The sequence below is a fragment of the Mesorhizobium sp. M0040 genome, from assembly GCF_040323505.1.
Taxonomy (GTDB): domain Bacteria; phylum Pseudomonadota; class Alphaproteobacteria; order Rhizobiales; family Rhizobiaceae; genus Mesorhizobium.
The window spans coordinates 1-115343 of the sequence record NZ_JAMYVA010000011.1 but is presented as its reverse complement, the minus strand read 5'-3'; the positions used below and the strand labels follow the sequence as shown (position 1 = coordinate 115343).

Sequence of the window (115343 nt, the reverse complement as noted above, 5' to 3'; positions counted from 1 at the left end):
AGGCCCGACGGCGCGACGGGCGGCCTCGAGCAGGATGAGGACGCCGGCGATCGAGACGACCAGGTCAGCCGTAGTAGGAGGGCCCGGCCGATGGGCGATATCGCTGTAAAAGACCAACAGATAGAGGGCGGACGCCGCCCCGGCGATGCCTAGCACCCAGTCGGGCAGCGGCACCCGGCTGCGCGACGAGGCCTTGAAGGCCGGAAACGTCAGCATCGCCAGAAACAGGGCGAAGGCCAGATGGATGGAGCGGGCGATGCCGTCGCTGACGACACCAAAATTGAGCATGAACGGAAGGGGCGAGGCATACCAGAGCTGGAACAGCGACCATGCCAGCGATACGCCGAGGATCAGCTTCGCGGTGCGGCCGGTCGGCTTGCGCCCACCGGTGTCGGCTTCGGCGACGATCTCGCTAAGCTTGTCAATGTCGATAACGGGTTGGTCAGGCCCTGCCGCCCGCTGGCTTTGATCTGTCATCGTTCCCCACAATTATTTGCGATGCGAGGCGCCTGTGGCGCCTCGCATTGAAGGCCTCAGAGCCAGCCCTTCTCCTTGTAATAGCGCTCTGCGCCCGGATGCATTGGCGCCGACAGACCGGTCTTGATCATCTCCTTGGGATCGAGATTGGCGAAAGCCGGATGCAGTTTCTTGAAGTCGTCGAAATTTTCGAAGACCGACTTCACCAGTTCGTAGACCACCTCATCGGGCGTGCTGGCATTCGTTACCACTGTCGCGCGGACGCCGAATGTCGTCACGTCGTCCGGATTGTTGGCGTACATGCCGCCCTTGATGGTGGCGACTGAATAGTACGGATGAGCTGCCAACAGCGCGTCCACTGCCGGACCGGTCAGCGGGATGAGTTTGGCGCCACAGGCCGTGGTCGGATCCTGGATCGCGGCGGAAGGATGACCGACGCCGTAGAAGAAACCGTCGATCTTGTTGTCGCACAGCGCGCTGCCCTGCTCGTCCGCCTTCAGCTCCGCGGCAAGCGAGAAATCGCCGAGCGTCCAGTCCATCTGCTTGAGCAACTCCTCCATGGACGAGCGGGTGCCTGACCCGGGATTGCCGACGTTGAAGCGTTTGCCTTTGAAATCCTCGAATTTGGTGACGCCGGCGTCCGGCCGCGCTAGCACGGTAAACGGCTCGGGATGGACGGAAAACACGGCCCGCAGATCCTTGAACGGCTTGCCGTCGAAATTTCCGGTCCCCTCATAGGCCTGGTACTGGACGTCCGATTGGGTCAAGCCGAAATCGAGGTCGCCGGTCTGGATGGAGTTGACGTTGAAGACCGAACCGCCGGTCGACTCCGTCGAGCATCGGATGCCGGTTTTCTGCCGGTCCTTGTTCATCAGTCGGCAAATGGCGCCGCCGACGGCGTAGTAGACGCCGGTGACCCCGCCGGTGCCGACCGTGACGAAGCGCTGCTCGGCTCCGACGGATGGCAGCGCCAGCAGCATGCAGGCCGCCGCGCCGATCAGGGTTTTTATTGAACTGTACATGGTTGCTACCTCTCTGGTGGGTGTCCCGGCCCGTCGCCGATGACGCGTTGGAACTGGTTGAGGCGGTCCGCGTCGTGCGGGTCAGGCCGCTGAAGCGATCGCAGCGTCGATCGCCTCACCGAGCCGTTCGACGATCCGATCGATATCCTGTTTGGAAATGATGAATGGCGGCGCCACAAGCACATGAACGCCCCGCACACCATCAAGCGTCCCGGCCATCGGATAAATCATCAGGCCGCGGGCCATTGCTTCGCGCTTGATGCGGGCGTTGAGTTCAAGCCTCTGGTCGAATGGTTCCTTGCTGGCGCGATCAATCACCAGCTCGATTCCCCTAAATAGACCCCGCCCGCGAATGTCGCCCACGTGATGGTGGTTATCGAAGCGTTGGTGCAGGCGTTCGTCCAGCTGCGCGCCCATTGCGGTGACGTTGTCGAGCAGACCGTCACGCCGGATGACCTCCTGCACGGCAAGGCCGGCCGCCGCTGCCATTGGATGGCCCATATAGGTATGCCCATGCTGGAAGAAGCCCGAGCCTTGGGCAAAGGCATCGAAGATATGCCGGCCGAGCAGCACCGCGCCAATCGGCTGGTAGCCACCGCCGAGTCCCTTGGCGATGGTCAGCAGGTCGGGAGCGATGCCGTCCTGCTCGCACGCATGCAGCGCGCCGGTACGGCCCATGCCGCACATCACCTCGTCGAGAATGAGCAGCACGCCGTAGCGGTCGCAAATCGCGCGAATGTGCTTGAAGTAATCCGCGACCGGCGGCACCGCGCCGAGCGTGGCACCCACCACCGGCTCGGCGACAAAGGCGATGACCTCGTCCGGGCCGAGTTCGAGGATCTTGTCTTCGAGCTGCTGGGCGGCGCGCGCCGCATAGGCTTCGTCGCTTTCGCCATGCTTTTGATAGCGATAGGCGTAACAGGGGTCGATATGGTGGGTCTCGATCAGCAACGGCCTGAACTGGGCGCGCCGCCATTCGTTGCCGCCAGTGGCGAGAGCGCCGAGCGTATTGCCGTGATAGCTCTGCCGGCGTGCGATGAGATGGCGCCGTTGCGGCTCGCCTTTCTCGACAAAATATTGCCTGGCCATCTTGAGCGCGGCCTCGACCGCCTCCGAGCCGCCGCTGACTAGATAGACGTGGTCCAAGCCTTTCGGCGCGTCCTCGACCAGCCGATCCGCCAAGCGCTCCGCCACCTCGGTGGTGAAGAAGCTGGTGTGGGCGTAGGCGATGCGGTCAAGCTGGGTGTGCAGTGCAGCGATCACGTCGGGATGGCCGTGGCCGAGACAGGACACCGCCGCGCCGCCCGACGCGTCGATATAGGACTTGCCCTCGGCATCGAACAGTTCGATGCCTTGGCCGCGAATGGCGACCGGCAGCGTCGCGTGGATGGTTCGATGAAGAATGTGTGTCATCGACGGTCCCTCATGGGCATTTTCTTCGGCGGACGTTGGTTCAGATGGGTCTTGAGAGCGGCGCCCTGCTCATCGAAACGTCGCAGCGACTCAACAGCGCCCTCGCCTGCCTGCCCTGCGACAAGAGCACCGAGGATCTCAGCAACGATGAAAGCTGGCGTCATGGTGTGGAAAAAGGACGGGCTGCCGGTCGGCACGACGACTAGGTGATCGGCAAGCAGCGCCAAGGGCGCTACCCCGCTGTCGGTGATCGCAATGACCGGTACGCCGCGGCCGGCAGCGTACTCGACAAGCTCGATGGTGAAGCGCGTGTAGGGCAGGACGCTGGCGGCGATCAGCACGTCGTCCTTGGTCGCATGGGCCAGAGCGTCGCCATCGGTTCCGCCGATGCCGTGCAGCAGCACCGACTTCTCGCCGATCAGCGACAGGATGTAATGCAGATGCCAGGCGACTGCGTGGCTCGAGCGCAGGCCGAGGCAATAGACGCGCCTTGCCGCACTCAGCGCCCTGGCCGTCTCGACCAGACGGTCGATCGACCTGCCTTCGGCGAGATGGGAAAGCTGGCTGGAAATCGAATCCAGAATATCGGCCGCCAGCGCGTGGTCGCCCTTGAGCTTCTGGCTGGCCACCTGAAGGCCCGCCTTGCCGGCGAAACCGATTTCGCCGTCCCGGATCGCGGCGGCGTAGATATCGCGTACCGCCTCGTAGCCATCAAGGCCGAGATGCTGGGCCAGCCGCGTCATCGTCGCCGGCTGCACTCCTGCGTGCCGGGCCTGCTCGCGCATAGACAACAGCGCGACATCATACGGCTTATCAAGGACATAGCGCGCAGCGGACCGAAGCTGCGCCGACATGCCGTCGAAGGCAGTGACGATCTGTCCAGCAAGCTCTCCCTGGTCCATGGATATTGCTAGCTCGCCAGACCAGCGATTGCAACGTCTGTTTCAGTGTGATCAAAGGTTGATTCATATGAATCTTGTCACTCACAGAACGTCCCCATGAAGCCGGCCCATGGTCTCGACCGCATCGCCATAGCCGTCGCCCCGAACGGGGGACGTCGCAGCAAGGCCGACCATCCGGCGATTCCGCTGACACCAGCCGAACTTGCGAGGACGGCCGCGGAATGCGCCGATGCCGGTGCGGCTATGATCCACGTCCATGTCCGCGACAGAAGCGGCAATCATCTGCTCGACGCCGACGCCTACCGCCAGACGATCGCCGCCATCCGCGGTGCTGCCGGCGACCGCTTGATAATTCAGATCACCTCCGAAGCGCTCGGTATCTATTCGCCGGCCCAACAGATGGCCGTCGTACAAGATGTGAAGCCGCAAGCTGTCTCGCTGGCGCTTCGCGAAATCGTTCCTGATGCCGGATCGGAACTCGCCTTTGTGCGCTTCATGGCCTGGCTGCACACCGAGGGGGTTGCGCCGCAGATCATCCTCTATTCGCCCGAGGAGGCCGTCAGGCTTTCGGACATGCAGCAGCGCGGACTGATCCCCTGGGCAAGCATACCGGTTCTCTACGTGCTGGGCCGCTACACGCCGGGACAGACGTCCGTTCCTGCCGATCTCTTGCCATTCCTTGCGGCGAACATGCCGCGCTTCGACCATTGGAGCGTCTGCGCCTTCGGCCGCAACGAAGCGGCGTGCGTGACCGCCGCGGCGCTGCTCAGCGGTCACGTCCGGGTCGGGTTCGAAAACAATCTTTTCCTTCCGGACGGCAGCATAGCCTCGTCCAACGCCGAACTGGTAGCGACCGTCGCACGCATACTCGCCGACTGCGGCGTCAAGATCGCCTCGGCCGCCGAGTTGGCGGCTCAATGGAACGCGCCGTTTCGTTCCATATGACTCCGTTCGTCGTCGTGGCAAACCGAAGCGTGTTTTCGGCGGGCAGGCTCGCGCAAGGCATAGAGAGGCGGCTGCAATGTCATCGCCACGGAAGAACGACGTGTCCCCGCCCGCGGCGCGGCGATTGCAACAACAGTGTCGGTCGTTGTAACCATTCCGGCCGCTTGATTTTGGAGGAGACGCAGCATGGACCAATTCACCGGCGGGTGCCTGTGTGGCAACGTCCGAATTATCGCGTCGGGGCGCCCATACCGGGTCGGCCTTTGTCACTGTCTTGACTGCCGCAAGCATCATGGCGCCCTTTTTCACGCTTCGGCGATATTTCCTCAGGATGCGGTGACGATCGACGGCGAAACACGCGACTTCGCCGGGCGGTTTTTCTGTCCCCGCTGCGGCTCCTCCATTTTCGCACGCACCGCCGACGAAATCGAAGTAAGCCTGGGGTCCCTTGATGCGCCTGACCAACTGATGCCAACCTACGAAAGCTGGATCATCCGACGCGAGTCCTGGTTGCCGCCGTTTCCGCTCACCAGACGATACGAGCGCGATCGTGACGCCACGGGTCGCTTTGAGGAATAGGTCGCACGAACGGTGCCGAGGAGGCAACGACATCAGAACACGGATTTTCAGGGACCGCCTGCTCACGCCGCTAAAATGTGAACTTGCATGTTTACGAGGTGCGCTGCCTTCATCCACATTGCCCAAGGCATTCGTGAGCGCCTAAGGCGACCCGTGACAGCCAAGGCGCCGTTACCTTTTAGACGAGGACCGCAGGGGATGGGATTCATCGTCGCCGCGATCTTGAAGTAGGCCTTGTACAGAGCGCCGCGTTCAATGCTGGCCGTTTGGGAGGTCACGCCGGAAGACCGGCCTTGCGGAAGCCATCAATGAACTGCTCAAGCAGCGCAGCGTCATGGAATGGCTCTGACGTGGTCCAGTGGCCCGCCGCCTCGAAACGATGATCACAGGCTAGTGGTCGCGGCGACAATCAACCCGCCCAAGACGGCAACATTGATGGTGAAGCTACGAAGCGCTTCGCGTTCATCACCGCTGTAGCGCCAGAAGTTGAGCGCCATGAAAGACGCCGCAATGGTGAATACGGCCAAGGCCGCGGCGGGAAACGGTCCACCAAGGCCCGTTGCTAGGCAAAAGCCGCCTGCAATCTCCAGCACCGATCCGGCCGCGAGAAGAGGCCTGGGAGCAGGAAAGCCCCGCTCGGCCAGGGACGCTGCAACCGCCCGGAACCTGAGGACATGCTCGGCGCCCGCCCAGATAAAGCCGCCGCCGAGCAAAACCAATCCGAGGTGGTGGAAGAACGCGATCATTCCTTGCTGCCGTCCTCGGTGTAAACCGCAAGCTCGTAACCATCCGGGTCAGCGAAATGGAAGCGCCGGCCACCGGGGAAGCCATAGATCGGTCTGACGATCTTGCCTCCCGCCTGCTCGACACGTTTGACCGTTCCCGGCAAATCATCGGCATAGAGAATGACGAGCGGGCCTCCTCCCGACCTCGCTGGGCCAGCGGCGAAGCCACCTGACAAGCGCCCGTCGTTGAACTCGCAATATTGCGGGCCGTAGTCGGTGAAGGTCCAGCCGAATGCCTTTCCGTAGAAGTCGCGTGACCGCTGAATGTCTTTCACGTTGAATTCGACGTAGTCGATCCGTTGGTCGTTGTTGTTGCTCATGACGCAAACCTCTCGTGTGATGTACGACGCCGAAAGATAAGCACGCATCTCGCTTGCCGGATTGAACAAAACGGCCATCGACGTATGCGCCGCACACGGCGCTACCGATGGCGATGCGCGTGGCATCACCCCTCACCTGCCCTCTTCATTCCGGCCGGAAGAAAACCACCGATTCTTGCAACCGTTCTCGATTGGCAGACGTTGTCGGTTGTGCAGATTGTTGCCTCGAGCGACGGCCGGGCGCAGCCGCTGCGCCGTAGGGTCACCGCCGCTAGTCCGAAGAGGAGCGAGATGAGCGATCCCGTCCCAGCACAGGCAACGGGTTCATTTCAGCAACGTCCAGCGTCGGCGCGGCTTCACGGGAGCTTTGCTTTGGTGTGGGTGCATCGAATGGACCCGGCGGGCTCACCGCCGATCGTGATCATGCCCGACGCGACGATCGATTTGCAATGGATCGGAGGCAGCTGCCGAATTGCCGGCCCTGACAAGGAGCCGCAGACCGAGGTTCTAGCGGCGGACGAGGTCGTGATCGGCTTGCGCTTCCATCCTGCCACGGCGGCGGCATGGCTCGGCGTGCCGCAAATCGAACTGGTCGGCAAGAGGCTGTCGCTCGACGATTTGTGGGGCGCGCGCGCTCGCCGCCTCGGCAGCCGCGTGCGCGCCAGCGACAATCTCAAGGATCTGGCCTGCTCGCTCCAACAGGTCGTCGCCGAGGAGGCGGCCTCCCGCGCGCCAGACGTTCCCATGCAGGCGGCATATCGCTTGATCGAGCGCGGGCCGCCACCCGACGCGCCGCTCGTCCCTTGGTTGATGCGCGCACTCGAGATGAGCGAAAGGACGTTGCGCCGGCGCTTCGACGAGAGCTTCGGCTATGGCCCCAAGACGCTTGACCGTATCCTCCGCTACCAGCGCTTTCTGCGGCTTTGGAGCCAATCGAACAGCGCTACGGCCATCCTGGCAGCCGAGGCGGGCTATTCCGACCAGGCGCATCTTGTCCGCGAGAGCCGACGCCTGACAGGAAGCACCCCGCGACAAATTCATCGTCTGCTGCAGAACGGGTGAAACCTCTCGGCGCGTTCTTCGACATGGCGGCACGCTTTTGGCCGTTTTGTTCAAGTCTTCACTATCGCCCGACTTTATCTCTCCGACAACCAGAGGAGACTGCCATGAAACCGCGCATTTCGGTTTTGACCATCGCTGTCGCCGACCTCGAGAGTTCTATCGCGTTCTACCGCGACGGTCTCGGCTTGCCGACGGAAGGGATCATCGGCCGCGAGTTCGAGCATGGCGCCGTCGCGTTCTTCACGCTGTCCGGCGGGTTGAAGCTCGCGATCTGGGCGCAGGACGACCTCGCCTACGACACCGGCCTGCCCAAGGCGCCGATCAGCTCGACCTCGTTCACAGTCGGACACAACGTTGTGCGCCGCGAAGAAGTCGATCAAGTGATGGATGAGGCCGCTCGCGCCAGAGCCGAGATCATCAAGCCTGCCCGGGACACATTCTTTGGCGGGTATGCCGGATACTTCCGCGATCCGAACGGACACCTGTGGGAGGTCGTCTGGAACCCCGCCAACATACCGAATGAGGACGCTCTCTGAGGGCAGGTACGGGCCTGCAGGATCGGGCCGTTCTGGTCATTCCCGGTGCTGGCAAATTCTGTCGGGATCGGGGCGGGCGGCCTGCTTTCCCTGGCAAACGAAGCCAGTTCGACGGCAGTCCACCAGCACAATCTTACGGGGGGCTGATTATGTAGCTCTATCCAGATTCGCCTCGCCTGCGTGACGCATCATGCGGCGGAAGCTCATTGAGATATGCGCCCGCCTTATGTGCCCGATGGACTCCCAGTCGCCGATCTCGGCGGCGGCAAGGACCTCTTCCATTTCGCGGCGGAACGCGGTGAATTCCTCGACAAGGCCCAATTGCGGCATCAGCTTCAGGACGACGCGCGCGACCTGAAAATACAGGCGCTCACTGATCTCGCGCAGCGGCTGGTTGCCGGTCATGGCTGTGAGTTCGTAGAAAAAATCCATGTTGAGGCGCAGGAAAGCGCGCTGGTCGGGATTGAGTATGTCGGAATCGCAGCGCGCGATGAGCGCCCGTATCCGGTCGAGGTCGTCCGCCGTGCGCGGGATCGGCGAAAGCTTGCCGACGAGGAGCGCCAGCTCCAGGCGAAGATGATAGACCTGCTGCAATTCCTCGATGTCGACGTCGGTGACGATCGTGCCGACGCCGTGGACGGATTGAACCAGACCCTCGGATTCGAGGCGCGCCAGCACACGCCGGACCGGCGTGCGGCTGATCTCGAATTCCTGGGCAAGTTCTTCCTCGGACAGGTGGCTTCCCGGCGCATAATCGAGCAGGCAGATGCGGTCGCGCAATATCCGGTAGATGCGCTCGAACCGCTCCCGCGCGGAGAGCGGGCGCGGCGGCGCGGCGGTCACCGTCGTGGGCGGCTTGGCCTCTGTCTCGATCGTCACCCAGCCTCCAGGACAGCGTGCAGGAATTGCCGTGTCCGCTCGTTCTTGGGAGCACCAAACAGTTCGCTTGGCGGTCCCTGCTCGCAGATCTTGCCTTGATAGAAGAAACAAACGCGGTCGGAAAACTCCTTGGCGAAGCCCATCTGGTGGGTGACCATAAGCATGGTTAGATCATGCTCGCGTCCGATCTGCCTTATCACCTGCAGCACTTCGCCGACAAGCTCCGGGTCGAGCGCCGACGTCACCTCGTCGAACAGCATGATCTTGGGCCGCATGGCCAGCGCCCTGGCGATGGCGACGCGCTGCTGCTGGCCGCCGGAAAGCTGTGACGGATAGTGGTCCTTCTTCTGGGCCAGACCGACCAGCTCCAGCAGCTCGGCCGCCCTTGCCTCGGCGTCCGCCCGCTTCATTCCGAGCACCGTTATCGGCGCCTCGATGCAGTTCTGCATCGCCGTCATATGCGGAAACAGGTTGAACGACTGGAACACCATGCCGATCTTGGCGCGGATCTTGCGGATGTGGGCGAGATCGGCGGGAACAAGCTTGCCGTTCCTCTCCATATGAGTCAGCGGCTCGCCTTCGACCCAGATGACGCCGTCATTGATCGTCTCCAGCGTCATCAGCATGCGCAGCACCGTCGTCTTGCCCGAACCCGACGGACCGATGACCGAGACTTTTTCGCCGCGCGCTATTTCGAGATTGAGCCCGTCGAGAACGGTTAACGTGCCGTAGCGTTTCGATACATTGTCGAAGCGGACCATCGGTTGTTCAGTCATCGGGTGGTCCTCCGGTTGAGCAGCCCTTCGAGGGAGCGGATGAGCGCCGCCGAAACCAGGCTCATGGCAAGGAAAAACAGGCCGACCAGCGTGATCGGCTCGGTGTAGCGGAACGTTTCGGAGCCGATGATCTTGGCGGTCTGCATCAGTTCCATCACGGCGATTGCGGAAAGCAACGGCGTTTCCTTGAACAAGGCCACCAGATAATTGCCGAGCGCCGGAACGATCGGCGGGATCGCCTGCGGAATGATGATGTCGCGGAACGTCGTCCAGGACGAGAGATTGAGCGCGATCGAAGCTTCCCACTGGCCGCGATGGATGTTGTCGAAACCGGCGCGATAGACCTCGGAGCAATAGGCGGCGTAGTGGATGCCGATGGCCAGCACCCCGGCGGTGAAAGCGTCGAGCACGACACCGAATTTCGGAAAGACGAAATAGAGAAAGAATATCTGGATGAGCAGCGGGGTCGAGCGGATCAGCTCGACCAGCACCGAAATCGTCCAGCTGGTCCACGGCACGGCGATGCGGACGACCGCCAGCACCAGACCGAGCGAGGCGGCAAGCGCAAAGCCGATCAGCGTCGCTTCAATGGAAATGACGGCGGCGCGGGCAAGCACCGGCAGGATTTCCAGGGCAAATCCCCAATCCCAGATCATGCCGCCTTCCCCCGCGCCAGTCCGAGCGACGCCCGCCTTTCGAGAAGCCGCATGCCGATGGTCACAACCAGCGACATTGCCAGGTACATCAGAAGGACGAGGGTGAAGATCGGAATGGTCTTGAACGTGTTCTGGTTCATTTGCTGCGCCTTGAAGGCGAGATCCGAAAGCGTGATCAGCGAGACCAGCGCCGTCGATTTCAGAAGCTCGATGAACAGATTGCCCCAGGGCGGGATCATCGCGACAAAGGCCTGCGGCAGAATGATCCGGCGCAACATCTGCGGGCGGCTCATGTTCAATGCCGTACACGCTTCCCACTGCCCGCGGGCGACGGACAGGATCGCGCCGCGCACGCACTCCGATCCGTAGGCGCCGACATTCAGGCCGAGCGCGAGCACCGCCACAACGAATGCGTTGATCGTGACGCCGAATTGCGGGAGCACGAAAAACAGCCAGAACAATTGCACCAGTGCCGACGTTCCGCGGAAGATCTCGACGTAAACCGTGGCCAGCCATCTGAGCGGCGTCGGGCCATACATCCTTGCAAGTGCTGCAAGCACGCCCATGATAATTGCGAGCAGGCTGCCGAGGACGGCGATCTCGACCGTCAGGACCGCGCCTTGCAGCAGCCCCGGCATAAACACTTGATATGATTCCTGTGTTGCCAAGGCACCGATCACGACAAGCGCGATGACCAGCATGGCAACGAGCGTACGGATACCCATGCGATTCCCCCAAGGAAAAAGGGCGGCGCTTTCGCGCCGCCAGCAGTTGGGAACCTATTTGCCCGCGCAGAGCTCTGCGGTGGTCTTGTTGGGGAGATAGTCCTTGCCGAAGCCGAGTGGCTCGACCAGCGCGATATGCTCCGGCGAACCGAGGAACTTCTTCAGTTCGGCGTTGAACGCCTCCTGCAGGTCGGTGTCTTCCTTGCGGAAGCCGAAGCCGCCATGGCCTTTCACCGACTTGCCGGCAACCTCGCCGAAGGGCTTGGTCGATTCGACACCGTCGGCTTTCTTGGCCATGTCGGCGATCGAAAGAGCAGTCAGCGCGGCAGCGTCGGCGCGGCCCGACTGGACGGCGGCGACCAGGCTGGACTGGTCAGGCAAGGAGACGATCTGCCCATCGGCAACGCCCGCTTCCTTGGCGAAGCCGCCTTCAACGGCGCCGGCCATCACGGCGAGCTTGAGATCCGGATTGTCCTTGATGCTGGAAAAATCCTTGATGCCTTTCGGATTGCCTTTTGCCACCAGCATAGCCTCGCCGATGCCGTAGGACGGCTCGGAGTAGTTGATCTCGGCGCAGCGCTTCGGAGTGATGAACATGCCGGCGGCGATGATGTCGAAGCGGCCGGCCTTGAGACCCGGAATGAGCGAGCCGAATTCGGTCAAAACACCGTCGACCTGCGGTATGCCCATCTTGGCGAGCACCGCCTTGGCGACTTCAGGGGCCTCGCCGGTCAGCTTGCCGTCTGGCGTGGCGTAACCGAACGGCGCCTCGTTGGCGAAACCGACGCGGATGTAGCCGTCCTTCTTGGCCCGTTCGAGGGTGGTTTCCGCGTGAGCGGACAACGACGTCAATGACGTCGCGGCGAGCGCGATGCAGGCAGCCGCCTTCACGACCATACGGCGCGATATCGATGATTTGAGCATGCTTTTCTCCCATTGGACAACTGTGGATGGTTCCCAGGGCGCGGCCTTCTTCGAGGTCGACGCCTGCTTGATCAGACGTATACAACTGCCCTAGACATTTCGCAAGCAGAGATATAGAAACCATGAAAATTCGGCGATAATTCGCAGTTAGCCAGCAAATTGACGTCGAGTTGTGCACAATTTGGCCTAGTTGCCACTTACAAAAGGCAAACGGCGTACCTGGAAGGCAGGATTTCGGTGGCGACCGCGAACGGCTTCGGGACATTCAGGCAAGCGGAGTATGGGCAGCGCCTCGCCGGCGTGAAGACACGCATGCAAAAAGCCGGCTTCGATCTCATCGTTTGTCAGGATCCCGCCAACATGTGCTGGCTGACCGGCTATGATGGATGGTCGTTCTACGTTCCGCAGTGCGTGCTCGTCCATCTGGAGGAAGACCGGCCGATCTGGTTCGGCAGGGCACAGGATGCCAAGAGCGCACGCCTGACCACCGGCCTGCCGGAGAAAAACATCGTGCCGTTCTCGGAACGGCTGGTGCAGCAGCCCCTCGAACACCCTTATGACGAACTCGCCCAACTGATCCGGTCGCGTGGTTGGGGAAAGGCCCGCATCGGCGTCGAGATGGACGCGCATTATTATACGGCGCGCTGCCACGCCCATCTGGTCCAAGGGCTGCCCGACGCGCACTTCGCCAACAACCACGATCTCGTCAACTGGGCGCGGCTGGTCAAATCCGAGGCCGAGCTGGTGCTGATCCGCGAGGCGGGTGCGATCTGCACGCATGCCATGAACCGCGCCATCGAGAAAATGCGGCCCGGTGTGCCTCAGAACCATGTCATTGCGGAAATCTATCACGCACAGATCATAGGCGTGCCCGGAGCGGGCGGCGACTATGCCGCGATCTGTCCGCTGATGCCCGTTGGCGAGGGCACCAGCACGCCGCATCTGACGTGGTCCGACGCGCCGCTGCCGGACAGCGGCCTCGCCATTCTGGAGATCGCCGGCGTGCGGCGCCGCTACCATGCGGCCCTGACCCGGACGGTGCATTTTGGCCAGCCGCCGCAAGCCATCCTCGACATGGCCAAGGCGATCGTCGAGGGCGTCGACGCTGGCCTCGAGAAGGCGCGCCCCGGCTACACCGCCGAGGAGGTGGAAGCCGCCTGGCAGGCAGTGTTGAGGAAGAACGGGCTGAAGAAGGAAAGCCGCGTCGGCTATCCGGTCGGGCTCGCCTATCCGCCCGATTGGGGTGAACGCACCGCAAGCCTTCGTGCCGGCGACACCACCGAGATGCAGCCTGGGATGTGCTTCCATTTCATGGCCGGCGTCTGGCTCGACGATTTCGGCATCGCCATCTCGGAATCGTTCGTCGTCACGGAACGCGGCGGCGAACGCCTCTGCGACGTGGCGCCCGAACTCGTCGTCATCGACTGACATGGCGGCCGGGAAACCGGCTGCCGAAAAGACCATGCCCGCCAGCAAGCCGGCAACAAGCACGAGGACGCCCGATGGACCGCAATCCGTTTTCCGAAGCCGAAATCGCCGGCCGCCTTGCCAAGGTCCGTACTGCACTGGTTGAGCGCGAGCTCGACGGGGCGGTCTTTGCCTCGCCGGAGAACGTCTTCTATCTCACCGGGCTCGATCACTGGGGGTATTTTGCCCCTCACCTGCTGATCGTCCCGCTCCAGGGAAAACCTGTCCTGGTCACCCGCTCGATGGAAATGGTGACGATCGAGAAGCAGGTAAAGGCAGCGGAATTCCGTGGTCACTCCGACAGCGAAACGGCGGCCGACCTTGCCGCGCGGGTGCTTGCGGAGCTCGGCCTGTCCGGCAAGCGGATCGGTCTCGAATACTGGACGGCCGGCCTTAGCCATGGACTTGCCGTGGCACTCCAGATGCAAGCCGATGCCAAGTGGAGCGATGTCTCCGGTCTGATCGACAAGATGCGGCGGGTGAAGAGCGCCGACGAACAAGTGCTGATGCGGCGGGCCGCAAAGGTGACGGACGCCGGTGCCGATGCCGCGATCGCCGCGATCTCGGATGGCGCTTCCGAACAGGAGGTCGCCGCCCAATGTGTTGCGGCAATGATCCGCGCCGGCGGTCATGCGCCGGGCTTCGGACCGTTCATCCGCCCGGCCGCGCGCCTGGGTGAAGAACACACGACCTGGGGCGACGGGATCTACCGCAAGGGCGAGCCGGTCTTTGTCGAATTGTCCGGGTGCATCTCACGCTACCACGCCCCGCTCGGCCGGCTCGTTCGCATCGGCCACATCAGCGACGAAGACGCCGCAATGGCGGAAGTGACCGCCAAGGCGTTCAACGCTGTCGTCGAGGCGTTGCGGCCGGGCGCCAAGGCGCGCGATGTCTACGCCGCCTGGCAGGCTGTCGCTGACGAGGCGGGTCTTTCCCACTATCGCCGCCATCACTGCGGTTATCTTGTCGGCGCCGGCCAGCCGCCATCATGGACCGGCGGCAATTCGGTGACCGGCTTGAGGCACGATTCCGACCTCGAGATCGAGACCGGGATGAGCTTCCACATCCTGTCGTGGCTGATGGGCACCGGTCGCGGCGATGACTTCGTTTCCAACACGGTGCTGTTGACCGATGCGGGCGCTGAAGTGCTCACCCGCACGCCGGCCGGCCCGATCGTTCGATAGGCCTGCACACATGGCGCGCTACTCGGCATTTTCGATCTTGCGCAACGCGCTGTCCGGCCAGAAGAATTGGCAGCGCGCCTGGCGGGCAGCGGAGCCAAAATCGTCCTATGACGTGATCGTTATTGGCGGCGGCGGACACGGCCTCGCCACCGCCTTCTACCTCGCCGAGAACCACGGCATCCGTAACGTCGCCGTGCTCGAAAAGGGTTATGTCGGCGGCGGCAATGTCGGCCGCAACACCACCGTCATCCGCTCCAACTACCTGCTCGACGGCAACACCCAGTTCTACGAATTCTCGATGAAGCTCTGGGAGGGCATGTCGCGGGCGCTGAACTTCAATGTCATGTTCTCGCAGCGCGGCCAGCTCGTCACGGCGCATTCGGCCGATCAGCTCGACGGCTTCAGCCACCGCGCCAATGTCATGCGGCTGAACGGCATTGATGCCGATATCCTCGACCGCGACGAGGTGCGCCGTCTCGTGCCCTATCTCGACTTTTCCGACACCGCCCGCTTCCCGATCCATGGCGCCATCTTCCAGGGCCGGGCGGGCACGGCGCGCCACGACGCCGTCGCCTGGGGGTATGCGCGCGCTGCCGACGGCCATGGCGTCGACATCATCCAGAACTGCGAACTGACAGGCTTTGTCCGCGACGGCGACAGTATCGTCGGCGTCGAAACGACGAAAGGCCGGATCGGCGCCGGCAAGGTCGGCCTCGCGGTCGCTGGCCACACGTCCGTGCTCGGCGCCAAGGCCGGGCTTGAACTGCCGATCGAAAGCCATGTGCTGCAAGCTTTCGTCACCGAGCCGCTGAAGCCGTTGGTAGATCACGTCGTCGCTTACGGCGCCGACCATTTCTACGTCAGCCAGTCCGACAAGGGCGGACTGGTCTTCGGCGGCAATCTCGACGGCTACAATTCATACGCCCAGCGCGGCAATCTCGGCGTCGTGCGCGAGGTGGCGGAGGCGGCGATTGCATTGATGCCGTGCATTTCGCGCGTCCGGCTGCTGCGCCACTGGGGCGGCGTCATGGACATGACTCCCGATGCCAGCCCGATCATCTGCCCGACGCCGATCGACGGCCTCTATCTCAACGGCGGCTGGTGCTATGGCGGCTTCAAGGCGACGCCGGCGTCCGGCTGGTGCTTCGCCCACACGATCGCCACCGGCAAGCCGCATCCCTTGGTCGCGGCCTACGGGCTCGATCGTTTCCGCACCGGCCACACGCTCGATGAGGCCGGTGTCGGCCCTTCCGCCTGGCTGCAATAGGAGGCGGGACAAAATGCTGCGCATCAAATGCCCCTGCTGCGGCCCGCGCGACCATGACGAGTTCCGCTATGGCGGCGATGCCTCGGTCACGCGTCCGGCCCATGACGATCCCGATCCGGAGGCCTGGTACCGCTACGTCTATATCAGGACAAACCCGGCCGGCCCGCACCGTGAATTCTGGCAGCACGTGACCGGTTGCCGGCAATGGCTGGTGGTCGAACGCGACACCCGCAACCATGCCGTCGCATCCGTCGACTTCGCCAGAAAATTGCGGGCCAGGAAATCAACTCTAAGGAAATCCCCGGCATGAGTTCGAACCGCAAACGGCTGTCGTTAGGTGGCCGCATCGACCGCGAGCAGCCGGTCGAGTTTACCTTCGACGCCCGCAAGCTGGCTGGATATCGCGGTGACACGCTTGCCTCTGCGCTGCTCGCCAATGGCGTCACGCTGGTCGGTCGCAGCTTTAAATATCATCGCCCGCGCGGCATTTTTTCCGCCGGGCCCGAAGAGCCGAATGCGCTGGTTACGCTCGGGAGCGCCGGCAGGCGCGAGCCGAACCTGCCGGCGGCGACACTGGAACTCGCCCACGGCATGGTCGTGGAGAGTCAGAACCGCTGGCCATCGCTTGCCTTCGACGTGCAAAGCGTCAACGGGCTGTTGGCACCGTTTCTGTCCGCCGGCTTCTACTACAAGACCTTCATGGGCCCGACGCGCCGCGCCTGGATGTTCTACGAACATTTCATCCGCAAGGCGGCCGGCCTGGGTAGAGCCGGCACCGGCTCGGATCCCGACCGCTATGAGGTTCGTCATGCCTTCGCCGATGTCGCCATTGTCGGCGGCGGCCCGGCGGGATTGTCGGCGGCGCGGGCAGCGGCCGCGGCCGGGGCGCGGGTTGCGCTGATCGAGCAGGATTTCCTGCTTGGCGGCCAGCTTCTGGCGGAACCGTCCGACAGCGCAGCGGCTGGATGGTTGAGGCAGGCCGAGGCCGAGTTGGAGGGCTTCGAAACCGTCGCGCTGATGAAGCGGACGACCGCTTTCGGCAGCTATGACGGCAATGTCCTTGGACTGGTCAAACAGCGCGATCCAACCGATCCGAAGCCGAATGGCGAGGCCCGCCAAACGGTCACTATGCTGCGCGCCCGCTCGATTGTTTTCGCCACCGGCGCCATCGAGCGGCCGATCGTGTTCTCGAATAATGACCGGCCCGGCGTGATGCTTGCCTCGGCCGCCCGGACCTATCTCAACCGTTTCGCCGTCCTGCCGGGCAAGAAAATCATTGTCGCCACCACCAATGACGGTGCCTGGCGCACCGCCTTCGACTATGCCGCAGCCGGCGCGGAGGTGACGGTTGCCGATCTGCGCGCCGTCCCGCCCGCAGCACTTGCCGCGGAAGCCGCACGGCTCGGCGTGGTGGTGCGGGCCGCAACGCGCATCGTCGACCTGCACGGCGGCCATGCCGTCAGGCAAGTAACGCTCAACGGGCCGGAGGGCCAGTCCTCGGCCGCCTGTGACCTGGTCTGCATCTCCGGCGGCTGGTCGCCAACTGTGCATCTCACCTCGCACCTGGGGAGCAAGCCCACCTACCGCGACGACATCGACGGCTTCGTGCCGGGTTCGTTTCCGGCCGGCCGGTTCGGCGCCGGCGCGATGATGGGAACCTATGCGACGGCCGATGCCATCGACGACGGTCATCGCGCCGGTAGCGAGGCCGCAGCCTCCTGCGGCAAGTCGGCGCCGGTGCCCGCTCCGTCGAAACTCGATCTGGACGAGACCGCCACGAGTTCACTTCGCGAGATCCCTTCCGTTGGACGTGGAAAGGCCTTCGTCGATTTCCAGATGGACGTGACGACCGGGGATATCGAGCTCGCCCATCGTGAGGGCTATGAATCGGTCGAGCACCTGAAGCGCTACACCACGCTCGGCATGGGCACCGACCAGGGCAAGACCAGCAATTTTGCCGCACTTGCCGCGATGGCCGCCCTGCGCAAGGTAACAATCCCCGAGACCGGCGCTACGACCTTTCGGCCGCCCTATACGCCCGTGGCGATCGGCGCGCTTGCCGGGCGCGCCATCGGCCATCATTTCAAGCCGATCCGCCGCACGCCGATGCATGACTGGCACATGGCGAACGGCGCCGAGATGCTCGAGGTCGGGCTCTGGATGCGGCCCTATTTCTACCGGCAGTCGGGGCGTAACGTGAACGAGGCCTACGTCGCCGAAATGCGGACCGTACGTCAGGCGGCGGGCCTGATGGACATCTCCACGCTCGGCAAGATCGATGTCCAGGGCCCGGATGCGGCAATCTTCCTCGACCGCGTCTATGCCAACGGCTTTGCCAAACTGGCGATAGGCCGCGCCCGCTACGGCGTCATGCTGCGCGACGACGGCATCGTCTTCGACGACGGCACCACGACGCGGCTAGCGGAAAACCGGTTCTTCATGACCACTTCGACCGCCAAGGCCGCCGATGTGCTGTCGCGTCTCGAATTCCTGCTCGACACGGCCTGGCCGGATTTGCGCGTGGCCGTTACCTCGGTCAGCGATGAATGGGCGGCGATGTCGGTTGCTGGGCCTAACAGCCGCGCGATCCTGAATGCAGCGTTTCCCGCTCTCGACGTTTCCGAGGAGGCGCTTTCGCACATGGGACTACTCGAAAGCGAATGGGAGGGCCGTGCGCTCCGCATCCTGCGTCTCAGTTATTCCGGCGAGCGCGCTTACGAAGTCTATGTCGGCGCCACTGCCGGTGAACAGCTCTGGAGCCGCTTGCTCGAAGCCGGCAGACCCTTCGACCTGAAGCCTTACGGTGTCGAGGCGCTTGGCGCGCTGCGGGTCGAAAAGGGCCATGTCGCCGGACCGGAGATCGATGGGCGCACGACGCTCGACGATCTCGGCCTCGGCCGCATGGCCGGCAAGCGCAGCGGCTTCGTCGGCGACGTCCTGCGACGGCGCCCTGCCCTCCGGGCGCCCAACCGGCAGCGTCTGGTCGGGCTGGAATGCATCGAAGAGGGAAAACGCCTGCGCGGCGGCGCCATCCTGTTCCTGCCGGATGAGAAACCCCATGGCCATGGGCGCGGTCGTGTCACCTCCGTCACTTTCAGCCCCGAACGCGGCCATTATGTCGGGTTGGCCCTGCTTGCCGGTGATGTCGCGGCAGAAGGAAGCGAGGTCGTGGCGGTCTATCCGATGAAGGCCGAAACGGTTCGCGCCCGCGTTGTCTCGCCGGTATTCATCGATCCGCAGGGAGAACGGCTGCATGGCTAGCTTGACCTCTTCTCGGGATTTCAGCCTGTCCGTGGCGGATTGTCCGCTTATCCAGATCGAGGGCTGGGACGCGACACTGAGACAATTCGAAAAGAGCGTCTCGGCGTCGCTCAACACGAAACTTCCCGCTTCGGTCGGAGAGACGGTTCGCCACAAGGGCCTTTTAACCATCCGCGTTGCACCTCGCCGCCTTTGGCTGGCTCTCGACGAAGGCACAGAAGCGCCAGCCCTTGTCGTCGACCCCGATCTCGGCTGTTCCGTGCCCCTCGGGGAAGGTCGTGTTCGTTTGAAAATGGCCGGCCCTGGTATCGCAAGGCTTCTGTCCGGCTGCATTGCCGTCAACTGGCACGCGCCGACCGCCGCTCCGGGCCGCGCCGTGCAAACATCCTTCCATCACGTGCCCGTGCTCTTCCTGCGCACCGGCGAGACCGCGTGCGAACTCATCGTGCCGCGAAGTTTTGCCCGCAGCCTCTCGGATTGGATTGCCGGCGGCTAGCCAATACCGGTTCCTCGGGCAAGGGCCGGCTTTAGCGGCGATCCAAGCCGCCATCACGAAGCCATCTACTCTCTTGCCGGCCAGTCCTGCAGAAGCGTAATCCCAAACTTCGGCGCGGCTACTTTGAGCCGCTCGATATCGGCAGGCGTCGGCGGCCCGACCACCTCTCCCTTGCTGCGTTCATGGCCACCTTCGGCGAGAAACTGCTCGAACACACTTGGCGTGTCTATCAGGATGTAGCGAACGGGCTGGTTGCCGGGATTCATGAGCTGGTGCGGGATCCCGCGCTTCAAAAACATGCTCTCGCCGGCGAGAGCGTTCGGACCTCGCCGGCCACAACCGCGGTCAACTGCCCTTCGATGACGTAGACCGTCTCGTCGTCATTCGCATGAACATGGATTGGCGTTTTCGTGTGCCCGTCGCTTCTGTTTTCGAAGAGACTCAACAAGCCTCCCGTCTGTTCGCCGGAGACCAGTCGCTTCATGACGATGCCTGCGAGCACGAATTCTTTTGGTTCAACATCCGTCATTGATCCAATCCTGCCAGACACATTTGGTGGGCCGTCAAGCAGACGAGCTGCGCAGCGACATCCGGCAAACGTCGAACTGGCTCACGGGTTCCCGGTCGCCGGAGTTCCCTCTTCCCAAGCTCCGTTTGGACGAAAAGCCGGCTTCATTCTCACCGGACATGCTGGCCGACATCCGCCAATTCGAGGGCGCCGCAGCGGTCCGCCTAACTGACGGCAAAGCTGCAACGGGCTGCCAGGCTCTCGCCGGGCCCAAGCACCGACAGTCCATTCCATTTGTCGATCGAACCACGATTGTGAGCATCGACAGCATGACTGACCGGTTCAAAACAGAAGAAGTCGCTCTCGTCCGATGGCGAATAGACCAGGTAGAAATTCAAGGGCGATGAAGCTTCAATCCGCAGGCTGCAACTGTGCTCCGGCCACGATATGGTAGCGACGCCGTTCCAACCGGCAAACAGATTGTTTATCCATCCACTCGGCAATACGACTGGGGCGCCGAAATTCCAATCGGGATGGGTTTTGACATCCACAAACCGTTCAGGGAGGTGGTTGGGCAGTTCGAGACAAACCTGCGAGGCCGGCGCATGAAGCGCGGTTCGTGCCGTTCTCGGGAACCATGGATGGATGCCAAGCCCGAACGGCAATCTGATCGAGGCCCGATTGACGATGCGAAGTTTCAGCTCGAGCCCCTGTCCGGCCAGCGCGTAGCTCACGTCGGCGCGATATCGGTATGGGCCGGGCCCGTTGCTGATGAGCGACAGCTTTGCGTTGTCCTGCGTTACGCTGTCGACGTCCCACTCGCTCGAAAATCCATTGCCGTGAATGGGAAAGGGCTCGCCTGCAACATTGGCAGGCAGTTCGAGGAATTTGGAGTCGAATGTGAACCCGCCGCCCGAGATGCGATTTGACCATGGCAAAAGCAGGTTGCAGGCAAGGTCGAGCGGTTTGCTGCTCCCGCCGTTTGGCCAAGGCCTGAAGAGCGGCACGCGCCCATAGTCGAACCTCGCAAGACCTGCCCCAAGCGATGGGACGATTTCAGCAGACAGGTCTCCGCTTCTGATCTTGATCGTCCCGACCATCCGCTTCAGACGGTATCGGCCTTGGCAGCGGCGATCGGCTGTTGATGGCGGCCTTTGCGAGCCACTGCAAGAAGGTCGTTCGACGCGATCCCGATGAGCGCCTTCATCTGATCGTGTGCATCGTCGGCCCTCCGCATCCTGATTGCCTCCAGCACGTCGCCATGCGCGCTCAGCGTCTGCTGGTAATTAGCGGTGGCCGATGTGGTCAAGCGGAAGGAGAAGCTGAGGGCGGCCGCAAGCATATTGCCGAGATTGGCGAACACCGGGTTGCGGCTGGCACGAAGGATGGCGGTATGAAACCTGACGTCGGCATCGAGACACGCAGCGAGATCGTCCTGCGGAGCAATGCGCATGGCTTCATAGGCCGCTTCGATGACTGCGAGATCGCCTGACGTCGCCATCTTGGCCGCAAGTTGGGCGGCAGCGGGTTCAATGACCAGCCGCGCCTCGATCAATCCGCGGACGAAATCGAGATCGGGCTCGATATCGCGCATCCATTCCAGAACCTGTGCATCCAGCCTGTTCCATTCGCTCGACACGCGCACACGCGTCCCGGCCCGCTTGCGCGCCTCGATCAAGCCTTTCGCCGAAAGCGTCAGAAGAGCATCGCGAAGCGCGGTGCGGCTCGCCCCGTAGATAACGCAAAGCTCGGCTTCCGTCGGCAGGACGGAGTGCTGGGCGTAGGAGCCGGCGAGGATGCGCTGTCCGAGATCGCGTGCGATGCGATCCTTGAGCGATGACGTGGTGCCATCTGCGGCAGGAATGTCCTGCTTGCCTTGGCCAGTCGAAGCGATCGCCGCGTCCATCGTCATGTCCTGTTCAAGTGGTACTCGGCAATTACCACAGCAAGTATCAGCAGCGAGCCCTTGGCAAGCAACTGATAGAAGGTTGGCACGGACGTCAGTATCATTCCGTTGTTGAGGACGCCAATGATGGCGACGCCCAGCAGTGCGCCGACGATCGTGCCCTTGCCGCCCTGCAAGGCGCAGCCCCCAAGAACGGCCGCTGTGATGGCCTCGAGTTCCAGGCCTTGGGATCCGGATACGGGCTGCCCGGAGCCGGTACGGGCAGCCAACAGAATCCCGGCCAATCCGGCCGCCACTCCACTCATGATGTAGATGCCGACGCGGTAGCGGTTGATGTTGATGCCGGAGAAGCGTGCGACAACGGGATTGCCGCCCAGGGCATAGATGTTGCGGCCAACGATCGAGCGGGCAAGGAAGAGATGGAACACGATCGCGGTCAGCAAGAGAATCCAGATCAGCAGAGGCAGGCCGAGGATTCGTCCGATCCCGATGAAGCGGAAAGTGTCGCTGAAAATCGCGATCGATTGCCCATCGGACATGATGAACGCGATGCCGCGGAAGATCGCCATCGTACCGAGAGTCGCGATGACAGCGTTGACCCGCCCATAGGTGATGATGATGCCGTTCACGAGGCCGGCAAGACCGCCCAGGACCAGGCCGGCAAGAATGCCCGCGGCGGGTGATCCGGTGGCCTGGATGGCCATTGCCGTCGATACTGTGGTCAGACCGACAATTGCGCCGACGGCAATATCGAGCCCTCCGGCGACAATAACCACGGTCTGGCTCATCGCCAGAACGCCCAGGATGGTAATGCCTAGACCGATGTTCAGCAGATTTCGGCTGGAGAAGAACACGTCGCCTCTCAGGGTGCCGAAAATGAGCACGAGAATGGCGAGAGCAATAAGAAGGCTTATGTTGTGAATGCCGATGCGCTCTGCGATGCGCAAGGAAGCGCGCCTGTTGTCGGTTTGTGTTGTTGCTGTCCTGAGCTCAAGGCTGTTCACTGAATTTGTCCTCCGAGCGATGGTCCAGATTGCGGCATGGCGTGTTTCAGGATCGTGGCCTCGTCGATGTCAGGGCGGGAAAGTTCGGCCGTGATCCTGCCTCCAGCCATGACAAGCACCCTGTCGGCGAGCCCGATCAGTTCCGGCATTTCCGAGGAAATCAGGATTATGCCGATGCCGCTGGCGGCGAGTTCGTCGATCAGGCGATAGATTTCCGCCTTGGCGCCGATGTCGATGCCGCGGGTCGGCTCGTCGAGGATGAGAAGCATCGGCTGCCGCGCAAGCCAGCGCGCGAGAACGACCTTCTGTTGGTTGCCACCCGATAATTTCGAAACCTGTTCGTCGAGGTTGGGCGCCTTGATCGACATCTTTGCTGCAAGCGGTGAGACGATCTCCAGTGCCTTGCGCCGGTTGAAGAAGCCGAAGGTCGACGTTCTGTCGGGCACGCAAAGCGATGCGTTATCAAGAATGCTTCGGAACAACAGCAGCGCCTCGTGCTTGCGGTCTTCCGGGGCAAAGCCGATGCCCGCCACGATCGCTGCATGCGGGCTGTTAGGGCCAACGGGCACACCATTCATCGTTATGGTTCCGTCGACGCGCCTATCATAGCCGACAATCGCCTTTGCCAGTTCGGATCGACCCGCACCCATAAGGCCGGCAATGCCGAGCACCTCGCCACGGCGGACCTTGAGGCTCACATCGGTGACGTGGTCGGTGGTCAGGCCCGTCACCTCCAGCAACGGTTGCCCCGATTGCCACGTCTCGCGCGTAAACAGATCGGCTATGTCGCGGCCCACCATGAGCTTGGCTATGGTCTGCTCGCTGGCACCGGCAGCGGGGGAATCATCGACCAGCCGGCCGTCCCGCAAAACGACAATGCGATCCGCAAGGTCGATGACCTCGTTCAGCCTGTGAGAGATGTAGACGATCGAAGTGCCCTCGCCGCGCAGCCGGCGAATTACTGAAAACAGACGGCGCGCTTCGTCGTCGGTCAGTGACGAGGTCGGCTCATCGAATGCGATCAGCCGGCCGCCGGCACGTATGGCGCGCATGATTTCGATCATCTGGCGCTGTGCCGGACCGAGTGTGCTGCAGAGTTGACGCGCCAGCATATCCCGCTGCATGCCGAAGGTCGCAAGCACCTTATCAGTCTGGTCCTCGAGCCTGTGCCAGTCGAGCAGGACGCCTGCCAGCCGCGGCAGTTCGCCGACGAAAATGTTCTCGGCCACGGTCAGGTTCGGAACGATCTCCGGCTCCTGATGGATGACACGTATTCCGGCTCTGTGGCTGTCGCGCGGTTCGCTGAAAACGATCGGCGTGGAGCCATGCAGCACGGTGCCGGTGTCCGGTGCGAACACGCCCTCGAGAATTCGCATCATTGTCGACTTGCCGGCGCCATTCTCGCCAACCAGGGCAAGCACCTCTCCTGGCCGAAAGGCAATAGAGACATTGTCGAGCGCCTGCACGACGCCGAAGCGCTTCGATATCCTGTCGAGCGAGAAGAAATCCGATTGCATCAAAAGCTCACTCCCGAGGATCGATCCCGTGTGCCCGCCGACGAACTGCCGGCCCAAAGAGCGTCATGCGCACTGCGGCGCATGACGCATATCTGGTTCAGTGGCAGAGCTTGGCTTTGTAGTCCGACGCAAAATTGTCGGCGGTGATGTATTCCGGGTCAGTGAAGGATTGAACGGGAAGCTTCGTTCCGTCCTTGATGGAGGCCAAGAGAATCTTCACCGCCAGCGCGCCATGATTTTCCGAATTGAGCCACATCGTACCACGGAACGCCGAGGGCTTTCCGGATCCGAAGGCATCGCAGGCGCGGCTCCCGTCGATGCCGATCCCCATGCCCTGGTCCGCGGTGTAGCCGGCGTTTTCCAGGGCTCGCGCACCACCCAGCACGCCGTCATCGTTGCATGAATAGAATATCCAGTTCGTGACGCTGGGATTGGCCGTCAGTGTGGTGGTCATCACGTCGATGGCGTTCACCATCGTGTTGTCGTAGGGGACGCGAACGATGTTGCCCGGCTTGAAATCGGGCACCGCCTTCAGGAACGCTTCTTCCGCGCCCTTGTTGCGCTGCATGCAGGTATCGGCCTTGCGGTCCTCGATCGAGGCGATGCGCACCTCTTTGCCCGCCCAGCCTTCAGCCTTGTAGAGCTTGGCAAGCTCTTCGCCCACCCGCGCACCGATATTGTAAGCATTCATGCCGACATAGGGGACCTGGGTGCCATCCTGGTAATAAATATCGTCGTCCACCGCCACCAAGGGAATTTTTGCGGCCTTTGCTTTCTCCGCGATGACCGGTCCCAGCGCCTTGTCGGGGACGACGATGGCGATTCCCTTCACACCGTCGCCGACCATTGTATCGAAGGTCGTGATCGTCAAATTGGCGTCGAACTGAACGTCCTGCGACACGAATGCGGCCCCTGCCGCCTCAGCCGCTTTCTTGGCGCCGCCGACTTCGGCGACGAACCATGGGTGGTCTCCCATCTTGTTGATGTAGCCGATCTTGATGTCGTCTGCGCTTGCTGCGCCACTTATCAGTCCGGCAGCCAATACCGCAAATGTCGCCAAAGCCTTTGTTGTGGTTTTCATGAATGTCCTCCCTGAGAGCTCTATGGTGGTTGCTAGTCGTGGTAGAGAACCGAGCGCCCACCATCGATGGTGATCGTCTCGGCATTTATGAACGGCGCTTCGTCCGAAGCGAGGAAAACCGCCGTCATTGCAACCTCGTCCGGCCGGCCAATTCGCTTGGGCGGATGGAGGTCGTAGGCTCGCCGCTTCTCCTCGGCGGGGTTCGGGAATGTGTTCCAGTAGGCTTCCGCGATTGGCGTCTCGATATAGCCGGGGGCGATCGCGTTCACCCGGATACCGCGTGCGGCATATTCGATGGCCAGCGAACGGGTCAGGCCCAAAAGTGCATGCTTGGCGACCGGATACGGAAACGTATGGGGAATGATCTGGAATGCGTGACAGCTCGCTATGTTGACGATGGACCCCGAGCCCTTCGCCAGCATCGTCGGCAAAACCGCCTTGGCGCAGAACCACGCGGCCTGGAGGTCGAGCTTGAGGCAGCGCTCCCATTCCTCATCCGGCATCATCAATGGTTCGTAGAAGACGTTGGCACCTGCATTGTTGACGAGAACGTCGACGCCGCCATAGCTCGTGATCGTGCGGGCGACCATGTCCGCGACCGCGGATGCGTCCGTGACATCCGTCTCGACGAACAATACGTCGGCGCCTCCGGCACGCAGTTCGTCGTCGATCGCTTTGCCGCTTGCCGCATTCAGTTCGGCAATGACGGTCTTTGCCCATGCATCGCAAAAGCCCGGGCGGTGGCGGCACCTATGCCTTGGCCGGCGCCCGTGACGATTGCGATCTTTCCTTGCAGCCGGCCTGCCATTGCATTCACCAGTCAACCACGGTGCCGTCCGGCATGACGGCATTGCGGGCATGCAGCACTTCCTGCTTAAAGTGGTGACGTGCGATGACGTCCTCATTGACGGTGACGCCAAGGCCCGGCAGTTCGGGCAGGTCCCAGCGGCCTGGTTTGCGCCGAATTGGCCAGGTAACGACCTCGTCGTACCAGGCGACGGCACCGGACATCTCCTCCTGAATGACGACGTTTGGCGTCGATATGCCGAAGTGAAGAGCAGCGACGCCAGCGATCGGACCGAGCGGGTTGTGCGGCGCAAGGCCGATGCCTGCGGTTTCCGCCATGGCCGCGATCTTCTTTGTCTCCAGCAGACCGCCAGTGTGGCAGATATCAGGCTGGGCAATGTTGAAGGCACGGGCTGCGATCGAGTGCGTGAATTCGCGACGTCCGATCAGCCGCTCGCCGGAAGCGATCGGCACGGCCGATCGCGCCGTGATATGCGCCAGTCCGGCAACATCTTCGGGCGGCACGGGTTCTTCCGCGAACATGATGCGGGCCGGCTCGATTGCTCTGAGGTAATCCATCGCAGCGTTAACGGATGCAGGGCGTCCATGGAAATCGACCATGATGTCAATGTCCGGACCTATGGCCTCGCGAAGTGAGCCAACCATGTTGGCGACAGAATCAACGGCTTTCGCAGGCGATAGGTAGTGGGTGTAGGGAATGCAGACGACCTTGACAGCATCGTAGCCTGCCTGCGTCACGATGCGTCCGCGTTCCACGATCGCGTCCGCGGATCCGGTCTCATAGACCGCCTTCATGTCTCCGAGGCCGAGATGCGTGTAGGTGCGCAGATAGTCGCGAACCTGTCCGCCCAGAAGGCGCCAGACGGGGACTCCCAATGATTTGCCCAGGATGTCCCAGAGCGCGATCTCAATGCCGCTGACGGCAGACATTCCCTCGACGCCAAGACGCCAAAATCCGTGGCGCGTAAGTATCTGGTAGCACTGCTCCACGTTGCGCGGATCCTGCCCGATGAGCAGGGCCTCAAGGTCCTGAAGCGCCCCAACGACGGCTCGGGTCTTCCATTCCAGCGTTGCCTCACCCCAGCCAAACAGACCGGGCTCGTCGGTTTCGACCCGGACGAAGACCCAGTTGCGCATTTCCGCATTGCAGACGCGCGCCTTGATGGCCGTGATTTTCATTGCTCCTCCCAGACCTGCCGCCTTTTTTCGATGGCAATATGTATGATTTATTATGGATAATATGGACGAGTCAAGCGCAACGTCGATGTCGACCAAGGCCGTCAAGGAACTGGTCCTCAGGAGGATCCGAGCAATTTTCGATCAATCCTTGTCCGCCGATGGAAGGGCTGTCAGCCTCCGATCCGCGAACATCGCGGAAAAGGCGCGGCTAAATCACCGCGCAGACCGTTTTCGTCTCGAGATAGTTCTCCAGGCCTGGTGCGCCGTTCTCATAGCCCCAACCGGATTGCTTGTGGCCGCCCTTCGGCAATTCCGGCGAGAAGTAGGAATGGCAATTGATCCAGACGGTGCCCGATCGAATATGTGCTGCAAGGCGATGCGCAGTGGAAAGGTCGCGGGTCCAGACGCTTGCGGCGAGGCCGTAGGGCGAGTCGTTCGCATGGCTGATCGCCTCCTCGACATCGTCGAACGGCATCACAGCAACGACGGGGCCGAAGATTTCCTCGCGCATCATGCGCATGTCCGGACGCACGCCGGTGACGACGGTCGGCTCGAAGAAATTGTCGAAGCGCCGGCCGCCGGCGACGATCTCGGCGCCACCAGAAGCGCCATCGTCGACATAGAAGGCGACGCGCGCGGCCTGGGTCCCGTTGACCAGCGGACCAAGGTCGGTATCCGGGTCAAGCCCGTGTCCGAGACGCAGCTTTCGCGCCTCCGCTGCCAGGCCCTCCACCAGACGGTCGTAGATCGAGCGATGCGCATAGACACGCGAGCCGGCGACGCAGACCTGGCCTGCATTGGCGAAGATCCCCCGCGCGATTCCGGGGATTGCGAGCTCCATTTCCGCATCCGGCATGACGATGGCCGGCGACTTGCCGCCCAGTTCGAGCGTCAGTTTCTTCAGATTGCCGCGCGCTGCGGAGACGATCATCTTTCCGACTTCCGTCGAACCGGTGAAGGCGACTTTATCGACATCGGGGTGTGCGGTTAGCGCCGCGCCCACAGTTTCACCGAGACCGGTCACGATGTTGACGACGCCGTCCGGCAAGCCGGCTTCGATCATCAGTTCACCAAGCCGCAGCGCGCTGAGCGACGTTTCCTCAGCCGGCTTGAGCACGATCGCACAGCCGGCCGCAAGCGCCGGGGCGAGCTTCATCGAGGCCATGAGCAGCGGCGAATTCCATGGCGTTATGGCCGCCACAACACCGATCGGCTCGCGCGCCGTATAGGCGAAAATCTTCCTGCCTGCCGGCTGATGGCCGATGGAGGTGGGAATTGTCGTGCCGAGGATTTTCGTGGCAAAACCGGCAAAATAGCGGAACTGCTCGGCCGAAGCCGGAACCTCCGCGAAGCGCGAAGTCTTCAGCGACTTTCCCTGGTCGAGCGTCTCGATCTCCGCAAGCTCATCGGCATGGCGCTCGATCAGGTCGGCGATGCGCCACAGCAGCTTGCCGCGCGCCGACGGCGTCATGTCGCGCCAGCTCTCGCCCTCGAAAGCAGCACGCGCCGCAGCAACGGCGCGCCCGGCGTCATCGGCTGTGCCTTGCGCCAGCAGCGCGAGCGTGCCGCCGCTCGCAGGATCGGTCGCAGGCAAGGTTCCGCCATCGCTGGCGTCGCACCAGCCGCCGCCGATCAGGTGCTGCATTCTAGGTTTGGCCAGGAACGCCTTGACGCCTTCGTGCCTGGGTTCGCCGTTTCGAATGGTGATCGTCATGTCCGCATCCCGCGACCGAGTGCCTCGACCGCGGCGAGAGCACCGCGGATGATGGAATGATAGCCCGTGCAGCGACAGATGTTGCCTTCGAGCGCGGCGCGGATCTGGGACTCGTCGGGAGCCGGGTTCTCGCGCAGCAGCGCGGTCAGCGCGACAGTGAAGCCGGGTGCGCAGTAGCCGCACTGGAAGGCGTTTTCGGCCGCAAGAATCTCGCGCAGGACGGCGGCTTCGGGAAGGTCGTCGAAACCTTCCGGGGTGATGATGGTGGCGCCGTCGAGTTGCCACGACATGAGCAAGCAAGCATTGACGGCGCGATCGTCCATCAGCACGGAACAGGCGCCGCAGCGACCGATGCCGCAAGCCTTCTTGGCGGCGGTCATGCCGAGATGATCGCTCAGCAGGTCGATCAGGCGCAACTCGGCGGGCACGGCCAGCGCCTGGCGGCAGCCGTTGAGGTCAAAGGCGATCTCGATGTCGGCGCTCACGCCGCAATCCCCTGCAAGGCGTCGAGCACCCATTCAGGATCGACCGGGATGCGCTCGGGCCAAACGCCTATGGCGTCCGCAATCGCGTTGACGATGGCTGGGGTCACGGCGCCGATGCCAAGCTCGCCTGCCCCGCGAGGCCCGAACGGGTCGCACTTGTCGAGATCCTCCAACGCGAAGGTCGTGAGGCTTTCCGGCGCGTCGGCAATGCTTGGCAGCATGTAGAAATCGAGGTTGCCGGCAAGATACCGGCCATCCCGCATGGCCGCGTCCTCGGTGAGGGTGAAGCCCAGCCCCTGGACGCTGCCGCCTTCGATCTGGCCGAGATAGGCGGCGGGATCGAGCATCGGTCCGGCTGCGGTGTGCTGGTGGAGATCGAGCACGCGTACCTGTCCGGTGATGCGGCTGACGGCAACGCGCGCCAGTGTCGCGCCGAAGGCGAAGATCAGGCGTGCATTGCGCTCCAGATAGTCCGATTTCGGAAACTCGAAGCTGGCTGCGGCAGAGGGCAGGTTTTCCGGAGGCAGCGCCTCGGCAAGCTCGGCGAAACTCATCAACAGTGCGCTGCTGTTGGAATGTCGCTCGACGATGCCGCCGGGTGCCAGTGCCAGCGTGCCGGCATCGCGCCCAAGCAACTGGCCGGCTGCGGCCAGCAGATCGCGCGCAAAAGGTGGCGCCGCGACTGCCGCGACCCGCCAGACCACGTAGGTGCCCCGCGAGGCGGTAGAGGAACCGGATTCGGGCGTCGCGGCCGTATCGCCCGTGATCGGCCGGACATCGTCGCGGCCGCAGCCGAGCGCACTGGCGACCGCGGCCGTCACCGAGGTGAGCAGGCCCTGCCCCATCTCGTCCAAGCCATAGAGAGCTTCGATCATACCGTCCGGAGCCAGGCGCAACGCGCCTCCGGCCGGGTCCGGCGGCAGCGTGCCTAGTCCGTTGCCTTGATAGTTCATCGCCATCCCGACGCCGATCGTCTCATAGCCGTCGAACGACGGACCGCGCGGCTTAGCCCAGATCGGATCGGCGGCGGCGGCTTGCAGCATCTCGGCCAGGCGTTCAGACGGCGCGACCTCCTGGCCGAGATAGCCCGGCGTGCCAGGCTCGCGCAGATTGCGGTGCCGTATCTCCACAATGTCAATGCTGGCGGCTTCGGCCAGCCGGTCGAGCTGGCACTCGACCGCGAAAGCCATCTGGTTGGCGCCGAAGCCGCGAAACGCGCCGCCGACGCCGTTGTTGGTATAGGCGAGCCGGCCTGAGCTGAGGACGTTGCCGACGACATAAGGCCCGCAGGCGTGTTCGAGCGCCGTCTCAAGGACGCCCGGGCCGAGCGACGCATAGGCGCCGGCATCCGCGATCACGTCCACCTGCTGGGCGAGCAGCCGACCCTCGGCGTCGCTGGCGGTGCGCATGTGGATGCGCATGGCATTGCGCTTGGTGCCCGCGATGACGGATTCCGCTCGGTCGAGATGCAGCCGCACGGCGCGTCCGGTCTTCAGCGCCAGCAGCGCCAAGGCCGGCTGCACGGTCAGCTCATCCTTGCCGCCGAAAGCACCGCCAGTCGGGCTGGTGACCACCCGTATCTGCTCTTCCGGCAGACCGAGGATGCGCGAGAGTTGCATACGGTCGCGCCGGCCATGCTGCCCACCGGCAAAGACGTTCAGCGTGCCATCCGCACCGAGGAAAGCATACCCGCCCTCCGTCTCCATAAAGCCGTGCATCTGGCGTGGCGTTTCGTAGACAGCCTCGACGATATGAGCCGCCTTGGCGAAAGCCGCGGCGGCATCGCCACGCGTGAACTCGAACCTGCACTGCAGATTGCCGGAGGCGTGGACCGGCTCCGCTCCAGCGGCGAGCGCCTGTTCAGGATCGTCCACGGCTGGCAGAGGCTCGTATTCGACCCTGATGAGAGCAAGCGCGAGTTCGGCCGTCTGCGTGTCAACGGCGGCAACAGCAGCAACCGCGTCGCCGACATAGCGGACCTTGTCGAAGCACAGTGCCGGCTGATCTTGCACGACAATACCGAAGGCATTGCTGCCGGCAATGTCGCGGTGCGTGACAACCGCCGCGACGCCGGGCAGCGCCTCGGCCGCGCTCGTATCGATGGAAACGATCCTTGCATGGGGAATGCCAGCGCGCCGAATGCGCCCGACCAGCATACCGGGCTCGCGATGGTCGGTCAGGTATTCGAGCCGGCCGGCGATTTTCGGCGCGCCGTCCGGCCGCTGGTACCAGCGCGAGCCGGTTTGCGACCGGGACACAAGAACCTCGGCAGGCGGCTTTCCGGACGGCACGGTCCGCCGGCGCGGCGAATGTGCTCCTTGGGACAACTTGCCGCCGAGCCCGAAGACCAGCGCATTCGCCGCGACACTGCGCCGATAACGGCCGGACCGCCACGAATCGTCGATCGCCGGCGCCCCTTCGAGAATTGCGGCGTGCAGCTCGGCCCAATCGATCTCTTGGAGGCGCCGGCCGATGAGCAGCGCTTCGGCGTGGCCGAGACGGGCTGCTTCCCCGCCGCCGCTGGCCGCGAGCCGCGCGATCGTGACACGATCGTCCGCCGTTTCGATCAACCCGGCGACACCGGCCACGCTTGGGGTGAAGGCGGCGCGCAGGCCGACTTTGCGATGGGTCCAGCGAGCGGCGGTTGGCTGCTGTGGAACAATGACCGTCTCAATGAGGCCCGCTGACGATGCGTCGGCCAACCATTGCGCGAGCGGCACGACGGCGCGCCCAGCCGGTGAGACGATCTCCAGCTTCGCGTCGATCGCGAGCAGGGCCGGCAGAAGGCAACCCGTGCGCCCCGCGACGTTGCCGCCCAGCGTTCCGAGATTGCGGACGGCGGGTCCCGCCGTGGCGCGGACGGCGGCTGCGAGCAGCGGCAAAGTCTCGCCTATCGCCCGGTCACGCTCCAAGGCACCCAGGGACGTCAGTGCGCCGATGCGGAAGCCGTCGCCGGCCGGCTGGATGCCCTTCAGGCCAGCGATACGGCCGATACTGACAAGGCGCCGCGGCTTTGGCAGGCCCTTCGCCCAGCCGAGTTGCAGCGCCGTGCCCCCGGCGACCAGTTGCGACGCGCCCTCGCCTGCCAATGACAGCGCCTCGGCAACGGAGATCGGGCGAAGCACCTGGAGACCCGGCTCGGTCATGTGGCTCCGGCGGCCGTGCCGAAACGGATGCCCCTTTCCTTCAGCCAGCGGCGGTAGGCGATGGAGGACCCGTCGGCGCGGGTCGGGATTTCCATCCGCGGCTCGAGCGGAAGGCGCAGCGGCCGCTGGTTCTCCACGATGATCCGGTCCTGCAGGAAGATGACCTGTTCGAAGTTGAGCAGCGCCGTCTGCGTCGAAGCGGAGTCGACCAGATACATGACCGGCTGGGCGCGGCAGAGGTCTTCCTCGATGGGCTGAATGAACAGCGCGATCGCGTCGAGCCGGTCCGGCGCCACGGGGCACACGCGATAGAGCATCACCACGAATGGGCTCGGCACGCGAAAGGTCAGATGCACGAACGCGCCGGAGCTTTCCGTGGCGGCGATGCGCGGCTGGAAGAACGTGCAGTTGGTCGCCCAGACCTCGTCCACGTCGCGACGGATCTCGCTCAGATAGGCCGGCACCTCCGTGTGCGGCTCCGAGCCGAGAATGTCGGTATGCACGAAGGGGAAATGCGCCATGTCGAGGAAGTTCTCCACGACACGCAAACCCGAAGCCCGCATCATCACCCAGCCGCAGGGCACGTAGCGCCGGTCGGGCTCCGATGCCTCGGCGATCTCGAAGATTTCCTTCCCGGGCCCGCCCAGCGTGGTCCAGACGCAGCCGTAGCGCTGCCGGACGGGCAGCGCGGGGCCGCGGCCGCCGTCGTCCAGGACCTCCCGGACGGTAATTGCGCCCGCGGCGTCACGGACCAGTTCGATGTCCTGTCCGAGCAGCCGCGTGCGGCTTGGCGCGCCACCTAGATCGGCCGCCGTCTCCACCGCGTACCAGTCGTCCAGTGCCGCCTTGTCCGTCGTCTTCATGACCGGGACTCGCCTTATTGGGTCCACTGCAGGCTGCCGCCGGAATTCTCGGCGAGGAAGGCGGCGCGCCGGGCGAACAGGCCAGGTGCGACGCGATGGATTTCGGCAATGATCTCGCGCAGGTCGTCGGTGCGCAGCACGCCGTGCTCGACGAGGATCTCGCCATCGACCATCGTCAGGGACACGTCGCTGCCGCGCACGGCGTGGACGAGATTGTGGTGGAGATTGAAATAGGGTCCGTCGCGGAAGACCGGCGTCATGCGCGGCGTATCGGTGCGGACCGCGATGATGTCGGCACGCTTGCCGACCTCGATCGAGCCGATCTCATGATCGAGGCCGATCGCCTTTGCACCAAGGATCGTGGCCATGCGCAGCACCTGCCAGCTATCCATTGCGGCGGCGTCGAGGTCCTTCAGCTTGCCTAGCAACGAAGCCACCTTCATCTCTTCGAACATGTCGAAATTGTTGTTCTCCTTCTCGCCGTCCGTGCCGATGCCAACCGACACGCCGGCCTTCAGCATCTCGGCCACCAGCGCGATGCCGCTCGCCAGCTTCATGTTGGAAACGGGGTTGTGGGCGACCGAGACGCGGCGCTTCGAAATAAGCTCGATCTCGTCCCGGTCGAGCCAGACGGCGTGGGCGATCATGGCGCGCGGGGTTTCGAAGAAGCCAAGGTCATCCAGCGCGAACATCGGGCGTTTGCCGTAACGCCGCTCAAATTCCGCGATCTCGATCTCAGCCTCGCTGCAATGGGTGTGGAAGCCGGTCTCGTATTTCCTTGCGAGGTCGATCGCCCGGCGCTGGCCGGCCTCGTCCGCATAGAACAGATGCTCCAGCCCGACCCACACATTGATGCGCCCGCCCGCCTTGCGGTGCCAGCCTTCGATCATCGCCTCGTTCATGTCGAGCGTGTCAAAGTAGTCGTAGTCCGGATGCTCGCCGACATAAGGCACGGCGATGAGGCGGTTGCCGATCGCCTCGGCCGCCCTGGCGCTGCCCTCCATGAAACGCCACATGTCGACGACGGTCGTCGTGCCGCCGAGCACGGATTCCGCATAGCAGAGCCGTGACGCCGCCTCGGCCTCGTGCGGCTGCAGCACGCGATGCATCGGATTGATGTGGAGCGTCAGCCAGTCCCACACCGGCAGATGCTCCGCCGTGCCGCGCAGGAAACCGGAATGTGCATGCGCATTGACCAGCCCGGGCATGAGCACGGCATCGTCGAGCTTCTTCACGGCCACGGCCGGATGCGCCGCACGCAGTGCAGCGAGCGCACTGACCGCGGCGATACGGCCATCCTCGACCAGCACGGCGCCGTCAGGCAACACATGGTTATTTTCATCCATAGTGAGCAGCGTGTCGGCCGCAAGGATGAGGCTTCGTGTCATCGCCAGTGCTCCGTGTGCGTTCTGTCGCTCATGACATCCTCAAGCTGCCGCCGAGCAGGAAATCGGCGGCGCGCTCGCCGATCATAGTGGCGGGCGCGTGGGTGTTGCAGGTCGGGATCGTTGGGATCACCGAAGCGTCGGCGATATGCAGCCCATCAAGGCCGTGCACGGCGAGGCGGCTGTCGACAACAGCCATCGCGTCCTCGCCCATCTTGGCGGTTCCGCAGACGTGGAAGAAGGTCGAGCACGCATCGCGGATGAAGGCGATGGTTTCGGTGCGGGTCAGTCGGCGATCGGGTGCGGCAAAGCTGCTGAAGAGATCGGCGTTCGCCTTTGCAGCCGCCATCTCCATCACCATCTCGACCGCGGCGACCATGGCGTCGAGGTCTTCCGGTTCCGCCAGAAAGTTCGGCTGGATTTCGAGCGGCCCGCCGGGCTTGCCATTGAGCAACTTCAGGTGCCCGACGCTCTTCGAGCGCATGAGACCCGCACCGAAGGAAAAGACATCGCCGGATACATCGTAGCGCGCGCGTATCGCAGGTTCGGCGCTGTTGCCCTGGACCGGGAAGGCGTGGAGGTCGGACTGCGGCAGATCCAGCCGCGACTTCCAGTTGACCATCGAGCCGCCGCCATTGCCCACCATTGGTCCGATCGGTCGTTTCGCGCGGAAGACGCAGGCCTGCGCCAGCGGATGGTCCTGAAGGTTCCGGCCGACGCCCGGCAGAGCGCAAACGACTGCGATGCCAAGACGCTTCAGCTCGACCGGATCGCCGATGCCCGACAGCATCAGCATGCGCGGAGTGTCGATGGCCCCGGCCGCGAGCACCACGCTCTCGCGAGCGCGTGTTTCGCGGATTTCGCCACCGACGAGGTGCTTGACCGCGACGCATCGGCTGCCTTCGACCGTCAGGCCGATGGCCGCGGAACCGGTCAGCACCGTCAGCGTCGGGTGATCGAGGATCGGCACGAGATAGCCCGTCGCCGAACTCCAGCGCTTACCGTCGCAGATGTTGAAATTCGCGACAGCAGCCCCCTCGTTGCTGGCGCCATTAGGGTCGTCGATCACCCGGATGCCGATCTCGTCCGCGCCGTCGATCAGCGCCTGCGCGACCGGGTGCAGTGCTGCCGGCCGCTCGATACGGAGCGGACCGCCCGCTCCGCGAAACTCGCTTGCACCGTCGCGCCAGTCCTCGCAGCGCCGGAAATAGGGCAGCACGTCGGCGAAGCTCCAGCCCTTCGCGCCGCCGGCTTCCCAGGCATCGTAATCATGCGGATGGCCGCGATACCACATCATCGCGTTGATGGCGCTTGAGCCGCCAAGCAGGCGCCCGCGCGGGATGCCGATGGTACGGCCGTTCACGCTCAGTGTCGGAGCATAGTCATAACCCCAGTCATAGGTGCCGCGGCCAAGCGGCACCCACTTGCCGGGGTCGTCGATTTCCGTAATCCCAAGACCCGTCGTGCCGGCTTCGATCAGGAGGACGTCGGCGCCGGCATCGACCAGCCGCCGCGTCACCGCACAGCCACCGGAACCCGAGCCGACCACGATGTAGTTGTAGCTGGGTTTCAGCGCGCGTCGGGGGACGACAGGTCCGAGGGTGCCCATGATCTCGTCAGTTGTGCTCGCTCGGGCCCATGATGACGATGCCTTCGCTCGCCTCGACGTGGCGCACGAAGATATACTTGTCTTCGCGGCCGTCGCTGTGTTTGCGCTTGATGTCCGGCTGGACCGTTCCCGAGACCTTGGCGACCACCACATAGGGAGCGTCCATGGCGAGCCCCCTCGCGCAATGCGCGTCGAACTCCTCCACGGTGCGCGCCGTATGGGCGTTCTCGACGCCGGCGCCGCGCGCGATCGCGGCAAGGTCGACGCGGCCCAGCGCCGTATGCGTCGGCGGGCCGCCGATCGACTGGTAGCACTCATTGTCCCAGACCACGATGAAGAGGTTTTTCGGTTGTTCGTTTCCGAGCGTGGCCAGGATGCCGAGATTGAAGAGCAGGCCGCCATCCGTATCGAGCGAAACGACGCGGCGGTGCGGCAGGCCGGCGGCGAGCCCGAAGGCCTGCGGCGTGACGCAGCCGAGTTGCTGCTGGAACAGGCTCGCCTCGCGCATATGCGGCGCGGCGTTGTACCACTCGTCAACGCTGCCGCCGAGCGAAAGGATCACCAGCTCATCCTTCAGTCGCACGGCAAGCGCCTTCATGCAGTCGAAGCGTTTCATCGCACTACCTCGCCGCCGAGCGCCACAGCCGAATGGTAGTAGGACGCATAGGACCAGGAATAGGCGTCAAGGATGGCGCGCTCGATCTTCGCCTCCTCTGTGATGATCCGGTATGGCACGCGCAGCGCGTTCAGCACCGGCTCCATGGTGATGCCATGGGGGATTGCCCACCAGTTGTTCTCGCCGAGCTCGCCGCGGTAGCTCATCAGCATCACGACCGGGATGCCCGCCCCGAGGCCCATGCGGGCCAGCGGCTCGACCGAGGCGCGCAAGCCGGAGTTTTCCATGACCAGTGCCGCGCGCTTGCCGGACAGGAAGACCCCGCCGCAGATCGCGGCGCCCTCGCCTTCGTTGGTGACGCGGATCGTTCGGATATCCGGATCGGCATCGAGAGCCGGATAGAGCTCCTTGAACAGCGAATCCGGCAAGTAGCAGACGATGCTCACGCCGGCTCGTTTCAACCCTCGAATGACCGCATCGACCGCACTCTGCTTCATGGCATCACCCCTTCAGACCGGCCAATCTCGCAAAGCAGAGTTGTTCGAGATAGGGATAGATTTCTGTCTTCAGTGATGCGAAAAACGCAACAACTATTCACGTAGCGCCTCGACCGTGCGCACCAGCATCGCCGCGAACGCGGAGGCCGCATCGGACATCTCGCGTTCCGGCCTGGCGAGCAGCATCAGCCGGTGCGGATTCATGCGAGAATCGCGGAGCGGCACGAAAACAAGCGATCCGTCCGCCACTTCCGGTTCGATGCCGAGCTTTGTCTGCAGCACCACGCCGAGGTTGAGGCGCGCCATCTCGGTCATCAGGCCGATCGAGTTGGTCCGCGACCGTCGCGTGATGTCGATCATGGAGCGCCCGATCGCATCGTCGATCGAAATGCCCAAAGCAAGGCTGTTGTCCGAGACGATGACCTGTTCGCCGGCAAGATCGAACAGCTTCACTTCCTTGCGGCCGGCAAGGCGGCTGTCCGGATGAGCGACGACGCCGAGCGGCAGAGGCGTGCTCGCGATCTTGCGCACGTTGCGCGGCACGCGCACGTCGAAAGCAAGCGCCAGATCGCATTCGCCGTCGGCAACTGCATCGCAGGCCCGCTGCGACCCGGCGACATGCACATCGACCGAGATCTGCGGGTGGCGTTTCCAGAATTCCTTCAGCGCGTTCGGCACCAGCCCGCGCGCCGCGCTCTCCACGATTGCCACGGACAACGAGCCGCGGTTGAGGCCACTGAGATCATTGATCTCGGACGAGGCGCGCGCCAACTCGGTGATGCTCTGACGCGCGTGGTAGAGCAGAAGCTCGCCTGCGCTGGTCAGTTTCAGTCGCTGGCGCACACGCTCGAAGAGCGGCGTGCCCAATTCGTCCTCCAGACCCTTGATGACGCGGCTGATGGAGGACGGCGCAACGTTGAGCGCCTGCGCGGTCTGGCGCACCGAGCCCAGCCGCGCAACCAGTTGGAAATAGTGGATGCGCGGTGAGACCAGGCCGAGTCGGAAGGGATCCACTCAGGTGGCCTCGAAGGCCGGGACGATCTCCATTTCCGGCACCAGCACGAGACCCTTGTCGGTGATGCGGATTTCGGGGATGACCGAGAGCGGGATGAGGTTGAAGCCCATATACGGGATGGAGCAGCCGGCCGCCTCCCATTCCCGCTTGAGGACCTTCACCTCCTCCGCGACCTCAGTGACGCGCTTGTCGGACAGGAGCCCGGCGATCGGCAGTTCGACCATTGCGGTCACCTTGCCGTCGACGACGACACAGACGCCGCCTTGCGTTTCCTCGATCGCCCGCAGCGCCACCTGCATGTCGGCCTCGCTGACGCCGGCGATAATGATGTTGTGGCTGTCATGGCCGACGGACGACGCGACGGCGCCGCGCTTGAGCGTGAAATTGCTGAGCAGCCCGTAGGCGACATTGCCGTCCGACTTGCCATGGCGCTCGACAACGGTGACGAAGCACAGGCCGTGGCGGTCGAAATGGTTCTGCCAGTCGTTGGCCGGATGGAGCGTGATCTTCTGGTGGCCGAGCGTGATCCCCGGCAGTTCGGTGCGGATGGTATGCGCCACCACCTTGGCGGTTGGCAGGTCCGGCGTCAGCTTGATCTGCTTCGGCAGCTTCACTGTGTGGTAGGCCGTGTCCGGATAGCGGTAGCGGGTCGAGAGGGCCTGGTCGAGCAGCGGCGTGATCTTGCCGTCATCGACGACGAGCTCGCCGCCATACCACGTGCTGACGGGATCGAAGCCGTCGTCGAGCAGCACCAGGTCGGCACGGCGGCCACCACCGAGGCCTCCGATTTCGCCTTCCATTGCAAAGCGCGTCGCGCCATGCAGCGAGCCCATCGACCAGGCCTGCTCCGGCGTAATGCCGGCCTTCATCGCCTCGCGCGTCACCCAGTCAAGGCCGAAGAGCATCAGGTCGTCAGCATCGCGGTCGTCGGTGCAGACCGCGATGCGCTTGTGCGAGGCTCCGAGTTCCGTGATCGTCTTGATCGCTGCGGGCAGGCTGTGCCACGGCGTCGTCGGCGGGCCGCCGCGCAGGAACAGCCAGATGCCGGCTTCGAGCATGTCGTCGGCGATCTCGCGGTCGATCGCCTCATGGGTGTCGGTGACGCCGGACGCCGCATAGGCCGACACGAATTCGCGTCCATAGACGTGTCCCGATACCGGGCGGCCGCGTTTCAGCGCCGCAGCGAGGATGGCATGGCTGCGTTCATCGCCCATAGCCACTGGCACGAAATCCATCTTCTCGCCGAGCGCCACGGCTTCCGGCCATTTGTCGAACAATGCGCCGATCTTCTCGGCTGTCAGGTCGCCGCCGGCCGTTTCCAGCAACGACGATGTCGCCGGGACGGTGCTCGGTACCGTCAGGAAAATGGACAACGGCGCCAGGCGCGCGTCCTCCAGCATCGCCTCGACGCCAGCAACGTCCATGACGTTGCCGATCTCGTGGCTGTCGCAGAAGAGGGTCGTGGTGCCATTGAGCAGCGCCGCCTCGGCATAGGCGCAGGCCGTCACCATCGAGGATTCGATGTGGATGTGCGGATCGACCAGGCCGGGCGCGACGATGCCGCCCCTGGCGTCATATATCCGGGCGCTGCCGCCCTTATAGGTGCCGGCCGGCTTCACGGCGGCGATCCGTCCTCCCGATAGCCAGATCTCGCGGCCTGGAAGAATGCGCTCCGAATAGGTCGACAACACGCGTGCGCCGGCAATGACCAGATCTGGATCGGCTCGCCCGGAAGCGACACCGGCCAGTCGCCGGGTCATGGACGAGAGCGGCTGGACGGAAAAGCGCGTGAGAGAGGTCATTCTGTTGCTAGCCTCATTCTCGTTGAATTTTGGGCGTCAATGGTAATCGGGGATGCCCGGCATGGTCATGAAGCCGGGAAGCGCGCGGAAGCGACGCGCCCAGCGGCGCAGCGCCGGATACTCGTCATGGTCGACGCCGAAATCGCGGCTCAGCGCAAAAGCCGGAAAAAGCGTGATGTCGGCGATGGTCGGGCGGTGCGCAGCGAACCATTCTTTTTTCTCGAAACCCCGCGCGGTCATATGGTCGTCCATGGCGCGGAGCGCTTGCGAGGCACCGGCACGCAGCGCAGCCTCGTCGCCGGCGGCGCCGAACATGGCATGGCGGCGCGCGGCGCCGGCAACGCCGAGATCGCCGGCCGCGAAGAAAAGCCACTGCATCACCTTGGCGAAATCCGCACCATCCGCCGGCAGCCATGCGCCCGTTGAATCGTGGCTGCGCGCCAGATGGGCGATGATGGACTCGGCGCCGAACATCGTCACCTCGTCGTCGCGGAGAATGGGCAGGCTGCCCGCCGGGTTCATGGCCAGGAATGGCGGCGTCTTCTGCTCCGCCCCCGGAAATGCATCGACTGCAACGGTCTGCCATTCCAGGCTGAGCATGGAAAGCGCCAGCCGCACCTTGTAGCAGTTTTCGTCCAGCTCGTAGTTGTAGAGCGTGATCCTCGCCATCATGCGGCCCGCGTCGTCGAGGTCGCGCCGGCACGCCCGGTCTCGAGGTGGTGGCGCAGTTCACTCGTCCAAGCGAAGAAATGCTCCTGTCCCTTGCCGGCATATTTTGCCGCCGGTCCGTCAATCACGACATGCAGGGCCGATCGTTTGCCGGTCAGCTCTTGCAGGCCAAGAAGCAGCGTCTCTTCGCCGACCTTCAGGCTGAACAGCGTCCCGCTCAGCGCCTTCAGATCAGCGAGCCCGGATCCGCCGGAGGAAGATGTGGGCGGCATGGCCTGCACGACATCGATCACCATCCCGGCGGAACAGTCGAGATACAGGCTGCGGACCGGCACCACCTCCTCTGGCAAGGCAGGCAGTTCAGGCAATGCTGCTGCCGGGTCCAGCGTCGTCCAGATCATGCCAGCCGCCTCGGCCGTGCTGTAGACCGACACGGTAATGGACGCCGGCACCCTGAGATCGGGGTGGGCCGGAATGTATCGGCACTGGCCGGCCGTGTCGTACTGCCAGCCGTGATAAAGGCAGGCGATATGGTCGCCGCGGACAAAACCGAAGCTCAGCTTCATGCCGCGATGCGGGCAGCGATCCTCCCACACATGCGCTGCGCCGCTGTTGTCGCGCCACACCACCAGTTCGTTTCCGCCAAGGCGGATCCCGGCCGAACTGCCCGGCTCGATCGATCCCGACAGCGCCACTGGGTGCCATCCAGCCTGTATCGTCATCCTGCGTCTTCCTCTCTGGAATATCCCCGAATTTCGGCCCGTTCGCAGTCCATCACCAGACAGTCGATTGGTCCCAGGCTACATGCCATCTCGAAGGCATCGATGAGATCGGGCTGGCCCGAAACCTGGACGACAAAAAAATCGTCCGCGGCTTCGTGCACCAGCAGATCGAGATTGAGCCGAGCGGCACGCCTGTCGGCGAACTCGCTAAAGCTCGACGACACCAGTTGGCCGACGAAGCGCAGGCGCGTCGTTTGAGGCGGAGGCGCAAGGTTCTGTGCTTCCGGTAGGTGCTTCATGCCTATATTTCTCCCGGCCTGCACATTTTTTAAGCAGTTTTAGAATGTGTCTAGTTAGGCATCATTTTTTGGCTTGTGCAAGCCCCGTTTCCCTGACATCTGTTGCGTATCAGGTGATCGGACAGTTGGAAAAAGCCGCGATTATCGAACAACTCGGCAGCCGTCCGTCGCCCAAGAAAACCAGGTGCGGCTTGGGATTGCCGGTCCGGGCGGGTGAGCGTCGATGTCGTTGTCAAGTTTCATTCAGCTTATACCCAAGGTCGAGTTGCACTTGCACCTCGAGGGTGCCGTCTCCACAGAGACATTCGCCGAGCTGGCGGCGCTGAACGCGGTGTCGCTGCCGGACGGCAGACCGACATCGGAGCTCTACAGCTACGGCAACCTGCTGGACTTCCTGAAGATTTACGATCTGGTTTGCGCCTCGATCAGGACTGCGGACGATTTCTCTCGCATCACCTTCGAGGCACTGGAGCGCTGCGCGAAGGCCGGTGCGCGCTACGTCGAACTGTTCTTCAGCCCGCATGCGCATCTGGCTCATAGCGTGGCCTATTCGACTATGCTCGAAGGCATCCTCGACGGCTTTCACCGCGCAAAGGAGCGCTATGGGCTTATGGCGAAGCTGATACCGGCCCATGCGAAGCCGCTCGGCGCGGCCGGTGGGGAGCGCTTCCTGGACATGGTTCTGGCCGAGCGCCCGGCAGAGGTGATCGGCATCGGCTTCGATTACGACGAACGCCCGAACCCAGCGCCGATGTTTGCGCGCATCGTCGAGCGAGCGCGGGCGGCCGGGCTCAATGTCACCAACCATGCGGGCGAGGACGGCCCGGCGGGCTACGTCCGCGATACCGTCGACGTCCTCGGCCTGAGACGGATCGACCACGGCTACCACGTGGTCGACGACCCGGCGCTGATGGAACAGTGCAGGGAAATGGGCATCGTCTTCACCTGCTGTCCGAGCACGACGCTGGCCACCACTGTCTGGCGCGACCTTTCCGCGCCCGACCACGCGATCCGCCGCATGATCGAGGCCGGACTTACCGTGACGATCCACTCCGACGATCCGCCCATGTTCGCCACGACGCTCGACCGCGAATACGCGCTGATCGCGGAGAATTTCGCGCTCGGGCCGCCGGCACTGAAGCGGATCGCGCTGGCTGGCCTGTCCGCCGCATGGCTCGACGACGACATCAAGCAGGCATGGCTGGCCGACTGGTCGGCAGAAATCGACCGCCTCATGGAAACCGAACTGTCTCTCCCGAACTGAACACAACACGGAACAAAGGACCGACGCATGATCGACCTGCGCAATCTCTCCCGCCGAGGCTTCCTCAACATGGGCGCCGCAGCCGGCGCCTCGCTGCTCCTGCCGAAATCCGGCCTTATCACGCCCGCCCATGCACAGACGCCGCTCGCCGCCGTCGCCGAGGAAAACGCTGTCATCGCCTTCGGCCACACCGGTCCGGTGACCGATGAAGGCTGGACCTGGAGCCACGACCAGGGCATGAAGGCCGTGCAGGAAGCGTTCCCGAAGCTGAAGACGCTGTTCGTCGAAAGCATCCCCTATTCGGCCGACGCGACCCGCACCTTCCGCCAGTTCGTCTCGGAAGGTGCCAACATGGTGTTTGCCACCTCCAACTATGGCGACTTCCTCTATGACGTGGCCAAGCGTTCGCCGGACGTCGCCTTCTATGAATGCGATGGCCGCAACCCGCTCGAAAATCTCTCGACCTATTACCTCGCCCATTGGTACCCGACCTACGTCACCGGTGTCGCCGCGGGCCTGATGAGCAAGAGCGGCAAGCTCGGCTACGTCGCCTCCTTCCCTGTTCCGTCGGTCTTTTCCGGCACCAACGCCTTCCTGATGGGCGCCCGTTCGGTCAATCCCAACGCCACGGTGCAGACCATCGTCATCAACTCGTGGTTCGATCCGCAGGCTGCCACCCAGGCCGGCACCGCACTCATCGACAACGGCGCCGACCTTCTGTTCGGCATCATGGACGAAGCAGGCTATCTGCAGGTGGCCGAGCAGCGCGGCGCGAAGGCCGTCATGTGGAATACCGACATCCGCCGCTACGGGCCGAAGGCCTACGTCTCCTCGATCGCCATCGACTTCAAGAAATTCTATGTCGACCAGGTGCGCCTGCGCCTCGAAGGCAAGTGGACGCCCTCGCAGACCATCCTGCCGATGGGCGGCGGTATCGACCGCGATGCCTGGGGCGAGACGGTGCCCACCGAGGTCGCAAAGCAGGCCGATGCCGTGCGCGACAAGATTCTCGGCGGCTGGAGCCCGTTCGAGGGCGAGATCAAGGACACCAAGGGCAACGTCAAGGTGGCTGCCGGCCAACGCATGACCGAAGAGGAACTCTACAACTGGGATTGGTCGATCGAAGGCGTCAGCGGCCTCCAAGCGTGATCCCGAAAGATTGCAGAGTTTTCGGATAGACTATGCGGCAGAAGGCAAAGAGCTAAGCGGGATGAATGATTTTGTTCCAGTTCATCATGCTTCGAGCGAGCACCGCTACGGCGGCATGGAGGTGCCGTCCACCTCCCCGGGGCGTTACGAGCCTGGCTCCGGCGCGCCGCCGCTCGTGCTGCTCAAGGGCATCAGCAAATATTTCCCCGGCGTCGTTGCCAACCAGGATGTCGACCTGGACGTGATGCCGGGGGAGATCCACGCCTTGCTCGGCGAGAATGGCGCCGGCAAGTCGACCTTGATGAACATCCTCACCGGCATCTATCAGCCGGATGCCGGTGAGATCGTCGTCGACGGCTATGCCAAACGTTTCGCATCTCCAGTCGATGCGATCTCCGCCGGTATTGGTATGGTCCACCAGCATTTCAAGCTGGTGACCGCCTTCACGGTCGCCGAGAATATTCATCTCGGCTGGTCCGAAACGCCCAAGCGTATTGGCTCGTCGGTGCTCGAGGCGCGGACTGCCGCACTGGCCGAGAAGCTGAACCTCGCGGTACGGCCATCCGCGCGCATCGCCGATCTTTCGACCGGCGAGCAGCAGCGCGTGGAGATCCTACGCGTGCTCGCGCGCAACGCTCGCGTTCTGATCCTCGACGAGCCGACTGCAGTGCTTACTCCGGCGGAAGCGCGCGAGCTCTTCAAGGCGCTCAAGCAGTTCGTGTCCCGGGGCAATGCGGTGGTCTTCATCAGCCACAAGCTCGACGAGGTCCTGGAGATATCCGACCGCATCACCGTGCTGCGCGGCGGCCGCAAGGTGGCCACCGAAAATACCGCGGACTGCGGCGAGAAGATGCTGGCGCGCCTGATGGTTGGCCGTGAGATCGTGCTCAGCAATCTGCGTGCCAGGCAGCCAGGCGCGGCCGGCATCTCCGCCGAGCCGGTGCTCAGCCTCAAATCTGTCGTCGCGCGTGACGACGTGGGCGGCATCCTTCTCGACGAGGTTTCGCTCGACATCCATGCCGGCGAGATTCTCGGCATCGCCGGTGTGGCCGGCAACGGCCAGAAGGAGCTGACCCAGGCCGTCACCGGCTTACGGCCGATCCACTCCGGCCAGATACTGCTCGGCGGAAAGGACGTCACGACCGCCGGCGCGGTCGATTACGCGAAGTTCGGCGTCGGCCACATTCCCGAAGACCGGCTGCACAGCGGCCTGGCGCCGGCGCTTTCAATCACCGACAACGCCATAATCCGCGAATATGCGTCGGCGCCTGTTTCAAAGGGCTTCGCGTTCCGACCGCGCCTTGCGGCTGCTCTCGCGCGCACGATCGCCGAAGCGGCATCCGTTGCGGTGCCCGATTTCGGCATGCCCATGCGCAACCTTTCCGGCGGTAATCAGCAGCGCCTCGTCGCACGCCGCGAGATGCGCATCGCAAGCAAGGTTCTGATCGCCGCCTATCCGAGCCGCGGCCTCGATGTCGGAGCGATCAACACGATGATGCACTACCTCGTCGAATTGCGCGATGCCGGCGTCGGTGTGCTCTTCATTTCCGAGGAGCTGGAAGAGCTGTTCAACCTGTCGGATCGCATCGCCGTGATGTTCCATGGCAGGATCATGGGCGCGGTGGAGACTGCCTCCACCGACATCGAGGAAATCGGCCTGATGATGGGCGGGCAGATGCGGTCCAGTGCTGGCGCCCAGGCCGCTGCCGGGAAGCACTGACCTTGGCGATCAAGCTTCAGCGCGTTCCATCCGCGCAGCCCTCCGTTGCCTTTGCGGCACGTGCCCTGGCGATCGTGCTGGCGCTGGGGGTCGCCGGCCTGGTTCTGGCCGCTCGCGGCAATGCTCCCGTCGAACTCGCCTGGGAGGTGCTCAACTCGACTTTTGGCTCGAGCTTCGGGCTGGAAGACGTCGGACTTCTGGTCACTCCCCTGATCCTGACCGGGCTGTCGGTCTGGGTAGCGCTGAGAATCGGCGCCTGGAACATCGGCGCGGAGGGCCAATTCTATGCCGGCGCCTTCAGCGCCACGGCGGTCGCGCTGTTCATTCCCGGCCCGACCTGGCTGATCCTGCCTGTTATGTTCATCGCTGGCGCGCTCGGCGGGCTGCTCTGGATACTGGTGCCGACGCTGGCGCGCGCCTACGCCGATGTCAGCGAACTCATCACCACCCTGCTTCTGAATTTCGTGGCGACGCTGATGGTTTATTACGTCGCCACCGGCCCATGGCTCGACCCGAGCGGCCATGCGCTCGCGACCACCGCACGTCTGCCGCATGACGTGCCTGAATTCTGGGGTATCGTGCACTACGGTTTCCCGCTGGCGATCCTGCTCACCTTTGTCATCGCAGGACTGCTCAACTACACGCGCTGGGGCTACGAGGTAAGGATCGCTGGGTCGAACCCGAGCGCGGCGCTTTATGCGGGCATGCCGTTCCGCCGCCGCCTGATCGTCGTCCTGCTGATGTCGGGAGCGATCGCCGGCATCGCGGGTATGCTGGAAGTAGCTGGCACGGTGCATCGCCTGCAGGGCGGCATTTCCAACAATTTCGGCTATCTCGGCATCATGGTCGCGGTGCTGGCGCGCGGTTCCTCACTTGGCGTGCTCGCAGGCGCGGCTTTGATGGGCGTCATCCTGAATTCGGGCATCATCCTGCAGACGCAAGGCATCACCGTCTCGGCCGTGCTCGCCATCACCGGACTGATCCTGTTCTTCACGGCGATCGGCAACGAACTCGCTCACTACCGCATCACGCGGACCGAACCGGCCGCGAGCTGAGGAAACACCCATGGACATGATCGCCGGACTGATCCAGACCTCCATTCTCGCCGGCGGCGTGCTGGCGCTGGCGGCGCTGGGCGAGACGCTCTCCGAGCGCGCCGGCGTCGTCAATCTCGGCGTCGAAGGGCTTATGGCGCTCGGTGCAATCACTGGCATCGCGGTCGTCGTCGCCACGCCGCACCCTATGCTCGGCTTCGTCCTTGCACTTGCCGTCGGTTTCCTCGTTGGCTGCGTCTTCGCTCTTGGCACCGTCGTCGTCAAAGCGAACCAGGTGTTGTGCGGCCTGGCGCTGACGCTGATGGGCACCGGCATGGCCGCAACGATCGGTCGCGCCTATTCCGGCATGCCGGCGCCGGCGACCTTCGCGCCGATCGCTATTCCCTATCTTAGCGACATCCCGCTGCTCGGTCGCGCGATCTTCACGCAGAACATCCTTGTCTACCTGATCTTCATCGTCCTGCCGGTTGTGCTGCACTACATCATGTTCCGCACGCGCCACGGGCTGAACTTGCGCGCGGTGGGCGAAAACCCCGCGGCAGCCGACGCCGCCGGCATTTCGGTGCAAAGCATCCGCTTCTGGTATGTCGCCGCGGGCTCGGCGCTGGCGGCCGGCGCCGGCGCTTACCTCACGCTTGCCTTCGTTCCCTCCTGGTCCGAAGGCGTCGTGGCCGGCCGCGGCTGGATTGCCGTCTCTCTCGTCATCTTCGCAGGCTACCGGCCCCTCAACGCCGTGCTGGCCGCTCTGCTGTTCGGTCTCATCACCTCTCTCGGCTTCGTCGGCCAAGCACGCAACTGGCCGATCGCGGCGCCGATCCTGTCGATGCTTCCCTATCTCGGCACGATCGCCCTGATCATCATGCCGGTGCTTGCCTGGCAGCGCATGCGCCGGGTAATGGCCGCGCCGGCTGCTCTCGGCGAACCCTATTTCCGCGACATGCGTTGAGACCACCATCATGCCCCGCCTGCTTGTCAAGAACATCGATCTGCTCGCCACCTTCGATGGTACGCGCCGCGAGATTTCCGACGGCGCCTTGTTGATCGACGACAACGTCATCGAAGCGGTCGGCACCACCGCGGAACTCAGTGCCTCCAGTGCCGACGAGGTGCTCGACCTATCGGGCCATGTCGTCATGCCGGGCATGGTGAACACGCATCATCATATGTACCAGAACCTCACCCGTGTGATGGCTCAGAACGACGAGCTGCTTGTCTGGCTGAAGACGCTCTATCCGATCTGGGCCGAGCTCGACGACGATGCGATAGGCGTCTCGGCGCGCGTAGCGATGGCCGAGCTCATCCATTCGGGCTGCACGACCAGCTCCGATCACCTCTACATCTTGCCCAACAACTGCACGCTCGACGCGACGATCGGTGCGGCCCGCGACATCGGTCTGCGTTTCCACGCTGCGCGTGGAGCCATGTCGCGCGGCGAAAGCCAGGGCGGCTTGCCGCCGGATCGCTGCGTCGAAAAGGAAGAGGATATCCTGAAGGATGCCGAACGGCTGATCGGCGGCTATCACGACGCGTCGCGGCATTCGATGAGCCGAATCATCCTGGCTCCTTGCTCGCCGTTCTCGGTGACTCCGGAGTTGATGCGCGATGCGGCATCGCTGGCGCGCAGCCACAAGGGCGTGAACCTGCATTCGCACCTTGCCGAAGAGCTTTTCGAGGAGAAGTACTGCCTCGAAATCTATGGCAAGCGGCCGGTCGAGTTCGCCGAATCCGTCGGCTGGCTCGGTGACGACGTCTGGTTCGCCCACTCGATTTTCATGACCAGCGACGAGATCGACCGCTTCGCCGAAACCGGCACCGGGGTCGCCCATTGCCCGTCGGCTAACATGCGCTGCGGCCAGGGCATCGCGAAGATCCGCGAGATGCTCGACAAGGGCGTGAACGTCGGCCTTGGCGTCGACGGCTCGGCCTCGAACGACACGTCGAACCTGTTCATGGAAGCGCGGCTGGCGCTGATGCTTCAGCGTGTCGCGCCGCACCACTACCTCTCCGAAAAGCCCGGCGGCCGCGGCGGTTTCGGCGGCACGCCGACGGCGCTGTCCGCGCGCGAGGCCCTCGAAATGGCGACGCGCGGCGGCGCTGCCCTGCTCGGCCGCAATGACATCGGCCATCTCGCGCCCGGCATGTGCGCCGACTTCATCGCGGTCAAACGCAGCCAACTCGGCCTTTCCGGCACCGAGCGCGACCCGCTCGCCGCGCTGGTGCTTTGCGGACCCTTCACGGTCGACTATTCCTACATCAACGGCCGGCAGATTATCGCGAGAGGCGACTTCGCCTCTTTCGATGTCGAGGCGGCGATGGCCGACCACCGGGCCGTGATGGACCGCATCTATCGGCAGTGAGATAGCACAGGAAGGACGCAACAATGACCATTAAGCGAGCTGCGGAGCAGGCGGCCCTCGACCAATGGTATTGCATTGACGCGCTGAACGAGATTCCGGTCGGCACGATGCCGAACCGGCTTCTGGGCATCGATCTGTTGGTAGCCCGCGATACGGCAGGCGCGGTCAATGTGTCGCGTGCCGGCGACGGCAGCCAAGTCCCGGCCAAGGAACGCTACGGCTATCTATGGATCACGCTCGGGATGCCGGCCGGCGATGTGCTGTCGATCCCGGAGGCCTATGAGGACGATCGCCGGCCTGTCGTTTGCGGAGCGATCGCGGTAAAGGCGTCCGGCCTGCGCATCGTCGAGAATTTCCTCGACATGGCGCATTTCCCCTTCGTCCATACCGACATATTGGGCGCCGAGCCGCACACGGAAGTGCGGCATTACACAACCGAAATCCGCCGCGACGTGGATGAGGTGTGGGCGACCAACTGCGAATTCTTCCAGCCGCAGGCAGCACTCTCGGCGACCGGCGGCATCATGACCCAATACATGTACCGGGTCGCCAATCCTTTCGCGGTGATGCTCTACAAGACCTGCCCCAACGCGGCTACCCGGTGGGACGTGATCTGTCTGTTCGTGCAGCCCCTCGATCCGGACCGCTGCCGCGCGCACCCCGTCATGTTCCTGATCGACGACGTATCGACCACGACCGAACTTGTGCAGTTCCAGCAGCTCATCTTCCTGCAGGACCGCATCATCCTGGAGAACCAACGGCCACTTCTTTTGCCGCTCGAGCCGCGCGCGGAAATCCCGACGCGGGCCGACGGCTCGTCGATCGCCTATCGCCGCTGGCTGAAGGAGAAGGGCATCACCTACGGCACGACGGCGCAAGCCGCATGAGCGGCAGCCCTTCCGATATTGTCATCGGCATCGACGGACGGGCAATCGCGCTCTGGCGCTTCGCGACGGCAGTGCGTAGCTGTTCTTCGGCGGAGGACAGGTGAGCGACCTGAGCGGCAAGACGCTTCTGGCCAGCGGCTTTCACGCTCCGGAGCGCGGGCTCGTGGAAGAGTTGCTCCATGCCCTGATCGCAATCGATCAATCAGGCATCATCGCCTCGGTGCTGCATCCGCATGATGCCGGCTATGACGAGGCGCTGGAGGCCGCGCGCCGGACCGGTTCGCTGGCGACCTTGCCGGCGCAGAGTTATCTGCTGCCCGGCTTCGTCGATCTTCACGTGCACGCGCCGCAATATCCGCAGCTCGGCCGGGCGCTGGACGTGCCGCTCGAGGCCTGGCTCCACAAACACACGTTTCCCCTGGAGGCGCGCTACGCCGATCTCGCCTTCGCGCGGCGCAGCTACGGCCTGCTGGTCGACGACCTGATCGCTAACGGCACGACCACAGCGCTCTACTTCGCAACCATCCACCAGGACGCGACAAGGCTGCTCGTCGACATTTGCCTCGAACGCGGGCAACGTGCGCTGGTCGGCAAAGTGGCGATGGACAATCCCGACGAGTGCCCGACCTATTATCGCGATACCTCGGCGGACGAGGCCATCGATGGCACGCGCGCTCTGATCGACTACGTGCATGGGCATCCGGACAATGCCACGGGACGGGTAAAGCCGGTCATTACGCCGCGCTTCATCCCCTCCTGTACCGACGCCGCCCTCGAAGGGCTCGGCACGCTTGCGCAGGAATGCGGCTGCCATGTGCAGACGCATTGCTCGGAGAGCGACTGGGCGCATGGCTACGTGCTGCAGCGCCACGGGATCAGCGACACGTCTAGCCTTGATCGCTTTGGCCTGCTGCGCGCCGGCAGCGTGCTCGCGCACGCCAATTTCATTACGCTTGCCGACATGGAGACGATCCGCGTGCGCAAGGCGGCCGTGGCGCACTGCGCCGTCTCCAACGCCTACTTCGCAGGCGCCGTGTTCCCATTGAGGGCGGCCCTCGAGAAGGGTGTCAAGGTCGGGCTCGGCACCGACATTTCCGGGGGACCGAGCGCCTCGATGTTCGATGCGATGCGCGCGACGGTCATGTCGTCGCGCATGCTGGAAACCGGCACCGACCCGGCGCTAGCGGCCGAGACGCGCGGCACGGCCGGAACAGCACGCGTCGACTTTCGCGAGTCCTTCCACCTGGCGACGGCAGGCGGTGGCGCGGCACTCGGCTTGCCTGTGGGGCGATTCTCGCCTGGCTACCATTTCGATGCGATCCTGGTCGACACCGCCGCGCCCAGAGGCACAATTCACCTGTGGGACGAACTCGACGACGGCGACGGCATCCTTCAGAAGATCGTCTACTCCGCTTCCAGGGCCAACATCGCGTCGGTCTGGGTCGGCGGGAGAGCTGTTCTCGCCTAAGCGGACGGGAGGCTGTGCCGAGAACCAGGAATCTTCCCGTGTTATTCCTTACGGTCGGGGCACGTCATGGATTTTGATCAGTATTCGCCGACGTCGATGACAGCCTGGGCAAAGGCTTGCGGGGCTTCTTGAGGCAAGTTGTGGCCGATACCGCCGGTGATGATCCGGTGCGTGTATCTGCCCGAGAATTTCTTGGCGTAGGAACTGCTGTCGGGATGGGGTGCGCCATTGGCATCACCCTCAAGGGTAAAGGTCGGCACTGTGATCACGGGAGCTTCGGCCAGCCGGTTTTCCAGAACGTCATATTCCGGCTCGCCCTGTGCCAGGCCGAGCCTCCAGCGGTAATTGTGAATGACGATGCTGACGTGATCCGGGTTGTCCAGTGCTGCGGCGCTGCGCTGGAAGATGTCATCGTCGAAATTCCACTGCGGCGAAGCGAGTTGCCAGATGAGTTTGGCGAAATCGCGCGTGTATTTCTCGTAGCCGGCGCGGCCGCGATCCGTGGCGAAGTAATACTGATACCACCATTGAAGCTCCGCCTCCGGTGCCAGCGGCACCATGCCGACCTGCTGATTTCCGATGAGATAGCCGCTCACCGAGACGATCGCCTTGCAACGCTCAGGCCAGAGCGCGGCAACGACATTGGCCGTTCGGGCGCCCCAGTCGCAGCCGGCGATCGTGGCCTTTTCGATCCCCAGCGCATCCATCAGGGCGATCGTATCCGCGGCGAGCGCCGACTGCTGGCCATTGCGCATCGTCTCGTCCGACAAGAATCGTGTGGTGCCGTAGCCGCGCAGGTAGGGCACAATCACGCGGTACCCCTTTGCGGCAAGCAGAGGAGCGGCGTCGGTGTAGGTGTGAATGTCATAGGGCCAGCCATGAAGCAGGATCACTGGAGCACCTTCGGCAGGCCCCAGCTCCGCATATCCGACGCTCAGTTTTCCGGCATTGACCTGTCTGAGCGAGCCGAATGATTCCGGCCTGGCTTGCGTCGCGGACGCCCTCGCCTCGACCATCCAAGTGGCTGCCGGCGCGCTCAAGCCGAGTTCGGTGGCGGCGAACGTCATTGCTGTCGCACCGACAATGCGCCGGCGGCGATAATCGACCGTCTCGGGAGCCTTACTCGCATTCATGATGAAGCCTCTATGATGACCAACAAGCGGGAACAACTAGACCGGCCGCCGCATCGGCCAACAAGAAACATTGCGCTTATTTCGACGGTGACTGCGGCGAATCCAGGATTGTAACCAATCGGCCAGGAGGCAGTGGGGCGAGCTCTGACTGAATGTCGGTAAGGTCCAGCGTTTCCTCGATTTCCCTCCGGAGAAATTCGAGACGTAGGCCATCCCCGCGGTTGGAAGCGGCTGGATGTAGCATCCGCAGGAACGGCAGCATGAGAATGACTCCTGATCTTCTGTTGGGGCGAGAGGATATGTTGCATCTGATCTTATGCTCGAAGTCGCCCTCAGCTTCAGACGAGGCCCTCACGATCCATTGCGATGCGCACGGCCGGCCGGGCAGCCATTCGGGCGCGAAGGGCTTGCAAGGGCGCGGGAACAGGGACGTGGAAGCGCGCCGCCCAAAGCAGCATCACGAAAAGATAAAAATCCGCGACGCTGGGTTTGTCGCCGAACAGATAGTCGGTCTCGAGCCCGTCAGCGAAGAACTCGAGTTGGCTCGTAATCGTCGCGCTCGCCTTGGCCTTTTCGGCATCGCTGCTTTGGTGCCACATCGGCTTGAAGCTTCGGTGTATTTCAGTTGAGACGTAGGTCAGCGCTTCGAGAAGGCGGGTACGGCCCAACGGCCCCGCCACTCCCAGTGGCGGGTATTGCGACGCAATCCAGTCGAGGACGGCGATATTTTCCGTCAGCGTTTCGCCGCTATCCAGCACGAGGGCTGGAACGTAGCCCTTGCGCGTGACGGTAGTGAAATCATCCCCGGAGCCTGTCCGTTTGGTCTTGAGGTTCACACTTTCGCGCTCGAAGGAAACACCGGCCTCTTCCAGAGCGATGTGGTCCGCCAGGCTGCAGGCGAGAGGGCTGTAGTAGAGTTTCACCGCTTTTCCCTTTTCTGAACCCGATTGAATCGCGCTGGTCGTCGCCGGGCGGAAAACCGGCCACGCGAGACAACCGCTCCAAGAACTCGCACTTGGCGGGGACGACGACTACGACACCGACAGCCAGGCGTGCCTATGCCGAGGTATGGTCGGCTGAAGTTCGGGATCGCCGTGCGCAATGCCGGGGCGTATGCCAGCTCAGTGGCCAACGGTTATCTGGAGGAATCCAGAACCTTCCATGATGGCATCGCCAGGCCAGCCAGTCCTTCGCTCAGGAAATCCTAAACGAAAGTATTGGACGCACGTGCCGTTGGCACGATGGCTCACATCCGGCCACGGCCGGCATATTCCGCGCGGCATGAGCAGACTGGAAACGCGAAAGCCGTGGTCTGCTTTTGCTCGATTGCCACCCAACGCGATGACGCAGCTTCCGACAATAGGAGTCGCCATCATGGCCGACCTTTCCGAAACCTCCACAGCCGAGCACACATTGCGCGTCGAGGCGCCCGCCGCGATCGAGGTCGACGTCTCCTCGTTGACGCCGGGAACGTCGCTGATCGTCGACTGGCACGGCAAGCCGGTGGTTGTACGCAACCGCACCGAAAAAGAGAGGAAGGACGCCGAGGCGGTCAGTCTCGCCGAGCTCAAGGATCCAATTGCCCGCAACGCCAACCTGCCGGCCGATGCGCCGGCAACCGACGCCAACCGGACCACGCCGGGCAAGGAAGCCTGGGTGGTGATGATCCAGGTCTGCACCCATCTCGGCTGCATCCCGCTCGGCCAGGAAGGCGATTTCGGCGGCTGGTTCTGCCCCTGCCATGGTTCGCAATACGACACCGCCGGCCGCATCCGGAAGGGACCGGCGCCCGAGAACATGGCGGTGCCGGTGTTTCAATTCGTTTCCGACACCAAGATCCGTATCGGCTGAGGCAAGGGCATTTCGATGAGCGGCGACAAACACTCGACCTATACGCCCAAAACCAGAATCGAACGTTGGTTCGATGCCCGCCTGCCGCTGCCGCGGCTGGTGCACGACAGCTTCATTGTCTATCCGGTGCCGCGCAACCTGAACTATGCCTATACGTTCGGCGGCATTCTCACGATCATGCTGGTTTCACAGATCCTGACCGGCATCGTGCTGGCGATGCATTACGCTCCTGATACGGGGCTGGCCTTCAATTCAGTCGAGGAGATCATGCGCGACGTGAATTCGGGCTGGCTGCTGCGCTATCTCCATTCCAACGGCGCGTCGTTCTTCTTCATTGCCGTCTACATCCACATCTGCCGCGGGCTCTACTATGGTTCGTACAAGGCGCCGCGTGAACTGCTGTGGGTGCTCGGTTGCACCAATCTCCTGCTGATGATGGCGACGGCCTTCATGGGTTACGTGCTGCCCTGGGGCCAGATGAGCTTCTGGGGCGCCACCGTCATCACCGGCTTCTTCACCGCCATCCCGCTGGTCGGCGACTGGCTCCAGCAGCTTTTGCTCGGCGGCTTCGCGGTCGACAATCCGACGCTGAACCGCTTCTTTGCGCTGCATTACCTGCTGCCATTTGTGCTTGCGGGCGTGGTGACCTTGCACATATGGGCGCTTCACGTCGTCGGCCAGAACAATCCGACCGGCATCGAGGTCAAATCGAAAACTGATGTCGTGGACTTCACGCCCTATGCCACCGTCAAAGATGCCTTCGGCATCCTCGTGTTCCTGTTCTTCTTCGCCTATTTCGTTTTCTACCTGCCGAACTACCTCGGCCATCCCGACAATAGCAGCATCGCCAATCCGCTGAAGACGCCGGCCCACATCGTCCCGGAATGGTACTTCCTGCCGTTTTACGCGATCCTGCGGGCCATCACCTTCAATATCGGGCCCATCGATTCCAAGCTCGGCGGCGTGCTCGCGATGTTCGGCTCGATCGCGGTGCTGTTCCTGGTGCCGTGGCTCGACACCTCGAAGGTGCGCTCGGCGGTCTATCGGCCCTGGTACAGGGTGCTCTTCTGGCTGTTCGTTGCCAATGCTCTCTTTCTCGGTTGGCTCGGCTCCCGGCCGGCGGAAGGCGCATACGTCGTCATGTCCCAACTGGCGACGCTTTACTATTTTGCGTTCTTCATCATCGCCATGCCGGTGCTCGGGCTGATCGAAAAGCCGCGACGGCTGCCGAATTCGATCACCGAAGCAGTTCTCGAAAAAGACAAGGCCAGCGGCAGAGGCCCGATCGCCGGGCCGGAGACCAAACATTGAACTTGGCATCGCGGTGATCGTTCATGAGCTGGTGGAACTCTCCTCTGGTCTACATCGTGTTGCTCGGCCTCGCCGGGATCGTCGTTTGGTCCCTCATCCCCAGACGCTTCGCCAATGCGAAGCTGGTCGTCCAACTCGGCTTTTTCCTCGCGATGTCGGCCATGGTTCTCGACCTGCGCGTCGTGCCATACGAGACCGCAGGGGACAACGAGACAACCGGAGGAGCGATCCTCATCGGCTCGGTCAAGCTGCTCTGGTGGGTTCACCTTGCCTGGGCGCTAATCGGATTTGTCCGTATCTATCTCGTCTTCGAGCGAAAGCCGCGCGAGGCACGTCTCCTGCAGGACGTCGTGGTCGGTGTCGTCTACGCTGGAATGTTCCTGTCGATCCTGGCGTTTGTCTTTGCAGTGCCGGTCGGAACGCTCATTGCCACGTCGGGCGTCTTTGCCGTCATCCTGGGACTGGCGCTCCAGAATACGCTTGGTGACGTATTTTCGGCGATCGCGCTTAACCTCGGCCGCCCTTACGTGCTTGGAAACTGGATCATTCTGGGCGACGGAACCGAAGGCCGCGTTGTCGAGACCAATTGGCGGTCGACCCAACTTCTGACCCCGACACACAATGTCGTGGCGCTGCCAAACAGCCTTCTCGCCAAGATCGGGGTAACAAATCTAAGCGGTCCGGACGAGAGCCATGGACTTGCCGTAACCGTCAAGGTGGCGCCAACGAAGACGCCGGCGATCATCGTAGAGCTCATGCGCACTGTCTTGCTGAGCTGCAATTCAATCCTCCAGGAGCCTTCGCCTTCGGTCACCATCAGAAGCCTGGATGCCGCAGCTATCGAGATCGAGTTGTTTTTTCGCGTCGCAAGTATCGACCAGCGAAGTGCCGCTCGGAACGAAATCTTCGATCTCATTTATCGCCATTCAAAGTCGACCGGCATGCTGCTGGCGGAGCCATTTTCGGGCTCGATTGCCATGACCAACCGGCCGGGCCACGAGATGGCGGCCTCCCAAGGCTTCACCCCGATCGAACTCATCAATTCCATACCGGTATTCTCGGCGCTAACGGATACCGAGCAGGAGTCGCTCGCCAAAGCGGCCTCGGTTCGCCCCTACCATAAGGGCGAAATCATCGCACGACAGGGAGAGATGCTGCCGTCGCTCATGATCGTACGGACGGGAGTCATCGTCCGGCAAATTGGCGAGGGCGATGATCAACTGCAGGAGATCGGCCGGCTTGCACCTGGCGATTTCTTCGGCGAGACCGGCTTGCTCGCCGGCATTGGCGAGATGTCAAGTTTGCGGGCAATGACCCCCATCACGGTTTACGAGATAGACCAGGAAAACTTTGCGCCGCTGCTGCACGACAGGCCCGAAATGGCCGAAGATCTTGCCGCGATCCTGTCGATGAGGGTGTCGGCTCTTAATGAAAGCGGCATCGCCGGACAGCACCACGCGGGCTCCAAATTCGCGCTCCTCAAAGCCATTCAGACAGTCTTTCGCGCCGCTCCGTTCAAGCGCGTTCGGGCACCTGGCTGATAAGGCATGCAGAAGGACAGAGATCCATGACCATCCGCCAAAGCGATATCACAGGCATCGATACACTCATCCAGCCGGCTATCCGTGATTTTGCGGACGGACTGAAGATAAGGCGCGTATTGCCGTCCTCGAATCGCCTGATGATCCGGCCCTTCATCGTGTTCGACCATTTCGGCCCCACTATGTTCGACGCAGGTCACGGTTTCGATATGGGACCACATCCGCATATCGGCATTGCGGCCGTGACCTACCTGATCGATGACGAGATCGTCCATCGCGACAATTTGGGTAAAGTGCAGACCATCCGTCCTGGCGAGGTCAACTGGATGACGGCCGGGTCGGGCGTCGTCCATTCCGAGCGCACGCCACCGGACGTTCTCCGACATGGTCTATGCCGAAATTGTGCTCACGAGCGGTGCGCGCTACCAGGTGAAACCCGAACACCGTGAGCGTGCGATCTACATCGTCGCCGGTGAGGTTGGAATTGCCGGCCAGCTCGGTACGTTTCATGAGGCCGAATTAGTAGCTCTGGCGCCCGGCGCTGAGATTGTGCTCCAGGCGCCTGCCTTCCATGCGGCGAGACTGATGCTGATAGGAGGTGAGCCCCTGGCCGAGCCACGTCATATCTATTGGAACTTCGTCTCCTCTTCAGCCCAACGGATCGAGCAGGCAAAGGCGGATTGGCGCGAACGCCGCTTCCCCGGCGTGCCGGGAGAGCACGAGCTCATGCCTCTGCCAGATGGCAGCGTGTGAGGGATAAGGCAGCGGATGGTGACCTCAGCGCCGCGACAGCTTTACGCCGGGTGGCGCAGGCAGACCACTACGACATCAAGTAGAGATCGTTCATCGTTTCCTCATCGAGCAAACCGTCGAACCAGACGTCGAAGATTGTCTCGAGCAGGAACTCGTCGTTGCTTGCTTCGGAAAACAGCGTCAGGGACGCGTGCAACCTCTTCGCATCAACGTCACCGAAGACAGCGCGAGCGCTTAGGCCGGAGAGCCGTTGCAGGGTGCCAACGCATTCCCGATAACGGCCTCCGAGGATCGGAAATGACAGATAGGCGCTGGCTTCGTCGAGCGATGTGATTGCATATGGCTCAGGCGCTGCACCACTTCACCTTGTGGCCAACCTTGGGAAGATGAACTCCATATAGGGACTGCACATCATCCCTCGACGTAGAATGGCCAGCGCGTCGTCGTAGACCGGATCCTGTGCGCTGACGAACCTCTGCAAATCATACTCGTCAGGCATTTGGATAGATCCTTGGGAAACCCTCAACATTGGTGCCCTGACTAGCCGTCGACGACATCTGCATAGTCCGGGTGCTTGGCGAAAAAGCGGCTCATGAAGGGACATTTCAAGATCGCTTTACGGCCGGTTTTGCGGAGCAGTTCGAAGGTCCCTTGGGCCAATCGCGACGCGATCCCTTGTCCGGAAAATTCCGACGGGACTTCGGTGTGTATCAGCGCGACCTTCCCGCCCTCGAGCCGATAGTAGGCCGCCGCAAACATATCGCCGGCGATCGGCAGCTCGAAACGGCGCTGTTGGACGTTTTCAACGAGTTGTGCATCCATCTCTATCTCTCGATTGTATGTCACGTCTGTCACCGGAGGGAGATTGGCCGACCGCTATCGCATCGCCGGCAATCGCAGGGTGACGGTCGTGCCTGCCCCGAGCGTGCTCTGAAGGTCGATGCTTCCGCCTGACTGCTCGACAAAGCGCTTCACCATCGGCAAACCGACGCCGCCGAGGCCTTCGCTTTTGGTGGTGAAGAACGGATCGAAGGCGCAGACCATTGTCTCGCAGGTCATCCCGATACCGTTGTCCGCGACACGGATATCTACCTGACCGGCGGTAGAGCTTTCAGAGGCCAAGCCGGCATCGATCGAGATGAAACCGCCGTCAGGCATTGCATCGCGCGCGTTGAACAGAAGATTCAGAACCGCATTTTGCAATCCAAAGCGGTCGCATCTCACCAAAGGCAGGTCGGATCCAACCCGAAGCTCAAGACCGAAATTGGCATCCAAGGCGCTCCGCACGAGGGTTTCGATCTCAGCCAGGCAAGCACCTACGTTTGTGCATTCGATTTCCGCGTGGCTCTCTCGGGCCAGGCTGATGGTTTGCCGGACAAGGTCCCCAGCCCGTTCCAAAGCCGTTTTGGCGCCGGCAATTACAGGCCCAAGCGCCGGAGCCGCTTGGATGCTCGGATCGCGGGCCAGGTGGTTCAACGCCGACGACGCGACCTGAATGAGATTGCCCAGGTCATGGACGATGCCGGCCGTCGACATTTGCACGGACATACTACTTCCAGAACCATCGGGCGGGCTGTCGAAGACATCTTCTTTTATGTCCGGACGAAACATTTCATGCCCCCGCTTGGCTCAGCCGACACCCATTTGCTTCAATACGCTATAATTCACGGCATTTATTTTCCATTATATCTAAGAAGGCTCCGATACATACTTCTGTATATCCAAACGATAGACCAAGCTCTATTGATAACCGATTCCGCTGATGTAGTTGGCAAGCAGCCGTTCCTGCAGTTCCTCTTGTTTGAAAAGCGCCTTCATCGCATCACGGATATCGAGGACGCCTAGCGGTTTCGAGTCAGCCCCGAGCACCGGCACATTCTGCAGGCCTTGCGCGGCCATGGTCTGCCAGACTGAATGAAGATCATCATCGGGACCACAGGACACGATGGACCGGCTCATCAATGCCGCAATCGGCGCTTCTGTTGGCCCTGAATTGGCCAGATGGCGGACAAGGTCGGACTTGCTCAGCACGCCTGCCGCCTCCCCACTGCCGTGGCACACCACGACCAGGCCTATTGCGGGCCTGGAAAGTGAGAGTGCCGCACTGCGGAGTGGAGCGTCGACATCGACCACCATGAGACGGGCCGATATTACTGGATGCAGACTGTCAATTCGCATGACGCCCTCCTGAGAGCGCCTCGCGGCCGCGGCCGGGAGGCTGAGATCGGTTCCAGTGTTGGTCGCCGAGCTCGGCGCCTTCGCCCGGCCGGTCAGAATGGCGCACAAACAAGCGCCATTCTGACCCATTCCAAAGATTAGCTCAGTGCTGCTTTGCTCAGGCCAAACTTCGCATCGCCCGAGCCCGGGACGGGTTTGAAGCCGATATTCAGACGGTTCCAAGAGTTGACCGCCATGACAACGAAGGTCAGATCGGAGATTTCCTTCTCGGAAAGCTGCGACCTGACCCGATCGTAGATCTCGTCGGGGACGCCCTGCTCGGGCAGCTTGGTCAAGACTTCCGTCCATGCCAAGGCTGCGCGCTCGCGAGGAACGAACAAGGTCGAATCCCGCCAGGCTGCCAGGTGGTAAAGGCGCAGTTCGCGCTCGCCATGGATCTTCGCCTGTTTGACGTGCATATCGAGGCAGAAGGTGCACCCGTTCAGCTGCGCGGCTCGGACTGCAACAAGGTCGCGGATTGGCTCTTCGATCGACCCCTCTCGCGTCGCACCAAGAAATTCAATAAATTTCTTCAGAAGTTCCGGCGACTGCTCGGCATAACTCGCGCGTTGGGCGACGGCTTTTCCCTTCGGAGCGACCGGTGACGCTGCAATATTCATTACTTATCTCCTTGAGGTGTTTGCAATCCATTGCAGCGTAAGGATGACCGGTGAGACGAACTGTTGCTATCGTGCCGATGATATGTATTGCCACTCGATTGGGTTGGGGCGCCTAAACCGAAGTATAGCAGGTGGAAATTGGCACCTGACCGCTGCCCTCGGCAATTCGCTTTGGCGCAGGCATGCGACGGGCGCGCGGCGTTTGGGTCACCTTAAGGGCGAGGCTGAACCGACCGGTGTCGATAGAACCTGGATCGAAACTGCGTTCACTCTTCGAAGGGAGCGTTCATCACAAGATCAACTGCCGAAGTCGCCTTGTAGCCTGAAACAAAGCGCTCGCCGAAGTCCCGGGCAAAGTTGTCGTAGGTGGTTTCCGGCCTGACCTCGGCGATATGGCAAAAGCATCGCGTCATCCGTCGCTTCATTTGGAGGCGTGGAAACTCACCGATGATCTTTGCAATCTCGGCTGACGAAATGAGGCTGTATTGCAAGCCGACGACATCGAGACAGATGCCGGCTGTGCAAAGCGCCACCTCAGCCTCCTTGTAGAGGCCGATTGACGGCGTCGAGTTGAGGGCGACGCTGTCCCAGATCAATTGGGCGCGCCGCTCGTCGAAGCCGCCTTCCCGAACGAAGGTGCGGGCAAGATCGGCGCCTTCCACTTCGAAACGGCGCGGCCCGGCGAAGTCCTCATTGAGCGTGACGTCATGCAACAGGGTTGCAACGGCAACAACCTCCGCGTCGTGCTGGATATTCTGAATCTGTCCGATCCGGGCCGCGAAAAGCCAGGATCGGACCACGTGGTTGAACAGGTAGGGTTCACATCGCTGGCGGGCATGTTCGATCGCTCGGCCAACAAGCGGAGTATCGGGGACCAAAATCCCCGCAAGCGTGCGGATGGCGATCGAATTCATGTCACTGACCGTCCCTTCGCGTACGCCCCGATGGTCCCGGGGGCTACGATTTCATTTCGCGTTCGTCGTCAGTTCCGTCTCGCTGGTGTCGACGACGAAAATAGCAAGCAGACGAGCGCCTTCCGTCTTGCTGGCGTTTTCGCTGACGGCATGACGGTCGCCAGGGAATTCCGAGAAACTCTCGCCGGCGCGATAAGTCTTCACCGGCCCGTCGTTGACCTGGCTTCGGATCGCCCCCTCCAGGACCGTGGCATAGATGAACGCGGATTTGGGATGGGTATGAGCCGGCGACGTACCCCCAGGCGCGTACTCGACGAGCACGGCTTTCATGCTCTTGCCGGGCACGTTTGGAAGAGCCTGGTCGTAGACAAGCTTTACGTTGGCGGCGTCATTGGCCATTGCTGCGGTGACGGAAGCGGAGGTGAGCGCGGCGCAGAGAAGTGTTTTGATCATGTCTGGTCTCCTTGTTGTGCGAATGGCGGGCCTGTCCGATGATTACTTACTTCGGTGGTGTGTATCGGCTGAGCCAATCATCGAAACGCACGGCGCCGATGCGCGCGTTCTCGCCGGGCACCAGCGTTCGATCGTCGATTGCCACTTGGCCGTAGTAGAGCGCGCCGGGATCCGGGACGACTTTGCGCGGGTCGTTGGTGGCCTTCAGGAAGCGCTCGACAAGTTCGCTCATGCGAACACGCTCCGGGCCGGCAATTTCGATCATGCCGTTCAACGGCGCGGCAAGCGCGACGTCCGCCATCGCATCGGCAACATTATCAGCCGCCATGGGTTGGAAGTAGGCCGGCGACATATGAATGGTATCCCCGACGGCGCCCGTGTTTGCGATGGCGGCGGTGAATTCGAAGAATTGAGTGGCGTGAACGATGGTGTAGGGAATTCCGGACTCCCTGATCAGCTTTTCCTGAAGCAACTTGCCGCGGAAATAGCCCATGCCCTGCAGCCGGTCGGTACCGACGACCGACAGCGCCACGTGATGACGGACGCCGGCGGCCGTTTCGGCGGCAAAAAGATTACGCCCGGATGCCTCGAAGAACTCCAGGGCAGCTTTTTCCTCGAACGACGGCGAGTTCGCGAGGTCGACGACGACCTGCGCACCGGCAAGCGCGGCCGCCAGACCCTCTCCCGTAACGGTGTTGACGCCCGAATTCGGCGACGCCGCAAGCACGTCGTGTCCTTTGTTTCGCAGTCTCTCCACGGTCTTTGAACCGATCAGCCCGGTTCCGCCGATGACGACGATCTTCATGTCTGGTCTCCTGGTGTTGCGTGTCTATTTTTCGTTGCTCGATCGGATGCTGGGCGTTTCCGGCCTGCTACTGACTGACCGATGCAGCAGCATCCTCGATGAGTGACGTGACCTCGTCGGGATGCGAAACCATGAGCGCATGGGACGCACCCTCGATGACGACGGTCTTTACCGCATGCGCACGCTTGGCCATGAAGCTCATGACGGCTGCCGGGATGTTCCGGTCATCCGAGCCGTAGATCATGTAGGACGGCAGCGTCTTCCATGAGGCGACGCCCGAGGCTTCAGCCAGAGCCGCCTGCGCAACAGGGCGTTGAGTGGCGGCCATCAGCAAAGTCTGCTCTTGCGGAACGTCGGCGGCGAACTGGGCGCGGAACTTGGCCGGCTCGATGAAGAGGTCTTGTCCGCCGTCCGGCAACGCGACTGGAGCAAGCGCGCTCCCCAAGGTGCTGCCGGGAAACATGCTGGACAACGTAAGGCTCGATTCGCCGGTATCCGGCGCGAAACCCGCCACGTAGACCAATGCCTTCACATTGGGATTGCCATTGGCGGCCTCGGTGATGACAGGCCCGCCGTAGGAATGCCCCACCAGCACGACCGGCCCGGAAACCGACCGGACGATGGCTGAGACTGCTTTCGCATCGCTGGCAACGCCGCGGAGCGGATTAGCTGCGGCTATCGCTGCATAACCGTCTTTGCTGAGCTTGGTGATGACTGCATCCCAGCTCGACGATTCCGCGAAGGCACCGTGCACCAGTACGATCGTCGGCTTGGGCTGAGAATTCGCGGCCTGCGCCATCCCGCCGCCCGACGCGGCAAGCGCTGCGGTGAGGGCCAGGACTCGAGTTATGTTTCGCATTTGCTTTCTCCCGTGTGGCCTGTGGTGACCAATGCTCAGGAGAATGCGCCGACGCGGCCCGCCAACCTATTGTGCGGAAGGGTCTGTCATACAATGCCAAGGTGCAGGGTAGGTCACCAGGGAGATCAGGTGCCCTGCAGCATGATTGAGGTATCTATGCGGGGTGTGCATTGGCGGCGGTCGCCGGAACAGACACTGAGGGCGCGCGGCCAGAGAGTTGTGTTTGCAAGACGCCGCTGCCGCCGTGGCGAGAGCCTGGCGCGGTCGATCCGTTGAGCGCTGGTGAGCCGGCCGGATCGAACACGGCGGCAAAGCCTCCTCTCGTCAACGACATAGTTCCTGGCCTTCGGCCCGCATCGCCCAATGCCTTGGTATGGGTCAAACAGCCGGACCGGCGTTATTCGCCAGTCTATTGGCGCGACATCGCAGTCGTGGCTCAGAGCACTGCCATCCCGCCGTCGACCCGCAGATTGATGCCCGTGACGAAACTGCTCGCGTCCGAGGCAAGGAACAGGGCGGCTTTTGCCAGCTCTTCCGGCTGCCCCATCCGGCCCAAGGGTATTGCCTCCGCCATCGCCTTTTCAAACAGCCCGCGCTGCTCAAACGGTACGCCTAGCTTATCGAGAATAGCCGTATCCACCGGACCTGGGCTGAGCACGTTGACCCGGATGCCGCGAGACTTCAGTTCGATCGCCCAACCGCGCGCAAAGGCATTTATGGCCGCCTTCGAGCCCGCGTAAACAGCATGACCGTCCAGAACCTTCTCGCTGGCCAGCGAACCTGTGAGGATGATTGCGCCGCCATTCCGCATGACCGGAATCAGCTTCTGGACGCCGAAGAAGACGCCTCGCGTATTGACGGCAAATTGCGCATCATATTCTGCCTCGGAGACGTCGGCCGAGTGCGTGATGGTGTTTATGCCGGCGTTCGCCATATAGATGTCGAGCGCCCCGAACCTCTGGCGGATCTGCTGCGCTACCTCGTCATGGTGCGACACGTCGGCCACATTTCCCTGAATGCCCAGCGCGCCTGCCCCGATCTGTGCGACCGCTTCCTCGACCGCCTGCCGCCGGCGGCCGGTAATGACGACTTGCGCGCCCTCGGCCGCAAAGATTTTTGCAGCCGATAGTCCGATCCCGCTGTTTCCGCCGGTGACCACCGCGATCTTGCCCGAGAGTACGCCCATGTCGTTCCTGCCTTCGAAAAATAGCGCCGGTGCTGCTGCGATAGTCGCAACTGCTGGCCAAGAAAATTTCACGCCGAATTGAGACCGCCAAAATGAGCGGCAATCGCAAACGGCTACCGATTGATAAACTCCCGGCGCTTAGCCAGTTTGACGACTTGGAGAGCGCTTTGGCCTTCAAGGCACAACAAGCGCGCGGCGGCGACCCCCGACAGCGCGACGTAGTGTCGAACGCCGGCGATCGCCTCCGCGCTGCACAGGCGCAGTTGCCCGAGCGGCAGCCGTGGCGCAGCATATGTTTCGCGCCTCTGCCAGCGCTCCAGCTCGATGGCGCAGTGGTTCGGTTCCACAATCCGGGACATGAGCCGACAGAACCAGCATTCAGGCCACCGCTCGGCTATGCGAGCGCACAAGGATTGACCTGGCGCGCCACCCGAAATGCGGTTCAGGGCGCGCGAAATATTGCCAAAGGTGGTCATCGGCGGCTCCAAGGAATTGCGGAGAACATGCAGTCGTGACTGAGGGCGTGCTATCCTTTGATGAAGGCGAGCAGGTCAGCATTGACCTGATCTTGGTGCGTGGCCGTGATCCCGTGGGGCGCGCCGGGGTAATAGATATCCTTTGCGCCTTTGATCAATCGGGCCGACTTGACTGCCGAGTCCTTGACGGGGACGATCTGATCGTCTTCGCCATGCAGGACGAGGGTTGGTACGTCGAACTTCTTGAGGTCCTCGGTAAAATCGGTCTCGGAGAACGCCTTGACGCTTTCGTACGCGTTCACGAGACCCGCCTGCATGCTCCAGAGCCAGAACTGATCCAGAGTCCCCTGGGAAACCTTGGCGCCCGGCCTGTTCGCGCCATAAAACAACGGTGCGAGGTCCCGGTAGTACTGCGAACGATCCTTGACGAGGCCAGCCCTTATGCCGTCGAATACCTCGATCGGCAGACCTTCCGGATTGGCCGGCGTCTTCACCATGATCGGCGGAACAGCGGCGATAAGAACAGTCTTGGCCACCCGCTTCGTCCCGTGCCGTCCGATATAGCGAGCAACCTCGCCTCCTCCGGTGGAATGGCCGACCAGCGTGGCGTCCCGGAGATCCAGCGCCTCGATCACGGCTGCAAGATCGTCCGCATAGCCGTTCATGTCGTTGCCGGACGTGGCCTGGCTCGATCGGCCATGGCCGCGCCGGTCATGCGCAACGACGCGAAAGCCGTTATGGGCAAGAAAGAGCATCTGGCCATCCCAGGCGTCGGAATTCAGCGGCCAGCCGTGCGAAAACGTGACGACAGGACCCTTGCCCCAATCCTTGTAGTAGATTTCGGTGCCATCCTTGGTCGTGATGGTGCTCATCGTCTTGGTTCCTTTGATTGAGGGGGAAGAGGAAGGTTTCGTTTTCGGCTCGTTGCCGAAGCAGCGCGGGGCAGTCCGGCGGCAACCGTAGAGATCAGGCCTGCCAACAAGACATCGCGGCGAGATCCGCCGACGGAGAAAAGTCCGTCTTTGTTCATCATGTCCATCCATGTGCTTTGAACATCCTGCTCACCATCACGACCGTCGAGTCGGCCTGTGCGGTCGCGTTCGGGGAGGAGCGAGCGAGGAGCGGTAGAAACGCGACGGTCGTGATGGCTTGCGAGGAACAGGATGCACCGATCCGGGCCGCGAACCTACTCTACGGAAGCATCTGTCATACGATGCCAAAGTGCAGGGCAGGCACGCCGAAGATAGGGCCGGGCTAAGGCAAGCTCTTATAGACACACGTCAATTTAGGCTTGGGTAGCGGCGCGGGGACCGACGCGGCATGGCCGGCGTCAGTTGCTGATGCATGAAATGTTGCGAGTTTGTCGGTCAGACTGGCGCCGCCAAAGAGCGCCGCTCAGTGGTAACCGATGTTTGGCGCGGGCCTTGCCGCGAAACACCCAACAGGACCACCGATGTACATCAGGATCACCCGCAGCAGCACGAGCGTACCAGAGGCAGGAAGGCCTGGGCGCGCTGAGAAAGCACCTGAAATGGCCGGGCGCGCCGGGCGATCCTATTGGATGGGGCATGGATCGGCTTGTGCCAAATTCTAGACCTCGCGCATCGGCGCGGGCAGCGTTTCCCACGCCCGGATCAGCTCACCGATGGAAGCGGCTTCCATCTTGCGCATGACATTGCCGCGGTGAAGCTTGACCGTCACTTCACTGATGCCGAGGTCGAAGGCGATCTGCTTGTTGAGGCGTCCGCGCGCCACTTCACGCAGGACCTCGCGCTCGCGCGGCGTCAGCGTCTCGACGCGCTCGATGTTGCGCTTGACGATCACGGCATCCGCCCGCCGCTTGGCATCCACCGCAATGCCGGCGATCACAGCGTCAAGCAGCGTCTGATCCCGCGCCGGTTTGGTGAGAAAGTCCACGGCGCCGGCCTTCATCGCCTGGACAGTCATCGGGATGTCGCCATGCCCGGTCAGGAAGATGATGGGTTTGGGGTTGCCGTTTTTCGCAAGATGGTGCTGCAGATCGAGACCGCTCGTCCCCGGCATGCGCACGTCGAGGATCAAGCAGCCGGGGCTCTCCAACACGTCGGCGTCAAGCAATTCACGGGTTGAGGTAAAGCACACCGGCAGGAAACCCGCCGACAGGATCAATTCAGACAGCGCCTCCCGAACAGAGGCATCATCATCGACAATAATGACCAGCGGCTGCTCGGCTTCAGTCCTTCGCTGCTCTGATGATGGCGCCGATCTCGGTAAGGGCAATTGGTCAACTCTCATGTTTAGCCTCCGTTTCTGGGTTGCGTAAAGCGTCGCCGATCGCCGCAAGCAGTGCCTGGCCATCGAACGGCTTGCGGAAAAGCCCGCCAATGCCCTTGGCGCGGTGCTGATCCACTATCTCGTGGCGGCCGGTGATCAGGAACACAGGCAGGTCCGGACGCGCCTTCTTGACCAAGTCGCGAAGTTCAAAGCCGTCCATGCCGGGCATCCCGATGTCGGTGATAAGCATGTCCAATCCAGACAGGCCGCTGACCAGCAACGCCCCCGCCGACGAGAAGCTGCGGGCCACATAGCCGGCGGACTCCAGAAGGTCCTCCAGCGACTCGAGCAGTCTTGGGTCATCGTCGACAATCGCCACGACAGGCCTCCGCTTGCTCACCCTCAACTCCCCCCTGCCCTGCGCGAGTGCGTGATCGGTATTCCCAATCGCTCGGCGATGCGCACTAGGTCGGCGAGCGACGCCGCGACCATCTTCTGCATGACGTTCCTTCTATGAATTTCCAGCGTAACTTCGCTGATCCCCAGTTCAGCGGCGGCCTGCTTGTTGAGCAAGCCGCTGACCACCAGCGGCAGCACCTCACGTTCGCGCGGCGTCAGCTCGAGATAACGTTGCTTCAACACGCCCAGCTCGGCGCGCTCCGATCGCTGTACCCGATCCTGGGCAATCGCCGCATGGATTGCGGCCATGAGGTCTGCATCGCTGAAGGGCTTAGTCAGGAAATCCACGGCGCCGTGCTTGATCGCACGCACCGAGGACGGGATATCGCCATGTCCCGTTAGGAAAACGATCGGCGGATGATCGCCCTCGGCAATCTGCCGCTGCAGATCGAGGCCGTTAATATCCGGCAACTCGATATCGAGGATGAGGCAGGCAGAGACGTCCGGCTTGTCAGCGCGGATATAATCGCCCGCCGATCCGAACGCTACGGCACGCATGCCATGTGCGGCCAGCAGCTCACTGAGCGCCTCCCGGATGCGTTCATCGTCATCTACGATGAAGACAATTTGGCCGTCCGTCGTCATGACGCCGCTTTCGCTTCAATCGGCAACGTGAAGATAAACGTCGCTCCACGTGGTTCGTTCTTCTCGACCCATAAACGCCCGCTGTGCGACTCGATGATCGAACGGCAGATCGCCAGTCCCATGCCCATCCCTTGCTCTTTCGTGGTAAAGAACGGTTCGAATATCCGGTCGGGAAACTCGACGCCCCGGCCGCGATCTCTGACTTCGGTCTGGACAACATCCCCGATATGGCGCACGCGAATGCTGATAACTCCGTCATCCGCACCAGAGTCCATCGCCTCCATGCCGTTGCGGATGAGATTGACCAGAACCTGCTGGATTTGGACGCGATCGAACGCGACTAGCGGAATGTCGCTTCCGACATCAACGCTGATGCGAACGCCCCGCCGCATCGCTTCCTCGGTCACGAGGTCGCGTGCCTCTGCGATGACACTGCTGAGCGTCGCATTGGTCCTCGTCTCGGTGGATTGCTTGAACAGCGCGCGAATGCGGCCGACGACGTCCGCCGCCGAATTGGCGTCCCGTATAATGCGCTCGGCCGTAATCTTCGCGCGTTCGACGTTCGGCGGGACGGCGCCCAGCCAACGGTGGCATGCATGGGAATTGGCGACGATCGCGGCCAGCGGCTGATTCACCTCGTGCGCGATCGAAGCGGAAAGCTCGGCGAGACTTGCAGCCTGAGTGGCTTGCGCGAGTTTGTCGGAGGCTTGTCGCAGCGCTTCCCGCGCGCGCACCTCTTCGTCGATGTCGAGGGAAACTCCGTACCATTGCACAACCGCCCCGTCTTCATCACGCCGCGGCTCGACCCTGCACTCCGCCCAGCGATAGCCACCTGTTTCGCGCCAGCGAAACCGCATCGCGGAACCGCCGCCTGTTTCGAAACAGCTCAGCAACGTGCGCAGCACCTCGGGAGCATCTTCGGGATGAACCAGTTCTTGCAGCAATGCCTCGATGCGCGGCTCTCCGAGTGTTTCGAAATTGGCGATGACGGCGCGGAAATGGTCCTGGTACCGCTTGTTGAAGTAGACCGGCCCGCCGGTCGGCACCGCGCTCCAAATGCGGACCGGCACAGCGTCGATCATCTGCTGAAGCTGCAATTCGCTCCGCCGCAGCGCCTCTTCGGCTTGCATCTGATCGTCTATGTCGTGACAGAGGCCGTACCACTGCACGATCAGGCCAGCGTGATCGCGCATCGGCTCTGCCCGGCTCGACATCCAGTGATAGACGCCATCGGCGCGGCGCAGGCGATACCTCATGGAGAAGCGCTCGCCGGTAGCAAGGCAGTGACTGAGCGTATCGCCGAATGCTGCTGCGTCGTCCGGATGGACGGTGGCCGCTATCATCGCCGCCAGCCGGCCGATGCCCTGTTTGTCCAAATCCGTTACGTCAAGGCCGAGAAAATCGACCATTCGCTTGTTGAAAAAGGTCGGCTCGCCGTCCGGCGTCAGGCGCCAAACGTGGCTCGGAACCATGTCGACAAGCTGCGAGAGCTCCCGCTCCCGGTCGCGTAATGCCTCCTGCGCGCGCACCTCATCGTCGATGTCGATGCTGGCCGTGTACCATTGCACGATCGCCCCACTCTGGTTCCGCAGCGGCTCGGCGCGGCCCTCCCTCCAGCGGTAGACACCGTCAGCGCGACGCAGGCGATACCTTATGGGATAGGGTTCGCCGGTGGCGAGGGAGCGGCTGAGCCATTCTCTCATCCTGGGTCCATCGTCGGGATGGACGGCTGCCGCGACCACGGTCGCCAGGCGGCTCGTGCCCGGCTTGTCCCAGCCCGCGATGTCGTTGAGGCCGATATAGTCTGTCGTGCGCTTGCTGAAGAAGGTTGGTTCGCCGTTGGGCGCCATACGGGCGATGTGAGCGGGGATCATTTCGACCAGCAACGAGAGTTCTCGCTCCCGCTCCCGCAAGGTCTCCACACTTTGGCGCAAAGTGAGCACCGCCGCCTGATGCTGCCTGGAAATGGCGGCCACGACGAGCGCCGAAAATGCAGAGATGGCCAGAAAAAGCTGCAGCATGATCTGGTTGTGCTTCTGGGACTCGGGATCGCCGGCAAATTGGCTGGCGCCGGATATCGTGAATACCGCCGTGATCAGAGCGAGAACGGTCAATGCTACGGCGGCGCCTCGGAACTCAAAGCGCACCGCGGCCCAAAGAAGAGGCGGCATGATGATGTAGGCGAAGGGCAGATAGCCGCTCAAGGAAAGGGCGGCGATACCAAGAAAGATCAGCCCCAGGACGCAAGCTTCCATCCACCGCGCCGCCGAGAGCTGCGCCTTGCCGCGCCAGTTCTGGAACACGACCAGCGCCAGTGGCGCTACGATCAGGACTCCCGTCGCGTCTCCGATCCACCACAGCGGCCAAGCCGTCGCAAAGGTTTGCGATTGTATGCCAAACCACGCAAGCGCCGCACTTCCCACCGTCGCGCTTGCAACTGGCGCAACTCCAGCGGCCAGTGCGACGAATGCGAGAACGTCCCGCAACGTTTCCAGCCGAACTGGGCGCTTGCAGGTCTGGTTCACAAGCCATGCGCCGGCCACCGCTTCAAGAGCGTTGCCGGCAAAGATCAGGAAGGCCGCGGGCAGCGGAGTGTGGAACCACAAGAAGTTGCTGAACAGTTCTGCCAGACAGCCCCCCAGCACCCACCACGGCCAGCTATACCTGGAGGCGAAGACAAGCGTAGCGATGAAAAGCCCGCTCGGAGGCCAAATGGAAATCCCTGTTCCAGGTATGATTGCGAGCGACTGGGCGAAGCCGCAGCCCAGGACATAGGCCGTAATAAAAAGTCCCAGATGCAAGAATTGGGGACGGTGCGACCAGGCGCGCGACAACCTGCCTCTTTCAAGATCGCTGATCATGTTGCCGCGAATCAGGCCCGGTTCATTCGTCGCGAAAGATCGGCCACTTCCCGATCCGGATCGGTCCAAGTCATGCGTTAACGCGCGCGTTGCGCTGGAATCGGTCTCGCCAAGTGAGTTGGGCGCTATCGTCATCGGGTGCCCCTGACGGACAAACAAACTCTGGAGATTGTCGGCGCTTCGTGTAGCACTTGCTCTTGATAGCTGGACTGGGCTGACGGACTCACGTAGCCACCCTAATCCCGCCACGCCCCAACCGCACCTCATGGAAATCCATGCATTGCACGGGGCGGCGGCGCCCCTTCACCGAGAGCCGAAAAAACCAAGCGCTTACTGAGCGCCGCCAGTTATTGCGCAGCTTTCGCTTCAACCGGGAGGGTGAAGATGAATGTCGCCCCACGCGGCACGCTATTCTCCGCCCAAAGGCGTCCGCCGTGAGACTCGATGATCGAACGGGAGATCGCGAGCCCCATGCCCATTCCGTTCCCTTTCGTTGTAAAGAACGGCTCGAATATCTTGTTAGGACGTTCGATACCCGGGCCTCGGTCGCGGACCTCGGTCTGGATCGTGTCCTCTATCCGGCGCACGCGTATTCCGAGAACCTTGTCGCCCGCCGTGGTGTCCATCGCCTCCATGCCGTTGCGAATGAGGTTGACCAGGACCTGCTGAATCTGGACGCGATCGAACGCAACCAGCGGAAGGTTGCTTTCGACGTCGATGTCCATGCGAACGCGACGCCGCATGGCTTCCTCGGCCATAAGGTCACGTGCTTCGGCAACGACGCTGGGGATCGGTGTGCTGGTTCTCATTTCAAGCGAAGGTCTGAACAAGGCACGGATGCGGCTGACGACATCCGCCGCCGAGTTGGCATCGCGGATGATACGCTCGGCCGTGATCTTCGCGCGCTCGACGTTCGGGGGCTCGGCGGACAGCCAACGGTGGCATGCGTTGGAGTTGGCGACGATGGCGGCCAGCGGCTGGTTCACCTCATGAGCGATGGATGCGGAGAGTTCGGCAAGGCTCGCCGCCTGGCTCGCACGCGCAAGTCTCTCTTGTGCCAGCCGAAGCTCCTCTTGTGTCCGCATCTCATTTTCGATGTCGAGGCAGATAACGTTCCACTGCACGATGGCGCCTTCAGCGTTGCGCATCGGCGCGGCGCGCGTCTCGACCCAGCGATATTCACCATCGAAGCGCCGCAGACGGTGCCGTCGCGCATACGGCTCGCCTGTGGACAGACAATCGGCATATCTCTCTTTGACACCTGTCAGGTCGTCGGGATGAACACCGGCGTCGAGTGTGCCAGCCAGCCGGGACTTTCCCGCTTCGTCCAATTCCTCAAGATTGTATCCGAGGAATTCGCGGAGCTGCTGGCTGCGATATATCGGTTCGCCATTCGGCGCGGCGCAATCGATCATTGCCGGCAGCGTTTCAACGAGCTGCCAGAGAGCCCGTTCTCTCTCGCGCAGCGCCTCTTCGACGCGCAGCTGATCGTCGATGTCGTGCGTAAGGCCGTACCATTGGACGATGCGTCCACCCTGGTCCCGCAGCGGCTCCGCGCGGCCCTCCATCCAACGATAAACGCCATCGGCACGGCGCAGGCGATACTTCATGAAGAATCGCTCGCCGGTGGCAAAGCAGCTGTCGAGTGCTTCCCTCAGGCTGGCTGCATCGTCGGGATGGACGACGGTGGCAATGAAGGCCGCCAGCCGGCTCGTGTCCGGCTTTTCCGCGTCCGCTATGTCCAGGCCGAGAAAATCTATCAGGCGCTTGTTGAAGAAGGTCGGCTCACCGTTGGGAGACAGCCGCCAGAGGTAGCTCGGAACCATGTTGACGAGTTGCGAGAGCTCTCGTTCCCGGTCGTGCAACGCGGCTTGCGTGGTCACCAGGTCATGGATGTCGACGCTCACGCCGTACCATTGGAGAATGCTGCCATCTTCGTCGCGCAGCGGCTCGGCGCGAGTCTCGGTCCAGCGATAGCGGCCGTCGGCCCGCCTCTGGCGATATCTCTGAACGTAAGGCACGCCCGTTGCGAATGAATGGCGGATCGCCTGCCGTGCGGTGTCGATATCGTCTGGATGGATCACGCTCAGCGACGGCGAGCCGTCCGGGGCGGTGATGTCGTGGAGCGTGGCCCCGGTTACATCGGTGAACCGTTTGTTGACGTAGGAAGGCGTCCCTTCCCGTGTCGTACTCCAGATCAAAGCGGGCACGGTGTCGATCAGCTGCTGAAGGCGCCGCTCACTTTTGCGCAACGCCGCCTGCGCGCGCACCTCATCGTCGATGTCGAGAGAAACCCCGTACCACTGCACGACCGTTCCGTCGTCATCGCGTCGCGGCTCGACCCTGCACTCAGCCCAGCGATAGGTGCCGTCTTTTTCGCGCCAGCGAAACCGCATCGCGGAGCCGCCGCCAGTTTCGAAACACCTCAGCAACGTGCGCTGCACCTCGGGAGCATCTTCGGGATGAATCACCTCGTGCAGCAACGTTTCGATGCCCGGCTCGCCGAGCGCGTCAAAGTTCGCGATAACGGAGCGGAAATGGTCCTGGTATCGCTTGTTGAAGTAGACCGGCCCGCCGGTCGGCATCACGCTCCAGATGCGGACCGGCACGGCGTCGATCATGTGCTGAAGTTGCTGCTCGCTCTGCCGCAACGCCGCTTCGGCGTGCATCTGATCGTCTATGTCGTGACAGAGGCCGTACCACTGGACGATGCGGCCAGCGTCATCGCGCATCGGCTCCGCCCGGCTCGACATCCAGCGATAGACGCCATCGGCACGGCGCAGGCGATAGCGCATCGCGAAGCTCGCACCGGTAGCGAAGCAACCACGCAGTGCATCGCCGAATGCTGCCGCGTCGTCCGGATGAACGGCGGCCTGTATCATCACCGCCAGCCGGCTCATGCCCGGTCGGTCCAGATCCGCTACATCGAGGCCGAGAAAGTCGACCATGCGCCCATTGAAGAAGATCGGCTCGCCGTCGGGACCGAGCCGCCAGATGTGACTCGGGACCATGTCCACGAACTGCGAGAGTTCCCGCTCCCGGTCACGCAATGCTGACTCGGCCCGCTTCTGGTCCTCAATGTCTATTGTCGTGCCGTACCATTGAACGATGCGCCCCTGGCTATCGCGAAATGGTCGTCCTGAGCTTCGAAACCAGCGATAGACGCCATCGGCGCGCCGCAGACGATGCTCGGTATCATAGGGATCGCCGGTTTCGAGGCAATGCCGCCATCTGGCGGCTACAGGATCATGATCATCGGGATGGACGGCTCGACGCCAGCCGAAATCATCGTCGTCTTCGGAAGTGTTGAGATCCTCATGCATGTTGCCGAGGAACGCCAGCGTGTTTGGGCTGACATAGGTGAATCTTCCGGCGGCATCGGCTGCCCACGCGTGGCCGGGCATGCTCTCGATGATTTGCAGCGCAAGCGTTGCTTCGGGGTCGATTTCGCCAAGTGAGTTGGACGCTGCTGTCATTGGCTTCTCCTGTCGGACAAAAAAGCCTGGGGACGGTCAGCGCTTGATATAGCACTTGTTTTCAATATCTGGACAGGCGAACTCACCGCCTAAATCTAGTTCCGCCATGCCTCGGCTGCATCTCATGGAAATCCATGCATTGCGCGGAGATATCGCCGCTACTGGGGCCCTAACGATGGCCTCGCGCGAGGAGCGACGCGGATCGATGCATCAACACCTACCACTGGGAATACGAGCCGGACAGGTAAGACGCTCGGCTGCCTCTTCGTCGGCTGCAGAGTGAAACCGGAAAAACCTCTGCATTCGTCATCCCTGTCTCGTCCGGTTAAGACGGCTCATGAGATAATCTGGAAGCCTCTCCCGACCAATACATCTGTTCCAAAGTATAGGGCGTGGACGCGGTTTTAGTTCTGCGGAGCGGCTTGGCGGCCGAGCAATTGTTTGGCGACAATGAGACAGGGCGCAGCGACCGCGAACAGCAGGACGAGCGCGAAGAAAGCTTCGTCGAACGAGATCGTGGCGACCTGCTTCTCAAGCGCGCGCTGCAGCAGCGGCAGGGCGGCCTTTGTCGCCGCAGTGCTGTCGACACTGTTCGCCAGAGCATTCGCAGTTGCTCTCAAGCGCTGGTCTACGGCTGGATCGCCATTGACGAGGTGGGACGCCAGTATCGTCCGGTTGTGGACATTCTGGTGATCAATATACGTTTGCAAGAGGGCTGTGCCGGTCAGACCGCCCACCTGCTTGCCGAAGTTGAATAGCCCGATGCCAAACGGCAGCGCATTGGCGGCAAGGCCCTGCAGCGTAACCAGCGTCAGTGCCACGAACAGAAGGCCGAGGCCGAATCCTCGCAGCAGCAGAGCAAGGGTCAGGTCCGGTGATCCGCTACCGCTCGTCGAAGCGGACAGCAGCCACATGGCGCCTGCGAAGAGCAGAATGCCAAATGGCGCAAGCGTGATCGGGCGCATCCCGGTCCTTTGGATGACGAAGCCGGACAACAGAACCTGATCGGTAGTTCGTACTGAACCTCAGCACAGGTCGTATTATCAGTCAGCCGGATTCCTCAGGCGCGCGAACGTGCCGGCGCGGACCTCCGTATTGCCGAAGACCGCCTACGAGAAATCCACTTTGAAGTAATTCCGGATCATCCCGTGGCAGCAATGATCGCAGAGAGCGCCCTCTTGAAGAGTTCGGTTGTCTTAGCGTTCACCTATTTTGAAAAGCGCGCGCAACACGCGTTCGCTGTGCGGCAGTTGCGACAGTCATGAAAACAACCCGCTATCTTGCCGCCGGCTAACGCGGTGCGACACGCAGCCCGGCGGCATCGAAGAGATGCATGCGCTCCGGCGGCAGAGCGAGGTTGATCGGCGGCCCTTGCGATTCAACGCCCTGCTGCTTGAGAACGGCGATCAGTTTGCTGTCGCCGGCAATGGTGGCGTGGACAACTGTTTCCGGTCCCAACGCCTCGGCCAGCGTTACCCGCGCTTCCACCGATCCCTTGCCGCCATTCGAAAGTTGGATGTCGTGTGGCCGGATGCCAAGCGTCGCGTCGTCTCCCGGTTTCAGCGCGACCCCGTCGGCGGCGATCGAGGCCGACAGCCCGCCTGGACCTTCGACACGCACCTCGGCGCCGCTTGCCGAACGCACCTTCACCGGCAGCAGGTTCATCCGCGGCGCGCCGATGAAGCCGGCGACGAACAGGTTGGCCGGCGCGTTGTAGAGATCGAGCGGCCGGCCGACCTGTTCGATCCGCCCCGAGCGCATGACCACGATGCGGTCCGCCAGCGTCATCGCCTCGATCTGGTCATGGGTGACGTAGACCATCGTGGTTGCCAGCCGCCGGTGCAGGCCCGCCAGTTCAGCGCGCATGGTGATGCGCAGTTCAGCATCGAGGTTGGACAGCGGTTCATCGAGCAGAAAGGCGGTCGGATTGCGCACCACCGCACGGCCGATCGCCACGCGCTGCTTCTGACCGCCCGACAATTGGCCGGGCCGGCGGTCTAGATAGGGAGCAATTTCCAGCATGCGCGTCGCTTCCGTGATCCGCGCGTCGATCTCGGCCTTCGGCATACGAATGTTTTCAAGCCCGAAGGCGAGGTTCTGGCGCACGCTCATGTGCGGGTAGAGCGCGTAAGACTGGAACACCATCGCCAGACCGCGCTGCGCGGCCGAAACGTTGGTGACGTCGACCCCGTCGATCTCGACCTTGCCGTCGGTCGGCCGATCGAGCCCGGCAATCAACCGCAGCAGCGTGGACTTGCCGCAACCCGACGGGCCGACGAGGACCAGCATCTCGCCGTCACCGACGTCGAGGTTGATACCGTGCAAGATCTTCATCTTGCCGTAAGCGCGATCAATGTTGGTCAGCGTTATCCGTCCCATGACATCCTCACTTCAGCCCGGTGCCGGCAATGCCGGAAGTGATGTAACGCTGCAGGAAGACGAAGACGAGGACGACGGGGATCATCGTCACCACGGTCATCGCCAGGATGTAGTGCCACTGCACGTTTAGCTGGCCGGCATAGGTGTTGAGGCCGACCTGGAGTGTGTAGAGTTCCTTGCGCGACAGCACCACCAGCGGCCACAGAAAGTCGTTCCAGCGCCAGACGACCGAGAAGATCGCCAGCACGGCGAGCGCCGGTGCTGCAAGCGGCAATACGATGCGCCAGTAGATCTGCCATTCGGAAGCGTTGTCCATGCGCGCCGCATCGAGCAGCTCGTCGGGGATGGTCAGCATATATTGGCGCAGCAGGAAGACGCCGGTTGGCGTAGCCACCGTCGGCAAGATCACGCCCCACAGCGAATCGAGCAGTCCGACGGCGCCCACCACCGAATAGAGCGGCACCAGGATGACCGACAGCGGCACCATCAGCGTACCGACGATCACAAGCATCGTCAGATCGCGACCGCGGAACTTGTATTTCGACAAGGCGAAGGCGGCCATCGAATTGGTGAGCAGCGTGATCAGCGTTGCCATTGCCGTCACAAAAACCGAATTGCGCAGATAGCGCAGGAAGTCGAAATGGACGAAGGGCTCGGTGTAATTCTCCGTCGCGAATCCGATTTCGCGCACCGGCTGCCGGTCGGCGATGTTGACCTTCACGATATCGTTCGGCGCCTGCGGATCCACCATTTGCGCCACGATGCCGATGCGCCGCACCTCGGCCAGCACCTTGGTCGAACCATCCGGCAACTTCACCCTGTAGAGGGTCAGCGGCTTGTCGTAGCCTTCGACCCTCGCGTGTTGGCTGACATAAGGCATTATGGTCGGCGGGAACTCGGCGAGCTGTGCCGGCGTCTTGAATGACGAACCCACCAGCCAGACGGCCGGGCCGAACATGATGACAACGCCGCCGAGCAGCCACAGCCAGCTCACGATATCCGTCCAGTGCCAGCCGCGACCGCCGCGCCGGCGGGTCAGGAATGTCATCACGCCGCTCATTCGCGGGCTCCTTTCCGCTCACCCCGGCGTCCGACCTGCAGCTGAACCAAGGTGAGCACGACCAGCACCAACCCCATCAGGATCGAAGCCGCCGAAGCCAGCCCCGGATTGCGCAGCAGGGAGGCGAAGCCGATCTCATAGATGTACTGCGTGATATAGAGGGTCGAGGTTCCCGGCCCTCCACCCGTCAGCACATAGACTTCGTCGAAGATCTGCACAGCGCGGATCAGCGCCAGTACGATGACGACAAGCAGATTCGGCATCAGCAGCGGCAGCGTGATGCGCCAGAACACCCGCGCCGGCTTCGTGCCGTCCATCTCGGCCGCTTCGTAAAGGTCGCGCGGGATCGCCTGCAATCCGGCAAGCAAGATCAGCGTATAGAAGCCCATATGTGCCCAAACCGAAACGCTGACCGCGGCGGTGAAAGCCCAGAAACGATCTGTCAGCCAGTTGTGCGGCTCGCCGCCCAGATCATGGACGATCAGGTTGAGCAGGCCCTGGCGCTGCAGGATCCAACGCCAGATCAGGCCGGTGACGACGGGCGACAGCAGCACCGGAAAGAAGAACACCGCGCGCCAGAAGCTGCGCCCGACGATCTCGCGGTTGAGGATCAACGCTGTCGCCATCGACACGACCGTCATCAGCGTCACCTGCACGACGACGAACAGGCCGGTATTGTGCACGGCCTTCCAGAAGAGATCCTCGTGGCAAGTGGCAGTGTCCAGGTAGTTGCCGCAATCGAGCAGGCGCTGATATTGCTCGAGCCCCACATAGGTTCGGTCCTGCAGGAAGTAGGCCGTTCCCGACGTGGCCGAATAGAAAAAGTTGATGATCATCGGCACCAGGACGAAAATGCCGAAGATCGCCATGTTTGGGGCGAGGAAGAACGCGGCCATGCCGCCGGTGCCCGTGGCTCGCTGCCAGAACTTCAGCGGCACGTTGACGATCGACGCCAGCCACACGACCGGCGCCGCGAGGGCGGCGCCAATCCATGCCTTCAGTGTCGCGGCGGCGGTCACTTCGCCTCGGCAACCTTGTCGGCGATATCCTGGTCGATCCTGCCCCAGGCATCGTCGAGGCTGAGCTCGCCGGCCATCACCTGGCTGACGCGCGTCACCAGCGCGGCGAAGTAAGCGTTGGCCCACTTCCACGGCGGCAGTGCATCGGCCGCCGGCAGGGTTTCACCCGCCGCCTTGACGAACTTGTCGAGCGCCGGACCGACGTTCTTGTCGGCCGAGACCCATTTCAGCCCGCCCTTGTCTACGACGCCCTTGTGCGCGGGCAGAAACAGCGTGCGCTCGCTGAACTCTTTTACCACGTCTTCACGGGCTAGATAATCCATGACCTTGGCGACGTCCTTGGGATTCTTCGTGTATTTGATGGCGACCAGCGCCGCGCCGCCCTTCACGCCCGAACAGCCTGCGGTACCGCAAGGCGAGCCGGTCGCCACCCAGTCGAAACTGTCGCCGATCTTGGTCGACAGATTGGCGACCTGCCAGCTGCCCGAATAATAAAACGGGATCTGGGCGTTGATGAAGTCGTCGGCGGCCGCGCGATAGGTCGAGCCTGCCGCCGAAACCCAGGTATCCTTCAGCATCAGGCCCTTGGCGGTCCAGTCGACGAGCCTGCCGACGAAAGCCTTGGTGCCGTCGTCCACTTTCGCCGGCATGCCATCGGGGCCGATATAGTTCGCTCCGAAGGAGACATTCGGGCCCGAAATGCGGTGACCGGAACGGTCGATGGCGAAGGCAGCCGGAAGCTGCTGGCTCTTCGCCACCTCGGCGGCGGCGTTGATCCAGTCGTCCCAGGTCGCCTTGTCACCGGGCAGCGGCACGCCGGCCTGTTCGAACAGCGTCTTGTTGGCGAAGCCGCCGGTGAGCGTGAGCTGGGTCATGAAACCCGGGATGGCGTTGGAGCCGTCGGGGCGCATCCAGTCCAGCGTGTCAGCGAAATTGTCCTCCCAATATTTCGGATCGGCCACCAGTGGCCTGAGATCGAGCCAGTGCTGGGCAAGCTCCTTGATGTTTGTGACGCGGGCGATGTCCGGACCCTGGCCGGCTTCGAGCTGGATGGGCAACTGCTCCTGGATCACCTTGTAGGCGACGTTGTCGAGCGTGACGTGGATGTCGGGATTGTCCTTCATGAAGCGGTTCAGAATGTCCTGGATGACATCGCCCTCGACACCGTCCGAATACCACATGATGCGCAGGTCGCCGGCAAACGCGCTGGTCGATGCGAGCAGACTGACCGATAGCGCGGCCAGCAAAGTGCGGGTCTTATTCATGCTTCGTCTCCTCCTTTAGCGGGGCGGCGCCCCGATGGTTCAAGCCTGCTACGCCCTCCTCCTCTTGAGCGTCGCAGCCGATCTCCTCCCTACTCTCTGTGCTTCATGCGCATCGCCTCACCGCGCACGGTCCAGTTGGCCGGATCGAGTGTACGTCCCTCAGCCACGATCCTTGCGTCAGCGAGGAAATGCACTGTGCCGTATTCCGGATCCTCGACGATCAACTCGCCGTCGGTACCTGGCCGCACCGACAGGTCCCCAAAAACGGCAGTCCAGGCGTCGAGGGCCGGCAGATTGGCATTCCGATCACCGAGGCGAACGATCCATGTCGTCCTGCGTCCCGCCGCCCGCAGCTCGTTGCCGGCGGTCGGGCCGGCCACTACCTGCATGAGCGGCACATCCGTCTTCAGCATGACGAAGGCGTCGCCCGATTGCGCGAACGCCCGATCGCCACCCACTTGCACGGCATCGAAGGCACGTGCGGGAAACCAGGCGTGCGTGAAGTCGGGCTGTTCATCCGAGCAGGAGAAGCTGACGACGGCGAGGTCGCGGTATTGGTGAAGCCGGGGCAACGTGCCTGAGCCACCCCAATATGATGGTCTGCCATATCCCGACTGCAGCACTTCGCCGGGGTGGTTGATCCAGATCTGCGCATCCGGATTCTTGCCCAGCCGGGCGTGAATGACGGTCTCCTGATAACCCCATTGGGTCCAGCGGTAGCCAGCGGCGCTCCCCATCGCATGGTCGCGCGCCTTGTAGTGGTAGAGCCGCGCGAAGCGATCTTGTCCCTGCGCAAAAGTCCATTCCCACGCCGTATCGTCGGTGAGGGAAGCAATTGCTGCCAACCCGTCCGGAACGCTCAAATCGTGATCCCGCAGGCACAATGCCAGCTGCGGCAGCGCGTGAAAGCGCATGCCGTAGTTGCCCTTGCCCCAAAGCATGCGGCAGATGCCGGATAATTCCAGGGAACGCGCGGCGCGCAGCGTGTGCTCATAGGAGCGGCCCTGCGCCCCGGTGAGGATGCCGCGATGCGCCGAGCGGGCGACGATTTCAAGCAGGCGTATGATTGCCTTGCCGGCACGTTCGGCGATGTCCTTGTCCGGGGCCAGCGCGTAGAGCGCGCACAGGCCCTTGAGGTCGATCGGGAAATAAGGCGCCGAGTTGAACTCGGCCATCTCCCATGCCTCGAAATGGTCGAGCCAGGCGCGTACACGCGCGGCTCCAACCGCGGACTGTTCGCGGCCAAGGCGGCCCGACCGCACGAACCGCACATCAGGCAACAGGCCCCCGGCAATATAGGCGGCGGTGTGGAAGAGCAGCGCGTGGTTCTCGGAGAAGTACCACTGCACATCATTGCCGGGCTCGTCCATCCAGTAGCGATAGCCGAGGATGGCGTTGTCGACGCGCGCGCGCAGGCTCGCTTCCAGCCGATCGCCATAGGCCTTGCGGCACCACAGCAGCGGCACCAGGATGAAGTCGGCGCAATCGTGACAATCCTCGATCGCCGGCAGCGTGCCGGAGATCATGGCGTCGGTCTCGGCGCCCTGCCGCCCGATCGCCAGGCGCGCCAGCGCGCGCACCGTATCGGTCTCGGCGTGACCGGCGACCTCGCGCAGGGCTTCATCTATACGCGCGGTAAGCGTTTCCGGCGCATCGCCCTGACGGCGCGCGTGGCATATCTCGACGCCGAAGACACGCGATACGGCATGGTCTGCGACGGTCAGCGCCACCTTGAAATGGCGAAAGTCGGCCGGCAGCTGCTCGGTATCGGCGATCGGCAGCCGCGTCTGGCCCGCCGGCAGATCGAAGGCGAAGCGCACCGGCGTCTCGATCGACATGAAATCGCCTTCGATCTCGATCTCGACTTGCGCGTCGCGCGGCAGGGCCACGCCGGTGACGAGCGCCACCTCGCCGCCGTCATAGGCGGGACGGTCGAAATGCATGTCGTCAAGGGCTGCTTCCATCGCATCGGCAACGCCGCTCTCGACTTCGATCGGCAGTGCCACCGAAGCAGCCGGACCGGATAGATAATCGAGCTGGAAATAGTAGCGGGCGTCGCGCTCTGCGAGATCGTCGAACCACACGCGAATGTCGTTACGGCCGGCCCGCAGCGCGATCTTGAAGTGCTCTGCACTTTCCAGATTGCGGCCGTAGGGCGCCATCCAGCCGGCTTCCTCGCCATTGGCAAAGAGTGTGGCGCCGCCGCATGTGCGCAGCCGCACCAGCGCCTCGCCAGTCGAGGCCGCCTCGATGGTGGTCTCGGCCCAGGTTCCAAGCACCGTCGGCCGGAACCAGAAGCCCGATAGGTCGATGCGCGGCGAGGCGAAGGGCAGCCAGATGCGCTCGGCGCCGAATTCGGCGCTGACCTGTGGTCGCTTGCCGCGTCGTTCCGCTGCGAACTGCGTGCGGCACGGATATTCATGGGGAATGAAATTCTTGTGCTTGGTCAGGAAGAAGAAGGGATCCATCTCGCCTTGCATGGGCTGGTCGGCCACGTCGTAGCGTTGCTCGGCGATAGACCCGAGCCGCCAATAGACGATTGGCTGCCCCGCCATGAGCGGCCGGCGCAGCGTAAAGTCCGTCCGAACGCTTTGCGCGGCCTCGCTCATCGCAAATCCTTCACGGCAACTGGATCGACATCGGTGTAGGCCTGGTTCTCGCCGGTCATGCCCCAGACGAAGGCATAGGGGCCGGTCCCGGCACCCATATGGATAGACCAGGCAGGCGACAGGACGACGCCGCCGTCAGCGACCATCAAGTGGCGCGTCTTGTCTGGCCGACCCATCAGATGGATTACACGGTCGGCCTCGGCGAGGTCGAAATAGCAATAAGCTTCCATGCGCCGCTCATGCAGATGCGGCGGCATGGTGTTCCACACGCTGCCCGGCGCGAGGTCGGTGATCCCCATCAGCAAGAGGCAGGACGGGGCCACTTCGGGATGGATGTACATGCGCAGCGTGCGCCTGTTCGCGCGGGCCTCCTCGCCGAGCACAAGCGGCTTGGCTTCGCTGCTGACGATGAGACGGTGCGCAACATCGGCGCCGGCCGGCACCGAGTTCATGTAGAAGCGTGCCGGCCTCTCCGGATCGTCGCTCTCCAGCGTCACCTCACGCGCTCCGCGTCCGACATAGACGATGTCCCGGTTAGCCACGTGAAAGCGCCGGCCGTCCACCGCGACCGCGCCATTGCCGCCGAGATTGGCGATGCCCATCTCGCGCGCGTCAAAGAAGAGCGGGGTGCCGACTTCGGCGCCGTTGCCGAATGCCAGCGGGTTGGCCAGCGGCACCGCGCCACCGACGATCATGCGGTCGACATGGGTGTAGACGAATTCGATCGCGCCAGGCCGGAACAAGCCGTCGACGAGGAACTCGGCCCTCAGCCGGTCCGTGTCCATGCCGGCAATATCGCCCGGCGACGCGCCATAGAGCGTCCGCATCATGCCGCCTCCACCTTCGACTGCAGATGCCGCGCCCCTTCGGTCAGGCACAGAATGGCCAGCGCCTGCCCGTAGCCCGTCGGATGGATGGGTATATCGCGATAGAACTGCAGGTCGGCGCCCATGCGTGTGCCATAGGACACGTTCGCCACCACACCTTTGTCATCGATGTTGGCCACCACGGCTTCCAAGGCGCGGAGCCCGGCGGCACGGCACTCTGTCGAGCCGATTCCGAGCCGCGCGGCCTTCATCAACCCGTAGCCGAAGCCGGCCGTGGCGGAAATCTCCTCGTAAGACGTCGGGTCGTCGAGCAGAGTGTGCCATGCGCCCGAACCTGCCTGCACCTCGAGCAGGGCGTTGATCTGCGTGTCCAGCACGCCGAGCAGATAGGCCCGGACCGAAGGTGCAATTTCGGCGAACTCCACCAGTTCCAGGATGCCGACGGTAATCCAGGCATTGCCTCTCGCCCAACGGGCGCGGGCGAAATTGTGCCGTCCCGCGAACGTCCAGCCGTGAAACCACAGCCCTGATGCCGGGTCAGCGAGATAACGGGCGTGGACCAGGAATTGCCTTTCTGCTTCCTCGACGAAGCGACGCTGGCCGGCAGCCTGGCCGTAGGATGCGAGGAACAGCGCCACCATGAACAGCGTGTCGTCCCACAATTCGTCGTCGTTGACCCGGTCCGAAACATCATGCTGGAAACCGCCTTCGGGCGTCCGCGGCAAGGCGGTGGCCACGCGCTCGGCCCATTCGCGCAGCACCGGCTCGAAGCGCGGCTGGCGCCGGCGCCGCCACAATTCGCTTAGCGCCAAAAGGGGCGCGGCGGTGTTGACGTTCATCGCAGGGAGACCGGCAGCGATGCGTCGGTCGTACCAGGCCTCGATCGTCTGCAGCAGCCGATCGTCGCCGGTCTGCGCCCACAGCCGAACCAGCCCGTAGAGCCCGACGCCTTGCGGCCATTCCCAGCTGTCGAAGCTGACATAGTCGCCCGGCGTGCCGTCGAGATTCGGCTCATGGAACCGCCCGTCATGACGCAAGCCGGTCATGCCGGCCACAAGGCTGGCAAGCACGGAATTCAGGCGTTCGGCCGATAGCGGCATCACTCCTCCCGTTTCTCCCGCTTCATCAGAACTGTTTCACAGCCATTTTTCTTGCGCAATCTGAAAATTTTTTGCATTAATCGGATGACTTTGCCGGAGATGACGGAGCGGATGAATATCCAGGGCAAGCGCGGCCGCCCCAGCCGCCGCATTCGACTTGAGGAGATCGCGGCGCGTTGCGGCGTGTCGGTCAGCACCGCCTCCCGTGCGCTGAGCGGTGTCGGCGGCGTGAGGGACGAGCTTCGCACCAGGATCATCGAAACGGCGAAGTCGATGAACTATGCCATTCCCGCCTCGGTTGCCGGCCGCAAGGTCATCCTGGCCGCAAGCAGCGTGGCAATGGTGGACAGTGCCCGCAATCAGTTCACCTACCATGTCCTTGATGGACTCAACGAGCGCGCCCGGTTGCTGGGCGTCGAACTCGTGACCCGGCCGGTTTCGGCGCCCGAGGACGAAATCGCGCTGCTGCGTGAATCCGAGCGCGACGACAGCGTCGCCGGCTGCCTGTTTCTGACGCTGGACGATGACGATGTGCTGACGCTGACAGCCGGATTCGCCAAGCCGATCGTGCTCGTCAACGGCGACGATCCCTCGATGCGCCATTCGAGCGTGACGCCCTGCAATCGCTCTGCCGCCATGCTTGCGGCGCAGCATCTGATCGGCCTCGGCCACCGCCGCATCCTGTTCCTGATGCGGCGTGGCCGGCGCACGATCGAGCGGCGCTATGAAGGTTGGCGCGACGCGCTGATCACGGCCGGCATTGCCGGCTTCGACGACTTCGTGGTCGAGGTGCAGGACTGGCTGCCGGAACTTGCGAGCAGGGCCGTGACCGAGCGCATCGCGGCCCGTGGCCTCGATTTCACCGCCGTGCTGACGGCCGGCGACAGCTTGGCGTTTGGTGCCATCGCCGGCGTCCAGGAGGCCGGATATTCGGTGCCTGGCGATGTGTCCGTGGTCGGTATGGACGACTTGCCGCTCGCTGCCTTCTGCAACCCGCCGCTGACGGCGATGCACATTCCCATGCGCGAGATCGGATCGGCGGCGCTTAGCCTGCTGCTCGACGATATGGCCCATTCGGGGTCGCCGCCGCGTCGCGTCGAACTTGCCTGCAATCTCGTGGTGCGCCAGTCGACGGCACCAGCCCGAAGCGGCGCCGGCGGTCATCAACTGGCCTCTTGAGCGCGCGACTTGCCGCCAGCAAAGAGCAGCGGCAAACCCTCTTGCGTCTGCAGTTCAAGGACACGTCCAAGCAGGATCATATGGTCGCCAGCCGGGAAGCGGTCGGCGACGCTGCATTCGAACCGCGCCAGTGCGCGCGGCAGCAATGGCACGCCGTGCTCGCTCCACGACAGGTCAAGATCGGCAAAGTCCGTCCCCGACTTCGAAAAACGCCAGCACAGATCGATTTGATCTTCCGCCAGCACGTGAATGGCGTAGTGCGCGGAATTGGCGAAGGCTTCGAACCGGCGCGAGTGGCGGCCGATAGACCAGAGCACCAGCGGCGGATCGAGCGACACTGATGAGAAGCTGTTGGCAGTGATTGCGACCGGGCCGTCGGCCGTGCCGGTGGTGACGACCGTGACGCCGGTGGCGAAGCGCCCGAAGGCATTGCGCAAAAGGCGTGGATCGCACACGACATGCTCCATCAGCGGCGCTCCCCCGTTCCCAATGGTGTCGCCGGGGTCCGTTCCGGCACACGGCCATAGGCGTGCGGGAGCGAGCATGTCTTGAGCTGGGGCAACACCTTGGTGCCGAAATGACGCGCCTCGTCGAGATGCGGGTAGCCGGAAAAGATGAAGGCGCGGATCCCCATCTTCATATACGTCTCGATTTCCGACAGAACCTGATCGGCCGAGCCCACGAGCGCCGCGCCGCAACCAGAGCGCGCGCGCCCGACGCCCGTCCACAGATGCGGCTCGACATAGCCTTCGGCATCGGCGATCTGGCGGTTCCTAGCCTGGTGCGATACGCCGAGCGATCGGGCGTCGAGCGCGCGCTCGCGGATCGCCCTGCCCTGCTCGTCGTCCAGCTTCGAAACCAGCTCCCGGGCATATTCCTTTGCCTCGGCCTCGGTATCGCGCACGATCATGTGGACGCGCAGGCCGTAGTCGAGCGTCCGCCCATGGCGCTCGGCGCGTTCGTGGACGGCCTTCATGCGGCCGGCAAGTTCCTCCCTGGTTTCCGGCCACATCAGGTAGACATCGCACTGTTCGGCGCAAAGCTCGAGCGCGTCGGGCGAATAACCGCCGAAATAGAGCAGCGGGCCGCCATTTTGCTGATAGGGCTTCGCTGGCGCCGTCGAGAGTCCTTTATAGCGATAGACCTCGCCCTCGAAATCGATGCTGTCCCTGGTCCAGGCCTGGCGCAGGATCTGCACAACCTCGCGCGAACGCTGATAACGGTAGGCGCTGTCGGCTGTCTCGCCCGGAAAGTCCGACGAAATGATGTTCACCGTCAGCCGGCCTTCCAGCATGTGATCCAGCGTCGCAATCGTGCGCGCCAGCATGATCGGCTGCATCTCGCCGCAGCGCACAGCGGCGAGCAGATTGATCTTCGAGGTGATCGGCGCGCAGCCGGCTGCGAAGCTCAGCGTGTCCTGGCCGACCTGATAGGACGACGGACACAAGATGTTGCGGAAACCTAGTTCCTCGGACGTCTTCACGATCTCGGAGCAATGCGCCCAGCTCGAGCGCAACGCGCCGTCCGGCACACCGAGATAGCGATAGTCGTCCGAGCAGAGTGCGGCGAACCACGAGACTTCGGCTGCATCGAGATCCGGCGAGGTGATTGGGACGATGCTCATTGCCACTCTTCAAAAAAGAAGCTCGGGCCATTCTTCAAAGAGGTCCGGAGCTGCGAATAAGGCTTGCGTAGCATTCGTTTTGGTGTAGATCAATACTGTATCAATTTGAGCCAAACCCGAAACCGGGATGTGATTGGACACCGGATGCATTTGACAAGGGCTGACCCCGGCCACCGATCCAGCCAGATGCGCGGGCCCTTGCCTGTGCACTTGCAGACCAGCGAAATGCTGATCCGCGAAATCGCGGCCGGACGGCTGGCCGACGGGGCGCGGCTGCCGGCCGAGCGCGAGATGGCCGCGAGCCTCGGGATTGCCGTCGGCACGCTCAGGCGGGCGCTGGCAGATTTGACCGAAAAGGGCCTTCTCGACCGCATCCAGGGCTCGGGTAACTATGTGCGGGCGCGCGGCGACTTGCTCGGGGTCTATGCTTTCTTTCGCCTGGAGCGTATCGGCGGCGGCGGCCTGCCGAGCGCCGACGTGCTGTCCGTCGAGCGACTGCGCAAGCCCGCCGACCTGCCGCAATTCGGCAGCGCCGGCGAAGCCCACCGTATACGCCGGCTGCGGCGGCTCGACGGCGAGCCGGCCGCGGTCGAGGAGATCTGGCTGGACGTCAGCCGCGCCGAGCGGCTCAAGCGCGAGGATTTGTCGGAATCCCTCTATCTCCACTACCGGCTCGCTCTCGGCTTTTCGATCGTTCGCGCCGAAGACCATGTTGCCGTCGCACCCGCGCCGGACTGGGCCCCGCTCGAATTCAGGCCACCGCCGGGGACGGTCGTGGGGTTCATAGAACGTATCGCCTGGGCTGGCGACGGCGCCAGCGCGGAATATTCCCGCAGCTGGTTCGATCCGGGCGCGGCGCGGTACGTCACGCGTTTCAGATAGGCCGGAGGAAGACGCAGCGTGACCAGATCATCGATCGGCTACGGCATCATCGGCTGCGGCATGATGGGCCGCGAGCATATCCGCAATGTCGCTCTGTTGCCCGACGCGCATGTGGCCGCGATCGTCGAGCCGGACCCCGGCATGTTGGCGGCGTCGCTGGCGACGGCGTCGGGCGCGCGATCGGCGGCATCGATCGCCGAACTGCTGGCCATGGATGAGGTGGACTGCGTCTTGATTGCCAGCCCCAACCACCAGCACCTCGGTCAGATGGAGCAGATCGCCGCACTTCGACCACTGCCGGTACTGGTGGAAAAGCCGCTCTTCACCGAGGGCGCCGACGAGGGGCGGATCGCGGCGTTGAAAGCTCGGCTTCCGCTCGTCTGGGTGGCCATGGAATATCGCTATATGCCCCCCGTCGCCGTATTCGTCGAGCAGGCGCGCCACGCCACCGGCGGCATCCGCATGCTGACGATCCGCGAGCACCGCTTCCCGTTTCTGGCCAAGGTCGGCGACTGGAACCGCTTCAACCGCAACACCGGCGGCACGTTCGTCGAGAAGTGCTGCCACTTCTTCGACCTGATGCGGCTGATCCTCGGATCGGACCCCGTCCGCGTGATGGCGAGCGCTGGACAGGCCGTAAACCATCTCGACGAACGCTATGGCGGTGAGAGGCCGGATATCCTTGACCATGGCTATGTGCTGGTTGACTTCGCGAGCGGCGCGCGCGCCATGCTGGAACTCTGCATGTTTGCCGAGGGCAGCCGCTACCAGGAGGAACTCTGCGCTGTCGGCGGCGACGGAAAGATCGAGTGTCTGGTGCCCGGACCAGGCCGTTTCTGGTCGACCCACCTTGGCCCTGCGCCAGTGCCCCAGTTGATCGTTAGTCCGCGCAATCCGCCTGGACCACGACTGCTGGAGATTCCCGTCGACCCCCGGCTGCTCGAGGCAGGCGATCATAACGGTTCGACCTATTTCGAGCACGCCCGCTTCACCGCTGCGGTGCGCGGACAAGGCAAGGTGGAAGTGACCTTGCAAGACGGCTGGTGGGCCGTCGTCATGGGTCTTGCCGCCCAGAGATCGGCCCGCGAAGGCCGCGCCATCGAACTCGCCGGTGAATTCGCGTTGCCGACCTAGTCTAGGCCGACGACGCATTACCGGACCACCGAGTCAGATGCGCCGACCGGTTGCTGCGTCGAACAGATGCGCACATGCGCGGTCGATCTCGATCCGCACCCCTTCGCCTTGCTTGAGCGCAAGCCTTTCTCGGAAAAGGCAGGAAATTTCTTCACCGGAGCAGTCGACCCTGGCGAAGATTTCCGAGCCTGTCGCCTCGAGAAGCGTGATCGTGCCCGGCACGCCTTGCCCCGTCGCCCGGATATGTTCCGGGCGAATGCCGTAGACGAGTTCGCGTCCTGCGGCATCCGCCGGCTGGGCGCCTTCCGGCAACGGCAGGATCAACCCGCCGGCGCTGCGGAACACGCCCTCCTCGATGCGGCCGGCAATGAAGTTCATGGCGGGCGAGCCGATGAAACCGGCAACGAAGAGGTTGGCCGGATGGTCGTAGAGGTCCAGCGGCGCGCCGATCTGCTCGACCAGGCCGTCATGCAGCACGACGATCTTGTCGGCCATCGTCATGGCCTCGATCTGGTCGTGCGTGACATAGATCGTCGTAGTACCCAGCCGCTGGTGCAGGGCCTTGATCTCGCCGCGCATCTGGACGCGCAATTTGGCATCGAGGTTGGAGAGCGGCTCGTCGAACAGGAAGACCTCTGGGTCGCGTACGATCGCGCGGCCCATGGCGACGCGCTGGCGCTGGCCGCCCGAAAGCTGGCGCGGATAGCGGTCAAGCAGCTTTTCCAGGCCGAGGATGCCGGCTGCCTTCCGGACCCGGCCAGCGGTGTCGGCCGGATCGGCTCTCTTGATCTTGAGGGCAAAGCCCATATTGTCGGCCACAGTCATATGCGGATAGAGCGCATAATTCTGGAACACCATGGCGATGTTCCTGTCCCGTGCCCGCAGATTGTTGACCATACGCTCGCCGATGGCGATCTTCCCGCCGGAGATCGTCTCAAGGCCTGCGATCATGCGCAGCAGCGTCGATTTTCCGCATCCCGACGGGCCGACCAGGATGACGAACTCGCCGTCGGCGATATCGACGCTGACGTCGTGAATGATCTTGGTGGCCCCGAAGGCCTTCTGCACGTTGTTGATCGTTACCGATGCCATTGGATCTTTCCTGGAAAAGAGTGATGTCAGGGCGCCCCTCAGCCGCCCTTGACGGCGCCGGCGGTCAGCCCCGCGACGATCTGCCTTTGCGCGAACATGGTCAGGATCAGCACCGGCAACGTCACCACCAGCGCCGCCGCGGCGAGCGGCCCCCAGCTCACCTGCTCGTAGGACAGCATGTTGTAGACGGCAACCGGCAGTGTGCGCGTCTCACGGCTGGCGAGCACCACGCCGAAGACGAAATTGTTCCACGAGAAGATCACGGACAGGATGAACGCGACGACGATGCCCGGCTTGGCGATGGGCAGGGAAACCAGCCGGAAAACCTGCCAGGAGCTGGCGCCGTCGATGTTGGCCGCCTCTTCCAGTTCCATCGGCGTGGTCTCGAAATAGCCGATCATCACCCACACCACGATCGGCACCGTCACCACCAGATGGATGATGATCTGCGGCCACAGCGTGCCGAGTATCCCGATCCATTGGAACAGCAGAAACAGCGGGATGAGATAGGATAGTCCAGGCGTCATGCGGGCGATCATGATGACGACCGCCGATCGTTCAGCCTTGAGCCGTGCGATGCCATAGCCGGCCGGTACGCCGATCAGCAGCGCCAGCAAGGTCGCCGTGCCGGTCACCAGAACCGAATTCCAGAGATAGAGCAGGAAATTGTTCTCCTCGAACACCTTTACATAGTTCGACCAAGCGAAGCGTTCGGGGATCAGGATCGGCGGATAGGCACCGTTGTCGATCTCGAATTTCAGCGACAGCGAGATCATCCAGAGGAAGAACAGGATCGCCGGCGAGACGAAAACCAGGGCAGCGAAAAACAGACCGATCTGGTTGAGCAGCCGTGAACTCATCTATTTGCCCTCCGTATCGATCCACTGCGAGCGTTGGCGCAGCATCAGCAGGACAAACGACAGGGCCACGATGACAATGAAGAACACCACGGCCATGGCCGAGCCGTAGCCGATATCGTAGTAGGAGAAGGCGGTGTTGTAGAGATAGATGTTGATGGTCTCCGACGCCGTTCCCGGCCCGCCCTGGGTCATCGCGTAGATGATGTCGAAGCTCTTCAGCGCATCGATGGTGCGGATGATGACCGCGATCATCAGGAACGGCGCGATCATCGGCAGAGTGAGATAGCGGAATTGCTGCCAGGCATTGGCGCCGTCGATCTCGGCGCTTTCGAAGGGCTCGCGCGGCACCGAGGCCAGCCCGCCAAGCACGATCAGCATGACCAGCGGCGTCCACTGCCAGGTCTCGACCGCAACCAGCGACGGGATGACCGTGTTGGCGTTGAATATCCATTCCTGACCCGGGATGCCGACCAGCGACAGCAGGTAGTTGAGCACGCCAAGCTGAGGATGGAACATCATTGTCCAAACCAGTGCGACGGCAACGGGTGTCGCCATCATCGGCATGACGAAGACGCCGCGCAGCAAGCCGCGCAGCGGAAACCTGGCATCGAAGATCAGGGCGGCCAGAGTGCCCAGCAGCATCGGCGCTGCAACCGAGAGGAAGGTGTAGGTCAACGTATGAACAAGGGATTCCCAGAAACGTGGGTCGCTGGCCAGGCGGAGATAGTTTTCCATCCCGGCAAAGCTCCGCGACTGGCCGAGCGTCCAGCGATTGACGCTCATCCACAGGGTGAAAGCCCAGGGGAAAACGATGACGGCGCCGACGACGACGAGTGCGGGGACAACGAAAGGCCAGTAGTTGGGAGCCAGCCGGATCGTCTGGCTCCCGTCGATAACCGGCATCGTCACCCCGGTCTGTTCTGGGGTGGTGGCCGACATCAGCCCTGCTCGCTCCTGTCGAGAACCGGCTGGAACTGTTCGGTGGCCTTCTTCAGCTCCGCGGCGGGATCGGCGCCGGCAATCATGTTGGTCAGCGCCACGCCATAGATGTCGCGGAATTCCGTGACCGGGATGATGACCGGCAGTGCCAGCCGACTGATATTGCCCGAGCCGACCACGGCATCAAGCCAGCTTGCCGGCATGGTGACGCCTTCGCGCACCTTGGGATCCTCCAGCACGGATTTGCGGAACGGAACGCCGGCGCCGGCCTGCAACAGCCGTGCACCCATGGTTGGCGATACCGCCCACTGGCAGAACAGATAGGCAGCCTCCTTCTTCTCGCTGGCGGCGGTAACGCCAATCCCGTCGCCGAAGGTGCCCGAGGCATGCGCCTTGGGACCCTTGGGCATCACGCCGTAACCGACCTTGCCGACTACCCTCGATTTTTCCGGATTTTCCATCGGCGGGGCAAAACCCACGCCGTCGAGCCACATGCCGATCTTGCCCTGCAGGAAGGCCGACTGTGCTTCGGCCCAGTTGAACCCGGTAACGCCCGGAGGGGCGGACTTGGTCATCAATCTTTGATAGAGCGCGGCAGCCTCGATCGCCTCGGGAGCCTCGGTGCGCAGCTTGCCCTTGTCATCTAGCGGCGTCATGTCGTAGCCGAGCATCAGCGACGTCCACACCGGCGTGTTTGCGTTCTTGAGCCCGCGGGCGACGAAGCCGTATGTATTGGTCGAGGGGTCGGTCAGCGCTTCGGCGGCTGCCACCAGTTGTTCGAAGGTCTCTGGGTATTTGAGGCCCTTGGCCTCGAACAGCTCCTTGTTCCAATACAGGATCCAGTAGTCCACCGAGAACGGTAGCGAGCGCAGCACGCCCTGGCCGTCCTTGGCAAACAGCATGCCGGCTTCGGCGAAGTCGCTTTCGACCAGCGCCGGGTCGGTGAGCGACGGATCGGCGAGATAGCCGGCGATGTCGGCCAGCCAGCCACCCTTCTCGAACTGGCGCTTCTGCACGTGGTAGCTCAGATGCACGACGTCGAAGCTCGGCTTGCCCGAGCTCAACTCGATCACCGTCTTCTGGCGCTGCTGCTGCTCGGGCGTTGCCTCGGCATTGACCTTGATGCCGGTCAGTTCCTCGAACTCGGCGAGATATTTCAGGATGGTGTCGCTGCGCGGGCTTTTCACCAGATTGACGTCAAGCGTCGTCCCGGCAAAGCGTTTCCAGTCAACGCCTGCGGCAAAGCCGGGGCGAAGCCCCACAAGGCCGGCAGCGGTTAGCGCCGCGGTTCCGGCAAGGAGTTGCCTCCTGGTTGGGTTGAACAGATTGGACGACATTTCTTCCTCCCGGTTGCTGTCGTTGTGGATGCGCCGCGAACCGCGGCGCGGCTATATTTCCTCAGATCTGGAGCGCCAGCCGGCGCGCATTGTCGATATGCAGACTGATCGCTTCAACCGCTTTTTGCGGATTGCGGCTCTCCATGGCTTCGATGACCGCCAAATGTTCGCGCATCACCGGCACCACACGACCGTCGATGCGGAAACGCTCCTGGTGGATCAGCCGGATTTTCACCGAGTTGACCAGATAGGCCTTGGCGATAATCTCGTTGCCGAGCGCATTGATGAAGGTGTCGTGCATCGCCCAGTCGATGTTCTGGGCCTTGGCTTCCATTTCCGGCGTCGGCGCCTGCCCGAGAGCTTGAGCCAGCATCTCTTCATGTTCGCGCCGCATGCGGGCAAGTTCGGCATCAGAAGCACTGGTCGTGAATAGCGCCACTGCCTCGCGTTCCATGAACAACCGAAACTGAAACGCCTCGCGGATCAGATTGATATCGATATGCGCGATCTGCATGCCGCGCTGCGGGATGGTGGTCAGCAGTCCCTCGGCCTCGAGACGCGGGACGATCTCGCGAATGGCACCCAGCGGCAGCCCGGTGAAAGCGACCAGTTCGCGCTGTGACACGAACTGCCCCGGCCGCAGATCGCGGGCCAGCAAATGCCGCGTGAAGCTGGCATAGGCTTTCTCCCGGAGAGTGATCGGTTCGCTGCCGTCTTCCACTTCAGCTCGCTTCCTTGTCGGTCAGCCCGGCCTTGTCGGTCAGGCCGCCTCTGTCGCAAACAGCCTGTCGTAGGCAGCGGCAAGCTGCCGCTGTCCCTGCGGATCGATCGCCTCCAGGGGCGGGCGGACCGCCAGCCAGTGCTCGTCGCCGGTCTTGCGCGCGACCATGACCTTCACCGCCGGCGTGACCGGGTATTTGAGCAATTCGAGCACGAAGTCTTCGACGCGTGGGTCGTCGCCCCCGTTTTCGACCATTGCCCGGATTTCGCCGGTAACAAAATTAGCCATGCCGGAAATCGCGCCCTGTCCGCCGCGGCGCACGCTTCTCGCCAGATGCCGTTCGTCACCGATGAGGATCACCAGATCGCCGTGCGCCTCAAGCAGCGCCTCACTGTAGCTCCAGTCCCCGCCGGAATCCTTCACCCCGGCCACCACAGCGGGAAAAGCGGCGCGCAGCCGGCCGATCAGCCCAAGCGGGAGCGGCACCATGGTGACTGAGGGGATGTTATAGAGCAGCACGTCGCGCGCCAGCGGACCGAGTGCGGCGAAGACGGCGGAAAACCATCCGAACAGCCCGTCCTCGCCGACATTCTTGAAGTAGCTCGGCGGAGCGAGCAGAATGTTGCGAACGCCGCGCTGCAAAGCGTGCCGGGCCTGATCGGCGGCATCTTCGGCTGCATCGACCAGCACTCCGGCGACGAGCTGATGTGGCGGAATACCGGCCGCCAGCATGGCCTCGGTGACGATCCGTCGCTCGTCGGTGCCGACCGAGGCTCCTTCGCCGGTGGTGCCGAACAGCGTCGCGCTGCTGCAGCCGGCGCCAAGGCAGGCTCGGGCATGCGCGATCATCGGCGCGAGCGCTATCTGCCCCGACGGGTCGAAGGGTGTGGTCAGGGCAACCGAAAGACCAAAGCGGGAAGCCAATGCGATCTCCGTTGAAATCAATGTGGACGTAGCGTTAGCATGCTAACATGTCAGATGTAAACGGGTGATCTTGCCAACTCGGCATCGCCGAACGGCGCTGCCGCGGCAGCCATCGCCGATCATTTTCCGCCGCTCGAACATCACATATGCAGCTGTCCCCGAGCCTCTGCGGGATTGGCTGGACGAGGCAGCCTAAGCTCGATCAAGTGGCGACGAGGTGGCCGTCGCCAACATCGTCGAGCTTGAGTTTCCGGGGCTCGTCACCGATGCGCCGCACAGCGCTTGGAATTTCGCTGTCCAAACGGGCGAACCTGGCGCGGCGCCGGCCTGGATCGGGAACCGGAACGGCTTCGATCAGCCGCTTTGTGTAAGGATGGCGCGGGTTGGAGAAGATCTGGTCGCGGGTGCCCATCTCGACGATCTGCCCCAGATACATTACCGCCACGCGATCGGAGATGTTCTCGACCACCGCCATGTCGTGCGAGATGAAGAGATATGCGACGCCGAATTCGCGCTGCAGCTCCTTCAGCAATCTTAACACGCGCGCCTGCACCGACACGTCGAGAGCAGAGACGCTCTCGTCGGCAATGATCAGCTTTGGTCGCAGCGCCAGCGCCCGTGCAATGCAGATTCGCTGGCGCTGCCCGCCGGAGAATTCGTGGGGATAGCGCTCCATCTGGTCAGCGGAGAGGCCGACGCGTTCGAACAGAGCGGCGATCTGGGCATGCCGTTGCTCTCTGTCGCCGAGGCCGTGGATCAGCAGAGGCTCGGCGACGAGATCGCCGACCCGCATGCGCGGGTCGAGGGACGCGAAGGGATCCTGAAAGATCATCTGCACATTGCGGCGGACAGCCTTGCGCTCCTTGCGGCTGAGCGCCGACAGGTCGTGGCCGCCGATTGAAATGCTGCCGGTGAAGGGCACCAGTCCGGCGATCGCCTTGGCCGTCGTCGACTTGCCGCAGCCCGATTCGCCGACCAGCGACAGGGTTTCGTGCGGCGCGATCGAGAAACTCACGCCTTCGACCGCGTGCACCCTGCGGTCAACGCGGCCGAAGAAGCCGCCGTGCAGGTCGAAGCGGACGTAAAGATCGCTGACAGATACAAGCTCGGCCGGCATGTTGGCGGCATCTTGTCGGTCTTCGGCCGTCCGTCCGCCGCCGATACGCGGCACGGCGGCCAGAAGCTCGCGTGTATAGTCGGCCTGCGGGCGATTGAAGATGTCAGCCGCCCTGCCCTGCTCGACCATCCGGCCGTCGCGCATGATGATGACGCGGTCCGCCATCTCGGCGACGACGCCCATGTCGTGCGTGATCAGGATAACACTGGTGCCGTGCTCGCGCTGCAGGTCGCGCAGCAGCTCCAGCACTTCGCCCTGAACCGTGACATCGAGGGCGGTCGTCGGCTCATCGGCGATCAGCACGTCCGGGTTCAGGGCCAGAGCCATGGCAATCATCACGCGCTGGCGCATGCCGCCTGAGAGTTCGTGCGGATAGTGCTCGAGCCGCCGTTCGGCATCCGGAATTCGGACTGCCTTCAGCGCCTCGAGCGCCCTCAGCCGCGAGTTGGAGCGCGACATCGAGGTGTGTGCCTCGATCGCCTCCGTGAGCTGACGGCCGACGGACAGAACCGGATTGAGCGATGTCATCGGTTCCTGAAAGATCATGGCAATACGGTTGCCGCGGATGCGGCGCATGCCGCTCTCGCTGAGAGCCGCGAGATCCTGATCGCCGAGCCGGATGGAGCCGGATCCGATGCGTGCCGCCGGCTGCGGCAGCAAGCCCATGATGGCCAGCGCCGTCATCGACTTGCCGGAACCGGACTCGCCGGCGATGCAAAGCGTTTCGCTGCGCATCAGGCCGAATGTCAGGTCGGAAACGACGTCGCGCTCGCCCTCCTCGCCGCGCACGGCGACGCTCAGACCTGAGACGCTGAGTACCGGCCTGACAGAGCCACTCTCCGCGGCGGCCTGCCCGGATCGTTTGATGTCCTCCACCTTCATTCAAAGACGCAGCGGGGGAAGTAGAACGAAACCACCCAGTTGGGCATGTCGACGATCTCGCTGATGCGCAGGTCACCGCAAACCGAGACGAGCATATAGGCATCTACCGGATCCATCCCGTAGCGGCCGGAGAGCAGGTCGATCATCTGGGAAACGGCGCTCCTGGCGCCGTCCATCAGATCCGGCCCGATACCGGTTGTCACCTCGTAGCCCTTGGCGTCGAGATGCCGCGACACCGGACCGGGCGTTGTGAAACGCGGCGTCCGCAGCCGGGCATCCTTGACCAGATCGAGCGTCAGCACGGCGTTCATGGGGCTCTCGATCGCCGTGCCGCAGACCTCACCGTCACCCTGCGCGGCGTGCGTGTCGCCGACCGAGAACAACGCTCCCGCGACCTCTACGGGGAGGTAGAGAACCGTGCCGGCGGCGAGATCGCGGATGTCCAGATTGCCGCCCACGCGCCGCGGCGGGACCACCGAATGCAGACCCGGCTCAGCCGGGGCGTTGCCGATGGTGCCGGCGAAGGGCTTGAGCGGCACCCGGCCGCTCTTGCCGAACAGCGCCGGTTCGAGCGAGGCGGCGTCGTACTTCCAGATATTCAGTGCCGGTTGGGTGAAGTCATCCGCCAACAGACCGAATCCCGGGATGTTCGCCGTCCAACCGAAGCCTGACGGCTTGAACGCCTCGATGGTGATTTTCAGGGCATCGCCCGGTTCTGCCCCGTCGACATAGATTGGCCCAGTGACCGGGTTCACCTTGGCAAAGTCGAGCAAAGCAACGTCGTCGACGGTGCTCTCCATCGTCAGCTGCCCGCCGGACGAGTCCAGGCACTGGAACTCGATCGTCGACCCTGGCGCCACGCGTTCGGTCGGGACAAAGGAATTGTCCCAGCCGAAATGATGGTGGCGCCCGTGGATGGTGTAGTCGCAGTTATTGCACATCGGTCACATACACATTGTCGTAGTTGATCGGGATGTGGACCGGGTCGACATAGAGGTTGTCGGCACCACCCATGCGGGTTGATTTCATAGTGAAACGCTGCTCGTTGAAGACCGGTGCCCAAGGCGCGTCTTCCATGATCTTGCCGTAGATCTCGCTCCACATCTTGGCGCGTTCGCCAGCCTTGGCCGGGTCGACGATGGAGTCGGCTTCGGCCGCCTTGGCGTCGAGCTCCTTGTTGCAATACCACGACCAGTTCCAGCCGCCCGGGACGGCACCAGCGCAGCCGAGGATCGGGCCGTAGAAGTTCGACGGATCGGGGAAGTCGGCGATCCAGGCCATGCCGCCGGACCAGATCATCGGCGCACCGGCCTTGTCGCCGCCGGCGGCGATGACGTTGGCCTGCGCGAGCGACTGGATGCTGGCCTTGATGCCGACCGCCGCCAGATCCTGCTGAATGGCCTGCGCGATGCGCGGGTTGGGATCGGTGTTCATGGCAAACAGCTGCGTGTCAAATCCGTCGGGATGCCCAGCCTCGGCAAGCAAGGCCTTGGCCTTGGCCACGTCATAGGGATAGCCCTTGAATTCCTTGTCATAGCCAGGCATCGACGGCGGCAACGGCTGATTGGCCGGCACCGCACGGTTGTTGATCAGCTGGACGATGCGGTCCTTGTTGATCGCCATGTTCACCGCCTGCCGCACCTTCACGTTGTCGAAGGGCGCCATGGTGGTATTCATGGTGATATAGCCGGTGTGCAACTGGCCGCCCTCGACGACACGGGCCTTCTGCTCGGGATCGGCCATCACCTCCTGGAATTTCGCCGGCGGAATGCCGTCGCCGGGAACGTCGATCTCGCCTTTCTGGAGCCGCAGCAGCGCCACGATCGGCTCCTGGCCGATCTCAAAGGTGATCTTGTCGAGATGCGGCAGACCCTTGTGCCAGTAATCCGGGTTGCGCTCGAAGACCACGCGCTGGCCGAGCGTCCATTCGGCGAGCTTGAAGGCGCCGGTTCCGACCGGATGTTTGCCGAAGTCCGCGCCGTATTTTTCGACTTCTTCCTTCGGCACGACATGCGAGAAATTGATCGCCATGACATGCAGGAAGGTGGCGTCGGGCCGGGTCAGCTCGAACTTGATCGTGTAGGGATCGACGACGGTTATGCCCGCCAGGCTTTCCGCCTTGCCGGCAGCGACGTTGTCATAGCCTTTGATCGAGCCGAAGAAGCCGGCACCCGGGCTCTGTGTCTTTGGATTGGTGACCCGGTCGAGCGAATATTTCACGTCGTCGGCGGTCATCTCGCGGCCATTGTGGAACTTCACTCCGTGGCGCAGCTTGAAGGTGAAGGTCTTGCCGTCGGGCGCAATCTCGTAGCTCTCGGCAAGGTCGGGCCGCAGGTTGGTGGTGCCCGGCTCGTAGTCCATCAGCCCGTCGAACAGGCTCTTGATCATCGACCAGTTCTGCCAGTCATAGCCGATGGCCGGATCGAGCGTGGCGACGTCGTCCTTGTAGGTGATGGTGATCGCGCCGCCCTGCTTGGCATTCGGATCGACGGCGTCTTCGGCGCGTACGCTTGTCATGCCAAGCACCAGCGCAAGCGCCGATGCCGCCACGGTCGATATCAGATATTTTCTCATGTCATGTTCCCTTTCTCTGGTTTTCTTGGTTTTCATCTGAGCTTGATGCGTGGATCGATGAACGGTGCGACAGTGTCGGCCAGGAGATTGCCGAGCACGATGGCAAAGGCCGAAACCAGGGTGACCCCCATGATGATCGGAATATCGATGCGCTGAATGGCCTGCCAGGCTAGCTGGCCGATGCCTGGCCAGCCGAACACGCTTTCGACAACCACGATGCCGCCCATGAAGATGCCGATGTCGATGCCGATCATGGCGATGACCGGCAGGATGGCGTTGGGCAGCGCGTGCCGGAAGATAATGGCGCTGCGTGCAAGACCCTTGGCACGCGCGGTACGCACGTAATCCTGGCGCAGCACGTCGATCATCGACGAGCGCATCATGCGGGCGTACCAGCCGGCACCGAGAATTCCCATGGTCAGCGATGGCAGCACCAGATGACGCCAGGTGCCGTAACCGCCGATCGGGAACCAGCCGAGCCGCACCGCGAACACATAAAGCAGCAGCAGGCCGACGACGAATTGCGGCGCCGAGACGCCGACGAAGGAGGCGACCATCAGCGACTGGTCGGTGGCGGTGCCACGCTTGACGGCGGCGATGAGGCCCATCGCCAGCCCGATCACGACTTCGCAGGCAATGGCGCCGAGCATCAGCAGCAGGCTTGCCGGCAGCCGCGAGACGATAAGCTCCGTGACCTCCGAGCGCTGGATGTAGGAGCGCCCCAGATCGCCGCTGAGGAGGCTGGTCAGGTAGTGCCAGTACTGGACGACAAAGGGCTGGTCGAGGCCGAGCTGCCGGCGGATGTTCTCGACCGTCTCGGGCGTGGCGCTGCGGCCGGCGATCTGGCGGACGGGATCGGCGGGCAGCAGGTAGAGCAACGCAAAGGTGATCAGAGAGACGCCGAGCAAGATGAGCACGGACTGGACAATGCGACGGCCGAGATAGGCTATCATGCCCGCCCCCTTTGCGTCGGATCGAGGATGTCGCGCAGCGCATCGCCGACCAGGTTAAAGGCTAGCGCCAGCGCCAGGATCGCCGCACCCGGAAAGAAAACCAGCCAGGGCGCTGCCTGAAAATAGGTTTGGTTCTCGAAGATGATGTTGCCCCAGGAAGCAGTCGGCGGTTGCACGCCGATGCCGAGATAGCTGAGCGTCGCTTCAAGAAGCACCGTCGTCGAGATGCCGAGCGTGCCCCAGACGATGATCGTCGGCAAAAGGTGCGGCAGGATATGACGAAACAGGATGCGCGGCGCGCTTGCGCCGATGGTGCGCTCGGCATCGATGAACTCGCGCTCGGAGAGCGAACTTGTCTCGGTGTAGATGACGCGGGCGGTCTGCACCCAGTTCACCAGTGCGATCACCATGGCGACGATCCATAGGCTCGGCTGGAGCACCGCCGCCAGGCAGATGGCGAGCAGCAGCGCCGGGAAAGCCATCATCAAATCGGTGAAACGCATAAGCGCGCTGCCGATCCAGCCGCGGAAATAGCCGGCCGTGATGCCGACCAACGTGCCGATCAGAAGTGCCACGCCATTGGCGACGATGCCGATGATCAGCGACGTGCGCGCGCCGAAAAGGAGACGGGTCAGCAGGTCGCGGCCAAGCAGGTCGGTGCCCAGCCAGAATTGGGCCCCCGGCGGCAGTGGCGCGCCTTCAAGCGTGAGCCCGTCGAACATCTGCTCGTTTGGATCGTAGCCTGTCAGCCACGGTGCAAGAATGGCGCCGGCCAAGACAACGGCGATAATCCCGAGGCCGAGCAAAGCGAGAGGCCGTTTTAGCAGACGTCGCCAGACGCCGGCGCGAGGCTTGGCTGGCATACGCCCGGCGGCCGAAAGCTCAGGCGCGATCGGATTGGTCATCGTCGCCTTCTTCTTGTGTCATCGCCACGATCCTGCGCGCGGCTTCCTCGACACTGATTTGCCAGCTCATCGCCAGCGAGCGGAGCTGCGCATAGGCACGGCCGTCCTCGGCGCCCTTCGACAAGACCTCCACCGCGCGTACGATGGTCTGGCGCTCCGCGACCCGCTGACGAAGCGAGGCAATCTCGCTGGCCAGAAGCTTGCGCGCCTCGAAACTCTGCCTTGCGATCAAAAGCGCGCTATAGACGCCGGCATTGCCGACCGGTTTCAGCAACTGCGCATCGGCCTTGTGCGACAATGCCCATTCGACGCGCCCCGGCGCCTCGGAGCCGATCAGTGCTATCAGCGGCATCGGTGCCTCGCCCGGCTTCCACGGAAATTGCTCGTCAAAGCCGAGATCGACGTCGAAGAAGACGAAGTCCGCCGCCAAGGCTTCGGCCGGCAGTTCCGGCCAGAAGCCAATCGCCTCAAGGCCGATGGCCGACAATTGCCTTGTGATCGCCTGCACGGTCGGATGTGGACGATGCAGGACAAAAGCCCTGGCGCCTCCAAGGTTCGGGATACGCGCCATCTTGCTCACGACACCACCCGCAGGCGTGGCCGCCCGAACGTCTCCGTCCGGTCATAGCGGGAAAGGTAGGGATCGGGTGCCACGCCCTTCGTCAGCGTGACCGTTTTGAACGATGTTCCATCGATACGTCCGATTAGCACCGGCAAGGTAGCATGCTGGGTTTGCGGGTCGATGGCGATGTCGCCCAGTGGCGTTCGAAATGATGTTTCGGTAAAGACCTTGGGAAGGTCCGTCCATTGTGCACCGGGGTTGCCGGTGAGGATCTCGGCGAGCATGCGCACCGAGGCATAAGCCGCCGCCTCGAAGGATGAGGCCGGCATGACGGAAGACACTGAAGCCGCTCCGCGATCCGCCCCCGAGATGTCGTGAAAATAGGGCCCAACGGAAAGATGACCATCGCCTGCCCCGTTGAGCGCCGGCAATTCGCATTCCGTGAGATTGCAGGACAGGATCGGGCAACGCTCCGGCCTGAAATGCGGGTCGCGCCGGCCAAGCTCCGCATAGGCAGCGATGAAGGCATAAGAAGAAGGGCCGATGAGATTGTTCAGAATGAAATCAGGTCTCGTCGCCTGTATCTCCGCGATCAGCCGCGCAACATCGACCTCGCCGAGCGGCAGATAGCGTTCGCCCAGCACCTTGCCGCCAGCGTCCGCAATCAGGTCGCGCGCCACGCGGTTGGTCTCCCAACCCCAGATGTAGTTGGAACCGAGGAGGAAGCCGTCGGCGCCGAAACGAGGCACGACATAGGCAAGCAGCGGTACGAGATGCTGATTGGGGCAGGCGTGTGTGTAGACGACATGCTCGTTGGCTTCGAAGCCCTCGTACGGGCAGGCGTACCACAGCGTGCCGCCTGCCCTCTCCAGGATTGGAATGACCTCCTTGCGACTCCACGAGGTGACGCAGCCAATGATGTGACGCGCGCCGCTGTTGGCGAGAATGTCCGCGCAGCCGCTTGCATAGCGATCGATGTTGCCCTGCGGGTCGCGCTCGACCGGGACGAATTCGAATGGGATAGCGGGATCGGCGTTGACGTCGGCGATGGCGTTCATCGCACCCGCACGGCAGGATTCGGACACCAGCCGGTAGTTGCCGGACCGCGAATAGAGAATGCCGATCTCGATATGCCGTTTCAAGCAATGCCTCAAAATGACAATGCCCCGCAGCCACCGCCGCCAGGCGAGAGCATACGAGGCATTCTTGCCGCCCGGCGGTCAGAGCCGGTATTTGTCCTCACCGTATTACGCCCGCGCTCCCAGTCAAGAGCCGCCACGCGAAACTTTGGCCAGCCGAAACGGTTCGGCGCGGAGCACGCAACCCATGCCGCTGGTCGTGTAGAGTCCGCCAGGAACCAAAATTGCTGATGTCCAGGTATGGGCCTGGACAAACCCGGTTCGCTACCATTCAAAGCAACGACTTTAATATCGGTTTACCTGAATCTGCTAGCAGCAATGACGCCGGTTTTTCGTCGGTCAAGCAAAGGGTTCCACCTTGCCGCAGCAATTCAGCACTCCGTTCGGTCACCGGGGCGATCGCAACTGGCCGAGGTTGCACGGCTTCATGGGCGTCGAGTTGGAACGCGCGCCCGATGTTCTCGTGCCTCGCGTCGCCCTGGCCCGGAAGCTCGGTGGATGGGACTTTGGTGGCGGGAGCCGGGCTTGAGCGTCATTCGCGCCTTGCAAGGCGCCGACCTCCCGGCAGTTGCGAACATGTTTCAGCGCGTGCTGTTGAAGGAGAGGACCGAAGCGCCGGCCTCTCTCGTGGAATACATGAAACGGTTTTATCTGGATGCGCCCGGTTGCGCAGACAACCTCCGGTCGCTTGTCCATGTCAACGACGCCGGTCGCGTCTCCGGATTTGTCGGCGTCCACGTCCTGCCTATGACGTTCAACGGCCGACAACTACGCGCGGCCATCTGTAGCTCGCTCATGGTCGAGGACCATGAGCACGACCCGCTGGCCGGCGCCCGCTTGCTGAAAGCTTACCTGGATGGTCCGCAGGACATCTCCTTCAGCGAGACGGCCAACGATATTTCCGTGAAATTGTGGACCCGGCTGCGCGGCGTGGTCCTGCCGCAATACAGCCTTGACTGGGTCCGCGTGATGCGCCCCGCGGCCTTCATGCTCAGCCTTTCCGCCAATCGCATGGCGCTTGCGCGAATGCTCAATCCGCTGGCGCGTACAGTCGACCGATTTTACTGCAGAAGGATGACGTCCAGCGAACGACGTTGGTCGGGTGTGGCGGTGGACGGGGCAGGCCACGGAGCATTTCGTACATCCGAAATCGACAGCCACACATTTGCCAAGCTCATCGAACCGTTTACCGCTCAATTCGCCCTGCGCCCAGATTGGACGAAAGGCCAACTCGACCACATCCTGACCGATGCGGCACAAAAGCCGGATCTGGGCGAGCTTGTCTACGTTTGTGTGACGTCGCCAGTCGGCACCAATATCGGCGCTTTCGCCTATTATGCACGAAAGTATGAAATTGGTCGCGTGCTGCAGATCTTCGCCCTCCCCGGCCAGGCGGGCCCGGTGATTGACTGCCTGATCGATCACGCCGCCGCGCGCGGCGTCAGCGGCCTGCGCGGACGCATTCAACCTGCGCTTCTGGAGGCGATGCTTGGACGACGCATTGCTTTCCTGACCGTTGCTTCAACGGTGGTGCATTCACGTGATCCAGAGCTTTTGGACGCGATGAAGAACTCGCAAGCCTTCCTGAACGGTCTTGCCGGCGAGCAGTGGAGCCGACTTATCGGGAGCCGTTTCAGCTAGAGCGGGATGCGTTCAAGTTGAACCGAGCATTCCGCTCTATCTATTTATTTTAGACGCGTTTTTCCGCTTGGCTGCAAAATGCTTGGGTCAAAACCCAATCACTCTGAACGACCGAGTTCGACCCTTTGCCGTCATCCAGTTGGGAGCGTCGCATGACGCGATCTGACCCTTGTCCGACATTCGGGCTCTCATGCAGCAAGGTACACAGACCCGAAAAGCTGTCTTTCAGGGGCGGCGGCAATGGCATCAACCTGCGACCTGCTGTAAGCTTGGAAAGCGGGTAACAATCCGCGAAGGATTGGGGGATGGAACGTCATCTCGCAGCCGTCCTGATTGCCGATGTCGTCGGCTATGGCCGCTTGAGCCAGATCGACGACGAGGGTACGCGTGCGCTTTTCCGAACCGACCTGAACGAAGTATTCGAGCCAAGGATCGCTGCGCACCATGGTCGACTGGTGAAAACCATGGGAGATGGGATGCTGGTCGAGTTCCACAGTGTGGTCGACGCCCTACGCTGCGCGGTCGAAATCCAGCAACAGAAGGCGGAGGTGAACGTTCTCACGCAGCCAGAACGGCGGCTTGATTTCCGCATCGGCATCAATCTGGGCGATGTTATCGTTGAGGGTGACGACATCCACGGCGATGCGGTGAACATCGCCGATCGGCTGCAAGGGCTGGCGGAACCTGGAGGAATCGCGATTTCCGCCACCGCCTGCGACCATGTGAGGGGAAAGGTGCCGATCGGCTTTGCCTCACTCGGCGTGCAGAAAATGAAAAGTATCGCCGAACCGGTTCGCGTGTACCGTGTCTTGATCGACCCCGCTACTGCGGGCAAGATCGTCGGTGCCAAACCAGGCCTTTCTTCCGGCGACGACAGTAAGCCGCCGGTAATTGCGGTTTTGCCGTTCGAAAACCTGAGCGCCGACGACGGCTGGACGCGGCTGGCAGACGGCCTGTCGGCCGACATGATCGGCGACCTAGCGCGCTATCCCGACCTTGCGGTCATTTCGCGCCAGACCATGCAGTCCTATCGGGGACGGGCGAGCGACACACGCTCGGTTGGACGGGAACTGAACGCCGATTACCTGCTGGAAGGTACCCTCCAGGCGATCGGGCGGCGTGTCCGCGTCGCGGTGCAGCTGGTCGACACCCGGACCGGAGCCAACCTCTGGTCGGCGCGGTTCGACGAGTCGACCGATGATTTTTTTCTCATGCAGGACAGCATCACACAGAACGTCATCAATGCCCTGGCAGGCACTTTCGGCAAGCTCGCCAATCTCGGGCGCGAGGTGGCTCGGCGGAAGCCTCCCTCGAGCCTGGGTGCTTACGACTGCTATCTACTCGGGGTGGAACTGCACGACAGATTCACGACCGATGCGAGGGCAGAAGCCATGCGCATGCTGTCCCGCGCCGTGGAACTCGACCCCGGCTTCGCGCGGGCCTGGATGACGTTGGGATTGGCACATGCGGTCGATGCCTTCAATGCCTTCACGCCAGATTCAGCCGCTTCGGTCGAGCGCTGGCGAGAATGCGTGGAAAAGGCTCTGGCGCTCGACCCTGCCGATCCGATGACGCGCCTTTACATGGGCGCTCTCCGCGCCATTGACGGCGATATCGGCGGGGCCGCAGAGGAATACGACCGGGCGCTGGCCCTGGCACCCAATGACGCCGATGTGCTGTCGATGCTTGCCTCAAGCCGAGCTCTCGTGTGTGGAAATCCGGAAGAAGGCTGTGCTCTTGCCGAACGGGCGCTTCGCCTCAATCCGCAGGCTCCGAGTTGGTACTACGCGCAGCTCGCCCGGGCGCGGTTCGTCGCCGGTCGCTATGCCGACAGTCTGTCGTCGCTGCGCCAAAGTCCGCCGGATATTCCCGTCACTCTGATGTTCCGTGCCCTGTGTCACGCGCTGCTCGAAGAGCCGGCGCAGGCGCAGTCGATCGCCAGGCGGATTGCCGTCGAGTTTCCAAGGTTCACCGTCGAGAACTTCATCCGAACCTATCCCGTCACCAATCCTCTGGCCCTCGCTGCGATTAAGGAAGGGGCTCGTCGCGCAGGTATAGCGTAGAGCCGAAAACGGTGCCTAGCTGAGGAGGGGGACGCGCTTCCTGGATATGCCACTTGGCAAGCCAGGCCCCGCTTCCGGCACAGGCTGAAGGTCTGCTTCGTAGCGCTAACTGGGCGCTGGCGTGACCCCTGCTAAGCTTCCGCTCCTGGCGCAAGGTGCTCGTCTGGCAGATGAGACGAACGGCAACTTCCCGCCCATCTCGGCCATTGGCGGCAGCCTGCTGATTGAGTTTTGACCCTAAGGCGCTTTTTGGGACGTGGCCGGTCTCGAAGCAGGTCAGGTACCGAGTTCTTCGACTTCCTCGACGAGTTGCGGACGCTGGTGCAGATAACGCGTCGCCTTGCGTTTGGCGATGATATCGGCCCAGACGCGTTCCACTTGTGTGGCGGCCAACCCCGCCGCCTGCCCCACTACCTCAGCCGCCACGCCGTTGTTGAGAGCGTAAAGGCAAAGATCCATACGGTCATAAGGAAGCGAGAAGTAGAACTCCTCCTGGGTCTGCGCCAGCGAGTAGGTATCGGTGGTCGGAGGCCGGTTCAGGATTTCCTCCGGAACACCGAGATGGGCCGCCAGCGCATAGACCTGCGTTTTATAGAGGTGGGCGATCGGCTTGACGTCCGCGGCGCCGTCACCGTTCTTCACGAAGAATCCCTGATCATATTCCAGCCGGTTCGGTGTTCCAAGAACGGCGAAGTTCAGACGATCAGCATGATAGTATTCGATCTGCTTGCGGGTGCGCTGCTTCATATTGGTAGCGGCGACGACGCCGAGATAGACAGGCAACGGCATTCTCAGTTTCGTCTGCTTGCCTTCGGGATCCTGCACCACCAGCGACGAGATATTATAGCCTTGGCCCTCGAGCGCGTTCGCGATCACGATCTTCGAGGCCCAGCCTTGGCCGTATTCCGGGACCAATTCGCGGATGAAGGCGTCGCGGCGCTGGTAGCAGCCCATCGCGCGCAAGGCCGGCCCGATATCCTCCGTCACAGCCTCGACACCGAAAGTTTCGGCGACGAGGCGGCCGAGCCGCAGACTTTCAGGATCGGAATCGCTTTCCGGCATGAACAGGCAAAGCACATTCTTGGGGCCGACGGCTCGTGCCGCCAACGCGACCGACACGCTCGAATCGATCCCACCCGAAAGACCGAGCACAAGGCCCCGCTTGCGAAGCCCGCGCAACTGCTGGCGCAAGGCCGTTACAATACGGTCCGTTTCGGTGATCAGGTCGATTGCCAGAGCCTGCGCCAGAAAGGTCCGCGCATCCTCGGTCGGGCGAACATTCATTGCGCGGCCTCCATCATCTCTGCCGCAAGCCGACGGCTGACCTTGCCGGTATCCGTCTTGGGCAGCTCGCGGCGAAACTCGACGATCTTGGGCACCATGAAGTCCTCAAGATGACGTGCACAGTGACGAACGACATCTTTTTCGCCAAGCGCTGGGTCGGACCGTACGACAAATGCGCCGATCGCATGCCCAAGCACAGGATCCGGCACGCCGAAGACAACCGCTTCCGCGATGCCCGGATGAGCGTGAAGCACGGCTTCCACTTCCTTGGGCGCCACCTTCTCTCCCCGTGTCTTTATGATGTCGTCCTTGCGGCCGACGAAATAGAGAAAGCCGTCCTCATCGGCCCTGAACAGATCGCCGGTGTAGAGAACCTTCTCCCAAGGGTTCGGGCCTGGGCGCAGGGTTTGTTCCGTCGCAGCTTCGTTTCGCCAATAACCCTGCATGACGTGCGGCCCGCGAATGACCAATTCACCTGCTATGCCCGGCGGCACTCGTTGCCCGTGGTCGTCGACGATAAAGGCTTCGGTGTTTGGAATGGCTATTCCGACCGACCCCGGCCGGCGGTCGAGCTCCTCGGGCGGCAGATAGGTGCAGCGCTTGCATTCCGTCAGGCCATACATCGAATAGAGCCTGACACCGGGAAAAAGGAACCGCAAGCGTTCTATGTGAGCCGGCGGCAAGGCAGCCGCCGTGTTGGAAATATAGCGAAGGCTGGGCAGGAAGCCCGGCGCCAGATCACGCATCTGCAGGATCATCGCTGCCATCGTGGGCACGAGCGGAAGCCCGGTGACGCCTTCCTGGCGGATGCGTTCAAAGACCGCCTGGGGAAAAGCGAAGGACTTCTCGAGCACGAGCGTGGCGCCGAGCCTGACAGCCATCAGCAACTGATAGAGGCCGTAGTCGAAAGCGAGGGGCAGAACATTCAAGATGATGTCGTCTGGGGAGTTGCGTAGGTAGGTGATGATGGAGTCGGCCGCCGCGTCGCAATTGCGGTGCGTCATCATCACGCCCTTGGGCCGGCCGGTCGAGCCCGAGGTGTAGATCAACATCGCAAGATCGACGTCAACGCCGCGATGGTCAACCTCCCTGGCTTGGAACGTCAAGCAATCCGCCAGGGACATCGCCCCTGCCGGGCATTGATTATCGGCAGCAACGGTGGAAGCCACGAAGATGCCGGTCTTGCCGGACGATCCGCACGCCTCGGCGACCACGGGCATCAGTTTTGCTTGCGTGAGGATCGCAGCGGCATCGCAATCGGCGATGATGTAGGCCAGCTTTTCGGCCTTGGTGGATGCGTTGATCGGACTGAAAGCCGCGCCTGCTTTAAGAACTGCGAAAATCGAAACCGCAGCCTCCCAGCAATTGTCCATGAAGATCAGCACCCGGTCGTCGCGCCTGACGCCATTCATGAAAAGGGCGGCGGCCAGACGGCTCGAAAGATCGTCCAGCTCTTCATAGCACAGCCTTTTGTGCTCGGTGATCAATGCCGTTTTGGCTGGATGGGCAGCGGCCTTCGCCGTCAGAAAATGTTCGATCCGCACGGACGCTCCTCGCCGATGGCGCCTACGCTGCCAGCGCTTCTGCCTTTGCCTTGACGAAGGCTGAGATGCGGTCAATCGAATCCAGATTGGCCGGTACGATGTCGGCATCGACCATCGCTATGCCGAAATCATCCTCTATGAATGCCACTAGCTCCAACACGGCCGTCGAGTCGATGATGCCGTTCTCGATCAGTGATACGGAGTCTGCAAGCTCGTAGGACGTGTCCCCGAACAGGAAGTTGTCGACGACAAAGGTTTTGACCTTGTCCTTGATTGCTACCATGATGTTTCCTTCCCTCGATTTCTCAGGCCGCTCGTGCCGCACCGGCCTTTTGGCCGGTGAAAATCTTCTGCCACAGTTGCGTCGACAAAATGCCGACGAAGGCCGCATTGTCGCGGAATCCGGACGCTGGCTGCAAGCGGCATTTCTCGTGAAGGTTCGCCACCGCCTTGGCGTTGAATAGTCCGCCGGCGGCGATGCTCGCTTCGCTGAGAGAGTCGCGTACGTAGTCCAGTTCTCCAGCTCCAACGAAAGAGCGGGCTTCCGGAGCCCGGTAAGGCTGTTTGGTGCGCTCGCGGATGGCCGTCGGAAGCAGGTGTCTGGCAACTTTGCGCAGTACGTGTTTTTCCACCAATCCCTTCAGCTTCATTTCCGGCGGAAGTCTTCCGGCGAACTCCACCAAACGATGATCGAGGAAGGGGAAACGCCCTTCGATACCGTGCGCCATGGCCATGCGATCGCCCTGGCTGGAGAGGATGTAGCCCGGCAGGAGAAAGCGGGTTTCGAGATATTGCGCCTGATGCAGCGGATGCCACCGGGAAAATGCCTCAGGCAACCGGCTGGCCAGGTCCTCGGCTGCGTCATACCCCTTCAATGTCGCGCGCAGGTCACCGGAAAAGAACACCTTCGCCGCTGATGTGGTCTTGAACCGCGGCCGATGCGAGAACAGCGGATCGTCCAGGGCAGCGCTGCCGGTTCCGAAGAACGCAGCCAGGTACTCCACGGACTGCTGTTGCAGGCCCGGCAGATAGGGATAAAGCTTGCGGAACAGTTGTGGCCTTATGCGCGATGCCGGCTGTCGCGCGCAGAAACGGCGAACCCGCGCTTCCTTGAAGACATCATAACCGGCAAAGACCTCGTCGGCGCCTTCGCCTGTCAGCACCACTTTCAAACCGGCCTGGCGAACGAGGCCAGACAATTGATAGAGGGGGGCCGGGGCGGTGCGGATGATCGGCCGCTCGGTAAAGCGGATGACTTCGGGAAACACACCGGCGATATCACCGGCACGACAGGCTATGGTTCGATGGCGCGTGCCAAGTGCCGACGCCATTTCGGTCTGGAAGGCGCTTTCGTCATGCTCGGTGCTGTCGAACGTCACGGAAAATGTCTGCAGCTTAAGAGGAGTCATGCCGGCCGCGAGTGCCGAAACGAGGGATGAATCGAGCCCGCCCGAAAGGTAAGAACCGACCGGCACGTCGGCGCGCATGCGAAGCCTCACCGCGTCGGTCAACAGGGCCTGCAGTTCCTCGGCCGCGTCGTCCTCATTGGTGATCTTCGATGGCGTATCCGGATACGGGTAGTCTAGGTGCCAATATGATTTGACCGTGACTTGCCCCTGTGTCGCGATCATCACGCTTGCCGGCTCCAGCTCGTGGATGTTGCGGAAAGCCGTGCGTGGAGCGATCGGCGCCCACAGCGTAAAGATCTGGTCGAGTGCAATCGGATCGATTTCGGCCGAGACGCCGGGTACCTTCAGCAGGGCCTTTATCTCCGACGCAAAGTAGAGCACCCCGTCCTTGCTGGTGTAGAACAGCGGCCGAACACCCATGCGGTCTCTTGCAAGCACCATCCGCCGCCGCCGGTTGTCCCAAATCGCGAAGGCGAAATCACCGTTCAGGAGCGACAGGCAGTCTTCGCCCATCTCGTCATACAGCTGCAGGAGAACTTCGGTATCGCTCGATGTGCGGAAGCGTCGGCCCTTGGCCAGCAGCCCTTCGCGCAATTCCACGTAGTTGAAGATCTCGCCGTTGAACGCAATCGTCAAATTGCCGGTTTCGTCGGACATCGGCTGCTGGCCATCACCAATTCCAATCACCGACAGCCGCGCATGCCCAAGTCCAGCATCGGGCGCTACGAATTTCCCTTGTTCATCCGGCCCGCGATGGGCGATCGCAGACGTCATGCGCGCAAGCAAAGCTTCCGCATCCCGGACTGAACCGAAATAGCCCCCGAATCCGCACATCCACACAGCTCATACTGAACAGCAAGCCACGAAACATAGCGGTCATAAGCGCCTCAAAGGTTAATCGGATACTTTTCAGCAAGCATGTGGTTAACAGGATGTTAGGACAAAACGATGCTTTTGCGGACCGACTTGCGCCCCACTCCAGGTGTCACGCTTGAAGGCGTCACGGCGAGCGATGCAAATCACTGCTTCGAGTACGGCCGGTACCAGTCAACAAACTTCTTCAGCCCGTCCTCTATCGAAACGCTAGGCCTGAAGCCGAAATTCCGCTCCAGCGCGGTCATGTCGGCGTAAGTCTTCTCGACGTCGCTCGCCTGCATCGGCTCGTTGTGGCGGATTGCCTTGACCTCGAGCAGCCTTTCCAGAATGTCGATGAAGTCGCCCAGACGCACCGGCCGGTTGTTGCCGACATTGTAGAGCCTGTTCGGCGGAACGTCAGCCGCCGGCGGCTTGTCGAGCACGGCGACAACCGCCTTCACAACATCGTCTATGTAGGTGAAATCGCGCCACATTTCGCCATTGTTGAAGACCCGGATCGGTTTGCCCTCGAGCATCGCCTGGGTGAACATCCAATAGGCCATGTCGGGACGGCCCCAGGGACCGTAGACCGTGAAAAACCGCAGGCCGGTCTGCGGTATGCCGAACAGATGGGCGTAGGTGTGGCTCATCAACTCATCGGTTTTCTTGGTGGCAGCGTAAAGCGAAACGGGCTTGTCGACCTGATCGGCTTCGCTGAACGGCACGCTGCGGTTGCCGCCATACACCGAGCTCGACGAGGCATAGACCAGATGCTCGAATGCCGGTTCGGCGCGACAGAATTCGAGCACTTCGAGGTGGCCCATGACATTGGAGCGGATATAGAGCCGCGGATTGTCGAGTGAGTGGCGCACGCCCGCCTGCGCGGCAAGGTGCACGATCCTAACGATGCCTTGCCCGGCCAAAGCGGCTGCAAGCGCGCCCTGTTCGGCAATATCGATCTGGTGGAACGAAAAATCCTTATGGGGCAGAAGGCGGGCAAGCCGCCCCTTTTTGAGCGCCAGGTCGTAATAGTCGTTCATGTTGTCGACGCCGACGACCGCTTCTCCCCGGTCGAGCAGATGGTGGCAAACGTGGCTGCCAATGAATCCCGCGGCTCCGGTGACAAGTATAGGCAACAAGCTTCTCCACGCGCATAGCCGGGCCGGTATCTGGAGCGGCAGATCCGGCCCATTTTGTCGTGCTATAGTCGAAAGCCGAGGTGGAGACCACCATTAAGCTGATGCGTCAGCTTGCCTCGCGCATGGCTTCGGCCGCCTGCAGGTCAACCGACACCAGTTGGCTGACGCCTTG

General features: G+C 62.7%; 103 protein-coding genes and 4 pseudogenes (1 of these 107 running past the window's edge). 27 read left to right on the top strand and 80 right to left on the bottom strand.

Annotated features, from left to right (window positions below; translation table 11 throughout):
• The 4 genes from NKJ91_RS12820 to NKJ91_RS12805 form a co-directional block, all read right to left on the bottom strand.
• Positions 1-477: the start of a TRAP transporter permease gene (locus NKJ91_RS12820; protein ID WP_352455840.1), read on the bottom strand. It extends 2124 nt beyond the left edge of the window; only the first 477 of its 2601 coding nucleotides appear in the window; it begins with the start codon at positions 475-477; its stop codon lies off the left edge, out of view.
• A gap of 56 nt (positions 478-533) precedes the next feature.
• A complete protein-coding gene (locus tag NKJ91_RS12815; RefSeq protein ID WP_352455839.1) occupies positions 534-1499 on the bottom strand; it encodes a TAXI family TRAP transporter solute-binding subunit in 966 nt (321 codons plus the stop codon).
• A gap of 81 nt (positions 1500-1580) precedes the next feature.
• Complete coding sequence (locus tag NKJ91_RS12810) at positions 1581-2912, bottom strand: aspartate aminotransferase family protein (protein ID WP_352455838.1); 1332 nt, start codon at positions 2910-2912, stop codon at positions 1581-1583.
• A complete protein-coding gene (locus tag NKJ91_RS12805) occupies positions 2909-3814 on the bottom strand; it encodes a MurR/RpiR family transcriptional regulator (protein ID WP_352455837.1) in 906 nt (301 codons plus the stop codon). Before NKJ91_RS12805 ends, NKJ91_RS12810 begins: the two co-directional genes overlap by 4 nt.
• A gap of 96 nt (positions 3815-3910) precedes the next feature.
• Here NKJ91_RS12805 and NKJ91_RS12800 point away from each other — a divergent pair, with 96 nt between their 5' ends.
• Entirely contained in the window at positions 3911-4759 is an 849-nt protein-coding gene (locus tag NKJ91_RS12800; RefSeq protein ID WP_352455836.1) for a beta-keto acid cleavage family enzyme, read from the top strand.
• 186 nt (positions 4760-4945) lie between these two features.
• On the top strand, positions 4946-5338 hold the full coding sequence (locus tag NKJ91_RS12795; protein WP_352455835.1) for a GFA family protein: 393 nt from the start codon (positions 4946-4948) through the stop codon (positions 5336-5338).
• Between the two features lie 383 nt (positions 5339-5721).
• On the opposite strand, the gene NKJ91_RS12790 is transcribed toward NKJ91_RS12795, so the two are convergent.
• Both NKJ91_RS12790 and NKJ91_RS12785 read right to left on the bottom strand, forming a co-directional pair.
• Positions 5722-6084, bottom strand: coding sequence for a DoxX family protein (locus NKJ91_RS12790; RefSeq protein ID WP_352455834.1), 363 nt, complete (start codon positions 6082-6084; stop codon positions 5722-5724).
• A complete protein-coding gene (locus tag NKJ91_RS12785) occupies positions 6081-6443 on the bottom strand; it encodes a VOC family protein (protein ID WP_031211108.1) in 363 nt (120 codons plus the stop codon). The genes NKJ91_RS12790 and NKJ91_RS12785 overlap by 4 nt, the downstream gene beginning before the upstream one ends.
• 291 nt (positions 6444-6734) lie before the next feature.
• Between NKJ91_RS12785 and NKJ91_RS12780 the strand changes: the two genes are divergently transcribed.
• Entirely contained in the window at positions 6735-7505 is a 771-nt protein-coding gene (locus NKJ91_RS12780; protein WP_352455833.1) for an AraC family transcriptional regulator, read from the top strand.
• Between the two features lie 104 nt (positions 7506-7609).
• A complete protein-coding gene (locus NKJ91_RS12775; RefSeq protein ID WP_352455832.1) occupies positions 7610-8041 on the top strand; it encodes a VOC family protein in 432 nt (143 codons plus the stop codon).
• Between the two features lie 147 nt (positions 8042-8188).
• Here the strand turns inward: NKJ91_RS12775 and NKJ91_RS12770 are convergent, their stop codons facing one another.
• The 5 genes from NKJ91_RS12770 to ehuB are packed head-to-tail and all read right to left on the bottom strand — an operon-like array spanning position 8189 to position 12001.
• The gene (locus tag NKJ91_RS12770; RefSeq protein ID WP_023674261.1) at positions 8189-8920 is read right to left on the bottom strand and encodes a GntR family transcriptional regulator; all 732 of its coding nucleotides are present in this window, start codon (positions 8918-8920) and stop codon (positions 8189-8191) included.
• Complete coding sequence (gene ehuA / locus NKJ91_RS12765) at positions 8917-9696, bottom strand: ectoine/hydroxyectoine ABC transporter ATP-binding protein EhuA (RefSeq protein WP_023717024.1); 780 nt, start codon at positions 9694-9696, stop codon at positions 8917-8919. The genes NKJ91_RS12770 and ehuA overlap by 4 nt, the downstream gene beginning before the upstream one ends.
• Positions 9693-10352 carry an ectoine/hydroxyectoine ABC transporter permease subunit EhuD gene (gene ehuD, locus NKJ91_RS12760; protein WP_023674259.1) on the bottom strand — a complete coding sequence of 220 codons (660 nt, stop codon included), beginning with the start codon at positions 10350-10352 and terminating at the stop codon, positions 9693-9695. Before ehuD ends, ehuA begins: the two co-directional genes overlap by 4 nt.
• Positions 10349-11077: an ectoine/hydroxyectoine ABC transporter permease subunit EhuC gene (gene ehuC / locus NKJ91_RS12755; protein WP_352455831.1), complete on the bottom strand. Its 729-nt coding sequence runs from the start codon at positions 11075-11077 to the stop codon at positions 10349-10351. The genes ehuD and ehuC overlap by 4 nt, the downstream gene beginning before the upstream one ends.
• A 54-nt stretch (positions 11078-11131) precedes the next feature.
• A complete protein-coding gene (gene ehuB / locus NKJ91_RS12750; RefSeq protein WP_352449795.1) occupies positions 11132-12001 on the bottom strand; it encodes an ectoine/hydroxyectoine ABC transporter substrate-binding protein EhuB in 870 nt (289 codons plus the stop codon).
• Between the two features lie 237 nt (positions 12002-12238).
• Between ehuB and NKJ91_RS12745 the strand changes: the two genes are divergently transcribed.
• From NKJ91_RS12745 to NKJ91_RS12720, 6 genes are all read left to right on the top strand, one after another.
• Positions 12239-13429 (top strand): M24 family metallopeptidase, encoded by a 1191-nt coding sequence (locus NKJ91_RS12745; RefSeq protein WP_352455830.1) that lies wholly within the window; start codon positions 12239-12241, stop codon positions 13427-13429.
• 74 nt (positions 13430-13503) lie between these two features.
• Positions 13504-14652 (top strand): M24 family metallopeptidase, encoded by a 1149-nt coding sequence (locus NKJ91_RS12740; protein WP_352455829.1) that lies wholly within the window; start codon positions 13504-13506, stop codon positions 14650-14652.
• A gap of 10 nt (positions 14653-14662) precedes the next feature.
• Entirely contained in the window at positions 14663-15919 is a 1257-nt protein-coding gene (locus tag NKJ91_RS12735) for a sarcosine oxidase subunit beta family protein (RefSeq protein ID WP_352455828.1), read from the top strand.
• A gap of 13 nt (positions 15920-15932) precedes the next feature.
• On the top strand, positions 15933-16229 hold the full coding sequence (locus NKJ91_RS12730; protein ID WP_352455827.1) for a sarcosine oxidase subunit delta: 297 nt from the start codon (positions 15933-15935) through the stop codon (positions 16227-16229).
• Positions 16226-19180, top strand: a complete 2955-nt coding sequence (locus tag NKJ91_RS12725; RefSeq protein ID WP_352455826.1) for a sarcosine oxidase subunit alpha family protein — start codon at positions 16226-16228, stop codon at positions 19178-19180. The genes NKJ91_RS12730 and NKJ91_RS12725 overlap by 4 nt, the downstream gene beginning before the upstream one ends.
• Positions 19173-19676 (top strand): sarcosine oxidase subunit gamma, encoded by a 504-nt coding sequence (locus NKJ91_RS12720; RefSeq protein WP_352455825.1) that lies wholly within the window; start codon positions 19173-19175, stop codon positions 19674-19676. The genes NKJ91_RS12725 and NKJ91_RS12720 overlap by 8 nt, the downstream gene beginning before the upstream one ends.
• Before the next feature lie 65 nt (positions 19677-19741).
• Here NKJ91_RS12720 and NKJ91_RS12715 read toward each other — a convergent pair whose 3' ends face one another.
• From NKJ91_RS12715 to NKJ91_RS12610, 22 genes and pseudogenes are all read right to left on the bottom strand, one after another.
• A complete protein-coding gene (locus tag NKJ91_RS12715; RefSeq protein ID WP_352455824.1) occupies positions 19742-19975 on the bottom strand; it encodes a hypothetical protein in 234 nt (77 codons plus the stop codon).
• Positions 19966-20205, bottom strand: a complete 240-nt coding sequence (locus tag NKJ91_RS12710; RefSeq protein WP_352455823.1) for a cupin domain-containing protein — start codon at positions 20203-20205, stop codon at positions 19966-19968. The genes NKJ91_RS12715 and NKJ91_RS12710 overlap by 10 nt, the downstream gene beginning before the upstream one ends.
• Before the next feature lie 203 nt (positions 20206-20408).
• The gene (locus tag NKJ91_RS12705) at positions 20409-21284 is read right to left on the bottom strand and encodes an aldose 1-epimerase (protein WP_352455822.1); all 876 of its coding nucleotides are present in this window, start codon (positions 21282-21284) and stop codon (positions 20409-20411) included.
• 5 nt (positions 21285-21289) lie between these two features.
• A complete protein-coding gene (locus NKJ91_RS12700) occupies positions 21290-22090 on the bottom strand; it encodes a FadR/GntR family transcriptional regulator (RefSeq protein ID WP_245274602.1) in 801 nt (266 codons plus the stop codon).
• A 2-nt stretch (positions 22091-22092) separates the two neighbouring features.
• Positions 22093-23094 (bottom strand): ABC transporter permease, encoded by a 1002-nt coding sequence (locus NKJ91_RS12695; RefSeq protein ID WP_352455821.1) that lies wholly within the window; start codon positions 23092-23094, stop codon positions 22093-22095.
• Positions 23091-24611, bottom strand: a complete 1521-nt coding sequence (locus NKJ91_RS12690) for a sugar ABC transporter ATP-binding protein (protein WP_352455820.1) — start codon at positions 24609-24611, stop codon at positions 23091-23093. Before NKJ91_RS12690 ends, NKJ91_RS12695 begins: the two co-directional genes overlap by 4 nt.
• 97 nt (positions 24612-24708) lie before the next feature.
• The gene (locus tag NKJ91_RS12685) at positions 24709-25692 is read right to left on the bottom strand and encodes a substrate-binding domain-containing protein (protein ID WP_352455819.1); all 984 of its coding nucleotides are present in this window, start codon (positions 25690-25692) and stop codon (positions 24709-24711) included.
• Positions 25693-25724: 32 nt separating this feature from the next.
• Positions 25725-26500 (bottom strand): annotated as a pseudogene (locus tag NKJ91_RS12680) (SDR family oxidoreductase).
• Between the two features lie 5 nt (positions 26501-26505).
• Positions 26506-27774, bottom strand: coding sequence for a galactonate dehydratase (gene dgoD, locus NKJ91_RS12675; protein WP_352455818.1), 1269 nt, complete (start codon positions 27772-27774; stop codon positions 26506-26508).
• A gap of 112 nt (positions 27775-27886) precedes the next feature.
• A complete protein-coding gene (locus tag NKJ91_RS12670) occupies positions 27887-29392 on the bottom strand; it encodes an aldehyde dehydrogenase family protein (RefSeq protein WP_352455817.1) in 1506 nt (501 codons plus the stop codon).
• Entirely contained in the window at positions 29389-29877 is a 489-nt protein-coding gene (locus NKJ91_RS12665) for a (2Fe-2S)-binding protein (RefSeq protein ID WP_352455816.1), read from the bottom strand. The genes NKJ91_RS12670 and NKJ91_RS12665 overlap by 4 nt, the downstream gene beginning before the upstream one ends.
• Positions 29874-33023: a molybdopterin cofactor-binding domain-containing protein gene (locus NKJ91_RS12660; RefSeq protein WP_352455815.1), complete on the bottom strand. Its 3150-nt coding sequence runs from the start codon at positions 33021-33023 to the stop codon at positions 29874-29876. The genes NKJ91_RS12665 and NKJ91_RS12660 overlap by 4 nt, the downstream gene beginning before the upstream one ends.
• A complete protein-coding gene (locus NKJ91_RS12655) occupies positions 33020-33886 on the bottom strand; it encodes an aromatic ring-hydroxylating dioxygenase subunit alpha (protein WP_352455814.1) in 867 nt (288 codons plus the stop codon). The genes NKJ91_RS12660 and NKJ91_RS12655 overlap by 4 nt, the downstream gene beginning before the upstream one ends.
• A gap of 14 nt (positions 33887-33900) precedes the next feature.
• The gene (locus NKJ91_RS12650) at positions 33901-35274 is read right to left on the bottom strand and encodes an amidohydrolase family protein (protein WP_352455813.1); all 1374 of its coding nucleotides are present in this window, start codon (positions 35272-35274) and stop codon (positions 33901-33903) included.
• Between the two features lie 28 nt (positions 35275-35302).
• On the bottom strand, positions 35303-36880 hold the full coding sequence (locus NKJ91_RS12645; RefSeq protein WP_352455812.1) for a GMC family oxidoreductase: 1578 nt from the start codon (positions 36878-36880) through the stop codon (positions 35303-35305).
• A gap of 7 nt (positions 36881-36887) precedes the next feature.
• The gene (locus tag NKJ91_RS12640; RefSeq protein ID WP_352455811.1) at positions 36888-37496 is read right to left on the bottom strand and encodes a thiamine pyrophosphate-dependent enzyme; all 609 of its coding nucleotides are present in this window, start codon (positions 37494-37496) and stop codon (positions 36888-36890) included.
• Positions 37493-37993, bottom strand: coding sequence for a thiamine pyrophosphate-binding protein (locus NKJ91_RS12635; protein ID WP_352455810.1), 501 nt, complete (start codon positions 37991-37993; stop codon positions 37493-37495). Before NKJ91_RS12635 ends, NKJ91_RS12640 begins: the two co-directional genes overlap by 4 nt.
• A 93-nt stretch (positions 37994-38086) precedes the next feature.
• Positions 38087-39007 carry a LysR family transcriptional regulator gene (locus NKJ91_RS12630; RefSeq protein ID WP_352455809.1) on the bottom strand — a complete coding sequence of 307 codons (921 nt, stop codon included), beginning with the start codon at positions 39005-39007 and terminating at the stop codon, positions 38087-38089.
• A complete protein-coding gene (locus NKJ91_RS12625) occupies positions 39008-40810 on the bottom strand; it encodes an adenine deaminase (protein ID WP_352455808.1) in 1803 nt (600 codons plus the stop codon).
• Positions 40811-40846: 36 nt separating this feature from the next.
• Entirely contained in the window at positions 40847-41482 is a 636-nt protein-coding gene (locus tag NKJ91_RS12620) for a glutathione S-transferase family protein (RefSeq protein WP_352455807.1), read from the bottom strand.
• The gene (locus NKJ91_RS12615; RefSeq protein ID WP_023674231.1) at positions 41479-42201 is read right to left on the bottom strand and encodes a Rieske 2Fe-2S domain-containing protein; all 723 of its coding nucleotides are present in this window, start codon (positions 42199-42201) and stop codon (positions 41479-41481) included. Before NKJ91_RS12615 ends, NKJ91_RS12620 begins: the two co-directional genes overlap by 4 nt.
• Positions 42198-42500, bottom strand: a complete 303-nt coding sequence (locus NKJ91_RS12610) for a hypothetical protein (protein ID WP_023674230.1) — start codon at positions 42498-42500, stop codon at positions 42198-42200. Before NKJ91_RS12610 ends, NKJ91_RS12615 begins: the two co-directional genes overlap by 4 nt.
• Before the next feature lie 223 nt (positions 42501-42723).
• Between NKJ91_RS12610 and add the strand changes: the two genes are divergently transcribed.
• The 8 genes from add (at position 42724) to guaD (ending at position 52400) form a co-directional block, all read left to right on the top strand.
• Positions 42724-43764, top strand: a complete 1041-nt coding sequence (add, locus tag NKJ91_RS12605) for an adenosine deaminase (RefSeq protein ID WP_352455806.1) — start codon at positions 42724-42726, stop codon at positions 43762-43764.
• Between the two features lie 27 nt (positions 43765-43791).
• Positions 43792-44913 carry a BMP family ABC transporter substrate-binding protein gene (locus NKJ91_RS12600; RefSeq protein ID WP_352455805.1) on the top strand — a complete coding sequence of 374 codons (1122 nt, stop codon included), beginning with the start codon at positions 43792-43794 and terminating at the stop codon, positions 44911-44913.
• Positions 44914-45028: 115 nt separating this feature from the next.
• A complete protein-coding gene (locus NKJ91_RS12595; RefSeq protein WP_352455878.1) occupies positions 45029-46633 on the top strand; it encodes an ABC transporter ATP-binding protein in 1605 nt (534 codons plus the stop codon).
• A gap of 2 nt (positions 46634-46635) precedes the next feature.
• On the top strand, positions 46636-47688 hold the full coding sequence (locus NKJ91_RS12590; protein WP_502903580.1) for an ABC transporter permease: 1053 nt from the start codon (positions 46636-46638) through the stop codon (positions 47686-47688).
• 10 nt (positions 47689-47698) lie between these two features.
• The gene (locus tag NKJ91_RS12585) at positions 47699-48634 is read left to right on the top strand and encodes an ABC transporter permease (protein ID WP_352455804.1); all 936 of its coding nucleotides are present in this window, start codon (positions 47699-47701) and stop codon (positions 48632-48634) included.
• A gap of 10 nt (positions 48635-48644) precedes the next feature.
• The gene (locus NKJ91_RS12580) at positions 48645-50045 is read left to right on the top strand and encodes an 8-oxoguanine deaminase (RefSeq protein WP_352455803.1); all 1401 of its coding nucleotides are present in this window, start codon (positions 48645-48647) and stop codon (positions 50043-50045) included.
• A 23-nt stretch (positions 50046-50068) separates the two neighbouring features.
• On the top strand, positions 50069-50932 hold the full coding sequence (locus tag NKJ91_RS12575) for an aromatic ring-hydroxylating dioxygenase subunit alpha (RefSeq protein WP_352455802.1): 864 nt from the start codon (positions 50069-50071) through the stop codon (positions 50930-50932).
• 100 nt (positions 50933-51032) lie between these two features.
• Positions 51033-52400, top strand: a complete 1368-nt coding sequence (gene guaD, locus NKJ91_RS12570; protein ID WP_352455801.1) for a guanine deaminase — start codon at positions 51033-51035, stop codon at positions 52398-52400.
• Between the two features lie 77 nt (positions 52401-52477).
• Here guaD and NKJ91_RS12565 read toward each other — a convergent pair whose 3' ends face one another.
• Both NKJ91_RS12565 and NKJ91_RS12560 read right to left on the bottom strand, forming a co-directional pair.
• Positions 52478-53533 carry an alpha/beta fold hydrolase gene (locus NKJ91_RS12565; RefSeq protein WP_352455800.1) on the bottom strand — a complete coding sequence of 352 codons (1056 nt, stop codon included), beginning with the start codon at positions 53531-53533 and terminating at the stop codon, positions 52478-52480.
• Positions 53534-53871: 338 nt separating this feature from the next.
• On the bottom strand, positions 53872-54456 hold the full coding sequence (locus NKJ91_RS12560; RefSeq protein WP_352455799.1) for a glutathione binding-like protein: 585 nt from the start codon (positions 54454-54456) through the stop codon (positions 53872-53874).
• Between the two features lie 451 nt (positions 54457-54907).
• Between NKJ91_RS12560 and petA the strand changes: the two genes are divergently transcribed.
• The 4 genes and pseudogenes from petA to NKJ91_RS12540 all read left to right on the top strand — a co-directional run bounded on the left by petA (position 54908) and on the right by NKJ91_RS12540 (position 58989).
• Positions 54908-55384 carry a ubiquinol-cytochrome c reductase iron-sulfur subunit gene (gene petA, locus NKJ91_RS12555; RefSeq protein WP_352455798.1) on the top strand — a complete coding sequence of 159 codons (477 nt, stop codon included), beginning with the start codon at positions 54908-54910 and terminating at the stop codon, positions 55382-55384.
• A gap of 15 nt (positions 55385-55399) precedes the next feature.
• Entirely contained in the window at positions 55400-56695 is a 1296-nt protein-coding gene (locus tag NKJ91_RS12550) for a cytochrome b (RefSeq protein ID WP_352455797.1), read from the top strand.
• Between the two features lie 23 nt (positions 56696-56718).
• Entirely contained in the window at positions 56719-58236 is a 1518-nt protein-coding gene (locus tag NKJ91_RS12545) for a mechanosensitive ion channel family protein (protein ID WP_352455796.1), read from the top strand.
• A 26-nt stretch (positions 58237-58262) separates the two neighbouring features.
• Positions 58263-58989 (top strand): annotated as a pseudogene (locus tag NKJ91_RS12540) (pirin family protein).
• A gap of 67 nt (positions 58990-59056) precedes the next feature.
• Here the strand turns inward: NKJ91_RS12540 and NKJ91_RS12535 are convergent.
• From NKJ91_RS12535 to bglB, 25 genes and pseudogenes are all read right to left on the bottom strand, one after another.
• Positions 59057-59488, bottom strand: a pseudogene (locus tag NKJ91_RS12535) (DUF1810 domain-containing protein).
• Between the two features lie 41 nt (positions 59489-59529).
• On the bottom strand, positions 59530-59811 hold the full coding sequence (locus tag NKJ91_RS12530; RefSeq protein ID WP_352455795.1) for a GNAT family N-acetyltransferase: 282 nt from the start codon (positions 59809-59811) through the stop codon (positions 59530-59532).
• 54 nt (positions 59812-59865) lie between these two features.
• Positions 59866-60600 carry a sensor histidine kinase gene (locus NKJ91_RS12525; RefSeq protein WP_352455794.1) on the bottom strand — a complete coding sequence of 245 codons (735 nt, stop codon included), beginning with the start codon at positions 60598-60600 and terminating at the stop codon, positions 59866-59868.
• Between the two features lie 129 nt (positions 60601-60729).
• The gene (locus NKJ91_RS12520) at positions 60730-61167 is read right to left on the bottom strand and encodes a CBS domain-containing protein (RefSeq protein ID WP_352455793.1); all 438 of its coding nucleotides are present in this window, start codon (positions 61165-61167) and stop codon (positions 60730-60732) included.
• Positions 61168-61304: 137 nt separating this feature from the next.
• Positions 61305-61826: a carboxymuconolactone decarboxylase family protein gene (locus NKJ91_RS12515; protein ID WP_023674208.1), complete on the bottom strand. Its 522-nt coding sequence runs from the start codon at positions 61824-61826 to the stop codon at positions 61305-61307.
• 266 nt (positions 61827-62092) lie between these two features.
• Positions 62093-62740, bottom strand: coding sequence for an HD domain-containing protein (locus NKJ91_RS12510; RefSeq protein WP_352455792.1), 648 nt, complete (start codon positions 62738-62740; stop codon positions 62093-62095).
• Positions 62741-62791: 51 nt separating this feature from the next.
• Positions 62792-63193 carry a cupin domain-containing protein gene (locus tag NKJ91_RS12505; RefSeq protein WP_352455791.1) on the bottom strand — a complete coding sequence of 134 codons (402 nt, stop codon included), beginning with the start codon at positions 63191-63193 and terminating at the stop codon, positions 62792-62794.
• 46 nt (positions 63194-63239) lie between these two features.
• Positions 63240-63998, bottom strand: coding sequence for an SDR family oxidoreductase (locus NKJ91_RS12500; RefSeq protein ID WP_023674205.1), 759 nt, complete (start codon positions 63996-63998; stop codon positions 63240-63242).
• A 67-nt stretch (positions 63999-64065) separates the two neighbouring features.
• Positions 64066-64857, bottom strand: coding sequence for an alpha/beta fold hydrolase (locus NKJ91_RS12495; RefSeq protein ID WP_352455790.1), 792 nt, complete (start codon positions 64855-64857; stop codon positions 64066-64068).
• 436 nt (positions 64858-65293) lie between these two features.
• Positions 65294-66043: a glucose 1-dehydrogenase gene (locus NKJ91_RS12490; RefSeq protein ID WP_352455789.1), complete on the bottom strand. Its 750-nt coding sequence runs from the start codon at positions 66041-66043 to the stop codon at positions 65294-65296.
• A gap of 113 nt (positions 66044-66156) precedes the next feature.
• On the bottom strand, positions 66157-66519 hold the full coding sequence (locus NKJ91_RS12485; protein WP_352455788.1) for a hypothetical protein: 363 nt from the start codon (positions 66517-66519) through the stop codon (positions 66157-66159).
• 50 nt (positions 66520-66569) lie between these two features.
• Positions 66570-67549 (bottom strand): annotated as a pseudogene (locus tag NKJ91_RS12480) (alpha/beta fold hydrolase).
• A gap of 560 nt (positions 67550-68109) precedes the next feature.
• The gene (locus NKJ91_RS12475) at positions 68110-68793 is read right to left on the bottom strand and encodes a response regulator transcription factor (RefSeq protein ID WP_352455875.1); all 684 of its coding nucleotides are present in this window, start codon (positions 68791-68793) and stop codon (positions 68110-68112) included.
• Positions 68783-69172, bottom strand: coding sequence for a response regulator (locus NKJ91_RS12470; protein WP_023716983.1), 390 nt, complete (start codon positions 69170-69172; stop codon positions 68783-68785). The genes NKJ91_RS12475 and NKJ91_RS12470 overlap by 11 nt, the downstream gene beginning before the upstream one ends.
• Positions 69173-69174: 2 nt before the next feature.
• Positions 69175-69816: a response regulator transcription factor gene (locus NKJ91_RS12465; protein WP_352455787.1), complete on the bottom strand. Its 642-nt coding sequence runs from the start codon at positions 69814-69816 to the stop codon at positions 69175-69177.
• Positions 69813-72677, bottom strand: coding sequence for a sensor histidine kinase (locus tag NKJ91_RS12460; RefSeq protein WP_502903584.1), 2865 nt, complete (start codon positions 72675-72677; stop codon positions 69813-69815). The genes NKJ91_RS12465 and NKJ91_RS12460 overlap by 4 nt, the downstream gene beginning before the upstream one ends.
• Before the next feature lie 347 nt (positions 72678-73024).
• Positions 73025-76153 carry a PAS domain-containing protein gene (locus NKJ91_RS12455; protein WP_352455786.1) on the bottom strand — a complete coding sequence of 1043 codons (3129 nt, stop codon included), beginning with the start codon at positions 76151-76153 and terminating at the stop codon, positions 73025-73027.
• Positions 76154-76557: 404 nt separating this feature from the next.
• The gene (locus NKJ91_RS12450; RefSeq protein WP_352455785.1) at positions 76558-77148 is read right to left on the bottom strand and encodes an MFS transporter; all 591 of its coding nucleotides are present in this window, start codon (positions 77146-77148) and stop codon (positions 76558-76560) included.
• A 295-nt stretch (positions 77149-77443) separates the two neighbouring features.
• Complete coding sequence (locus NKJ91_RS12445; RefSeq protein WP_023674193.1) at positions 77444-78532, bottom strand: ABC transporter ATP-binding protein; 1089 nt, start codon at positions 78530-78532, stop codon at positions 77444-77446.
• Positions 78533-78539: 7 nt separating this feature from the next.
• Positions 78540-79592 carry a carbohydrate ABC transporter permease gene (locus NKJ91_RS12440; RefSeq protein WP_023674192.1) on the bottom strand — a complete coding sequence of 351 codons (1053 nt, stop codon included), beginning with the start codon at positions 79590-79592 and terminating at the stop codon, positions 78540-78542.
• On the bottom strand, positions 79589-80611 hold the full coding sequence (locus tag NKJ91_RS12435; protein WP_502903579.1) for a carbohydrate ABC transporter permease: 1023 nt from the start codon (positions 80609-80611) through the stop codon (positions 79589-79591). The genes NKJ91_RS12440 and NKJ91_RS12435 overlap by 4 nt, the downstream gene beginning before the upstream one ends.
• A complete protein-coding gene (locus NKJ91_RS12430; RefSeq protein WP_352455784.1) occupies positions 80608-81876 on the bottom strand; it encodes an ABC transporter substrate-binding protein in 1269 nt (422 codons plus the stop codon). Before NKJ91_RS12430 ends, NKJ91_RS12435 begins: the two co-directional genes overlap by 4 nt.
• 89 nt (positions 81877-81965) lie before the next feature.
• Entirely contained in the window at positions 81966-84485 is a 2520-nt protein-coding gene (locus tag NKJ91_RS12425; protein WP_502903578.1) for a hypothetical protein, read from the bottom strand.
• Entirely contained in the window at positions 84482-85315 is an 834-nt protein-coding gene (kduI, locus tag NKJ91_RS12420; RefSeq protein ID WP_352455783.1) for a 5-dehydro-4-deoxy-D-glucuronate isomerase, read from the bottom strand. Before kduI ends, NKJ91_RS12425 begins: the two co-directional genes overlap by 4 nt.
• Entirely contained in the window at positions 85312-86412 is a 1101-nt protein-coding gene (bglB, locus tag NKJ91_RS12415) for a beta-galactosidase BglB (protein WP_352455782.1), read from the bottom strand. The genes kduI and bglB overlap by 4 nt, the downstream gene beginning before the upstream one ends.
• 111 nt (positions 86413-86523) lie before the next feature.
• Between bglB and NKJ91_RS12410 the strand changes: the two genes are divergently transcribed.
• A complete protein-coding gene (locus tag NKJ91_RS12410) occupies positions 86524-87591 on the top strand; it encodes a LacI family DNA-binding transcriptional regulator (protein WP_352455781.1) in 1068 nt (355 codons plus the stop codon).
• Here the strand turns inward: NKJ91_RS12410 and NKJ91_RS12405 are convergent.
• Entirely contained in the window at positions 87576-88058 is a 483-nt protein-coding gene (locus tag NKJ91_RS12405) for a flavin reductase family protein (RefSeq protein ID WP_023674185.1), read from the bottom strand. The two genes, NKJ91_RS12410 and NKJ91_RS12405, sit on opposite strands and share 16 nt — an antisense overlap.
• Positions 88058-89215: an LLM class flavin-dependent oxidoreductase gene (locus NKJ91_RS12400; protein ID WP_352455780.1), complete on the bottom strand. Its 1158-nt coding sequence runs from the start codon at positions 89213-89215 to the stop codon at positions 88058-88060. The genes NKJ91_RS12405 and NKJ91_RS12400 overlap by 1 nt, the downstream gene beginning before the upstream one ends.
• Positions 89216-89440: 225 nt before the next feature.
• On the opposite strand from NKJ91_RS12400, the gene NKJ91_RS12395 reads away from it, so the two are divergent.
• Together NKJ91_RS12395 and NKJ91_RS12390 are read left to right on the top strand one after the other, a co-directional pair.
• Positions 89441-90097: a GntR family transcriptional regulator gene (locus NKJ91_RS12395; protein WP_352455779.1), complete on the top strand. Its 657-nt coding sequence runs from the start codon at positions 89441-89443 to the stop codon at positions 90095-90097.
• 60 nt (positions 90098-90157) lie between these two features.
• Positions 90158-91231 carry a Gfo/Idh/MocA family protein gene (locus NKJ91_RS12390; RefSeq protein ID WP_502903583.1) on the top strand — a complete coding sequence of 358 codons (1074 nt, stop codon included), beginning with the start codon at positions 90158-90160 and terminating at the stop codon, positions 91229-91231.
• A 33-nt stretch (positions 91232-91264) separates the two neighbouring features.
• Here the strand turns inward: NKJ91_RS12390 and NKJ91_RS12385 are convergent, their stop codons facing one another.
• The 13 genes from NKJ91_RS12385 to NKJ91_RS12325 all read right to left on the bottom strand — a co-directional run bounded on the left by NKJ91_RS12385 (position 91265) and on the right by NKJ91_RS12325 (position 105239).
• Positions 91265-92323, bottom strand: a complete 1059-nt coding sequence (locus NKJ91_RS12385) for an ABC transporter ATP-binding protein (RefSeq protein WP_352455777.1) — start codon at positions 92321-92323, stop codon at positions 91265-91267.
• Positions 92324-92361: 38 nt separating this feature from the next.
• Positions 92362-93183, bottom strand: coding sequence for a carbohydrate ABC transporter permease (locus tag NKJ91_RS12380; RefSeq protein WP_352455776.1), 822 nt, complete (start codon positions 93181-93183; stop codon positions 92362-92364).
• Positions 93184-94086, bottom strand: coding sequence for a carbohydrate ABC transporter permease (locus tag NKJ91_RS12375; RefSeq protein WP_352455871.1), 903 nt, complete (start codon positions 94084-94086; stop codon positions 93184-93186). It abuts the gene before it with no gap.
• Positions 94087-94121: 35 nt separating this feature from the next.
• Positions 94122-95459, bottom strand: coding sequence for an extracellular solute-binding protein (locus NKJ91_RS12370; RefSeq protein WP_023674177.1), 1338 nt, complete (start codon positions 95457-95459; stop codon positions 94122-94124).
• A gap of 61 nt (positions 95460-95520) precedes the next feature.
• Positions 95521-96180, bottom strand: coding sequence for a GntR family transcriptional regulator (locus tag NKJ91_RS12365; protein WP_023674176.1), 660 nt, complete (start codon positions 96178-96180; stop codon positions 95521-95523).
• A 39-nt stretch (positions 96181-96219) separates the two neighbouring features.
• Positions 96220-97104, bottom strand: a complete 885-nt coding sequence (locus NKJ91_RS12360) for a dihydrodipicolinate synthase family protein (protein ID WP_352455775.1) — start codon at positions 97102-97104, stop codon at positions 96220-96222.
• Between the two features lie 202 nt (positions 97105-97306).
• The gene (locus NKJ91_RS12355; RefSeq protein WP_352455774.1) at positions 97307-99103 is read right to left on the bottom strand and encodes an ABC transporter ATP-binding protein; all 1797 of its coding nucleotides are present in this window, start codon (positions 99101-99103) and stop codon (positions 97307-97309) included.
• The gene (locus NKJ91_RS12350) at positions 99100-100044 is read right to left on the bottom strand and encodes an acetamidase/formamidase family protein (RefSeq protein ID WP_352455773.1); all 945 of its coding nucleotides are present in this window, start codon (positions 100042-100044) and stop codon (positions 99100-99102) included. The genes NKJ91_RS12355 and NKJ91_RS12350 overlap by 4 nt, the downstream gene beginning before the upstream one ends.
• Positions 100034-101677, bottom strand: a complete 1644-nt coding sequence (locus NKJ91_RS12345) for an ABC transporter substrate-binding protein (protein WP_352455772.1) — start codon at positions 101675-101677, stop codon at positions 100034-100036. The genes NKJ91_RS12350 and NKJ91_RS12345 overlap by 11 nt, the downstream gene beginning before the upstream one ends.
• A gap of 32 nt (positions 101678-101709) precedes the next feature.
• A complete protein-coding gene (locus NKJ91_RS12340; protein ID WP_352455771.1) occupies positions 101710-102630 on the bottom strand; it encodes an ABC transporter permease in 921 nt (306 codons plus the stop codon).
• Positions 102627-103493 carry an ABC transporter permease gene (locus tag NKJ91_RS12335; RefSeq protein WP_198023515.1) on the bottom strand — a complete coding sequence of 289 codons (867 nt, stop codon included), beginning with the start codon at positions 103491-103493 and terminating at the stop codon, positions 102627-102629. The genes NKJ91_RS12340 and NKJ91_RS12335 overlap by 4 nt, the downstream gene beginning before the upstream one ends.
• A gap of 19 nt (positions 103494-103512) precedes the next feature.
• Positions 103513-104115, bottom strand: coding sequence for an ANTAR domain-containing response regulator (locus tag NKJ91_RS12330; RefSeq protein WP_352455770.1), 603 nt, complete (start codon positions 104113-104115; stop codon positions 103513-103515).
• On the bottom strand, positions 104112-105239 hold the full coding sequence (locus NKJ91_RS12325) for a transporter substrate-binding protein (RefSeq protein ID WP_352455769.1): 1128 nt from the start codon (positions 105237-105239) through the stop codon (positions 104112-104114). Before NKJ91_RS12325 ends, NKJ91_RS12330 begins: the two co-directional genes overlap by 4 nt.
• 522 nt (positions 105240-105761) lie before the next feature.
• Here NKJ91_RS12325 and NKJ91_RS12320 point away from each other — a divergent pair.
• On the top strand, positions 105762-106877 hold the full coding sequence (locus tag NKJ91_RS12320) for a hypothetical protein (RefSeq protein ID WP_352455768.1): 1116 nt from the start codon (positions 105762-105764) through the stop codon (positions 106875-106877).
• A 305-nt stretch (positions 106878-107182) separates the two neighbouring features.
• Positions 107183-108940 (top strand): adenylate/guanylate cyclase domain-containing protein, encoded by a 1758-nt coding sequence (locus NKJ91_RS12315; protein ID WP_352455767.1) that lies wholly within the window; start codon positions 107183-107185, stop codon positions 108938-108940.
• A gap of 276 nt (positions 108941-109216) precedes the next feature.
• Here the strand turns inward: NKJ91_RS12315 and nadE are convergent, their stop codons facing one another.
• From nadE to NKJ91_RS12290, 5 genes are all read right to left on the bottom strand, one after another.
• A complete protein-coding gene (nadE, locus tag NKJ91_RS12310) occupies positions 109217-110224 on the bottom strand; it encodes an NAD(+) synthase (protein WP_352455766.1) in 1008 nt (335 codons plus the stop codon).
• The gene (locus NKJ91_RS12305) at positions 110221-111768 is read right to left on the bottom strand and encodes a class I adenylate-forming enzyme family protein (RefSeq protein ID WP_352455765.1); all 1548 of its coding nucleotides are present in this window, start codon (positions 111766-111768) and stop codon (positions 110221-110223) included. The genes nadE and NKJ91_RS12305 overlap by 4 nt, the downstream gene beginning before the upstream one ends.
• A 22-nt stretch (positions 111769-111790) precedes the next feature.
• Positions 111791-112054: an acyl carrier protein gene (locus NKJ91_RS12300; protein WP_352455870.1), complete on the bottom strand. Its 264-nt coding sequence runs from the start codon at positions 112052-112054 to the stop codon at positions 111791-111793.
• Between the two features lie 19 nt (positions 112055-112073).
• On the bottom strand, positions 112074-114011 hold the full coding sequence (gene asnB / locus NKJ91_RS12295) for an asparagine synthase (glutamine-hydrolyzing) (protein ID WP_352455764.1): 1938 nt from the start codon (positions 114009-114011) through the stop codon (positions 112074-112076).
• Positions 114012-114196: 185 nt separating this feature from the next.
• Positions 114197-115168, bottom strand: a complete 972-nt coding sequence (locus NKJ91_RS12290; protein ID WP_352455763.1) for an NAD-dependent epimerase/dehydratase family protein — start codon at positions 115166-115168, stop codon at positions 114197-114199.
• Positions 115169-115343 lie beyond the last annotated feature (175 nt).

What these genes read in the sequence shown, in the direction of transcription:
- NKJ91_RS12585 (WP_352455804.1), top strand. Translation starts at nt 47,699, where the DNA reads ATGGACATGATCGCCGGACTGATCCAGACCTCCATTCTCGCCGGCGGC.
- NKJ91_RS12500 (WP_023674205.1), bottom strand. Translation starts at nt 63,998, where the DNA reads ATGAAGATCGTCGTCATCGGCGGAACCGGGCTGATCGGTTCAAAGACC.
- NKJ91_RS12730 (WP_352455827.1), top strand. Translation starts at nt 15,933, where the DNA reads ATGCTGCGCATCAAATGCCCCTGCTGCGGCCCGCGCGACCATGACGAG.
- NKJ91_RS12620 (WP_352455807.1), bottom strand. Translation starts at nt 41,482, where the DNA reads ATGATGGCGAGGATCACGCTCTACAACTACGAGCTGGACGAAAACTGC.
- ehuA (WP_023717024.1), bottom strand. Translation starts at nt 9,696, where the DNA reads ATGACTGAACAACCGATGGTCCGCTTCGACAATGTATCGAAACGCTAC.
- NKJ91_RS12510 (WP_352455792.1), bottom strand. Translation starts at nt 62,740, where the DNA reads ATGAATTCGATCGCCATCCGCACGCTTGCGGGGATTTTGGTCCCCGAT.
- bglB (WP_352455782.1), bottom strand. Translation starts at nt 86,412, where the DNA reads ATGCCGCTATCGGCCGAACGCCTGAATTCCGTGCTTGCCAGCCTTGTG.
- NKJ91_RS12715 (WP_352455824.1), bottom strand. Translation starts at nt 19,975, where the DNA reads ATGTTTTTGAAGCGCGGGATCCCGCACCAGCTCATGAATCCCGGCAAC.
- NKJ91_RS12790 (WP_352455834.1), bottom strand. Translation starts at nt 6,084, where the DNA reads ATGATCGCGTTCTTCCACCACCTCGGATTGGTTTTGCTCGGCGGCGGC.
- NKJ91_RS12505 (WP_352455791.1), bottom strand. Translation starts at nt 63,193, where the DNA reads ATGATCAAAACACTTCTCTGCGCCGCGCTCACCTCCGCTTCCGTCACC.
- NKJ91_RS12550 (WP_352455797.1), top strand. Translation starts at nt 55,400, where the DNA reads ATGAGCGGCGACAAACACTCGACCTATACGCCCAAAACCAGAATCGAA.
- NKJ91_RS12385 (WP_352455777.1), bottom strand. Translation starts at nt 92,323, where the DNA reads ATGGCATCGGTAACGATCAACAACGTGCAGAAGGCCTTCGGGGCCACC.
- NKJ91_RS12735 (WP_352455828.1), top strand. Translation starts at nt 14,663, where the DNA reads ATGGCGCGCTACTCGGCATTTTCGATCTTGCGCAACGCGCTGTCCGGC.
- NKJ91_RS12430 (WP_352455784.1), bottom strand. Translation starts at nt 81,876, where the DNA reads ATGAATAAGACCCGCACTTTGCTGGCCGCGCTATCGGTCAGTCTGCTC.
- NKJ91_RS12355 (WP_352455774.1), bottom strand. Translation starts at nt 99,103, where the DNA reads ATGAAGGTGGAGGACATCAAACGATCCGGGCAGGCCGCCGCGGAGAGT.
- NKJ91_RS12530 (WP_352455795.1), bottom strand. Translation starts at nt 59,811, where the DNA reads ATGGATGCACAACTCGTTGAAAACGTCCAACAGCGCCGTTTCGAGCTG.
- NKJ91_RS12465 (WP_352455787.1), bottom strand. Translation starts at nt 69,816, where the DNA reads ATGACGACGGACGGCCAAATTGTCTTCATCGTAGATGACGATGAACGC.
- petA (WP_352455798.1), top strand. Translation starts at nt 54,908, where the DNA reads ATGGCCGACCTTTCCGAAACCTCCACAGCCGAGCACACATTGCGCGTC.
- NKJ91_RS12720 (WP_352455825.1), top strand. Translation starts at nt 19,173, where the DNA reads ATGGCTAGCTTGACCTCTTCTCGGGATTTCAGCCTGTCCGTGGCGGAT.
- NKJ91_RS12795 (WP_352455835.1), top strand. Translation starts at nt 4,946, where the DNA reads ATGGACCAATTCACCGGCGGGTGCCTGTGTGGCAACGTCCGAATTATC.
- NKJ91_RS12445 (WP_023674193.1), bottom strand. Translation starts at nt 78,532, where the DNA reads ATGGGACGGATAACGCTGACCAACATTGATCGCGCTTACGGCAAGATG.
- NKJ91_RS12545 (WP_352455796.1), top strand. Translation starts at nt 56,719, where the DNA reads ATGAGCTGGTGGAACTCTCCTCTGGTCTACATCGTGTTGCTCGGCCTC.
- NKJ91_RS12710 (WP_352455823.1), bottom strand. Translation starts at nt 20,205, where the DNA reads ATGACGGATGTTGAACCAAAAGAATTCGTGCTCGCAGGCATCGTCATG.
- NKJ91_RS12700 (WP_245274602.1), bottom strand. Translation starts at nt 22,090, where the DNA reads ATGGACGCGGCGATCGCTTCGACTGGCCAAGGCAAGCAGGACATTCCT.
- NKJ91_RS12645 (WP_352455812.1), bottom strand. Translation starts at nt 36,880, where the DNA reads ATGGGCACCCTCGGACCTGTCGTCCCCCGACGCGCGCTGAAACCCAGC.
- NKJ91_RS12565 (WP_352455800.1), bottom strand. Translation starts at nt 53,533, where the DNA reads ATGAATGCGAGTAAGGCTCCCGAGACGGTCGATTATCGCCGCCGGCGC.
- NKJ91_RS12625 (WP_352455808.1), bottom strand. Translation starts at nt 40,810, where the DNA reads ATGACCTCTCTCACGCGCTTTTCCGTCCAGCCGCTCTCGTCCATGACC.
- NKJ91_RS12660 (WP_352455815.1), bottom strand. Translation starts at nt 33,023, where the DNA reads ATGACCGAGCCGGGTCTCCAGGTGCTTCGCCCGATCTCCGTTGCCGAG.
- NKJ91_RS12670 (WP_352455817.1), bottom strand. Translation starts at nt 29,392, where the DNA reads ATGACGATCACCATTCGAAACGGCGAACCCAGGCACGAAGGCGTCAAG.
- NKJ91_RS12390 (WP_502903583.1), top strand. Translation starts at nt 90,158, where the DNA reads ATGATGGGCCGCGAGCATATCCGCAATGTCGCTCTGTTGCCCGACGCG.
- NKJ91_RS12335 (WP_198023515.1), bottom strand. Translation starts at nt 103,493, where the DNA reads ATGCCAGCCAAGCCTCGCGCCGGCGTCTGGCGACGTCTGCTAAAACGG.
- NKJ91_RS12705 (WP_352455822.1), bottom strand. Translation starts at nt 21,284, where the DNA reads ATGGTCGGGACGATCAAGATCAGAAGCGGAGACCTGTCTGCTGAAATC.
- NKJ91_RS12610 (WP_023674230.1), bottom strand. Translation starts at nt 42,500, where the DNA reads ATGAAGCACCTACCGGAAGCACAGAACCTTGCGCCTCCGCCTCAAACG.
- NKJ91_RS12600 (WP_352455805.1), top strand. Translation starts at nt 43,792, where the DNA reads ATGATCGACCTGCGCAATCTCTCCCGCCGAGGCTTCCTCAACATGGGC.
- NKJ91_RS12685 (WP_352455819.1), bottom strand. Translation starts at nt 25,692, where the DNA reads ATGAAAACCACAACAAAGGCTTTGGCGACATTTGCGGTATTGGCTGCC.
- NKJ91_RS12455 (WP_352455786.1), bottom strand. Translation starts at nt 76,153, where the DNA reads ATGACAGCAGCGTCCAACTCACTTGGCGAAATCGACCCCGAAGCAACG.
- NKJ91_RS12375 (WP_352455871.1), bottom strand. Translation starts at nt 94,086, where the DNA reads ATGCCGGTTATCGACGGGAGCCAGACGATCCGGCTGGCTCCCAACTAC.
- NKJ91_RS12640 (WP_352455811.1), bottom strand. Translation starts at nt 37,496, where the DNA reads ATGAAACGCTTCGACTGCATGAAGGCGCTTGCCGTGCGACTGAAGGAT.
- NKJ91_RS12340 (WP_352455771.1), bottom strand. Translation starts at nt 102,630, where the DNA reads ATGATAGCCTATCTCGGCCGTCGCATTGTCCAGTCCGTGCTCATCTTG.
- NKJ91_RS12520 (WP_352455793.1), bottom strand. Translation starts at nt 61,167, where the DNA reads ATGCGAATTGACAGTCTGCATCCAGTAATATCGGCCCGTCTCATGGTG.
- add (WP_352455806.1), top strand. Translation starts at nt 42,724, where the DNA reads ATGTCGTTGTCAAGTTTCATTCAGCTTATACCCAAGGTCGAGTTGCAC.
- NKJ91_RS12575 (WP_352455802.1), top strand. Translation starts at nt 50,069, where the DNA reads ATGACCATTAAGCGAGCTGCGGAGCAGGCGGCCCTCGACCAATGGTAT.
- NKJ91_RS12690 (WP_352455820.1), bottom strand. Translation starts at nt 24,611, where the DNA reads ATGCAATCGGATTTCTTCTCGCTCGACAGGATATCGAAGCGCTTCGGC.
- NKJ91_RS12475 (WP_352455875.1), bottom strand. Translation starts at nt 68,793, where the DNA reads ATGAGAGTTGACCAATTGCCCTTACCGAGATCGGCGCCATCATCAGAG.
- NKJ91_RS12425 (WP_502903578.1), bottom strand. Translation starts at nt 84,485, where the DNA reads ATGAGCGAGGCCGCGCAAAGCGTTCGGACGGACTTTACGCTGCGCCGG.
- NKJ91_RS12740 (WP_352455829.1), top strand. Translation starts at nt 13,504, where the DNA reads ATGGACCGCAATCCGTTTTCCGAAGCCGAAATCGCCGGCCGCCTTGCC.
- NKJ91_RS12315 (WP_352455767.1), top strand. Translation starts at nt 107,183, where the DNA reads ATGGAACGTCATCTCGCAGCCGTCCTGATTGCCGATGTCGTCGGCTAT.
- NKJ91_RS12805 (WP_352455837.1), bottom strand. Translation starts at nt 3,814, where the DNA reads ATGGACCAGGGAGAGCTTGCTGGACAGATCGTCACTGCCTTCGACGGC.
- NKJ91_RS12785 (WP_031211108.1), bottom strand. Translation starts at nt 6,443, where the DNA reads ATGAGCAACAACAACGACCAACGGATCGACTACGTCGAATTCAACGTG.
- NKJ91_RS12525 (WP_352455794.1), bottom strand. Translation starts at nt 60,600, where the DNA reads ATGTTTCGTCCGGACATAAAAGAAGATGTCTTCGACAGCCCGCCCGAT.
- NKJ91_RS12485 (WP_352455788.1), bottom strand. Translation starts at nt 66,519, where the DNA reads ATGACCACCTTTGGCAATATTTCGCGCGCCCTGAACCGCATTTCGGGT.
- NKJ91_RS12460 (WP_502903584.1), bottom strand. Translation starts at nt 72,677, where the DNA reads ATGATCAGCGATCTTGAAAGAGGCAGGTTGTCGCGCGCCTGGTCGCAC.
- NKJ91_RS12810 (WP_352455838.1), bottom strand. Translation starts at nt 2,912, where the DNA reads ATGACACACATTCTTCATCGAACCATCCACGCGACGCTGCCGGTCGCC.
- NKJ91_RS12815 (WP_352455839.1), bottom strand. Translation starts at nt 1,499, where the DNA reads ATGTACAGTTCAATAAAAACCCTGATCGGCGCGGCGGCCTGCATGCTG.
- NKJ91_RS12395 (WP_352455779.1), top strand. Translation starts at nt 89,441, where the DNA reads ATGCTGATCCGCGAAATCGCGGCCGGACGGCTGGCCGACGGGGCGCGG.
- NKJ91_RS12580 (WP_352455803.1), top strand. Translation starts at nt 48,645, where the DNA reads ATGCCCCGCCTGCTTGTCAAGAACATCGATCTGCTCGCCACCTTCGAT.
- NKJ91_RS12655 (WP_352455814.1), bottom strand. Translation starts at nt 33,886, where the DNA reads ATGAAGACGACGGACAAGGCGGCACTGGACGACTGGTACGCGGTGGAG.
- NKJ91_RS12440 (WP_023674192.1), bottom strand. Translation starts at nt 79,592, where the DNA reads ATGAGCGGCGTGATGACATTCCTGACCCGCCGGCGCGGCGGTCGCGGC.
- NKJ91_RS12615 (WP_023674231.1), bottom strand. Translation starts at nt 42,201, where the DNA reads ATGACGATACAGGCTGGATGGCACCCAGTGGCGCTGTCGGGATCGATC.
- NKJ91_RS12775 (WP_352455832.1), top strand. Translation starts at nt 7,610, where the DNA reads ATGAAACCGCGCATTTCGGTTTTGACCATCGCTGTCGCCGACCTCGAG.
- NKJ91_RS12595 (WP_352455878.1), top strand. Translation starts at nt 45,029, where the DNA reads ATGGAGGTGCCGTCCACCTCCCCGGGGCGTTACGAGCCTGGCTCCGGC.
- NKJ91_RS12400 (WP_352455780.1), bottom strand. Translation starts at nt 89,215, where the DNA reads ATGAGCATCGTCCCAATCACCTCGCCGGATCTCGATGCAGCCGAAGTC.
- NKJ91_RS12495 (WP_352455790.1), bottom strand. Translation starts at nt 64,857, where the DNA reads ATGCGAAACATAACTCGAGTCCTGGCCCTCACCGCAGCGCTTGCCGCG.
- kduI (WP_352455783.1), bottom strand. Translation starts at nt 85,315, where the DNA reads ATGATGCGGACGCTCTATGGCGCGTCGCCGGGCGATATTGCCGGCATG.
- ehuC (WP_352455831.1), bottom strand. Translation starts at nt 11,077, where the DNA reads ATGGGTATCCGTACGCTCGTTGCCATGCTGGTCATCGCGCTTGTCGTG.
- NKJ91_RS12800 (WP_352455836.1), top strand. Translation starts at nt 3,911, where the DNA reads ATGAAGCCGGCCCATGGTCTCGACCGCATCGCCATAGCCGTCGCCCCG.
- NKJ91_RS12370 (WP_023674177.1), bottom strand. Translation starts at nt 95,459, where the DNA reads ATGTCGTCCAATCTGTTCAACCCAACCAGGAGGCAACTCCTTGCCGGA.
- ehuD (WP_023674259.1), bottom strand. Translation starts at nt 10,352, where the DNA reads ATGATCTGGGATTGGGGATTTGCCCTGGAAATCCTGCCGGTGCTTGCC.
- NKJ91_RS12405 (WP_023674185.1), bottom strand. Translation starts at nt 88,058, where the DNA reads ATGGAGCATGTCGTGTGCGATCCACGCCTTTTGCGCAATGCCTTCGGG.
- NKJ91_RS12345 (WP_352455772.1), bottom strand. Translation starts at nt 101,677, where the DNA reads ATGAGAAAATATCTGATATCGACCGTGGCGGCATCGGCGCTTGCGCTG.
- NKJ91_RS12780 (WP_352455833.1), top strand. Translation starts at nt 6,735, where the DNA reads ATGAGCGATCCCGTCCCAGCACAGGCAACGGGTTCATTTCAGCAACGT.
- ehuB (WP_352449795.1), bottom strand. Translation starts at nt 12,001, where the DNA reads ATGCTCAAATCATCGATATCGCGCCGTATGGTCGTGAAGGCGGCTGCC.
- NKJ91_RS12725 (WP_352455826.1), top strand. Translation starts at nt 16,226, where the DNA reads ATGAGTTCGAACCGCAAACGGCTGTCGTTAGGTGGCCGCATCGACCGC.
- NKJ91_RS12650 (WP_352455813.1), bottom strand. Translation starts at nt 35,274, where the DNA reads ATGACACGAAGCCTCATCCTTGCGGCCGACACGCTGCTCACTATGGAT.
- NKJ91_RS12350 (WP_352455773.1), bottom strand. Translation starts at nt 100,044, where the DNA reads ATGTGCAATAACTGCGACTACACCATCCACGGGCGCCACCATCATTTC.
- NKJ91_RS12490 (WP_352455789.1), bottom strand. Translation starts at nt 66,043, where the DNA reads ATGGGCGTACTCTCGGGCAAGATCGCGGTGGTCACCGGCGGAAACAGC.
- nadE (WP_352455766.1), bottom strand. Translation starts at nt 110,224, where the DNA reads ATGAATGTTCGCCCGACCGAGGATGCGCGGACCTTTCTGGCGCAGGCT.
- NKJ91_RS12635 (WP_352455810.1), bottom strand. Translation starts at nt 37,993, where the DNA reads ATGAAGCAGAGTGCGGTCGATGCGGTCATTCGAGGGTTGAAACGAGCC.
- asnB (WP_352455764.1), bottom strand. Translation starts at nt 114,011, where the DNA reads ATGTGCGGATTCGGGGGCTATTTCGGTTCAGTCCGGGATGCGGAAGCT.
- NKJ91_RS12515 (WP_023674208.1), bottom strand. Translation starts at nt 61,826, where the DNA reads ATGAATATTGCAGCGTCACCGGTCGCTCCGAAGGGAAAAGCCGTCGCC.
- NKJ91_RS12410 (WP_352455781.1), top strand. Translation starts at nt 86,524, where the DNA reads ATGAATATCCAGGGCAAGCGCGGCCGCCCCAGCCGCCGCATTCGACTT.
- NKJ91_RS12380 (WP_352455776.1), bottom strand. Translation starts at nt 93,183, where the DNA reads ATGAGTTCACGGCTGCTCAACCAGATCGGTCTGTTTTTCGCTGCCCTG.